Here is a 115,343-nt window from a genome sequence, read left to right as displayed (position 1 = left end):
GCCGGACCGCGGTCGGTGCCGTGCGCACGTGCGGGGTCGGAGGTCAGGGCGCCGAGGAACGAGGGCCGCACCCCGGTGCCCTCGGCGCGGCGTGCTCCGTCCAGCACCACGGCGGGACGGAGCATCCGCTGCCAGGCGTCGGTACGGCGCTCTCGCTGGTTCCGGCGCTGTGTGAGGGCCTCGAGCAGCGCCTCCTCGATGACGCCGAGGTGCCGTCGGTCGTCGTCGCGGTGCGTCATGCGGCGGGCAAGGGTCCGCACCGCACGCTGTTCCGCCTTCCCGGCCTCCTTCACCCGCGTGTCACTGAGCCGCAGGAGGCGTGTGTGTTCCTCCCGTGCCGTGCCGGCGGCATCGCGGGCACCGGTCAGTGCGGTCCGGGCGGTGCGCAACGCGGAGTCCCGGTCCCGGTGCCCGGTTTCGAGGTCCTGCCGGTGCTGCCGGGCCGACCGCGCCCGCTCCCGGAGCACGTCGAGCGCGGGCGGTGTGCTGCCCGACGAGGCCATCCGCTCGGTGTGCCGCAGCTCCGCCCGGGCCTGCCGGTCGGCCAGCCGGGCCCCGGTCACGTCCTGCTCGGTCGGCAGGGCCTCCGCCTCGCGCAGGGCCCGTTCGGCCCGGGACAGGTCCGCCTCGGCGTCACGGACGGCGGTGTCGGCCGCCTCGCGGGTGATCCCCGCCTGGCGCACCGCTTCCAGATACGCCGTGTGTGCGGCCCGGCGTGCGGTGCCGGCCGCCTCCAGGGTCTCCTCGGACCGGCGCAGTGCCGCCGCCGCGGTGGACCGGGCGTCCGTCAGCTCCGTCTCCTCGTCGGCGTGCCGCCGCTCGGCCGCGGCGGCGGCTGTGTACGCCTCGAACACGGCCCACAACTCCCGCGCGGCGTCGCGGGTGCCGTCGGTGGTGTCCGCGACGGTGCCGTCGGCTCCGAAGGGCCAGTGGCGGGGTCCATCGGCGGTGCGCACGACGAGTTCCACCGGCCTGCCCGCCAGGACAGCGGTGCGAGACGCCGTGAACAGGGCACGGGCCAGCCGCGTCCCGTCGGAGTCGTCGTCCCCCAGTGCCAGCCACAGCCGGGCGGAGGAGTCCTGCTCGTCGATGCCGGCGGCCAGCACCTCGGGCAGCTCGGCGACCGGATGCCGGGTCCAGTCGCGGAGGTCCTCCGCCTCCTGGCCGGCGAGCATGGCCGGCAGGTCGTAGACACCGGCGGCCGGGCGTGCCGCAAGGACCCCGAAGCCGAGCAGGTCCTCCTGCCGCAGCCGCACGGTCGCGGTACCGGTGACGTAGCGCGCGCCGCCGCGTCCGCGCACGGTGATGAGCAGGTCGATCAGGGTCTCGTAGGTGCGGGTGCCCGACCGGTCGTCCTCCTGAGCGGTCTTGCCGGTCCTGACCCGGGTCATGGCGAGCCCGGTCGCCGCCGTACGTGTGGTCGGGATGTGCGGTTGCTGCGAGAACACCGGAAGGGAGATGCCGAGCAACCGCGCGTTGTCGTCCCGCAGACTGAACGTCGGCTGGAGGCCCACCGCGACGGAACCGCCGGCCGAGAACTCGGACACACCGCCGCGGATGCGCCTGCGCACCTGGTCCAGGGCGATGTCACCGGCTTCGGTGACGGGCCTGGGATCGTACAGCGCGACCGAGAGCGGCAGGGTGTCATCGGCCTGCTCCTCCGGCCAGCTGCCGGGCATGGCCGGCAGTGGCGTGGGATCCCCCGTGGCACGAGGCGGGCCGACGCTGATCTGCCCGGCCGCGACGAGCTCGCTCAGGTGGACGGCGACCGCCTCCGGGGGGGCATCGGCGGGCAGCTTCCACGACTCGGCCCGGCCGGTCTCGTGGAGCGCCTGCCTCAGCTCGGTGAGGCCGTTGAAGTCGTAGACCACGACGGTCGCGGTCGGCACCAGCACCGGACCGGACGGGAAGGGGGGTGAGGCCGGGTCCGTCTGCTGCGGCGCGGCCGAGGGATCCCGGCTGAGCAGGGCGGGCCGACGCGGACCCCGGTGGTCGCGGGGCTGGGCCGTCTCCGCGCCGGGGAACCGGAGCACGGCTGTGGCCGGCACTCTGACGGCGCCGGGCTCCTCCCCGCTCCGGGTGATCTGCCTGACGGTCGCCTGGATGATGCCGCCGGGGAGGTTCGGGAGCCACGTCGTGATGAGCTCGGAGCCGACCGAAGCGACGAAAACGTAGGGGACACCGGTGTAGTCGACGGAGTTACCGGTGCGCAGCCAGTTGTAATCCTCCGCGGACTCTTGCGAAAGTCCGCTTTGTGCATGGGAGTTGAACGACGCGAGGGGCGGGCCCACGCGGTGCGTACGGCCGGGGTTGTCGGACGGGTAGTAGCGCGCGGTCGGCTGAAGCACGGGGCGGTGAGTGCTGTCGGACGTGTCACGGCTCCTGTCGCCCCGCAGGATGTGTCCCATCTGTTCGAGTCCGTCGCCGGTCTCACCGGGGCGTCCACGCAGCTCCCGCAGTCCGGGTGTCTGCATGTCGAGCTCCGCCGACAACGACACCGTGAGCCTCCGTGCGGCGCCATAGGCGAGGTACACGAAAGAGCGTGATATTCCCTGCTCGGCGCGGCCGGGCAGGGAGCGCAGTGCGGAGGGTTGAGTGATTTCGGCGATCCAGGTGGCCACGCCGGCCACGTACGAGGCGTGCCCGGGCCGCGTGACACCCGGCGCCTCGCTCTCCACCAGATCGGTGAGCTCCTGGCTCAGCCGATTGCGCTGTTCCTCCGTTCTCCCCGCGTCGGCGAACTGGGTGACCGACAGTACGGTGGCCACGCCGGGCTCCCCGGTGCGGACGAAGCGAGGGGGCAACGGAACACTCGGGGCGGGTGAGAGCGACGGCAATGACTTCGCCAGCCAGGGGAACCACTGCCGGTGACGGCCCAGCATGGCCTCGGGGCACAGGAACGTCACCCCTTGCGGAATGTCGACCGCCATCGTGACCGGCGCGTACTCGCCCAGTCCGACCGCGTTGTACGGACCGCTGCGCACACCCCGTCGCACGGTCACCAGAAGCCTCATATCGGCGCTGACGACCTGGTGAACCCCGCTGTGGGTGGAGGTCCGGGTCACCTTCGTGTCCAGGGTCCGCTCCTGCTCCCGCACGCTATGGCCGGCGTTGCCGTACCGCACGCTGGAATGGGACTGATGTGCCTGCCCACCCGGGTCCTGTTGCGTCCGGTACAGTGCGCCGGTCGCGAACAGGTGTGTTCTTCCACCGTCCCGTCGCCCGCCCCTCATCCCCCCCGACACCACGCTCTGTTCGGGCGCCAGCTCGCAGGTGCCCAAGGGCCGCGGGTGGTACAGGTACCCCTCGATCTCCACCACCAGGTGCTGGTTCGCTCCCAGCCCCGGAGACATCGACCCTTCCAGGACGTAAGTGCCGCCGAGGATCTGATGAGCGTGCGCGACGAGCTGGGCCGGCCGTATTCCGGCGTACCGCCCCTCGGCGGCACGGTTTCCCAGATCGTTGAGCGGCGCGCCGGCCACGGACTTCCGCAGCCGCTTGTACAGCGGGAAAGACAGGTGCAGGGACGGTGGCACCAAGGCCAGGAGACCTGTCGGCAGTGTGGACACAAACCGCTCGGCCTGGTTGACGAGCTGAGCGGGAAAGAAGTCTTTGAACGTGTCGGCTGCGTACTGTGCGCCCCTGGCGATCCGCGAGGCCGCGCCGTGCAGAGCGGCGGTGAGCGGTGCGGTCCGGTGCGGCGCTCCCGGCTCCTGGCCGGCCACGATCGTTCCGTCGGCGATCTGATGCAGTACCTGTGCCAGCGCGGCGCTTCCGCGGAAGCTGTCGACCACCGTGCCTTCCGGCAGCCGGGGGAGGATGGGCAGGGGCTGTCCCTCCTCCCCCTCCAGAGCGCGTCGTCTGCGCTCCTCGGCCGCCCTGCCGTCGCCGGTGACCAGGCGGAGGACGTGCTTCTGTTGCTGCTCGGCGCGCAGCGGGGAGAGGGAGGCGGGTGGGCGTGTGCCGTAGTACGGGACGAGCAGCGAGAAGGTTCCGGCCGTGCCGTGCGGCCGGGTGGATGCCTCCGCCGGTGCCAGGTCCGTCGTCCCGCTGCCCGCCGTTGTCGAGGTGCCACTGCCCGGGGCATCGCCGAACAGCGCCAGCGGGGTGTCGCCGTCCCCCTCGTACAGGGCAAGGCCGTACAGCACGGGAACGGTGAACTCGTGGCTGCCGTGCTCGTTCTCCAGGTACTGATCGAAGCCGCCCGCTTCACCGTCCAGGTCACTGCGGCCACGATGGGATGCCCAGAGGTACTCCGCATTGGTGTTCACCATGTCCGGACCCCACGGGATGGGGATCTCGGCACCACCGCCACCGCCGAGTACGCCGCTGTGCCCCGTTCCGTCCCGTCGTACTGTCCTGGCTTCCTTCGAGCTGAAGCCGACGTTTCTGACAAGGGGCAGGACGCGGGTGTGCTTCGGGGGCTCGGTGACATCGCGCCGCGCCGTGAACTTCAGAACGACACTGCGGGTGCCGGTGACGGCGTGGGGTTTCTCGAACCAGAGGAGGCGTCCGCCATCCACCGCGTCGGGCATCGCCCCGGCCAGACCGACCCGGGTACGCAGTTGCATGAACTTGCGGAGGTTGGCCAGTTGCATCTCGCGCAACCGCTGTGCGAGGCCCGCCGGGAGGAGCGACGCCCGGGGTTCCGCTGGCGGTAGAAAGCCTTCCTCCACCAGCCAGTCCCGCGCCCTGTCGAACAGGTCATCGGTGCCCTCGACCTTGAGCGGCATCTCGGAGAAACCGATGCTGTCCAGGTTCTCCAGCCGTTCGGAGAGTTCCCGTACGGTCTCCGCAGTGGGCGGCTGCCCCTCGATGACGGCTCGCGGAGGCACCAGCAGACGCATTCCGTCGTCCGTCCACGGGTCGAACGTGCCGCGGGCCTTGCCTCCCCCGGCCCGGTGCAGCGTGATCTCGTAGGTGTCCGTGGAACGCACGAGGAGCATGCTTGCCTTGGTGAGGACACCGCGCATCACCTTTGCCGATGCGGAAGTGCTCTGCTGCTCGTCGGACTTGTGGTGGTAGCCGCCCCGGGCGCGCACGCTGCCGCCCGGCGATTCCATGGCGTTCGGGTGCCCTGGCGTGTGGTCCGTGGTGAACGTCGAACCGCCCTCGACCTCCACCTCGAATCCACTGGTCCGATTGGAGGAGTACTCGATGACGCTGCCGTCAGCGAAATGGGTCTCCAACTGGAAATTCTTCTCGGGACTCTGCGTGATCGGCTTGCCCGGCCGGACCGTAGCGCTGAGTTCCAACATGCCGACGGCGCGGTTGCCCTTGTCCATCAGGACCGGCGAGAAGACGCCACCGCCGGTCTGCAGATGGGGTGTGCCGCGCAGGAACGGCTCGGACAGGAAGTCCTCCAGCGCCTGCGCGGACTGCTCGCTCAGTTCGTTCAGCGCGTTGAACTCCTGATGGGAGAGCAGCTGCACGAGCAGGTCACGCGTGTCCGGGAGGCTGTCGACGCCCCACAGCGGGATGTCGTGCAGATCCGCGGGCGCGGGCAGGTCGGCCGGGCCGGCGAGGGCGCGGTGGGCCGGCATCAGTTCGGTGAGGGTGCCGTGGGACTGTTCCGGCAGCCAGTTGCCCCGATCCTCACGCGGTGTGTCCACCCGGAGCTGCCAGAGCCCGTCCCGGTCGACCGGATGGACCGGGTCCTTGGACCGGAATTTGCCGAGGACCTGCAACGACTCAGTGACAGTGAGGGACTCGGCGTGCTGGTTGTGCGTGCCCGAAACAGTGAACTTGACATCGCTCCAGCGCGCCGGGCCCCTGCCGCCGTGCCGCCAGATCAGAAACATGGACAAGGCGGCGGACCGGACGTTCCCCGAGCCCTCGGCGTCCATGAACGCCAGGGTCCCGTCCGCACGGCGTTCCAGCTCCACATCCGTGAACGTGACGGCGCCGTGGCCGTCATCGGCCGGGCGGAGCCGGGCGTCACGATGGGCCAGCCGCAGATCGATGTGCCGGTCCCGGCCGCCGTGCCGGACGGTGATGCGGTGTCCCCGGCTGCTGCGAAGGTACGGGCGGTTGCGATCGATGCTGTCGGCGTCGAGGAGATGCCCGAGCTGCTCGCGCAGCGCTCCCGCGTCCTCGCTGTCCGCCGGGACACCGAGGGCCTCGATGATCTGTCCGTACAGCCCCTCGAGGACGGCTCGGGGCGTTTCCTGGAACTGTATGTGGCCGACGTGCCCGTCGTGCAGCGCACCGTAGGTGAGGGCGTACTGCGACAGTTCGGGGACCGCCGTCTTCCGGGGTGGGTCGGCGGACTGAACGGCCGGGGCGGCGTCGCGGGCCTGTTGGTCCTCCATCGGCCGGGGCTGCGGTTCGACTTCGCTCCGGTCGGCGATGGTGAGGTGGATGTTCAGGTCTCGGGCCGCTATGCCGGAGGCGATGCGGGTGACGTCGTCGGCCCGGTCCGCCCACCCGCGCAGCAGCCGGTAGCGCTGGGCCGGGGTGAGGGTGGTCTCGCCGACCGGCAGCGTCCCGCCGGACAGCACGGCCTGGGTGGCCTGTGCGGGGGGCAACGTGACGCCAGCCGCCTCCAGTTCACCGAGGGTCAGCGTCCTCCGGGACCCCGCCCATCCGGCCCCGGCCAGCTCCGGCACCTGCTCGACGGCGTCCGCGGCGGCCAGCCGGAACTCCACCCACCGGTGCAACGCGTCCACCGGATCCGGCCCCGACAGCAGCGCGCCCAGTCCCTCCTGCTCCAGACGGTCCGGGGCGCCGGCACGCAACGCGCTCACCAAGGCGCCGGGAAACCAGTCCCCACCGTCCGGGGAACGGTGAACGGTGAGTCGCGGCGTGTCCGATCGGGCCTCTTCCGCGGGCTGGCCCGGCGCCCGGGTGGCGTACTTGAGCTGGAGCGGGCGCACCTCGACGCCGAGGCGTGCGGTGAACCGGGCGGCCACGTTCTCCAGCCACACCGACCGCTCCGGGCCCAGCTCACGCACCGCCGTACTCATGTACCGGCCGGACTTGTCGTTGACCGTCCACGACTTCGTCCGCCGATCCCACCGGAACTCACCCGACACCCGGCTCTTCCCCGGCGCCAGCCGCCCCCCGGGGCCGAACGCCGCGGCGACCCCGGTATGCCCCAGCCCGTCGATCGACGCAGCCAGATCCGCCGCCGACATGTCCGGATGCCGGGTACGCATCCCCGCCAGCAGCGCGTCGAACTGGTCCTCGCTCATCACCGCCGACGGCTTCTCACTGCCCAGCAGCACCCGTCCCTCGTCCGTGACCGTGTAGAGCCACACCCGATCGGTGTCACCCGTGATCAGCAGATCCGGATCGATCTCCTCCAACGGCGTCCACAACGGATTGACACGGACGTCCCCGTCGCTGTCCCGCTCCTGGTCCTTGACCCGCTTGGGCAGCACCGGCTCACCGAACTCCCGGTCACGGCCCTCGCCCACCGCTGCCCGAAGCCGGGCGAGGGTCTCCGGGGACAGACCGGCGGTCAGCCGCCGCACGTACGCCTCGCCGGCATCGTGGCGCCGGGCCAGGTCGGCCAGCCACGCCCGGTCGCCGCTGTCGGGCGCGGGCGGAGCCGTTTCCGGACCACCGCCCGCCCCGGGGTCCGCGTCCGCCACAGGGTCCGCGTCCGCCACAGGATCCGCGTCAAAGCCGGTGCCGGGCTCGGGACCGGCCGGCTCGACGGGGGCGGGGGAGCCGTCCGGCTCCTGGTCGTCGGGCACCAGCGTCTCGTAGTGGTCACGCCCGTTGTAGTGGACGTGCACGGTGGGGCGGGCGGTGGCCGGAGGAGCCAGGGGCCGGGCCAGGTACCCGCCGGCGCCGTCGGGCTGGACGACGACGAGATCCACCCCCAGGACACGCGCCGCGATCAGCGGAACCTCGTCGTAGAACGGCGTCTGCCACAGCGCCGGTGTCCGCACCGCGCGCTCGATGAGGTCCGGAAGGCTCATGGCCGTGAACGCGGTGCGGTCCGAAGGCAGTCCGGCATCGCTGCCCTGTTCCGGCAGCAGAGCGCGCAGCCGCTGCCACACCGCGTCCGCCCGTGCGTCCCCGGCGGGCGCGTGCAGCAGGTTCAGTACCTCGGTGCGCAGGGTGTCGGTCCGCGCCCGCTCCGTCAGCCGGCGCACACGGTCCGGAGCGGCGGGGACGCCGCCGGACTCCGGGGCGGGCAGCAGGGTGTGCACGGCCCCGGTCGGCAGGTCGGCCAGCAGTGCGCGGTCCTTGGGACGGGAGGCCAGCTCCAGCAACCGGGCCCGTGCACGCTCGGCTTCCAGCTGCGCGTCGATCCGGGCCCGCTGCTGCTCGGTGAGGGCCGGCGGCCGGTCGTACCCCAGCACGCCCATGAGGTCGCCCGGACCGGGGAGGAGATCCCGCACCAGGATCTCGGCCGGGTCCTGGCCGGTGTGCTCCTCCCGCAGCGGGGCCGCTTCCGGCGACGTGGCATACCAGTCGGCGATGCGCTCCCGGGCCCCCCGCACGCTCAGGGTCGCCGCAGACGACCTGGGCGCCACCGCCCGAGCCCCACCCCTGATCGCGTGGAGCAGACAGTCCCCGTCACCACGCACCGGCAGCACGGTGAACGACCGGCCGTCCGCGGTGACACGCCGCTCGGCCGCGGCGGAACGGCGACCGGTGGAAGACGACCGGTGGAGGCCGGCGGCGTTGTCATGCCTGTCAGGGGCCGTGCTGGTGTGGTCCGGTTCCGAGGATTGGGGATCCGAGGAAGGCAGGTCAGCAGGCATGGAGGGCGCGGAGAGCACATGCGCGTCCTCCGCCCGCACCCACAGCGCCCGGAAACCTTCCAGCACCTCGGTTTCCTGGGGGTCATCGACGAAAGCGGCGGACTGCTGCGGACCGGGCGGAGCGGCACGGAAGACGGCGGTGGCGAGGCCCGGCAGGGAGGGCGTGTCCGGGCCGAACGCGGGTGCCGAGGCCAGGAACCCCTTCCACACCTCGTTCTCGACCACGGGGTCGAGCCCCTCCCGCAGCACGCCCTCACCGACCGGATCGAACTCCACCGGAGCCTCGGCCGCCGGCTCGATCACCTCCAGGTCCACCAGATCCACCAGACCACCCGCGAACCGGTTCGAGGACCGCCCTCTGGAAGTCGATGCGGCCTCGGGCGCGGACGTGGTTGCCGGCTGCGTGTCGAGGAGCAGCTGAGGCGGGGACACCTGCAGCTTGCCCCAACGAGGCGCCGTTTGACTACCAGCCTGATGGCCGACGGTTGTCGGGAGCGGCATAAGACCGATCACGGATATGCTCTGAAGTTTCACCGGCACCAGTACGGCCTCCCCCGTGTAGGCCCACCGGGTCCTGCCCACCTCCGCCAACAAGCTCTTCGTCAGGTCGGTCGGTTCCTGCCCGGCCGTGTGCGCTTGATGTGCCAACAGGAGCAGGTGTTTTTCCGCGAGATCTTCTTCCGAAAGCAGCTCTTCACGGGTCAGTAGTTCGGCGACCTCGTCGTGCGGAACGTACAGGTCGTTGGCGCCGGGCAACGATATGACGACACCCTCGGACCGCACTTCGTTCACATAGAGGATGTATGGTTCCGTCGGGTTGTCCTCGCCGTTCCAGGGCGACAGATATTTGCCTGCCAAGGCAGGACGGCCGCTGGGCAGGTTGTTGCGGAGCAGCAGCAATTCGGAGGTGTCCACCGGGTAGGTGACGGCCCTCCCGCTGTAGTTGCGGCCGGTCCCCCTTGTGGAGCGAGCACCTTTCAGCTCGACCGTCGGTGCGAAGGCTCCCAGCTGTACCAAGTGGTACGCCGCGAGCTCGACCGTGCGGTTCACGTCCCGCCCCACGAACACCGCCCTGCTGGCCAGCTCCCTCAGTCTCAGCGCCGTGGGCTCGTCCAGGTCACCGCTGCCCGTCAGATCAGGTCGGTGCAGCACTCGTCGAGCGACCGCTCGAGGGTCCGGCAGATTGCGATACCACATCGAGGCGCGCACAACGGCCCACAGCGCCCTGGACCTCCTTGTCTCATCCACCGAAGCCGCCTCGGGCAGGGCAAACCTGGAGCGAAGCTGCTGACCGATCATCCGGAGCTCACGGCCGGGCTCGCCGTGCCACGGTTCGCGGCTCGTCAGCGGCTCGACAGTGGCGGACGGTCCGGCTTCGGTGGGAACCTGCCCAACAGCCCAGGTCAACAGGTCGCGCATCGCCCGCTGACGCACGTCGAGGTCGGTGCGGCGCTCCGTGAAGGGGCCAAGCTCCTTCTTGGCCCGATCCTCCACGATGACGCGGTGTTCGGGCGCCCGCTGAAGCGAGCCGGAGGCCTCCACATCGGGTTCGGTATCCCACAACTGCGCGTCCCCGCCGGCAAGCGCGCCCTTGTCCCGGTCGAAGCCGAACCTGCCGGCCAGGGGCCGCGCCACCCAGTCGAGCAGATCCAGAGTGAACGGCCCGAAACCCGACAGCAGCGGATCGGCGGCCCGCATCCGCTCAATCGCCCCTATCCCCCGCAGCAGCGTCCTGAAGTCCACCGCCCTGTCCACGTCCGCACCGAACTGCCACCGCAGTGCCCGCACCAGACGCAATGTGCGAACACGGTCCGCGTCCGACACCGGATCACCACCGGCCACCAGACCCGCCACCACCGCCAGATCGTCCAGCTCGTGCGGCAACGGCTCCGGGTGCGCAATGCGTATCCTCGCCATCGTCCGACCCGACGGATCAGTGTTGGCGGAATCGTAGAAGAGGCCTTTAAGCGAAATAGATCCGGTCGGTCGGTCGACACCGCCGACCACATTCCGGGTTTCGTTGGCTATGACCTGGACCCTGGATGGCGTCGACAGTGGGTCTGCGTCAAAGGGGGCACGCCCGCCTTCGCCTGGCGAGATTCCTTTGCTGCTGCCTTGCGCACCGCCCCAGCAGTTTTCAGCCCACATACGCTGGCCGTCGCTCTGCGGTGTCCTCTTGTGCAATTTCTGTACGCTGGGCCGTCGCGCCAGCGACCGCCCGAACTCCGAGTCGCTCGCCTTGTAGGTACTTCCATCTACCTGCGGGACGTCTACGAATCCAAGGAGACCATGGGCGTCGACAAAATAGTCCCACTTCCATGGGATCGGGGACTTGTGCATCGTGGCCAGCCTGATGGCCGGATTGGTTTGAAGGAAAAGGTTGCGTTTGCCCCGCACACCGCGGGCCCCGGTTTCAAAACGATTTGCCCACTCCTGGTCGCTGTGAAACGCACGGCCGGGACGACGGCCGGTCGTGGTGTGGCTGACCGTGTTCCGTATCCACTCCGGTGCGGTGGGGTAGGACTCTGTCACCATCCCGGGTGCGCTGGTCAGCCAGCCGCCGCGCGGCATGTCCGGCTCACGCAAAGAGGTCAGGACATGGCCCACCTTCAATGCGCTGGAGGTGGCGTACACCGTGCGACGGGCCCGGTCGGCCACGAGCCGCGGCAACTCCAGTCCTCCCGCACCTGCCCGCGGCCAGGCCAGCACGATCGCGGCATCCGGGTCCATTGTCCGCAGCAGCGGATCCAGCGGGATCAACTCGCCCACCACCTGCCAGGGCGCCCGGACCCATGCATTGCCGTCCGGCACCTCGACGCCGTCCGGCCCGCCGTCGGCCGCCACCGTGAACGGCCGCGGACTGCGTGCCCGCGTCTTCCAGGGCGCCTTCTTGCGGCGGTTCATCTCGTTGATCTCGTCGAGGTCGAGACCCGGATCGACGCGGCTTGCCGTCCACTGCAGCCCGTAAGCCTGTTGCCGCTGATCACGTAGGCGATATTTCTCGGCGAAAACTCCCTTCTTCGCCAGGCGGCGTGCGGCCAGCGCGTCAAGGTTGTGCACGGGCTGGCTCATCATGTCCACTGCCAGCGTCACGAGCTCCCGGCGCTGGCCCCCGGTCACCTCGTCGCCGTCGTCCAACAGCAGCACCCGGCGCGCCAGCGAGTCCAGATCCAGCTCCTGGTCCTCGCGGACGGACGGTTCCCGATCGTTCGCCCGCATGCCGTCCAACCGGGCCAGCGCCGCAAGACGGTCCTCGTAGCCGCCGACCGTCGCTACGGCGGGACCGTACAGACCCCAGAGCAGCGCATGGTAGTGCGTCTTCGCAGCCAGATCTCCCTGTACGTCCGGGCCCGCCAGTTCCTCCGGCTCGCTGTCGTCCGAGTCCGGGGCGCCGCCTTGAGGCGCGCGCAGCCCCGGCAGCCCTCTGCCCTTCAGCACGTACGCGATGTCCTCGCTCAGCAACCGCAGCACCCTGGACTGCCGCCAGTCCGGCAACTCCTCAAAGGCTTCGGCCACCTCCGCCGCATCCACCGGCCCATCACCCGACGCAGCCCGCAACCGGTTCACCGAGGCCAGCAGCTCACCGTCCCAGCCCCGCCCCTCCCCCGACACCACCTCACCGGACACGGTGCCCGCCGACGCCTCCACCACCTCGATGGCATCCAGATCCGCCGTACCACCCGCGGACCGGCGGGAAGAGTCAGACCTGCCCTCCGGTTTCCGACTCTTTTCCTCACCGGGAGCGCCGAGAACCTCCGGTGCCTTTGCCGGGAAGCCGCTTCCGCCGAGATCGGACGCCGACCCGGTCGCCGGCGGGGGAGCCGCGGGCTCGGAGAGGGGCCCATGCGCCGGACTGTTCCCGGGGCGTCGGGTCGGCTGCTCTCCAACAGGCGGGGCGGTCCCTCCCCGCAGGTCCTCGGTGGGTGCGTACGCCTGCCGCTCCGCCGGCGGAGCGGCAGGGGAGCCGGTGGCCTTGCCGGCCTCCTGCGTTTCCTCGTCGGTCCCGTCTGCGATGGTGAGGTCCATGTGGAGCTCATCGGCCGCGATGCCGGAGGCGATGCGGGTGACGTCGTCGGCCCGGTCCGCCCACCCGCGCAGCAGCCGGTAGCGCTGGGCCGGGGTGAGGGTGACCTCGCCGACCGGCAGCGTCCCGCCGGACAGCACGGCCTGGGTGGCCTGTGCGGGGGGCAACGTGACGCCGACCGCCTCCAGTTCACCGAGGGTCAGCGTCCTCCGGGACCCCGCCCATCCGGCCCCGGCCAGCTCCGGCACCTGCTCGGCGGCGTCCGCGGCGGCCAGCCGGAACTCCACCCACCGGTGCAACGCGTCCACCGGATCCGGCCCCGACAGCAGCGCGCCCAGTCCCTCCTGCTCCAGACGGTCCGGGGCGCCGGCACGCAACGCGCTCACCAAGGCGCCGGGAAACCAGTCCCCACCGTCCGGGGAACGGTGAACGGTGAGTCGCGGCGTGTCCGATCGGGCCTCTTCCGCGGGCTGGCCCGGCGCCCGGGTGGCGTACTTGAGCTGGAGCGGGCGCACCTCGACGCCGAGGCGTGCGGTGAACCGGGCGGCCACGTTCTCCAGCCACACCGACCGCTCCGGGCCCAGCTCGCGCACCGCCGTACTCATGTACCGGCCGGAGTTGTCGTCGACCGTCCACGACTTCGTCCGCCGATCCCACCGGAACTCACCCGAGACCCGGCCCTTTCCCGGCGACGGATGACCGTACGGCCCGAACGCAGCGCCGACAGTGGGGTGCCCGAGCCCGTCGATCTCCTCGAGCAGCTCCGTCTCCGACAGATCCGGACGCCGGGTACGCATCCCGGCCAGCAGCGCGTCGAACTGGTCCTCGCTCATCACCGCCGACGGCTTCTCACTGCCCAGCAGCACCCGTCCCTCTTCGGTGACCGTGTAGAGCCACACCCGATCGGTGTCACCCGTGATCAACAGATCCGGATCGATCTCCTCCAACGGCGTCCACAACGGATTGACACGGACGTCCCCATGAGTGTGCTCCCACTCCTGCGGCTTGATCCCCACGGGCGGCACCGGCTCACCGAACTCCCGGTCACGGTCGTCGCCCGCCTCCCGGAGCCGGGCGGGAATGCCCGGGGACGTGGCGCCGTCGTCCGAGGTGACCGTTCGGCGGGAACCCTCCGGGGTGCTGCCCGGGTGACCGGGATCTGTCCCTTGTGTCTCCTCGCCCGGGGGGATGATCACGGGGTACAGCCATCCGCCTGCGTCGAGACGTCCCAGGGCCTGGGCCCTGTACACGTGCGGAACACCGGCGATCCTTGCCAGTCCGTTCGCCAGCGTATCCGCAGAGGGTCCGTCCGGACCCAGCACCAGGACGACCGATTCCCCGGAGCGCCGATCCGGGTCCTGTTCGATCAGCGCAAAGAAGACGTCCTCGTCGACGTACCGCTCGCTGTGGTACCGGTCGAGGACGACGACACGGCCGTCCGCAGTCCTCCTGGCCGTGGCCACGTACGCCCAGTGCCCCCAGGAAGCAGGCCATACCGTGGTCGTCCCGTTCTCACGGACACCCACCTGGTCGGTACGGACGTAGAGGGCCTGGTGGCGACCTCCTGTCCCCGACCAGTTGCGTCCGGTCGCATGGCCACCCCGGCCCGTCAGGAGGCTTCTGTGCGGTATGAACGAGTGAAGCAGATAGTGGGCGGCGATGGACGCAAGAGTCGTTGCCCGTCCCCGGTCCGCGGCATGGAGCACAACCTCCAGGGCGATCTTGCAGAGCTCTGGGGGCACAACGAGCCCGGGATGAAGACTGAGTACCTTCCGGACGATCCCGTCCAGGTCGAGTGGCCCCGAGCCGAATACCCGGTCGCTCCTGCGAACCCTGGCCAGAACCCCGAGGCCGGCACGCAGCCGAGGAGTCCACCGCAGGCCCCGGTCCAACAGCTCCGACGCGGCAACAATCAACTCGTGCGTGACCTCCGCCCGAGACCACAGTGCCCGGAAGCCTTCCCACACCTCGCCCTCTTCAGGCTCGGCCTCCACCGTCACGGACCGGGCCGCCTGTTTCCACAGTGACCGGAAGCCGGCCCACACCTCACGTTCCGCACGCTCGGCCTCGGCCGCCTCGTGGCCGGCCTCCGCCCGGTCCCACAGGGCCTCGAACCCCTTCAGCACCTCGGCTTCCAAGGGGGCGTCGCCGGAAGCGGCGGCAGACCGCAGTCCGGGCGGTGCGGCATGGAAACCGGCGGATGTCATCGGGTCCGGCGGCGGGGCGGACGCTGATGCGTGGGTCAGCACCTGTTCCAACATGGTCGCGAACTCGGACGTGTCCCAGTCCTCCGCGGCCGCGTACTCGTGCACGACGTCTTGCAGCGTCTGCCAGGTCAGCGGTCCCCTGTCGTGGCTGCCCGGAGCATGGAGCCGCATCATTTCCAGGACGCCGAATCCTCGAATCTGGTCTTCGAACCAGTCAGCCCATTCCGGATTGGTGTCGGCCTGCTCCTCATGCGTCTCCCGCAGGGTGATCACCCAACGCAGGACCCGCTCGGTTCTGTCCTGCAGGTCTTCGGGAAGACCGGCCAGGTCCGCGAGTTCGGACAGCCTGGCCTCATCCGGCAAAGGGCGATACAACACGTACTGGAAGGCCGGGTCATCCCTCTTGTGCAGGCGCGGCGGCAGGCCGAACTGGGCTCTGAGCACCCCGACTTTGGTATTCGCAGCGAGCACAGGGCGTCCGGTCCCGGTGGCCAGCAGGCGGACGCTACGTGGCTGGGCCAGCGGGTCCTGCCCGTCCTGCAATGTAGCCGCATTGCACCACACGTGCCCCAGTGGTGTCCCTGACGGCAGATTCTGCACGCTCTTTCGCCGTGCGAGATAGCTGGTCCACTCTCCATAGGAAACTCTCGAGTAACTGCCTGTGCTGTACCGCGGGAGATGCACGTAGCCGGCTTTCCCGTGCCCCGTCGTGTTGTACGAGCCCGACAGGGGAATCGGCAACTCGTGGAGCGGGGCACGACCGTCGTCACGTATCTGCCCGGCCCGGAAGTCGACGTAGTGTCGCACCGCGGTGATCTGGGAAAGACGCTCCTCGCTCAGCGCCAGCTCTTCTTTGGTTGTGAAAACTCGGATACTTCGCCCCTGACCATCGGGGGTGGGAATGCCGAAGGACATCACATCCGAGTCGGGGATCACGTTGCCTTCGAGGTCGACGATCCTCGCGATGTCGTCCGGGACCTGGCCCGGGTCATTGGGAAGCCACGCCCCCTCCAGTGCCTCCGGCCCCGAAGGCGCCATGATGGGGTATCGCTGGTCGCTGCCCTCTTCGACGGCGATCAGTTTCACACGACCGTGCGTGTGCCGGGTGCGAACGCCGAGCCGGTCGGCCACCTTCCTCGCCAGGTCCTCCCTGCCCTGGTCCGGCCCTGCCAGAACCAACACGACCGGCATCCCAGGACTCCGAGCCGAATCCAGGAAGATCAGTTCGATAAATGCGTTTTCGCTGATACGCCATCTCTTGTGGTCCTTGTCGACGACAACGATGCGGCCATCGGCAGCTCTCCGGGCGAGCACAAGATATGCGTGAGAACCCCACGGCGGGCTCTGCACCGTCAGGTGACCATTCGCCTTGAGGACGCCGGTCTTGTCCATGCCCACAGGCGCCCCGGAATCGCCGATCCAGTTACGCCCGGTTGCATTCCCTTCCTGATCGACCAAGACGCATCGGCCGGACAGGAGGGCGTTCACCATGTCGGGAGACCCCTGGCCGGCCGGGGGCGGAGGGAGGAAGTCGGTGGCGGTGCCGGGGTTGCCGGGCATGCCCGGTACAAGCACGGGGTCGGGTGCGGGAACATGTGCCTGGGCGGTGTGGGTCCCTTCCGCCTGGTCCCACAACCCGCGAAACCCCTCCCAACTCTCGTTCTCGGCGCGTGTGGCATCGACCGGGTTCACCCGCACCCCGTCCAGAGCCCCATCCCCATACAAACGCCGCAACAACGGCAGCAACGACGGATGGTGCTCCGCCACCCACGCCACACCCCCGTTGTTACGCCGCACCTCCGTATACGGATCCACCCCCCCATTCGCCATGAAGTAAACATTCGTCAACTGAGCAAAAAACTCGAACTCATCCCGACTCGAATAATTCGACTCGGTGCGCCGCCCCGCACTATCCTTTCCAAACAACGCCCCGTCAGGCCACCCCTGCGACTTGCCACCCTGTGCCTTGGTGACCCAGAACGCCTCCCCGATCAGACGCTTGTCACTCTCATCCAGGCCATGCGTGTGAACGGTGTGCGCCATCTCATGAAGCGTCAGCGAATACCCGTCCGCCTCACCAGCACTGCCCACAGGAACCAACACGCTCTCACCCAGCAGGTTCTCCTCCGGCACACCCGCCGACTTCCCCCCGGCCCCACGAACCTTCTCCCACTGCCGGCCGTCCCCCGTCGACTTCCCCGCCAAAACCCAGAACGGACTCAACGACGTCAGCGCCTTCCCCCGAGGCACCACCACCACACGCGAACCCGCCCGCAGCAACCGCGCCGCCACATCCGGATCACGCAACGCCCCCGCGACCAGACGCTCCACCGCCCCCCGCGCCGTCACCGGCCGCTCCACATCCGCCGGCACCCGCACCATCAACAACGCAGCCGCCTCAGCGAACTCCTCCGCCCCCAACTCCTCCCGCAACCGCTCGACCAAACCCACATCCGACGCCAGCCACTCACGCTCAGCCGAAGACAACAACCCCAACTCAGCCGCCCGCTCCCCCCGCGACAACCCCACCAACCGACCAGCAAGCCCCCGCACCCGATCCCGCGCCGCACCGTCCAACACCTCAACCGAAGACAGCGACACCCCCGAACCAGCAACAGCCACCTCATCGACCACGGACGACGAACCGACCGAATCCTGCGCCGACTTCAACGACCCGGCCGGCGGCGCAGCATGAAAACCGGCGGATGCCGTGGGTGATGGCGCGGCAGCCGATGTCAACCCGCCCATGACTCTTACAAACAAGTCTGCAAAAGGAACTGACGTGCCCCAGCCGTTCGCAGCCGCACGGGTCTTCACGATGCGCTGCAGTGCGGCCCAGGTCAGCGGTCCCCTGTCCGGGTTCCCCGGAGCGGACAGCCGCTGCGCTTCCAGGATTCCGAAGCCGCGGATCCAGTGTCGGAAGTGGGAGGCCCATTCCGGATCGACGTCTATGAACGCGTCATTACAGATTTCACGCAGAGCTTTCACCCAGCGCAAGGCTCGTGTCTGCCGGTCTGGCACATTCGGATGCAGTCCGGCCAGATCCGCCAGCGAGGCCAACCTCGCCTCATTGGGGTAAGGAGGGTATACCTTCATTCTGGAGGTGGGCCGATCGGGGTCATCATCCTGATAAATTATTCCATCAGCACCGACTCGCCCCAGAGACGTCGTACTCTCCGATGCCATGACGGCTCGATCCAAGGAATTGGCAACTTCCTGGGCAGCCACCTCCGCCTCCAGAAGGTCCAGTCCCTCCATCTCTTTCCCCATCAGGCAGCCAATGAAAGCCACCGCCTCACGCAACTGAGTGGCGTTGATGGCTTGGAGACTTTTACGCCGCCGGAGATACCTACCAACTTCACGGGGATAGACTCTGACCTTTCCACCGTCAACGAGCGGGAGAGTTATTGTTCGACCATTGGAGTGTGCAGAAAAGACATAGCTGACTGAGACAGGGAGAGGCAATAGAGGACCCAGCTTCGGGGTACCATCGGAAGAGTTCCCCCTATTAACATAGCTTTGAAGGAGAGAGATGCCAGTGAACCTGGTCCTACTATGGAGCATTTCCTCAGCGTTGATCGCATATCGACCGAACTGCCCCCCGTCAATTGTCGCAATCGCATAGCTATTCACGTCCGAGTCGAGGACCCTCACCCCGTCGACCGTTCTGACTGTCGCTTCCGGGTCATCCGGAATCTGGCCCGGATAATTCGGAAGCCAGTCCCACAATCTCTCCGTTTCGTCAGCAATCAACAAGAGCGGATGACGCCACTGCTTGTCGCTCAGATCAGTGAGCTTCCACTTCCCGTGGGTGGTCCATGTGGTCGCAGCCTCTCCGTCTGCGAACATCGACTCATCCGCCAGCTTCCTCGCCACGTCTTCTATCGGACCGGAACCCGACATCAACAACACGATATCGACCCCAGGAGGACGGTATCGATCCCAAATGGCCAGTTTGATGAAAACGTCCTCATCGACGCGCACATGACGCTGTCCCACCTTGATGAGAATTCCCTCGGCGTCTTCATCCCACGCCGCTATCACCGCATACGCCGAGCTGTCCCAGGGCCTGTACTGCTCCACTTTACGACCGTCCGGAGAGCGGAAACCAGTCTTACTCATATCCACTCTGCGACCAGAGTACCTATCGGAGTAGTCATGTCCGCTCGGCCGCCCATCAGGACCAATCAAATAGCCGTTGTGGAGCAATAGGCCACTGGTAGACGCGCGGTACACAGCGATACCCGCCAGGTTCTTTGCCTGCCCCGATGCCCAGGCATCGCGTGCCGCTCGCACGGCCAGCCACTTCAGTGCATCGCTCACGGCCTCGTGAGCGTCGAGCAGAAGTACTTTCCGGAAGACTCCGTCCCAGTCGAGGCTGCCATCACCGGCATGGACGAAACGCCGCTCACTCCTCCCCAGAGATTCCAGCACCTTCATGCCGTAGTCCCAGAGTTCCAAGTCGGCCTGCGACTTCCCGTCTTCCCTCAGCGTCAGCCCGCCGAGGGCGGCAGCCAGCCCTTCAGGCGAGTCCGGGGCGCCGCCGCGCAACCCCGGCAGCCCTCTGCCCTTCAGCACGTACGCGATGTCCTCGCTCAGCAACCGCAGCACCCTGGACTGCCGCCACTCCGGCAACTCCTCAAAGGCTTCGGCCACCTCCGCCGCATCCACCGGCCCATCACCCGACGCAGCCCGCAACCGGTTCACCGAGGCCAGCAGCTCACCGTCCCAGCCCCGCCCCTCCCCCGACACCACCTCACCGGACACGGTGCCCGCCGACGCCTCCACCACCTCGATGGCATCCAGATCCGCCGTACCACCCGCGGACCGGCGGGGCAAGCCGCGGTTACCGTCTGTGTGCGCGACAGTGGTATCCGCCGCCGTACCGGGGTGTTTCGGCCGGGGACCCAGTGCCTTGATGGCAGGATCCGGTTCTTCTGAAACGACAGCGGGACGCATGTTCAGGCGCGGCACCGCCGAGTAGGCGGCTGTGTCGGCGTCGGAAGCGATGTCGGAGTAGTCCCTGTCCGAGTCGGGTGTGGACGGTGCCGAGGAATGGGTCCTGGTGTCCGTGAGGTTCTCGAGGACCCGCAAGGCCTCCGGTGCCACGGCCGAGGCGGGTTCGGAACGCCGGCCGGTGTCCAGCCCGGTGTAGCGGAGCAGTTGGCGCAAGGCCGTGGTGTCGTTCACCGTCCGGCGGCGATCACGCTCAACGGGACCGAGTACGGGGTCGTCGGCGAACAGATGGATCTGGAACTGTCCGGAGGGAGCCGGCCTGTTCGTCAGGGACAGCTCTACGGCCTCGGGGCGGGAAGGGTCGTGGAACAGGTTGATGTCGACGTGGAGCTGGTCTCCGGACTCCGGCAGTCGCAGCCCGTGGTTGATCTCCTCGTCCAGCAGAGTGCGCACGCGCTCCTGGAACTCCTGGAGCGCGTCGGCGGAATAGCCGGGGCCGTAGGTGACCGGGAGGTCGAGTGTGAGAACCCGCACCCACTGGCCGTCGTCGGACTGCACGCGCTGCACCGCGGTGCGGACCACGGTGCGATCTTCGGTGTGTGGCTCCGCGGAGGGTCCGGTGGTCGGCGCGGGGTCCTCGACTGTGGTGGCAGGTAGGTCCACGCTGACCAGAACGGGGGACACCGACGCCTGTCGCGCCCGCCACTGTTCGGGGCGTACGGGGTCCCGGGCCGGTTCTGCGAACGCCGAGGGGTGCGGGTTCTCGTGCCGGTCGGGGGTTTCGGACGGCGATGTGCCGAGGTTGCTCTCCGGGGTGTGCGGCGTCGTGGGGGAGGTGGCCGGGTCAGCGACCGGGGTGTGCGAGGGAGGACTCGTCGTCGCACCGCGTGGCGTGGAGTCGGTGGGCCGCGTGACGTTCTGTGCCGGATCCTGGGGGGACGTGCGCGGTGACGCCGGAAACGCCGTCGGGTCGAGGCCAACCCTCGTCCGGGCGTCGGACGGAACCGCGCCGGATTCCATCTGCGGGTGCACGAAATTCTGCGATACGCCGTTGCCCGGGTCACTGCCGGGCATCAACACCGTGTCCGGATCGCTTCCGTACAGCGGGTCCGGAAGGGGGGCCGACGTGGTGTTCGGATTATTGGTGAAGGCTGGTGCGGTGTATGAGGCCGGGTACTCGCCGGTCAGCGGATCCGTACCGGTCAGCGACTGCGTGCCGGTGTGCGACCCCGTACCGGTCAGCGGATCCGTACCGACCGGTAGGGCGCCGATACCACCGGTCGGGTCGCCGGAGGGGGTCTTGATGGTCGGTGGCGGAGGGGAACCCGGGCCGGACGAGAGGGTGGGCGGAGGGGTGCTCATGGAGGGCGGGGCGAGTGTCGGCCCCCCGACCGGACTGCTGTTCCCGCCGATGCGCATGCTGCCGTCGGGGGCGGGCAAAGCGTTGGGCGACATGAAGAGGTCGCGGCCGCCGAGAAACTTGGTGTTGAGGCCTTTGCCGACATGTTCCAGGCCGGCACTCAGAAGCAGATCCACTGCCCCGCTGAGCGCGCCACCCAGGACAGTTGACGGGTTGAACTTCCATATGCCGTCAAAGAGACCATTGACCAGGAATTCGGCACCGCCTTCAGCGGGGCCTTCACTTCCACCACTCTTGAGAATTTCGGCACCGAATTGCTTCCACTTGTCGCCGCCGAAGTCACCGAACTGCTTCTTGAGGATATCGTCGGCCGACTTCCATATACGCGACGCGAACGAGCCGGCGAAAAGGCCGACGAGGAAGGACTTACCGATCTCCCTTGCATCGATGCCGCTGGGACGACGCCTGGGATCAGGGTGCGACATCGTCGCCAGACGGGTGGCGAGGGTGGTCAGCGCCTCTTCGATACCCTCAGTGATACCGGGCAGCAGATGGGTCTGGCTCAGCAGACGATCAGCGATTGTCAGAAGAGCCACTGTTGCACGAGCCCTTGCCAGGGCAGCCTCAAAAGATGCCAGACCACCGGTCAGGAAAGACAGTGCGGCGATGATGGCCAATTCTGCCAGCAGCAGGATGATTTCGGCGATGGTTCCGTACTTGGCCTCCATGACGTGCCGTGACATCGCGACGCGGGACTCTGCTATGTCCTCCAGCGCGTCGAGGAACCGGGGGATGACACCCGCGCCACCCCGGTTGACGACGTCGCTCAGCGCCAGCTTGAGTTGCTCCGCCGCTCGGGGTGGCAGGGCGTCAGCACCCCAGGAGATGAGACGATCGGCGCGTTCGGCCATTTCCAGAATCCGTTTCTGGTTGTCCTGAAACGGAATTCTGCTGCCGAACGCCATGTCCGAGGAGGCCTGAATAGGAAAGTCGCCCGTCAGGGCGAAGACAAGACCTCGCTCCTCCTCGGAGAATTCGATACTGTCACGGGGACTACCCCCGCTGCCTGCCGCCACTGTCAATTCCGTCCACGCCGCCCTGCGCAGCACTCATCTGATTAATGCGATCCATTACGTCACTTTGAACGCCGTTGATAGTCCCCAGCTGGGCCAGAACCCCACTGGCAGCTCCTGAGATGACTTCGGCAAAAGCACCGCAGACATCAGTAACAAGCTCATTTTCCCGCCTGACCCTCTCACGCATCACGGCAGCGAACTCGTCGGTAAGGCCTTGCCACCCCTCCGTCGGACGCGTACTTGTCAAGAAATCGATACTCAGCCCCTGAGCTTCTTTACCGAACTGCATCAATTCATCGATGAAGGCTTCGAGACGGCCAGGATCTGCTTTGAAGACATCACCTTGACTCATCGCCGCGACTGCTCCTTCTCCTCGTCCTCGGTGATCTCGTCACGCAGCTTGTCACTCGCTCCCGGACGTACGGCAGCACCCTTCTCGACCGTGTCCCGCAAGGGGCCGAAGACATCGCCCCAGTCGACGCCGGCTCCCTCGAACCGCGGTATGGGACTCTGCATCTCGCTCAAGGGCCGGAATGCGTCGAGAACCTTCTGCGCCATCTCCGCCTGGGCCTTGCGCGCCGCGTCGGTCACCGCGGCCGACAGCTGGGCTGCGCCCATCGTGCGGTACTTGCCGTCCAGGAATGCCACACCGCTGAGGTGCCCCTGAGCGTCAACCGTGACCTCGACGCTGCGGTCCGCGGAACGCGCCACGGCAGTGGCGACGTCCAGCTCCTGCCGAGCACTGTCGACGGCCTTCCTGGTCTGCTCCAAGTGGGCCTGGGCCTTGGCGAGTCTCTCTTTGAGAGAGTCTTCCATCTCTGGTCTCCCGCAGTGCTGTTCAACGTCCGATCGATGCGGGTGCTCCGCCCGCATCGGTACCCCACACGTCCTCGTCCACTTCCCCCCAGGAGACGCGTTCCCGGTCGCTCTCGGTCTGTTGCTGAGAAGGCGCGCCGGCACCGCCCATGGGCGGTGGGTAGAAGGGCGTACCTCCCGACGTGGTGGCGACGTTGCCGCGGCCGGGCACGGCGGCGATCTGCTCGTCCTGATATCCGCCCCGACCGCCTGCGGCAGAGCGCCGGGACATGGGCTGGTTGTCGTCGAACGCTCCTCTGACCCGTTCGCCCTCGCTCCCGGCGCCACCCCCGCCAGGCCGCGCTCCCAGAGGCATCAACGGCGCGCCGCCCGTGCCCTGACCGTAGCCGGACCCGCGAGCAGGGTTCAGTTCACGGTCGTACAGGTCTTCGTCGTATCCCCTGCTGTGGTACGAGGGCGAGTACAGAGAGCGGCCTCCTGCGCCGGAGGGGCCGGTGGGCAGGGTCTGGCCGGGCTCGATGGGGGTGGTGGTCGACGTACCGTCGGGCCGGGTCGTGGTGACTGTGCCACGGTCGGGGTCGAGAACGCTGGTGCTGCCGTTGGGGAACGTGGTGGTGAGTTTGCCGTCACGACCCAGGGTGGTGGTACTGCCGTCGCCGTTATGGAGGGACTCACCGGGGCGAAGGCTGTCGGTGTCGGTGGAACCGTCGGGGTGTCTCGTGACGACATCGCCGCTGGGAAAGTCGATGGTGCGGGTCGACCCGTCGGGGTAGTCCACGGTCACTGACCCGTCCGGGTTCAGCGTGGTCGTGGGTACTCCGGAATCCGGCCTGGACACACCTGGCAGGTCGGGGCCGCCGGGAAGTTCTGCACCCACTCTGCGCTCTTGCATCTGGCGCTCGTAGCGCTCCTCGGCCTCCTTCTGCAACTCCTTGGCCGTCCGCTCCGCCTCCCGCCGGCGTTCTTCCTGTTTGGCCTCCATCTCCGACTGCCGTCGGTCGACCTCCTGCTGCCGTTCCTTCTGACGCTCCTGATAATCCGCCTCGGTCCTGACCCTGCGCTCTTCCTGGTCCTGCCGGAGTCGCTCCTGCCGCTGCTCCTGCTTCTTCTGCAGCTCCTCCTGCTTCTTCTCCTGCTCCTCCTGCCGTTTTTCGTTCTCCCGGTCCCTGTCCTCCTGCTTCTTGTCCAGCTCCTCCTGCCGCTGCTCCTGCTTCTTCTCCTGCTCCTCCTGGAGTCGCTCCTGCCGCTGCTCCTGCTCCTCTTGCTTCTTCTCCTGCTCCTGCCGAAGCCGCTCCTGTTCCTTCTTCTGCTGCTCGCGATCCAGCCGAGCCTGTTGGGTCAGAAGCATTTGCCGCTGGTCCTGTTCCTGCTGCCGCTGCTCCTGCTTCTTCTCCTGCTCCTCCTGGAGTCGCTCCTGCCGCTCCTCCTGCTTCTTCTCCTGCTGCTCCTGCTTCTTGTCCTGCTCCTGCTGGAGTCGCTCCTGCCGCTCCTCCTGCTTCTTCTGCAACTCCTCCTGCTTCTTCTGCAACTCCTCCTGCTTCTTCTCCTGCTGCTCCTGCTTCTTGTCCTGCTCCTCCTGGAGTCGCTCCTGCCGCTCCTCCTGCTTCTTCTGCAACTCCTCCTGCTTCTTCTCCTGCTGCTCCAGGCGTTTTTCGTTCTTCCGGTCCCTCTCCTCCTGCTTCTTCTCCTGCTCCTCCAGGCGTTTTTCGTTCTTCCGGTCCCTCTCCTCCTGCTTCTTCCCCTGCTCCTCCAGGCGCTTCTCGTTCTTCCGGTCCCTCTCCTTGACGTCCTTCTTGTCCTTCGAAGTGAGAGAGGTGTTGTATTTCTGCTGCAGATTTACTGGTTCAGTCTTCACCTGCTGCGGGAAACGCTGATCATTGAAAGTGTTTTCGAGAGCGATCAACGCCTGTTTACCCGCTGGGTAAAGGAACTCCTCAACGGATTTTCGCCAGCGCTTTACGGCTTCCTCGCCGATGGCCTTCCACGTGTCCAAACTCTCCAGCGATCCGTATGCGCGGTCGCCGCCGTAAAAGCCGGCCGTGGCGTGGAGACCACTCTCGTCGTAACGCTCGGAATCGCTGCTCAGATACTTCCAACGGACGTTGGTGATGTTCTGCTTCCACACTGCACTCGCCACATCCAGCAGCACATCGTGCAGCCAGCGGAGTGGGTTTCCCATATAGAGCTGCCAGAGGTTCCACTCACTGTGCAGATTCTCGACGGCATGGCGTGTCTCAAGGCGGATCCTGCGCAGGTCCTCCCCGTATGAGAACTGTCCGGCGGGTATATTTTTTCCCGCGAAGAGCGCCGCCGTCATCGTCCACGGCGGGAACTGCTCGCTGTAGGACTCGTAGTTGCGATTGAGTGCGTGGACAAGGTCCCAGAAAACTCCAGCAGCCTGCCCTTTCCACGACGCTCCCTCTTTACCCAGGTCGAATTCCCAGTCCTTGAGTTCGAGTGCGCGCTGATGGAAGAAGTGAGCCACTCGGTCGAACGCTTCGGCTGTTCGCAGCAACGACCCGAGGTCCACCGCATTGGCGTCGCTGACCCGGAGTCCGTTCCACGCAAAATCGAGGGTCTTATCATGCGCGAGCAGTTGCTCCAGCGCCTTTCCGCCGCCATAGCTGTACTGTCTCAGTGGCTGAGTGTTCCAGACCTGGTCGCTGGCACCGTTTCCGAATGCCTCGTTCTGGGCGTTGGCGCCGAGGTTGCTCTTGAATTCTCCGCCTTCGACCACACCGCCGGACGGCACATCATCGCCGCTGGTTCCCAGCATCGTGATCCGTGCCTTCTTCATCTTGACCTGGGTACCCGGCGCCAGTTCCGTGACGGGGCCCTTCGTACCGGAGTAGAAGGGCATCACGAAGTCGGTATTGTCCAGGTGCCAGCCGGCGTTCGCGTACAACCACCCGTAATCGCTGGACGCCTCCATGATCGCGTCCGAGGGTGCGCCGTCGTAGTCGGAGAACTCGACCCTCATCAGAGGGATGTCGTGGTTGCCCTTCAGTTTCGCGAAGTGTTCTTTGCTAGGAGGCATCTCATAGCCGGTGAGCACCTTGACGGCCTTCAACCAGTAGTCGTCGGTGTTGTCTTGGGAAGTGCTGTCGGCCACGACGAGTCTCCGGGAATCTGGTCAGAACTGCGGCGGGAGCAGAGGTACGACGAGCGTGGGCTCAGCCCTTTTCACCCCCGACGGAGCGCTCTCCTCCGGTCAGATCGACCTGCACATCCTCAAGTCCTTCAAGGAAGTCCTGACCGTCGATGAGGGTCAGATTCTTGTTCTGCGTGGAGAAGAGCTTGTCGAGGGTGGCCTGGAGGTTCTCCTCGATATGCTGGAAGAGCCTGGTCTGTTCCTCGAAGAGCGTTATCAGGCTCTGGGCCGCCTTGCCGACGGCTTCGTTGAGTTCATGGCCCTTGCCGCCCAGGTAGCTGCCATGCAGCATGAGCCCGAGAGCCAGCGGCCGCTGGGTGCCATAGGCGTCGAACTCCCACTGCTCCTTCTTGTCCGCATCGCCGATCACCGTGCCCATGTCGGGGCCGAGGTCCGGATCGTACTTCTGGATCTTGAGGAGTTCTTCCCTGAACGGCTCCACACGCGTCTCCACGAACGCCCGCAGGCCGGCCTTGTCCAGGGCGAGTTTGCCCGTCTTCGCGTTGGGGTCCTTGTCCACAGGGTCTCCTTGGAGCGAGGCCGACGTCACGGATGGCCCCGGAGGGGGGCCATGCCGTTCAACGGCCGATGTTCACCGACTCCCAGACCTGAGTCAGGGACCGCTCCGTGTACCGGTAGTCGGCCGACACCTCGGTCAGCAGCCCGGCGTTCTGCGCCAGCAGTGTTCCCATGGCCACCACAGCGTTGTGCCATTCCTTCTGCTTCGTCTCGTACATGGCGTAATCGTCACCTTCCCAGGTGGCCCGCAGCGTGCCGAGTTCCATCTCGAGTTCGTCGAGCCACTTGTCAATGGCCTTGGTCTGATGAACCAGGTCGTCGGCGCCATTACTCATCTGCGAGTAGTCGACGTAGATGTAGCCGTCCGTGAAGTTGGCCATGCGTCAGTCCTTGGTTTGTGTCGGATGTGAGGAGAACGGGGCGCGTGGTCAGCCGGTGGTCAGGGTGTCGAAGACCTTGTCCGACGCGTTGTAGGCCGCGTTGATCCGGTCGTCCGCGGCACCCTGCTGCTTGCCGTGCTCCACGAGCGTGCTGTTGAGCTTCTCGATCATGTCCTGCACGTTCCTCAGGATGATGTCGGCCTTCCCCTCCCAGGCCGTGACCAGATCCTTGAACCTGCCGCCGTCTTGGCCCTGGTAGTAGTTCGTAAGATTGATCTTGGTCGATTCCACGTCCTGACGGCACCTCAGGATGCCGGTGAAGGCCTGTTCGAGCGCCTGTATGCCGTTGCGTGTCGCGCCCTCGTCGAATTGCTGCACACCGCCGGTGGCCATGCCCGTCCTCCCACTTGCCGACCCTTGAGCGACCGATGCTAGGAGCGAGGGATTGTTTCGCCGGGGATCTGAGTTGTCGTCAGATTGTTTATTCGCTGCTCTCCTGAGTGCCGCACTTCGGCCCCGTGACCCTCGCCCGGCCCGCCTGGGCCGCCTCGGGGGACAGATCGGGACCGGAGGGCACCATGGCCAGCATCAGCGCGGGGAGCTCCTTGGGCTGCACGCCCCCGTACCCCAGCGCCTCGGCAGCGTCCGCCACGGCCAGGCGGTATTTCACCCCCGTCTCGGTGACGAGGTAGACGGTGCCGCCCACCTCACCGCCCGCGGCACCCACGGCCCGGACCAGGGCACCGCGTCCCGGCGCGACGGAGATCCGGTCCACGGGCAGGCAGGCGGCGGCAGCCACACCGGACGCGTGCTGGGCGAGCGGCCCGAGGTCGCCGGTGCCCAAGAGTGCGACGCCGACGCGGGGGCCGTCCGTGCCGGGTGTGACAAGGGCGCAGGGTGTCCGCTCCTCGGGCACGGCCACCGCCTTCGGCGGGCTTTCCGGCAGGCCCCTGGCGTCCGCCTCCTGTCCGGTGTCGGGAGCCAGGTGCCCCTGCAACTGCTCGGATGTGAGAGCCAGGGGCCTGGGCACGCTTCCGCCGTAGGCCTTCGTGCGGATCTGCGGATCGCCCAGCAGCAGCGCGAGTGCCGTTGCGGTGAGCGGCACGAGTCCGTCCTTGCGCATCACGTAGTGGCGCTGCTCGGCACCGGGTACGGCGAGGGAGAAGACGTGTCCGACGGTGGTCGCGCGGCCGCCCAGAGGCGGGCCGGGCGTGCCGGTACCGGAGATCTTCACCGGTGCGAGGTCGGGGCCGGCGGGCAGGGCGTTGAGGAGCGCGGCCGAGACCGGCGCCGGGCGTACGGCCGCGTAGCCCAGGGCCTCCGCGACGGCCGACTTCTTGTCGAGCCGCAGCCTGCTGCCCTGCCACAGCAGGTACTCGGCGCCGTCAGGCCCCGAGACGAGCAGCCCCTCCCGCACGCCGAGGCGATGCTGCTGCCCTTCGTGGGCGACGGCGAGAGTGGTGGTCACCTCGGTCCCGCCCCCGGGCTGCTTCTCCAGGCGGGCACACACCTGCCAGGGGGCGTCGGACAGGTCGCCGGCCGCGGGAAGTTCGTCGGGTGCGCCCGGGATGCCGACCGGCGTGCCTCTCGGTGTGTCCTTGAGGGAGGGGGAACCCAGAGCGGTGGTGGCCAGGTCGGCGCCGCCGAGCAGCCGGGCGGAGGCGTAGTTGCGCACCGGGCGCAGCCGGTCTCCCAGGAACAGGTAGCGGGAGCCGGTCTGCTTGTCGACGATCAGGTTCCCGGAGGACTGCCAGGAGTTGTGCCGCCCGGGGCTGATCAGGCCGAAGACGAAGGCCCCGGCGGTGACCAGCAGAGCGATGATCACGCCGATGGCGATACCGCGGTTGGTGCGGCTTTGAGGGCTTTCGGGGGCGTCCGGGTCGGAGCGCAGCATGCTGGAGGTCAGTCGGCCCATCATGAACATGTGAGCCTGCACCTGATCACGTTTGGTCTGCATGTGCTCGTCGGTCCTCGTGTCTATGCGTTGAGGGCGCGCAGCCGGCCGTAGACGCCGAGCACCCACAGGGCCAGCGGCAGCAGGCTGATCGCCATGGCGGAGTGGAGCAGTTCGGCGGCCCGGCCCCAGTACGGCACCAGCCGGCGTCCGGGGACGGTCCAGGAAGCGATGGCCACGACCGCGGCGATCGCGACCAGCCCGGCGACGAGCAGCAGGCGAGCGGTCAGGTCGGCCGAAACGGCCGTGCCGTACGTGAGGAGCGCCGCGCCCCAGACCCCCGCGGCCGCCAGTGACAGCCGTTGCAGGGTGTTGCCGAGTCCTCTGCTGTGCAGCAGCAACAGCAGCGACAGAGCGACCATGGTGAGGGTGACGGGCAGGGTGGGCCGATGGGCGAGCCCGAGGAGACAGGCCGCGCACACGACTGCCGTGGCCGCGTACAGGCCGGTCATCCATCCGTCCGCGACCACGGTGCGGGCCGCCACGGCGGAGGGGGTGTGCGGCTCGATCCCCTCCTGCAACTGCTCGGCGTTGGTGGGTAGCGGTGGCATCCGCAGACCGGACAGCCGGAACGACAGCGAGGGGACGAAAGCCCCGAAAATCACCGCGACGAGAGCCATGAGGCCCGCCGTATGGCCGGGGCCGTACTCCGTGGCCATCATCAGCGCGCCCGCGCTCACCGCGGCGACGGCGACCACCACCACGGCCAGGAACAGCGAGGCGAACACCGCGACGGCGGCCAGCGCGATCATGGCGCTGCCGGCCGCCGCGGCCCCGGCCGCCAACAGGCGTGCGCCCGCTGTCTCGTAGGCATCGTGACCGCTGAGCGCTCCGCCGGTCAGCAGCCAGCCGGCCGCGGCGAAGAAGGGTGTCGCGGTGAGCCCGAGGGCCGCTCCGGCCTCGGCGTCACCGACTGCGCGGCTGGCCGACGCGGCCCCGCCGAGCAGCAGCAGGCCCACGACGGCCGCGGCCAGGGCACGCGACGCTGCGGAGGGCCCGGGTATGGCGAGCACGGCCAGCCCGCCGCCGAGGATGAGGATCAGCAGACCCAGCAGGGTTCTGCGGGAGGTCCGGGCGGTCCAGCCGAAGGGGCGTTCCTGCATGGTGTCGGCGATGCCGTCGACGAGGTCGTCGAGGGCGACCTCGGGGAGGGAATCGGTGCGTGGCCGCAAGTACAGGGTCTCGCCGTCGATCACCCCCAGGGATTCCAGGCTGCTGTCTTCGTCCAGCGGCGCGGCGCCGAGCCGCTGCAGGACCCAGCCGCCGTGCTCCAGGCCCTCCTCGTCGAGTTCGTCTCCGGCGTAACCCACCAGTGCGGGCAGCAGATCGACGACCGGTACGGCGGCCGGAACCGCCAGATCGATGGACTTGTCCGGCGCGCGCACGGTGACGCGGCACAGACCCGATGTGGTGCTGTCGGTCATGGGAAGTACTCACGCTTCGTCAGGAGACATCCGTCTCCGAAGGTGGATCGCGGAGGGTGTGCGCTCGGGCGGCCCACTGGTGTGGGAACCGGCTGCGCCGTACGTTCTGTCCGAGCGCCCGTGGGACGGATCGTAGACTGCCCCCGGCCGGTGAGGTTCCTGCCCTCACTCGCCAGGTCCGGGACGGCGCGTCCGACGTCGTGCCGACAGGCCTTTCCCACCCGGTCTCATCGCCGCTGCCCCAAGACGCGCGGCGCCCGCAGCCACCGTACGCCGTCGTGCCCGTGCCGTACTCGGTCAACCCCTCGAGGAGACAGCTCGTTGAGCACCACTCTGTTTCGCAGGCCCGCACGCAGGCACGGCCCGGACATGCCCGAAGGGGAGCTGACTCTCCAGGAGCCTCCCACCCTTCCGGAGATGACGCCCGACAGCTCCTCGGTGTGGAACTACCTGCCGATGGCGCTGATGTCGGCCTCCATGCTGCTGATCTACGTGCGACCCAGTGGTTCCGGGACCCGAGCCTTCACCTACCTGGCACTGGGGATGATGGTCGCCTCCACGGCGGCCATGCTGCTGGGGCAGTACTTCCGGCGCAGCAGTGAGCGCAAGCAGCAATTGAAGGGTGAGCGCCGGGACTATCTGCGCTATCTGCGCCAGATGCGCCGCAAGGTACGCGCCGCCGTGGCGGAGCAGCAGCGCGCCTCGGCCTGGCGGCACCCTGCGCCGGGTGCCCTGTGGTCGCTGGTGGCCACCAGCCGCCAGTGGGAACGCCGGCCCGCCGACGACGACTTCGGCGAGGTGCGGGTCGCGGTGGGCGACCAGAAGCTGGGGCTGCGGCTGGCGCCCCAGAGCACCAAACCCGTGGAGGACCTGGAGCCGCTCAGCGCGCACGCCCTGCGCTGCTTCATCCGGGCCTATGCCACCGTTCCCGAGCAGCCCATCGCGGTGTACCTGCGCACCTGGGCCCGGGTGCTGTTCCGGGGGGACGACGCGCGGATCCGCGCTCTGGCCCGGGCCATGCTGGCGCAGCTCGCTGTCGTGCACTCGCCCGAGGACCTCTGGATCGCCGTGTGCACGTCCGACGCGCGGCGCGCGGACTGGGAGTGGGTGAAGTGGCTCCCCCACAACCTCCACCGCACGGAACTCGACGGTGCGGGCGCGGTACGCATGGTCGTCGGCACCGTGAACGAGCTGGACGACCAGCTGGGAGCCGAGTTCACCGAGCGGCCCGCCTTCACCTCGGAGGCCCGGGCGGGGCGTGAGGAGCCGTACACGGTGATCGTCCTGGACGGTGCCACGGTGCCGTCCGGGCACCGCCTGGACGGGCCCGGTTTCCGCAACTCGGTCGTTCTGGACCTGAGCGGGGAACTGACCTGGCGGCCCAGCCGGGTGACACTGCGTCTGGATCTCGCCGAGGCGGTACTGCGTCTGGTGCGCACCGACCGGGAACGCAAGGAGCAGTGCACGGAACTCGGCATCCCCGACGGCATGGGCCTCGCCACGGCCATGTCGCTCGCCAAGCGGCTGGCGCCGTACCGGATGGGATTCGGGCAGGAGTCCGGCGGCGAACCCATGGATACGGACACCGAGCTGACCGCGCTGCTGGGCATCACCGACCTGCACCGTCACGAGCCGCCGGAGCTGTGGCGGCGCCGCACCGGGGTGGAGCGACTCAGGGTGCCGATCGCCGTGTCTCCCGACGGAAGGCCGGTGGAACTGGACATCAAGGAGTCCGCGCAGGGCGGCACCGGACCGCACGGCATGCTCATCGGCGCCACCGGATCGGGCAAGAGCGAGCTGCTGCGCACCCTGGTACTGGCGCTGGCGCTGACGAACTCCTCGGAGACGCTGAACTTCGTCCTGGTGGACTTCAAGGGCGGAGCGACCTTCCTGGGCCTGGACGCGCTCCCCCACACATCCGCGGTGATCACGAACCTCGCGGACGAGGTCGAACTGGTCGCCCGGATGCAGGACGCCCTGCACGGAGAGCTGATACGCCGCCAGGAGCTGCTGCGTGCGGCCGGCAACTACAGCTCCGCGCTGGAATACGAGAAGGCGCGGGCCGACGGAGCGTCGCTGGCCCCCCTGCCGAGCCTGTTCGTCGTGGTGGACGAGTTCAGCGAACTGCTGTCGGCACACCGGGAGTTCATGGAACTGTTCGTGATGATCGGGCGGCTCGGGAGAAGCCTGGGCGTGCATCTGCTGCTCGCCTCCCAGCGCCTCGACGAAGGCCGCATGCACCAGCTCGAGTCCCACCTGTCCTACCGGATCGGTCTGCGCACCTTCTCGGCCATGGAGAGCCGCGGTGTCCTGGGCGTGCCGGATGCCTACGAGCTGCCGCCGACCCCCGGCAGCGGCTTCATCAAAACCGGCACGGAGGCGCTGACCCGCTTCCGGGCGGCGTACGTGTCCGGCTCCTACCAGCAGCGCAGAGGCACGGTCCACCAGGCGCGGGTGGCCGGCCAGATCGTGCCGTGGACGGCGGACTGGGTGGTGCCCCGGCAGTTGCCGGACACGCCGGAGCCCGAACCGGAACAGCAGGAGGAGGGCGACAGCCCGTCGCTTCTCGCGGTGGCGGTGGAGCGGCTGCGGGACGCGGGGCCGCCCGCCCGCCAGGTGTGGCTGCCACCGCTCGAGGAACCCTCCACTCTCGACACACTGCTGGGCCCCTTGACCCCGCACGCCGAGTACGGGCTGACCTGCGGCATGTCCCGGCGTGGGCGGTTGGTGGCGCCCGTGGGCATCGTCGACCGGCCCTTCGACCAGCGTCGCGACGAGTTGGTGGTGGACCTGTCGGGGGCCGGGGGCCATGTCGCCATCGCCGGTGGTCCGCAGAGCGGTAAGTCCACGCTGCTGCGCACCCTGATCACGGCACTGGCGCTCACCCATACCCCCCGCGAAGTGCAGTTCTACTGCCTGGACTTCGGCGGCGGCACACTGGCCGGCCTGACCGGGCTGCCCCATGTCGGCGGGACGGCGGCCCGGATGGACACGGAGCGGGTCGGCCGGGTCATCGCCGACGTCACCTCTCTGCTCGCCCACCGCGAGCGGTTCTTCCTCGAGCACGGCATCGACTCGATGGCCTCCTTCCGGCGCCGCAGGGCGGCCGGTGAGTTCCCGGACGAACCCCACGGCGACATCTTCCTGGTGATCGACGGCTGGGCCACCGTCCGCCAGGACTACGACCAGCACATCCCCGGCTTCAACGCCCTGGCCGGCCGCGGCCTGAACTACGGCATCCACCTCGTCGTCACCACCTCCCGGTGGGTGGAACTCTCGGCAGTCCTGCGTGATCAGACGGGCACCCGTCTGGAGTTGCGGATGGGCGACCCGATGGACTCGGCAATCGATGTGCGCAAGGCAACCGGCGTGCCGCGCATCGCCGGTCGGGGGCTGACCCACGACTCCAAACTGCACTACCTGGCGGCCTTGCCGCGCATCGACGGACGGACGGACGCCGAGGACCTCTCCGAGGGCGTGGCCGATCTGGTCGCCCGCGTCCGGGAACACTGGACGGGTCCCGCGGCCCCGCCCGTACGGATGCTGCCCACCATGCTGCTGGAGGCCGAACTCCCGCCCGCCGAGAACCCCCTGCGAGTGCCGCTCGGTATCGAGGCAGGGACGATGGGCACGTGGTGGCACGACTTCACCACGCATCCGCACCTCGTCGTGGTCGGAGACACCGAGAGCGGAAAGACCAACCTGCTGCGGTTGATGGCGAAGGCCATCACCGAGCGGTACACCCCGGCCGAGGCCCGCATCCTCGTCGTCGACTACCGGCGTACCCTGGTGGAGTCCGTGCCCGACACGCACCGGCTCGGACACGCCGTGTCCCTCGACGCGCTCAAGGACCTGATCGACGGCGCGGCACGGGCGGTGCGCACCCGTCTGCCGGGCCCGGAGATCACGCCGGCGCGGATGCGGCTGTGCGACTGGTGGACCGGGCCGCGGCTGTTCGTCCTCGTCGACGACTACGACATGGTCGGCGGCAACCCGATGTCCCATCCCTTCGGCCCGCTGACGGACCACCTGACACTGGGCCACGAGGTGGGCATGCATCTGGTGGTGGCCCGTTCGGCGGCGGGCGCGGGGCGTGGCCTGAACGATCCACTGCTGCGGCGGATGCTGGAGGCCAACACACCGGGCGTCCTGCTGTCCTGCCCGCCGAGCGAGGGGTACCTCTTCAACAATGTCAAGGGCCGCAACCTGATACCGGGCCGCGGAGCCCTCATCACCCGCCGCAAGAGCATCGACGTCCAGAGCGCCCTGAGCGGGGCGGACCCCTCGTGACGGGCATACGCGACCGGACGCGAGCACCCCGCCCCGCGGGCGCACGCACCCGCCGCCCCGCGGACGACCGACGCCACGTCCGCGGCAGATACCGGGCGCGGGCCACCTGCCGGCGCGCGCACGTGCCGGGCGTCGCGGTGCTGGTGGAACATGCGCGGCGCACCCCGTCCGGCCCACCCGGCCGCGGGGTCCGGCTGCCGATGCCGACGGCGCACAGCCGCTGCCTACTCGGCCGGCCGCCAGCCCCGGGCCTTGCCCCGCGGCACGACCGCCATCGCCCCGCCCACCAGCAGCACCACCGCCAGCGCCCCGCCGCCGATCAGCAGGGCCCGGTGGCGGGGCCGGTCCGCAGCCGAGGCCGCGAAGCGCGCCGGCTCGGGGGCCGGCTCGGGGGCCGGGCGGTCCGCCGACAGCACGGCGGTCAGCCCGGCGTAGGTGTCCAGGCGGGGAACGTCGTCGGGGTAGGAGGCCTGCTGCAGCCTGCGGGCGACCTCTGCCGCGGAGAGATCCGGATGGTAGGACCGGATCAGGGCGGCGGCACCGGCGACGTGCGCGGCGGCCAGCGAAGAACCCGAGCCGATGAAGTGGCCCTCGCCCCGGGGCCCGATGCCGACCACAGCGCCACCGGGGGCGGACAGATCGGCGTCGAGCGCCCCCGGCGCGCTCTCCGGTCGCCCGCCGTCCGGACCGTGATCGACGACCGACACCACGTCGTCCACGTGGGCGGGCCAGTACGCGCGGGCGCGGGTGTCGGGCCGGCCGTCGGCGCCCTCGGGGGCGAGATCCGGTGCCGCGGGGGCGACGACGAGCACGTCCTCCTTCGTGGCCCGTCCGACGGCGGCGGACAGTTCCCTCTGCCCGCCGGTCAGCGCCTGGCCCACATAGATCACTTCGGCGCCCCGGTCCACGGCCGCCGTGATGCCGTCGGCCACCAGCCCGGCAGCGGCACGTCCGCGGGCGTCGGTGCCCCGTACGGCGAGGATGTCCGAGGCGGGCGCGACGCCGGTGACGGTGCCCCGTCCGGCGGCGGCGATCAGCCCCGCCACGAAACTTCCGTGTCCGACGCAGTCCTCGGCGGCGGCGCCGAGCGCGGTGACCCGCCCGGAGAGCGCCGGGGCCTGCGTGGAGACGCCGGTGTCCACGACGGCCACGGTCACTCCGGCACCCCGCGACAGCTCCCACGAGCGGGACAGCTGGAGCGCCCGATGGGTCCAGGGACGCTGATCGGCCCTCTTGGTGGAGGCGACCGCGCAGGGGTCGTCCACGGACACCTGCAGACGCAGCGGGGGCAGGGCCACCGGTTCGGCGTCGGCGCGGGCGGGTGGGGCCAGTACCAGGGCGGGAATCGCGGCGACCACCGCGATCGCCAGGGCACGACGGCAACGGTCGTACGGCATGCGGCAGATGATAGGGGACGGCATCGGGGGTCCGGTCCGACGGACTCCTCGGTCGGCCGGAGAACCGGGAGGGGCGAGCAGTGTCACGGCAGGTACTGACAGTGGGTCAGGAGCAGGCGGACGGGTTCCGGACCATCGGTGAGGCGCTGGCCGCTGCACGCACCGGGGCGGTCGTCCGGGTCGGCCCCGGCCGCTACCCGGAGAACCTCGTGGTGCGGGTCCGGGTCACGATCGTGGCCGCCGGTGAGCCGGGCACGGTGGAGATCTGCCCGCGGCGCGGCAGCGCACTCACCCAGGTGGCGGATGCGGTGATGCTCACCGACCTGGTATTGCGCGGCGGGAGCGAGGACGTGACGGTCGTGGACGCGGCACGCGGTCAGGTCGCCCTGGAGCGCTGCACGGTCATCGGTTCGGGATGGACGGCGCTGCTGGCCCGGCAGAGCGGTTCACTGGCACTGCGCGGCTGCCGGGTCACCAATCGGGAGGGCGCGGGTATCGTGGACACCTCCACCGAGCCGAGTGCCATCGAGGACTGCGTGCTGGAGAACTTCGGCACCTCGGCCGTGGTCCTCGGCGAGAGCGCCCGCTCCACCGTCCGGAACTGCCGCATCCGGGGCACCCGTGGCAACGGAGTGCTGGCCAATGGTGACGCCCAGGGAGTCGTGGAGTCGTGTGACATCAGCGGGACCGACAAGCCCGCCCTGGCCCTCGAGGGCCACAGCACCACCCGGGTGCTGCGCACCACCGTCCGGGACTGCGCGGTGGGGCTCTATCTCACCAGCGCCTCCCGGCCCACGCTGGAGCAGGTCACCATATCCGGCACCTCCGGGCCCGGCATCGCCCTGGCCACCGGGGCCGACCCCCTGCTGCGCCGGTGTGAGACCAGCCGGACCAAGGGCCAGGGCCTCGTGATCGGCGACCGGTCCCGCGGCACCTTCGAGGACTGCTCGTTCACGTCGTCGGCCGGACCCGCGATCGAGGTGACCGACTCCAGCGCCCCGTCCTTCCTCCGTACGACGGTGCGGGACTGCGCCGACCCGGCGGCGGCGGTGCGACTGGAGGACCGCTCGGCGGCGGAGTTCGACCGGATCGAGGTGACGAACGCCAAGGGCAGTGGCATCTCCATCCGTTCCCACGCCAATCCGCTGATCCGCCGTGCCCGGATCACCGGGGCCGACCGCTACGGCATCGAGGCCTGTGAGGACGGCCGGGGCCGACTGGAGTTCTGCACCGTCGAACAGGCCGGCGACGCCGCCGTACGTGTCACCGACGGGGCGCGGACCCTGCTCGACGACTGCGTGCTGCGCGCGGCCGGCGAGGCGGCCGTCCGTGTGGGCCACGAGGGCGTCGCCACGGTGCGCGACACCGAGATCGACGGCTGCGACTCCTCGGGCGTCCTGGTGGAGAACGGCGGAGAGGTGGCCTTGACCCGCACGCGGATCACCGGTGCCGGGGCTCACGGTGTGCTGCTGACGGCGGGCTCACGCGGCGAACTGCGGTCCTGCGAGATCACCGGTGCCGTAGGCGACGGCATTCGCGTCGACACCGCCGAGCCCGTGAGCCTGACCGGCTGCACCGTGCGGAACAACCGAGGGGCGGGGCTGACCCAGAGCCGGGCCGGAGGACTGCTGGAGGTACTGGACCTGACCAGCTCCGGCAACGCCGGGCCCGATGCCTGGGGCACGGACATGGCCGCCGCGTACGCCGGGAAGGAAACGGGGGGTGACGCTCCGCGGGACCCGCTCGAGGAGTTGGAGGCGCTCATCGGTCTGGACGGCGTCAAGCACCAGGTGCGGACGCTGGTCAACCTCAATCAGCTCGCCCAGCGGCGCCAGCGGCTGGGCATGCCGGTGCCCTCCATGAGCCGCCATCTGGTCTTCGCGGGGCCGCCCGGCACCGGCAAGACCACCGTGGCCCGGCTGTACGGCTCCATCCTGGCCCGGCTCGGTGTGCTGCCGCAGGGCCATCTGGTCGAGGTCTCGCGGGCCGACCTCGTCGCCCAGGTCATCGGCGGCACGGCGATCAAAACGACGGAGGCGTTCAAGGAGGCGATCGGCGGTGTCCTGTTCATCGACGAGGCGTACACCCTCACCTCGGGCGGCTCGTCGAACGACTTCGGACGCGAGGCGGTCGACACGCTTCTCAAGCTCATGGAGGACCATCGCGAGGACGTGGTGGTGATCGCCGCGGGCTACTCCGCCGAAATGGACTCCTTCCTGTCCTCCAACCCGGGGCTGGCTTCCCGCTTCACCCGGACCATCGAGTTCGGGAACTACTCGGTCGAGGATCTGGTGACCATCACCGAGAGCATGTGCCGCTCCCACCAGTACCAGCTCGGGCCGGGCACCCCGCAGGCCCTGACCGCGCACTTCGGGGCCATGGAACGAGGCGCCGCCTTCGGCAACGGGCGCGCAGCCCGCCAGGCGTTCGAGGAAATGGTGGACCGGCAGGCGTCCCGACTGGCGACGATGGCCGAGCCCGCCGAGCGTGACCTGACCCTGCTGCTGCCCGAGGACGTCAGTGACGCGGCGGCGATCTCGGAAACCGCGGCCGAGGACCAGGAGACCATGCTGGCGCGGCTGGAGGCCATGGTCGGTCTCCACGCGGTCAAACGAGAGGTCACCGACCTGGTCAGCCTGCTCACCACCGCGAAACAACGGGAGGCCGCGGGACTGCCGGCTCCCAGGATCAGCCAGCACCTGGTGTTCTCCGGGCCGCCCGGCACGGGCAAGACCACCGTGGCCCGGCTCTACGCCGAACTGCTGGCCTCCCTGGGCGTGCTGTCGCGCGGCCAGCTCGTCGAAGTGGCCCGCGCCGACCTGGTGGGACGCTACGTCGGTCACACCGCGCAGCTCACCAAGGAGGTGTTCCAGAGCGCGATGGGCGGCGTCCTCTTCATCGACGAGGCGTACACCCTCACACCGCCCGGGGCGGGCTCGGACTTCGGGCGGGAGGCGGTGGACACCCTGCTGAAACTGATGGAGGACCACCGGGACGAGGTGGTGGTCATCGTCGCGGGCTACACCGAGGAGATGCAGGGCTTCCTGGATTCCAACCCCGGTCTGGCGTCGCGTTTCTCGCGGTTCGTGGAGTTCGAGAACTACTCGACCGACGAACTCCTCACCATCATGGAACGGCATGCCGAGGACACCGGATACACCTGCCCCACAGCCACGCTGGAGGCGGTGCGCACCCACCTCGCCCCGGTTCCCCGCGGGCGGACCTTCGGCAACGCACGGCTGGCCCGGCAGCTGCTGGAAACGATGATCACCCACCAGGCCCGGCGGCTGACGGCCCTGTCGCGGCCGAGTGTGGACGAACTGCGCACGCTGCTCCCGGAGGATCTTCCGCGTCTGTGACGCCCACCACAGGCCACGACGGGAACTCGCGCCCGCCATGCCCCGACTCCTCAAGTGGTACGGCGAGATCCGTCCACCGCGGTACGACCGCGGTACGACGCGACCTGGAGACCTGAGATGGCCGAGTCCCGACAGAAGTCCCCTCCGGGGGACGTGCCGGCACGAACGGTGGCCCCCCCCACCGGTTCTGTACGGCTTCCTCCTCCTGCTGGTGCTGATGTTCGCGGTGTCCTACGCCGTCGGCTCGGCCGCCGGACCGGTGGCGCCCGGCATGTCCGGCACCGGAGGGACACCCGCGGGCGGCGGCGGAGAGGTGCAGGACATGGACATGGACATGGGCGGAATGGGCTGAGGAGGACAGCGATGGACACCGAACCGGTGACCTCCGGCCCCGGGACCGTGACCACCGACCTGACCGTCGGCGGCATGACCTGTGCCGCCTGCGTGACCCGCGTGGAGAAGAAGCTCGGCAAGCTGGAAGGGGTCACGGCGAGCGTCAATCTGGCGACCGGCCGTGCCCGGGTCGAGCACCCGCCGGGCATCGGCGCCGAGGAGCTCATCGCGGCCGTGGTGAAGGCCGGTTACACCGCCGAGCTGCCGGAACCGCCCCGCGCGGCGAAGGCCGGGGGCGACGACGAGGAACCCGCGGACACGGCCGGGGCCGAGGCCGCACGACAGGACCGTGACCGGCTCCTGGTCACCGCGCTGCTGTCGGTGCCCGTGCTCGTGGTGTCGATGGTGCCCGCGCTGCAGTTCCGCAACTGGCAGTGGCTGTGCTTCGCGCTCACCGCTCCGGTCGTCGTCTGGAGCGCGTGGCCGTTCCACGTACGGGCCCTGCGCGGGCTGCGGCACTCGGCGGCGACCATGGACACCCTGGTGTCACTGGGCGTGCTGGCCTCCTTCTCCTGGTCCACGTACGCCCTGTTCCTGGGCGGTGCCGGGGAGCCGGGCATGGAGATGGCCTTCTCCCTCGTCCCCGGCGCCCCCACGGATGCCCCGGCGATCTACCTCGAGGCGGCCGTCAGCGTCCCGTTGTTCGTGCTGACCGGCCGCTTCCTGGAGGCGCGGGCGCGGCACGGAACCGGCGCGGCGCTCCGGTCACTGGCGCGGCTGACGGCCAAGGAGGTGTGGGTCCGCGAGGACGGCACCGAACGGCTCGTCCGCATCGAGGAGCTGGCGGCCGGCCAGGTCTTCGTCGTGCGGCCCGGTGAGCGGGTGGCCACCGACGGGCAGGTCGTGCAGGGCAGTTCCGCGGTGGACCTGTCCCTGGTCACCGGCGAGAGCGAACCGGTGGAGGTGGGGCCCGGCTCGGCGGTGGTCGGCGGCGCCGTCAACGCCGGCGGGCTGCTGCTCGTACGGGCCACCGCCGTCGGCGCCGACACCCAGCTCGCCCGTATCGCACAGTTGGTGACCGACGCCCAGGCAGGCAAGGCGAAGGCGCAGCGTCTGGCCGACACCGTCGCCGGGTTCTTCGTCCCGGTGGTGCTGGCCCTGGCCGTGACCACGCTGGGCTTCTGGCTCGGGGCCGGGGCCGACGCCCAGCCGGCCGTCACCGCGTGCGTCGCCGTCCTGGTCGTGGCCTGCCCCTGCGCCCTCGGTCTGGCCACACCGACCGCGCTCATGGCGGCCACCGGCCGCGGTGCCCAGATCGGTGTCCTCGTCAGGGGACCGCAGGCCCTGGAAAGCCTCCAGCACCTCGACGCGGTCGTACTGGACAAGACCGGCACCCTCACCTCCGGGCACATGAGCGTGGCCCGGGTGACGACGGTCCCCGAAGGGCTGGACGAAGCGGCGGTACTGCGCCTGGCCGGCGCGGTGGAGCAGGGCTCGGAACATCCGCTGGGCCGGGCGATCGCCGCGTACGCGCGCCGGGAACCGCCGGGACAAGGCCTCCCGGAAGTGCGTGACTTCCGCGCCCTGACCGGGCGGGGCGTGTCCGGCCGGGTGGAGGGCAGCCGGGTGGAGGTCCTCGCACCCGGCGACGACCTGCCGCGCCCGCTGGCCGAGGCGCTGGCGGCGGCCGAGACCACCGCCCGCACCCCGGTGCTGGTGCGCGTGGACGGCGCGGATCAGGCCCTGATCGAGGTGGGGGACGTCGTACGGCCCGGCAGTTACCGGGCCGTGGACCGGCTGCGGCGTCTGGGGGTGCGCCCGGTGCTCGCCACCGGCGACCGTGAGGCGCCCGCACGGGCGGTGGCCGGCGCCCTGGGCATCGACGACGTGCACGCCCGCTGCAGCCCCAAGGACAAGGCCGATCTCGTACGGGAGCTGCGCGAGCAGGGTTATCGGGTCGCCGTCGTCGGTGACGGGGTCAACGACGCCGCGGCACTCGCCGGCGCCGACCTCGGCATCGCCATGGGCAGCGGCACCGACGTGGCCATCGGGGCCGCCGACGTGACGCTCGCCCGCGGCGGCATCGACACTCTGGCGGACTCGGTCGAACTCGCGCGGCGTACCCTGCGCACGATCCGGACCAACCTGGTGTGGGCGTTCGGCTACAACGTGGTGACGGTGCCGCTCGCCATGATCGGCCTGTTGAATCCCATGCTGGCCGCCGCGGCGATGTCCGTGAGTTCCGTGCTGGTGGTCGGCAACAGTCTGCGGTTGCGCGCCTGGCAGCCCCCGGCCCCGCGGAGGCGTGTGCGATGACCGGTTCCTTCTGGCGGCTCGACCGTCGCCGGCTGACCGACACCGCGCTGGCCGCACTCGCGCCCGTCATCGCGTGCGGCATCGCCCTCGGCGGGCTGACCACCTGGGTCGGCGCGGGCGGGGCGGGCAGCCCGGCCGCCCGGATCGATGTGTCGTACGGCCGTGTTCTGCTGCCGTTCGGTGATACGACGGAAACGTCCGCGTACTTCGACGTCTCCAACTCCGGTGACGCGGACGACCGGCTGGTCGCGGTGACCTACACGGGCAGACAAGCGGAGATCAGCCGCCACAGCGAGGCGGGCCGCGGGGCCGCCACCAAGAAGTACCTGGACTCGACGGAAGTCCCCGCCGGTACAAGGCTGTCCATGTCCCCCCACGGGGTCAACGTGACGCTGAACGCGCGACGCGGCTGGCGTGCGGGGGATCTCGTCCGGTTCACCCTGCGCTTCGAACGCAGCGGAACGATCGACGCCTTCGCGGTGGTGACACGGCCGGGAGATTCGGGCTTCTGAGCACCGAGCGGGGTGATGGGATGCCACCCCGCCTGCACGGCAGCCCGGTTGCCGTCGGCGCGGCCGGGCCGGCGAACACCGCGGTCGGCCGGCCACCGACGCCTGACGACCGTGGTCGGCAGTGGCACCGGTGCTCAGCGACCGCCGCGCACACGCCGTACGACGAGCAAGGTGGCGCACAGCGCGGTGACCACACCGGCGACCAGGTGAACGCCGATGCCGGCCCCGGCGTACGAGGCCACCGTGTTGCCGAGCACGCTGATCACAAGGACCGTCCAGAGAAACGAGTGCACCACTCCCCCACGGTCGCCGCCGCCCCGGGAGGGATCGCGTCCGGTGACCGTCGGGAGGTCGGAGGAGTCCGTGTGCGTCATGGCTGCCCTGCCTTTCAAGTTCCTTCGATGCAGTGCGCGACGGCGCGGGACGGCGCGGCGGTGCGCTTGCGTGATGTCCTCGACGCTACGGACCGGTGTCGCGCGGGACGATCCCTTGGGCAGCCGGATCACTGGTAGAGCAGGCTGTACTCTTCCTCGCTCCCTCTCCGCGCGCCGCGTCACGGAGCATAGGGTGACTGGCGTATCGGCAGGCCGGCGAAAGGTGAGAGGTGGCCCGGCACAAACACGGATCCGACGGCCGGTCCGGGCCCGGTGCGCGCGAGTCCTTCAGAGAAACCGTCGTCGGCTCCGTGTCCGCCGCGCAGGCCGCGCTGGGTCAGCTCGTGGGCGGACTCGGCACGGCACTGCTCGCCCTGGTCCTCCTCGGCTGCCTCGTCCTGACGGCGGCCGCCTGCCTGGTGGGCGTGGGACTGCTGCTCGCCCCGGCGGTGCTGCGGGTCCTGCACGCGCTCGCCGGACGAGAACGCGCCCGGCTCGCCCGTCACGGTCTCGACGTCGTCGCCCCGGAACCACCGCCCACGCGGCTGCGGCCCGCCCTGGCCGACTCCACCACCCGCCGTGAGGCCGGCTGGCTGGCGGCGCACGCCACCTTCGGCCTCTTCCTCGGCCTGCTCGGGCTGCTGTTGCCGATCGTCGCCGTCCGCGACACCGCCTTCCCCTTGGTATGGCCGTTCGCTCCCCCTGGCATCACCAGCACGTCTTTCGGGGTCGGGACCGCGGAATCCTGGGCGGAGGCCTCCGTGGTCTCCCTGCTGGGTGTGGGGTGGATCGCCATCATCCTCGGTCTGGGGCCCGCCATGGCCCGCCTTCAGTCCCGGCCGGCCCTGCGCCTCCTGGCTGCCGGTCCGGACACCGACCTGTCCCTGCGCATCGTCGAGCTGACCGCGACACGGGCCGCCGCGCTGGACGCCCACGCCGTCGAACTGCGCCGGATCGAGCGCTCCCTGCACGACGGCACGCAGAACCGTCTCGTCACCGTCACCGTGCTGCTCGGCGCCGCCCGCCGCATGGTGGCCCGCGACCCCGCCGGCGCCGACGAGCTCCTCGAACGCGCCCAGTCCGCGGCCGAGCAGGCACTGGCCGACCTGAGAGCCGTCGCGCGCAGCATCCTGCCGCCCGTACTCGCCGACCGCGGGCTGGCAGGGGCACTGTCCGGCCTTGCGGCGAACAGCGCCGTGCCCTGCCGGACCCAGGTCGACCTGCCCGAGCGGTGCGCGGCGTCGGTCGAGGCCACCGCATACTTCGTGGTGGCCGAGGCCCTCACCAACATCGCCAAGCACAGCGGCGCCACCCGGGCCACCATCACCGTGCGCAGCCGGGGCGGCCGACTCCTGTTGCGCGTGGAGGACGACGGCCGGGGCGGCGCCGACGAGACGGGTGGTTCCGGCCTGACCGGTATCCGCCGCCGTATCGCGGCACACGACGGTGCGCTGCGCCTGACCAGTCCGCTCGGCGGACCGACAATCCTCGAGGTGGATCTTCCATGCGGATCGTGATGGCCGAGGACGACCCGTTGCTGCGTGAAGGGCTGGCCCTGCTGCTGCGCGCCGAGTCGCTGGACGTGGTCGCCAAGGTGGGCAGCGCCGACGACGTCCTCGATGCCGTCGACACCCATCGGCCCGACGTCGCCATCCTCGACGTACGGATGCCGCCCACCCACACCGACGAGGGCATCCGCGCCGCCGTCGAGGCCCGCCGCCGCCACCCCGGGCTTGCCGTCCTGGTGCTGTCCGCCCACGTCGAGCAGAGCTTCGCCACGGACCTGCTCACCGGCGGGGTCGGCGGGCTCGGCTATCTGCTCAAGGAGCGGGTCGGGCGGGTGGAGGAGTTCCTCGACGCCCTGCGGCGGGTGGCGGACGGGGGTACCGCCATCGACCCCGAGGTCGTCGCCCAGTTGTTCTCCCGCTCGCGTAGGGACACCCGGCTGGAACGGCTCAGTCCGCGTGAGCGGGATGTACTGGCGCTGATGGCGGAGGGGTTGGGCAACAGCACCATCGCCAAGCGGCTTGTGGTCACCGACGGCGCCGTGCACAAGCACATCCGCAACATCTTCGCCAAGCTGGACCTGGCCCCCACCCAGCAGGTCGACCGCCGGGTCGCGGCGGTCCTGCACTACCTGGAGAACGCCCACCGCCCCTGACCCGGGCTGTCGCCCACTTCGCGAGGTCCGGCCGGGAGCCCGCTGTCCCGGCTCCCAGGGCGGCCGGCCGCCGTCACACGCGGGTGGAGACGCCGTCCCTCAGCGCGTCGAACGCCGCGTCGAGACGCGTGGGCTGTCCGGCCGCGGCCTGACCGCACCGCATGTCGTCCGGGCAGGCACATGCCGTCTGTCCGCGCGGCCGTGTCCGCGCACTCCTGGAAGCACGCGGACAGGGACGTGCCGGGCCGTCAGGCCGCGGCCGGCTCTCGTACGCGCGGGCGGCGCCGGGCTCGTCGGCCATCATGCCGGCGAGGGTCAGCCGGGCCCGGGAGACCCGGGAGCGGTGGTGCCGACCGGGCACCGGGCCACCTTCGCGGCCTCCGCGTACGGCAGTCCGTACACCTGCGTGAGCAGGAACGCCTCACGCCGGTCCCGGGGCAGGGAGTCGACCAGGTGCATCAGGGCGACCCGCTCGTCGAAGCCCGGCACGCCGGCCGGCTGAGTGCTCTCGGCGGCGTCCTCCCAGTCGGTGACATCGGCCGCCTTCGGCCGGCAGGCCGCCCGGCGCAGGCTGTCGGCGACCGCCCGGCGGGCGATGGACAGCAGCCACACGCGGGCGGAGGAACGGCCCTCGAACCGGTGCAGCGCGGTCAGCGCCCGCAGGAACGTGTCCTGGGCGAGGTCGTCGGCGGCCTCCGCGTCGTCGGCGAGGTACGCCACATAGCGCAGTACCTCACGTTGGAGGGCGCGCACGAAGCGGTCGACCGCTTCGCTGTCGCCGCCGGCGGCGGCGAGCGCCCATGCGGTGACCGTCTCGTCGGTCACCGCGGGCAGGGCAGGACTCATGGTCCCGTGGTCCTTCCTCGGCACGGTCCCGTACGGCGAAGCCGAGCATTCCAACGGGCGCAGCCCGCCGTACAGGTGGGAGATCCGGCGCGCGTCGTGCAGGTCGGTGCTGCCGACGGCGACCGACCCCGCGGTGACGTCGACGTCCACTCCGGTGACTCCGGGCACCTGGGCCTCTGTGCCGTTGTGCGGCCGGGTCAGCGGGTACACAGAGCGGTGTCGAGGGCTTCTTCGATGTGCTCCGCGGCGGGGAGGGTGGTGGGCAGTGCGGTGACGGCGATGGTGGCCGCCCGGCCGTCCTTGGTGACGGCGTTGCGGGTGGTGTAGCCGGGGGCGTTGCCGCCGTGGGTCCAGGCGTAGCCGCCGCAGCTGAGCTTGAAGGTGGCGATGCCGAGGCCGTAGTGGCCGTCGCCGACGGTGTCGAGGTCGGGGGCCTCGACGGTGGTCTTCATCTCCTTGAGCTGTTCGGGCTCGAGGAGCTTGCCGTCCAGGAGTGCGGTGAGGAAGCGGTTGAGGTCGCTGGGGGTGCCGATGAGCTGGCCGGCGGCCCAGCCGGCGGAGGGGTCCTGCTCGGTGACGTCGGTGTACGGGCTGTCGGGGGCGGTGGCGAAGTAGCCGTGCGGGTGGCGGCCCTTGATGGTCTGGTCGCCGACGCCGGGCCAGTACGTGTGGCGCAGGCCGAGGGGCTTGATGATCCGGTTGGTGATCTCCTCGCCGATGGGGCGGCCGGTGACCTTCTGGACGAGGAGGCCGGCCAGGACGTAGTTGGTGTTGCTGTAGCTCCAGCCGGTGCCGGGGGCGGACAGCGCCTTCTTGTTCAGGCCGATTTCGAGGATCTCGCGGGGTTCGAAGTAGCGGTGCCGCTGCTTGGTGAGGTAGTCCTGCACGACCTCCTCGTCGTAGTCGGGCAGTCCGCTGGTGTGCTGGAGGAGCTGTCGCACGGTGATGTTCCGGCCGTCGATGCCGTCGCCGCGGACCAGGCCCGGCAGGTATGTCTCGATCGGCGCGTCGAGGTCGATCCTGTCCTCGCCGACCAGTTGCAGGACGACGGTGGCGGTGAACATCTTGGTGTTGCTGGCGATGCGCACCTGACCGTCGACGGGGACCCGGGACCTGGTATCGAGGTTGCCGACACCGGCGGTGTAGTTACGGGCGCGGCCGCCCGGGTCGCTCAGGGAGGCGAGCGCGGCGGGGAAGCCGTCCTCCTTCACCAGTGACTTCAGGCTCTTGCGGACGGCAGCGTCGGTCCGGCCGTGCAACGCGTCCTGGCCGTGCGCGGAAGGAGCGGCGGAGCCGGTCTCCAGTGCGTTCGCGGCGGGCACGGTCAGGGCGAGGGCGGCGACGACCCCGCTCAGGGCGAGCAGCTTGGTGCGGCGATTGGACATGGGAGTCTCCTTGCGGGAAGCGGAAGGGTGCGGTGAGCGGGGCAGGGTCAGCGCGTGCACAGCGCGGTGTCGAGGGCGGTGTTGACGGCTTCCGCGGCCTCGAGGGTGGAGGGCAGGGCCGTGACGGCGACGGTGGCCGTCCGGCCCTTGTCGGTGACGCCGTTGCGGTTCTCGTAGCCGTCGAAGTCGCCGCCGTGGCCCCAGGCGACACCACCGCAGCTCAGCGGCATCTCGACGATGCCCAGGCCGTAACGCCAGCCGTCGTTCAGGCCCTTGGTCTCGACCGTGGTCCGCATTTCCTTGAGCTGGGCGGGCTTGAGCAGCCGGCCATCCATGAGCGCGGTCAGGAAGCGGTTGACGTCGCTGGGGCGGGCGATGAGCTGCCCGGCCGCCCCGCCCCAGGAGGGATCCGCCTCGGTGGCGTCCATGAGAGGGCCGCCGGGGGTGTCGACCGCGTAGCCGTGCGGGTGGCGTTCGCGGATGGTCTGTTCGCCCTCGCCGGGCCAGTAGGTGTGGCGCAGGCCGAGGGGCTTGATGATCCGGTCGGTGATCTCCTCGCCGATGGGCCGGCCGGTGACCTGCTGCACGATCAGGCCGGCGAGGGTGTAGTTGGTGTTGCTGTACTCCCACCCCTTGCCCGGAGGGAATGACGCCTTCTCCTCGAAGGCCATGTCGAGCAGGTCGTGGTCCCCGACGAAGGTGTGCTGCCACTCGGAGAACTTCGGCATCATGGCCGTGTAGTTGGGCAGTCCGCTGGTGTGCTGGAGCAACTGCCGCACGGTGATGTTCCGGCCGTCGATCCCCTCACCGCGGACCAGACCCGGCAGGTAGGTCTCCACCGGTGTGTCCAGACCGACCTTGCCTTCGCCCACCAGTTGCAGGACGACGGTCGCCGTGTACAGCTTGGTGGTGCTGGCGATCCGCACCTGGCCGTCGACCGGGACCCTGGACTTGGACTTGGTGTCGCCCACTCCTGCGGTGTAGTTGCGGGTGTGCCCCTTCTCGTCGCGCACCGAAGCGAGCGCGGCGGGGAAGCCGTTGTCGCGCACCAGGCCGTCCAGGCTCCGCTGGACCTTCGCGTCCGGCCTGGTGGTGGCGGGCTGGTCGGCGCTCGCCGCGGGAAGACCCACCGCCACCGCCCCGCCCAGAACCGCGAGCGCGGAGACCGCGATGGCCGACCGCCGACGGAAACGAGACCTAGAGGCACGATGCTGCGACACGCGACGACTCCCTGCTGGACACCTGCTGACCTGCATCAGCCTCCCGCGGCAGCCCGCCACGCCTCGATCCCGGCCGCTGCCGAACCGCGGTAGCGCAAGCACCACCGTGCCGGGTGAGGTGTTCCCCAGGTGCGCCGGTGTCCCGGAGCCCCCAGGAGGAAGGAGCCAGGGCCTTGCTCGTGCTGCCTCGATGCCGTCCTCCATAGCGGCACCGAACAATCAATGATTGAACTATCAATAAATTCTCTCAGAGCCCTTCAGAGCTGAGACTCTTCTGCCGATGCGTGGCGTACAACAGCCTCCCCCAGTGGATCGCCGGAGTCCTCCGGCAGACCTGTTCATCTGCCCCTGCGTCCCCTCCCGGCTCCTGGCGGCAGCGGCACCCGGCCTGGCCAAGCACTCGCTCTCCCCGATCTTCCCCTCATGTGTACGTGTCCCCCCACGCACCCGGCCGACCGAGCTCTGCCGTGAACGGCAGGCGGCGTTCACGCACTGATCGGCCCATGGACGTGGGCGGACGACCCGAGAGCCGGTCCGGGAGGGCCTGCCATACACCGAGGGACAGCTATGTCTGCGGGGCCGGTCAACAGGCCGTCGCCGGCCTGCGGAGGGAGCCACTCCCCCACTCCTCCACTCATCCGGTACGGACGCGGACGAACGTTCGTTGGCGTACGGGTCCTCGTCTCGACTCCCGAGAATGGGGTGGCTCACAGCAGGCACACCGCGGCCCGGCACCCTCGCAACCTGCCCCGCACACAAGGCGGCGACGAGCGCGCCCCTCCCCCATCAAAATGGCATCGTACGTCGATGGTGGCTGCCCGTATCCGCTTGTGAGCCAGAGCCGGGAGTTCAAGGTCGACGGACGGTCACGAGAACAGGGGGCAGGGGGTAATGCTGGGCAACCTTCCCTGCGGCGCCGTTCGGAAGGCCCCTGCTCCGATGAACCGCGAACGGAAGCCGAGAGCATCACCCTCCCGGACCTCGCCAGCCCTGCCGCACTGATCGCCCCCTTCCGCCTCCACCTATCGATGGGCTTGCACGGCACGAGGCGCGCGTGACACACGAGCGCACTGGCAGCTGCGGCGAAGTGTCCCTGCCGAGTCGGCAGGGACATCAGTTCCGACGAGGTGGGCGCCGGAGCGCGCGGGATCGGTGACGAGGTGACGGTCCATGGAGGAAAGGAGGAATAGGAAGAGTTGTGACCGTCCGGATTCGCGGTGTCTTCCCCGGCCTTCTCACTTCACTCGGACTTCACTCACGCGCAGAACTCGATCGACCCGGGGGCGCGGTCGGCGAGTCGAGGAGTCTTAGGATGGCGCGCTCGATGACTCCGGGACGCCAGGGGGGCAGGCAAGGCACGGTTGTGGTGTGCGGACCGGTGATGCGTGAGATCTTGTTGCAGCCCGCCACGGTCGATCCACGGGCAGCTGGACATGGGAGGGAAGTTCCCGGCACCTCAGCCTCTGGTGGCTCACCACCGACCTCAGAGAAGGGGTTCACTTCTGGGGCCACTCACCCCAAGTCATGCCGGCGAACGGCGACATCCTCTCGCCACAGCCGATGATCCTGCGAGGCGATTCGTGGGCAGAAGGAAGCGCGGACGTCTATCAAGCCGAGAGGAGGCAGTGAACCACCGCTGAGCGCAGGCCATGGACAAGATGCGGGAAGGAGTGAGTGGCAGCGTTGAGACGGATGACTTGTCAGGACGACAACGAAAGGGAGTCGAAGTGGCACCGAAACCATGCCCTCAAGTGCAGTACGGCGACGACGATGACCCTCGGCAGATTGAGCGACGAAGTGATGCCTCCACTGACTTGGTTGCGCATATGATGGCCAGACACCTCAACTCAAAAAAGAGGATCTGACCAGGCAAAACACACATCACTGCAAACATTGGAGCAAGCTTGCCGACAAACACTGACGCGGACGTCCACACGGGCAGAGATACGGATGTTCGCAGCACCCGCTGCCTCAGCGTGATGGATACTCCTGTCGGCAGCTGTACAACAAGCTCCTGCCATGGCAGGCACTCAGGCCAGCAAACCTGCATCTACTCATGCAGTTCGGTGGGTGGGCTGAGTGATCCGTTTGCGCACCTGCGAGCGGGCGGAGACGGCGGCAAGACCAGCAACTTGCGTGAGGATCTGAACGCAACGTTGTGTGCTTATCGAAACGTAAGTCTGATCCCGGGATTGTGTGTCTACTTGCACACAGGTCAGTGTGGAGGCAGGTATGCAGATGGACCTACCCCCAGGCAGCTCAATGGGCATGTGTACACGAGATCTGGCCTGTCACGCCGTCGGCCTGATGATCCACGTGCGAGTTCGCCTGCGGAATGGCTGGTGTGTGGGACGGGCTGCCAGGATGTAGATGTGTTCCCAAGTCTGGTTCCCCACCCGGTATGCCGTCTGTACGCAGACCAGCGAGTGAGTCGAGATGACAGCCCGCATGGCGGCCGCTCCGGTCGCCGGAGTGGCGATTGGACCGCTGATCCAGTGGCAGGCCGGTGCGCGTGCTGCCTCGCCTGCCGGAAGGAAAGTCGGGGAAAGGACCTGCGGGTAGGTAGGAGAGTCGGTGCACCTGTCTCCCAGGTTGATGGCCCGTTCGCCGGAGGATTAGTCGGTCGAAAGGGCTGTGAGTTGGGCAGGCCGTTCATCGGCTCGTTCGTGGGCCGGAGCGCGGATGGGCCCGGGGAGTGGCAGCCGGGTCAGAACGGATAGGAGACAGCGGACCCGATCGCACGTCCGTTGCCGGGGCGGCGTCCCAGTCCGACAGCAGGCCGGGGAGCCGATGGATACGCTTGCCAGGGCGCCTGACTGCTGCTTCGCCCGGGTCGATGTCCGTGTGTTCGCCTGATCTCCGGCAAGTTCCCCGACAGGCCGACGGGCTGACAGGGGGCCATCGATGAAACCGAGACGGCACGTCCGCGAGCGACTGAGGAATCACGCCTGCGGATTCGTGTGTTGCCGCATGTGTTCAAAGATCGCCCTGGTAGCCTGTCTAGCGCTTTGCGGCACGGTTCTGAGGGAGGTGCCCAGTCCTGTGAAGCACCAGATGGGTACATCGCTTGGCAGGTCATGGGTGGAGCAGTTGGCAGTCCGGTTTGTTCAGCAACGGTGTGTCAGGCAAAGCCGGATGTGAGGAAGCAAGCATGAGCACCGTCTTCAGAACCGCCGTTGGCCAGCAGCGACGACGTCGCGGAGGCGACTGCCGGGGCCCGAAGAGGAGTTTCGGGGGGTACTCGGCATCAGGGTCAGGTGTTCTGGAGCGCAGGATCGTTCTGAGAGAACTCTCGACCCTGCAAAGCACTCTCAAACGGGGCAAACCCCAACCCGTCTTCAGGCCTGAACCAGACTGAGAGGAACCCATGTCCAGTCCCTTCGCGGCACCAGACAGCCCGCACCTGCCTGCGATCCCCTGGGGCTCGCTGTCGCACGTCTTCATGTTCGGCAACGGCAAGGGCGGCGTGGGCAAGTCGTCGGTTTCGGCCAACGCAGCAGGCAAGGCGGCACGCAGCGGGCTGCGTACGCTCCTCATCGACTGCAACGCCCAGGGCAACATCGCGCGTGAGCTGGGATACAAGCGAGCCGAATGGAACGACGGGGGAGCGGCGATGCTCGACTCCCTGCGCACGGGCGCTCCGCTCAGGCCCCAGCGCAACGTCCGGGAGAACCTGGACGTCGTCATGGGGGGCCCCACCCTGGGAGACGAGTTCGGCATCTTCTTCCACACGCTGCTCGCGAAGGAAGGCCCGCAGGCGTATCTGCGGCTCCTGATGTGTCTGCTGCCGATCGCACACGAGTACCAGATCATCATTCTCGACACGCCCCCCGAGAATCCGTCGTTGCAGCGCCTCGCCCTGTCGACCGCCCGCTGGCTGGTCATCCCCGTCAAGAGTGACGGCGGCGCAGAGGACGGACTGGCTCAGATCGGTCTGGAGTTCTCCTACGTCAGGTTCGTCAGCCAGCTCAATCCGCACCTGGAGCTGCTCGGGGTCCTGCTGTTCGACACCGGGCGCACCTACACCGGTATTCACGCCGACGTCCGCCGCCAGGTACAGAAGGTGCTCGGCGCGGAGGCCCACATGTTCAAGCACCTCATCGGGCACACCGAGTCCGTGGCCCGGCTGGTGCGCAAACGAGGACTGCTGGTACAGGAACTGGCCGATCAGCGGGAGGACGGCGACCGCACTGTCCCGGAGGCCGTGGTGGGCCTTGCCGGCGACTACGAAGGATTCACGGAAGAGATGTTCGCTCGGGCACTCGAACTGAGGAAGGAATCAGCAGCATGACCCCGCCCAAGGGCAAGAAGAACGTGGACGACGACGCCGACCGGAGCATGTCCGACGAGGGCGTCGGCAATCTCTTCAGCGGGGGCGGCAGTTCCTCGTCTAGCGCCCTCGCGGGCTGGGCCACCCCGGCTCCCGCACAGACGCAGCCCGTCGCCGCTCCGGTGACGCCGATGCCGGCGCCGATTCCGCAGCCGGCCCGTCATGTCCGGGAAGAGGAGCCGGAGCCCGATCCGCTCAGTGACGCGGACACCGCGAAGCCCGTCGGATTCTATGTGTCCCAGAACGTTGCCTCGCGGTTCCGGAAGTACCGCAAGCAGCATGACATCACGCACACCCACATCGTGCTGCTCGCGGTGGAGGCCGCCGCCGAGAAGGGCCTCGCGCAGGTCGTCGAGGAGGCGCGAAGGGCGCCGAAGTTCCAGTCGAAGCTTTTCGCGGTCACGGTCAAGCCCGACGACTCGGACCTGCGTGGACTGGGGCCCGTGCAGCTGCAGTACAAGCCGACGCGAGCACAGCGCTCGATCATCAGCCGGCTGGTGAGGGAGTCCGGGCTGCCGGACCACACCAAGTTCCTGGCGGTGGCCCTTGACCAGTTCCTTCCCGGCCGCCGCGACGCGTAGGCGGCGACGAGCGCGAGAGAGGACCCCGGCCCCATGAGATCCGCCGTCATGGGGCCGGGGTCCTCTCGGCTTGTTCGGCGCGCGGGGGAGGGCACAGGACAAGAATGCGGTCCGATCGAATGACGTCCACGGGCGCGGCTTGCGAGGTGCGCGTGCGCCGTCACGACAACCGCAGTAATAATTCCGGCACCGGGGACGACGGGAAACCCGGGACAGGCGGTCCTCGCGAGGTTCGCAGCGACGGAGCGACCGACACCCGTGGTCCCTGGCGACTGCGTCCACGGAAGTTGCGTCGCTCTCATTCGAAACTTCGGTCGCTTCAGTCGCTGATCTCTGCACTGCAAGGCGCTGACCTGGCGCCTTCTGGACGTTCCCCGGCGGGTGCGGCTCAGTCGCTCCCACGGAACATGACAGACCGGGAGGGCTCCAACCAGTTCTCTCGCCGGTAAAGGGTGCCGGCTGAGCCGACCGGGGCGTGCCCGAGCATCTACGGGAAGACTGCGGCACCGGCCTCCATGGCTGTGACGACGGGCCGGATGCCAGAACATTCCGACCGGACCGGGAACTCAGCACCCCGCCGCCACGACCATGTGTACGGAGCCCATCAGACAGGGCTTCGCTGATGCACGGACCAGCAGATTGGCCGAGGAGGGAACACGTGTCCAGGCTGTGGCGCCCGATCAGTGGCGTCGTCATCGCGGGGCTGCTCACCACCGCGTGCGGCGGGGGCGGCGGCGGAGGCGCGGAATCATCACCGGCCGCGCGGGGCGACTCCCGGGTGTCGGTGGAGAACTGCGACGGCGAGAAGGTCACGTTCGAGTCGCCTCCCGGCAAGATCGTCACGAGCAACGCGGCAGGGCTGGAGATCCTGCTGCGGCTCGGGGCGGGGCGGAAGGTGATCGGCACCGGCTTCCCCCCGGCCGCGGGCGCATTGCCCGCCGGTCTCGCGGAGGAAGCGTCCAGCGTGCCCGTCCTGGGCAGAACGGTCATCCCCAAGGAAAAGCTGCTCGGTTCGGGGGCGGACGCCTACCTGCAGACGTTCCGGCCGGAGAGCGGCACCTCCACCGGACCCCGCCCCGAGGAATTCGACGCGGCCGGCATCAAGGTGGTCCAACTGCGCTCCACCGCGTGCGCCGCCGAACGCCCCGGCCCACAGGAGGACTTGTCCGCGGTCGTGGACGACGTTGAACGCCTCGGAACCCTCACCGGCACGTCCGGCCGGGCAGGCGAGATCGTCGCCGAGATGCGCGAGAAGGTGGAAGCGGTGGGGGAGCGGCTGGCAGCCGTGCCCGAGGGGGAACGGCCCACCTACTTCGTCTTCGACTTCGACGGCGGCACCAAGGAGCCCACCGCGGTGTGCGGCAAGCAGATCGCCAACGCGGTGATCACCCTTGCCGGGGCCCGCAATGTCTTCCGCGACTGCGACGGCGACCACGAGAAGACCGGATGGGAGGACGTCGTCGCCAGGAACCCCGACTGGATCCAGCTGACCGTACGCGACCGGGGCAGCGCCGAGGCGGACCAGAAGGCGTTCGCCGAGGCCGAGCGGTTTCTCGAGTCCTTCCCGGCCACTCGCGGGCTGACCGCCGTCAAGGAGCACAGGTTCCTGCGGATCCGTTCGGAAAGGATCACGACGCCGGGCGTCGCCAACGCGGAGACGGTCGAACAGATCGCCCGTACCCTGTACCCGGACAAGTTCCAGGACGTGCGGTAGATGGCGACGGCGCCGCCATCCACCGCCGTGGCACACGAGAAGGAGCCGCGGGGGCCGGAGCCCGACGATCCGGGACTCAGGACTCTCCCCGTCGGCCTGCTGCTCGCCGGGCTCACCGTGACCCTGGTGCTGGCACTCACCGCGGCCGTGTCCTGGGGCTCCTCCAGCGTGCCGTTCGCCGACGTGTGGTCCACGGTGCTGCACCGACTGACCGGAGGGCAGCCCCGCCCGGGCACCCAGGACCTCATCGTCTGGCAGCTGCGGATGCCGCGCGCCCTGCTCGCCGCCCTCGTCGGAGGCGGACTGGGGATCGTCGGGACCGCCGTCCAGGCACTCGTACGCAACCCGCTGGCCGACCCCTACCTGCTGGGCATCTCCAACGGTGCCTCGCTGGGAGCGGTCGCCGCCATCGTGCTCGGCACCAGCACGGGCGGGCTGTTCGGATTCGGTGTCTCCGGCGCCGCGTTTCTCGGGGCGCTGCTCTCCTTCGGCCTCGTCTGGGCTGTGGCCCGGCGCGGGGGCGGGTTCTCCCCGCTGAAGCTGGTGCTGGCCGGTGTGGCGATCGGCCAGTTCCTGTCCGGGTTCACCAGCTATCTGGTGCTGCGGGTGGGCGACGAGCAGCAGACCCAGGGCGTGCTGTTCTGGCTGCTGGGCAGCCTCGGCGGGGCCCAGTGGGACACCCTCGCCCTCCCTGCCGCGGCGGTGCTCCTCGGCCTGCTCGCCCTCCAGGCGCGGGCCCGGGCACTCAACGCCCTGCTGCTCGGCGACGAGACGGCGGCTGGCCTCGGCGTGGACGTGTCGGCGCTGCGCAGAGAGCTGTTCGTCGTGACCAGTGTGCTGACGGGCGTTCTGGTGTCCGTCTCCGGGGCGATCGGCTTCGTGGGACTGATGGTGCCCCACCTGTGCCGGCTCGTCGTCGGCGGCGATCACCGCAAACTGCTGCCGGTCGCCGCGCTGACCGGTGCGGTCCTGCTGGTCGTGGTCGACATCATCTGCCGTACGGCACTGCCGACGATGGAACTGCCGGTGGGCGTCGTCACCGCCTTCGTCGGCGCTCCCGTCCTGCTGTTCCTGCTCGACCGTCGACTGGAGCGTGCCTGATGCGGATCGAGGTGGACGGTCTGCAGGTCGCCTACGGTGGCCGCACGGTGGTGTCCGGGGTGCGCCTGTCGGCCGCTCCCGGCGAGATCACCGGACTGATCGGACCGAACGGCAGCGGCAAGTCGACCGTGCTGCGCACCGTCTACCGGCATCTGCGCCCCGCGGCGGGCCGGGTCCTGCTCGACGGCACCGACCTGGCGGCCCTGTCCCCGGCACGGGCCGCACGCCATGTCGCCGCGCTGCCCCAGGAGCGGGGCGGCGACTTCGAACTGACCGTGCGGGAAGTGGTGGCGATGGGCCGTACCCCGTACAAGCGGGCCTTCGCCGGGGAGGACGACAAGGACCGGTCGGTCGTCGCCGACGCCCTGGAACGGGTCGGCATGGCGCCGTACGGCGGACGCAGGTTCTCGGCGCTGTCGGGAGGGGAACGGCAACGAGTGCTGCTGGCCCGCACGCTGGCCCAGGACCCGGACGTGCTCGTCCTGGACGAGCCCACCAACCACCTGGACGTACGTCACCAGGTGGAACTGCTGGCGCTGCTGCGGGCCCAGCACCGTACGACCCTGATGTCGCTGCACGATCTGAACGCCGCCGCCTCGGTCTGCGACCGGCTCCATGTGCTGCGCGGCGGCGAGGTCGTCGCCTCCGGCACACCGCTGGAGGTCCTCACCCCGCGTCTCATCGCGGACGTCTTCGGGGTGCGGGCCGCCGTCATCGAGCACCCCCTGACGGGCGATCCGCTGATCGCCTTCGACCACACCACCACCGCGGCCCGCCCACCGCGGTAGAAGCGGGCCGGCCACGCTCGCCGAAGCTGCGTTACGTGTCCGGCCAGTTGCCGACAGGCTGGGTGCACAGTGGTCTTCGAGCGGGCTCGGCCGACACCGTGCTCCGCGATCGTCCTGGCGGAGATCGTGGACGCGGCCGGTGTGCCAACGGGTGTGTTCTCCCTGGTCAACAGCAGCGGCTCGGTCATCGTCGGCACCTCGAGCGCATGCCGGAGCGTCGCAATCACCTTCTTCACCGGCTTCGCTGCCGCAGCCGAGCAGGTCGCGGCCGCCGCGCCGGCCGTCACGAGCGCGTCTCCTCTTCTACGCGGCGGGACGTCCCCCACATCCCGCTGCCCGACGCCGATCCCGCGTGGCCCTGGAGTCGGCCGGACGGGCCGGCTGTGCAGCGCCCCCGGCCGCATGGCGCACTCCGGACCGGCCGGCGCAGTCCCGGCCGGCGCGGAGTCAGCGTGCGAGGGCATGCGGTGCGCCCGGCCCCGCGTCACGCCTCGCCGGCGGACGCGTCATCGCACCGCCGGAACCACCCGAGTCGACGACGGCCCGCCCGGCAGCGGCTGTACGCCGGTCAGGACCGGCAGCCCTCGCCGGTCGCCCTGGAGCTGGCTGCCGAAGAAGGCGGCCGCGTAGGCGGTGAGTGCGTCCTGCTGCCGGTCGGGGCTCACCTGCCGGTCCGGGCAGGTGCTGTCGTCCTCGCCGAAGAGGAAGGGCGGAGTCCATGTCGTGTTGAAGAAGTTGTGGTTCGCGTTCCGCAGTGACACGGAGTAGTCCGTCGCCCTGTTCCTCCCCGCTACGTCGTCCAGGTACTCCTGGCCGGCTTCGCGGACCGCTCCGTCACAGCCGCTGGTGACCACGGCGAACGGTAACCGGGTGACGAGTGTGTCGCTGTTGTCCCCCTCGGTTTCGTCGAACTTGACCGGGGCGAGCGCCAGGACAGCACGCACCCGTACCCCGGCCGGCCACTCGGCGCGGTGCTTGTCGGACGCCTGCCACATCACTCCCTTGCCGCCACGTGAATGGCCCAGGGTGCCGACACGGGTCATATCGACGCGGCCGGCGAAGCGCGGTGCGACCGGGTGCCCGGACCGGTCGAGGAGCCGGCCGGCCAGGGGACCGCCCCGGCCCGCGGTCACCTTCTGCCAAAGACGCAGGTGCTCGTTGACGAGCCGGGCACGGTCGCCGTAGTCGAAGGACGTCTGATTGATGCCGTCGACGCTGATGGACGCGACCACGAAGCCGCGGGCGGCCAGTGCGGCGCCGAGGTAGTCGTAGCCGCGATGGCTCGGGAACGGGCGGGACCCGGACGGACAGGGCCAGGTGGAGGCGTCCATACGGTCGCAGGCCCACCAAGAGCCGTGCGCCATGACGATCAGGGGTGCTCGGCCGGTGAGGTGCCGCGGGTAGTGCACCACCGCGCGCACTTCGCTCACCGTGCCGGTCTGCGGATCCCGGAAGGCCGTGTCCCCCAGGTCGTACTCGGCGACGGCGACCGGGTGCCGGTCGTCCTGCGCGGTGGCAGACGTCTGAGCCGCCGCCGTGAGGCCGCTGGTGAGGAGTAACAGGCCGCCCACCAAACGGAGCATGGACCGGAGAGAAGTTCTCATGCCGGGTAAGAGAGGACGGACGTCACGGGCGTTGCGTGTTCGCCGGATTGCGCGGTTTCCCACCGTCCTGGTCGGCCAGACGGCGGCGTATCCACGGCAACGGCCGACGCGTCGGCCCGGCCCGGGGGCACGCGCCTATGCGCGGTCCTCAAGCATTGGTCCGAGCGCCGCCGCCCGTGCTCCCACGCGCGAGGTCACGGCTGCGGCAGCCGTACGGTGAACACGGAGCCGGCACCGGGGGTGCTCGTGGCCGAGACCGAGCCGCCGTGCGCCTCGGTCAGCTTGCGGACGATGGCCAGGCCGAGGCCGCTCCCGCCGGTGTGCCTGCTGCGGGACTTGTCCGCCCGCCAGAAGCGGTCGAAGACGTGCTCGAGGTCCGCCGGGTCGATGCCGGTGCCGGAGTCGGCGACCTCCACGACGAGTTCACCTCCCTCCCCGCGGGCCCGCACGACGACCCGGCCACCGCTCGGGGTGTGACGGACCGCGTTGGACACCAGATTGCCGACGACCTGCCGAAGCCGCACCCGGTCGGCGTCGGCCGTCAGGTCACCGGCCGCCTCGATCCGCAGCGTCACACCGGCCGGTCCGGCCGTGCCCCGGTGGGCCGCCGCCACCTGGTCGAGCAGGTCCCGCACGTACAAGGGCTCCCGGTGCAGCACCAGACTCCGGGCGTCCGCTGCGGCGAGGTCGCGCAGATCGTCGATGATGTGCTGCAACAGCACCGCCTCCTCCAGCAGGAGCGCGACCAGGTCCTGGTCCACCGGGGTGAGACCGTCCTGCCCGGCCTCCAGCCAGCCGCGCATATTGGTCAGCGGGGTGCGCAGCTCGTGTGCCACGTCGCTGACCAGCGACTTGCGTTGCCGTTCGAGCGACTCCCTGCGGTCGGCGAGGTCGTTGAACGCTGCGGACAGCCGCCCGATCTCGTCCCGCGTCGTGACCGGGACGCGCACGGCCACGTCGGCGGGGTGCTCGGCCGCGCTGATCAGGGCGCGCAGCGGACGCACCAGCCGCCTGCCCGCCAGGGCGGTCATGACGGCGGCGACGGCCAGGACGAGGGCGGCCGCCCCGGCGATCCGCATCGTGTTCGCCGTGGACAGGTGGAAGCCCGAGGCGTCCTGGCTGTTGCGGTCACCGACGAACAGCAGCACGGGAGGGGAGACATGGGCGGCGAGTTGCTTGCGCCGGGCCTCGGTGACACACTCCTCGGCCGCACGGTCGGAGTTCTCCGCTCCCGTGCCGAGAAGGGCCCAGGAGAAGTCCGCCCAAACCATGAGACCATCACGGCCCTGCTGCTTCATGCACTCCGTGGCCAGCTCGTTGACCTGGCGCAGTGGCAGCCTTTCCGACCGCAGGGGCCTCCTCAGTCCGAGTTCTTCGCAGACGAGGCTTCCGCTCAGTGCGGAGGCGGGCGGTATCGTGGGCCGTCCGCTGGGCAGTGTGGTGACCTCGGCGGTGACGCCCTTGCCACGCAGGCACCGGACGATCCGGTCAGCGGTGCGCCGCAGTGTCTCCCGGTCCTTCGCCCCGAGCAGGAACGGGCCCACGGCGCGCGGATCGATCGGGCCGGCGTCGGACAGGACCGGGTCGAGCCGCAGCGGGTCCACCAGCGCGGTCGGCCGGTAGGGCAGCCGGACACCCGGCTCGGACCCGGCGATCCGAGTGCGCGCCGGTGTGGTCACCGTGACCGGCCGGCCGGTCCGCGCCGCTAGGTCGCCGACCAGGTCCTGCACGCCGCCCCAGTCGGTGTGCGTGGCCGCGTAGCCGATCAGGGCGTCGTAGACATGGGTGTCGTCCTCCAGTGACTGCCCCTGCTGGGTGCGGATCGCCCGGGTCGTGCCGGTGACGGCGAGCCAGGCCGTGGCGGCCACCGCGCAGACGGCGACCAGCAGCGAGGTGGTCAGCAGACGGGTGAACAGCCCGCCGCGCGGCCGGACCCTAGCGCCGCCCAAGCCCGCCCTCCCCGCGACCGCGGCCCGGCGTCAGTTTGTAGCCGATCCCGTAGACGGTGATCAGGAACTCCGGGCAGCGCGGGTCGGGTTCCAGCTTCTTCCGCAGATGCATGACGTACATGTCGATGGTCCGTTCCGACACCGAGGTGTCCCAGCCGCCGGTCCGGTCGAGGAGTTGTCTTCGGGTGAACACCCGGCCGGGCTCGGCGGCCATGGCCGCCAGCACCGTCAGCTCCCCTCGGGTGCACACGACCGGAAGGCCCGTGGGTCCCACCACCTCGTGGTGGAGCGGATCCACTGTGATGGGGCCCACCCGCAGCACGCCGTCGTCCGGCGGCGCCGAGCGTTTCGCCCGGCGCAGCAGCGTCCGGATCCGGGCCATCAACTCGCGCGGGCTGTAGGGCTTGGTGATGTAGTCGTCGGCGCCGAGGTCGAGGCCGAGCAGCAGGTCGTCCTCGCCGGAGCGCGCCGTCAGCATCAGGACCGGTACGTCCGATTCCTGGCGCAGGATCCGGCACACGTCGTGGCCGTCGGCCTTCGGCATCATCACGTCCAGCACCAGCAGGTCGGGCCGCAGCCGGCGCGCGGCCTCGATCGCGGCGCGCCCGTCGTGCACGACCGTCGCGTCGTGCCCCTCCGAGCGCAGGTACATGCGCAGGACCTGTGCCTGCCGTTCGTCGTCCTCGGCGACCAGGATGTGTGCGCTCATGGCGGCGACTATAGGACGGCGCCCGGCGGGGGGCCGAGACGCTGACAATTTCGCTACAACATGCTGAAACCAGCCTGATGTCGGTATGGAACCTTCTGCTTCCATGATCCGAGTCACAGTGCGCGCCGCCGGGGACGCCGGCGCATCCCACCGGGCCGTGGAGCCCCGCCGGTGACCGGCGGGGAGACGGAGCCGGTACCGGTTGTGGAGCCCTTGCCGGATGCCGGGCCCCTGCCGGACGTGGACGTGTCGGCCGCGGAGCCCGCGCGGGGCGGGGCACACGCCGCCCCGCGCAAGCGCCGCCGGCGCATCCGCACCGCCGTGGCTCTGACCGTGCTGACGCTGACGGGCGCGGGTGTCGCCGTGGCGGCACCCTGGAAGTCCGGGTCCGGCGCGGCGCAGGCCGAGCCGGCCCCAGAGACCGAAACGGTCGAGGTCGTCCGTACCGACCTGACCGACACCCGGATCCTCGACGGCGTCCTCGGATACGGCACACCGCGCACCCTCAACGGCGTCGGCGATGGCACCGTGACCTGGCTCGCGCCGTCCGGCACCACGGTCTCCCGGGGCGAGACGCTCTACCGCGTCGACGACCGGCCCGTGCCCGCCCTCTACGGCGACGTCCCGATGTACCGGCGGCTCGACACCCCGAACACCGTGGGACGCGATGTCCGCGTGATCGCCGACAACCTGCGGGACCTGGGCTACGGCATCGGCCGTCAGCCCAGGCCGGGGGAGACCGTCACCGGTCCGGTTCCCACGACCGCCGTCGAGCGGTCGCGCGGCACCGGACCGTCGGGCGCAGCAGGGGACACCGGGCCGGGGGGGGACATGCCCGGAAAGGGAGCGCAGCCCTCGTCCGGACCGTCCGCATCCGGTGCTCCACAGCCCGGTACGGGGTCCGGCGAGGCCCCGGGCGCCGGCACGCCCTCAGCACGGCACCCCCTCACCGGCCCTGTCAGGATCCGCTCCGGGGACGGCGTACTCACCCGGTCACTGATCAACGCCATCAAACGCTGGCAGACCTCCCTCGGTGTCCCGGCCACCGGTGTGGTCGGGCCTGGTGATGTGGCAGTGCTCGCCGGCGCCGTCCGGGTGGAGGGCGCCGAGGTCCAGCCCGGCGACCCGGCACAGGGACCCCTGTTGCGGGTCACCCCCACCACCAAGGCGGTCACGGTCGACGTCAGCGCCTCCGAGGTCGGCTCCGTGAAACGAGGAGACGCCGTGACGGTACAGCTGCCCAGTGGTGAGAGCGCCGCCGCGAAGGTGTCCTCCATCGGCAGCTCGGCCAGGGCGCCGTCGTCCGGGCAGGGACTGCCCGGGGAGCTGCAGGTGACCGTCACGGTCGCCTTCAAGAACCCCGGCGAGGTGAGCCGGTTCAACTCGGCCCCCGTCCAGGTCGAGTTCGGCTCCGCGACCCGCAGCAACGTGCTCGCCGTTCCCCTCACCGCGCTGCTCGCACTGCGCGAGGGCGGCTACGGGCTGCAGCTCGCCGGCGGCCGGCTGGTCGCCGTGAAGACCGGACTGATCGCCAAGGGGATGGTGGAGGTCAGCGGCGACGGGATCACCGAGGGCACCCGGGTGGTGACCGCGTCATGACGGCGGTGCTGTCGGTCCGGGACGCGGTGGTCGAGTACCCCGGCGGAGTGAAGGCGCTCGCCGGTGTGTCCCTGGAGATCCAGGGCGGCGAGTTCCTGGCCATCGCCGGACCGTCCGGATCGGGCAAGTCCACCCTGTTGAACGTCATGGGCACCCTAGACCGGCCGAGCAGCGGCGCCGTCGTCATCGCTGGACACGACGTCACCACCCTGCCCGACCGGCAGTTGTCCGCGCTGCGCGGCCGCTGGCTCGGCTTCGTCTTCCAGCAGTTCCATCTGACCGACGGTCTGTCCGCCACCGAGAACGTGGCCACCGGCCTGCTCTACGCCGGAGTACCGCGCAAGCGCAGGGCACCCCTGGCGCGCGCCGCACTCGAACGGGTCGGCCTGGGCCACCGCGTCGACCACCGGCCGCACCAGCTCTCCGGCGGCGAACGCCAGCGTGTCGCCATCGCCCGCGCACTGGTCCACGAACCCGCGCTGGTCCTCGCGGACGAACCGACGGGCGCGCTGGACACCGCGAACGGCGTCGCGGTGCTCGAACTGCTCACCCGGCTCAACCAAGAGGGAACCACCATCGCGCTCATCACCCACGACCGGGACATCGCCGCGAGTCTGCCCCGGCAGGTGGAGATCCAGGACGGCCGTATCGTCGCCGACAGAAGCGAGGCCCACCCGGGCAGCCGGTCCGGCGTCCTCACCCCCGGCTCACGCGGCGCCCTCGGGAGCGCCTGGTGACGGCCGGCCGACGGCGCCGGTCCGCGGCCGGGCGGCAGGAGTCCGCGGCCGGGGGACGCACCGACGCACCCCACACGGCCACCGCCCCGACGAACCGGCCCGAGACCTCCTGGACCCGCCCGGTCAGGCTCTCCCCGGCCGACCTGCTCCGCCTCGGTCTGGTCGGCGTCCTGTCCCGGCGGATGCGGGCGGTGCTGTCCGCCATCGGCATCTCCATCGGCATCGCCACGATGATCGTGGTCACTGGCATTCCGGCCTCCAGCCAGAAGGCCCTCGACGCGGAACTGACCGCACTGGGCACCGACCGGCTCCAGGCGGTCGCGGACCGGGACGCGGCGCAGGACGGCTCCCCGGTCTCCTTCCCCGAGGAGTCGGCCGCGATGGTGGAGCGCATCGGTGCCGTCAAGGCCGTCACCGCCGTGGCCAACACCCACACGTCCGTGCGGCGTTCGGACAAGCTGGGTCCACTCGACGAGTCCGGCCTGACGGTACTGGCCGCCCGGCCCGATCTCCTCGACGTCGTCAACGCCGAGGTCGGTTCGGGCCAGTACCTCACCAAGGTCACCGAACGGTTCCCCGCCGTCGTCCTCGGCTCGCGCTCCGCGACCCGCCTGGGCTTCTCCGAGATACGCCCCGGCGAGCCGCCGCCGCTCGTCCTCCTCGGCGACCAGTGGTTCAGCGTGACCGGGATCCTGCGCTCCGTACCGCTGGCCCCGGACATCGACCGGGCCGTCCTGGTCGGCTGGGACGCCGCCCGCCGGCACCTCGGCTTCGACGGCCGTCCCACGCAGTTGTTCATCCAGGCGGACGAAGAGCACATCGCGGACGTACGCGCTGTGCTCCCCGCCACCGTCAACCCCGAGTCACCGAGTGTCGTCCTGGTCAGCCGCCCGTCCGACGTCCTGGCGGCCAAGCGCTCCGCCGAGGCCACCTTCTCCGGGCTGTTCGTCGGCCTGGCCGGCCTGGCCCTGCTGGTCGGCGGCATCGGCGTCGCCAACACGATGGTGATCTCCGTACTCGAGCGCCGCCGCGAGATCGGACTGCGCCGGGCTCTGGGCGCCAACCGGGGACAGATCCGGGGCCAGTTCCTGACCGAGTCGGTCGTTCTCTCCGGCCTCGGCGGACTGACCGGGGTCGCCGTCGGCGTCCTCGCGACCATCGGTTACGCGGCCTTCCGGGACTGGCCCGCCGTGGTCCCGCCGGCGGCGGTGACCGGCGGATTCGCCGGCGCCGCGCTCATCGGCGTCGTGGCCGGCGTGTACCCGGCCGTCCGCGCCTCCCGGCTGTCACCCACCGTGGCACTGGCCACCACCTGAACAAGGAGTCGACCACCATGCACGATGCCAGGAACACACGTGCCGCATCCCGCCGTGCGGGCCCCCTCCGCCGTCTCACCGTGGCCGCCACACTGGCCTCGCTGGCCTGGCTCACCGCCTGTGGAGGAGACGGCGGCGACGCGCAGTCGTCCGGCGAGGCCGCGAACGACAAGGGCGTCGCGAGCGTGACCGGAGGAGGCAAGAAGCCGGCGGAGCCGGCGACGCGGGCCGAACGCCCCCTCATCCGCCCCGACACGTCGGCGGAGGAAAAAGACAGGCTCTACAAGGTCTACACCGGCTGCCTGGAACAGCACGGCTACAAGAAACTCGAGGGCTACAGCGGCAAAGTGGGTGACCCCAAGCCGGACTCGGCGGCGGTCGCGCGGAACGAGGCGCAGTTCGCACAGGCGCAGAAGGCATGTGCCGCCAAGGAGCCGGAGGAACTCTGGGAGCGGGCCTACCGGGAGGATCCCGAGTACCAGGACAAGTTCGACAAGTGGCTGAAGTGCATGCGGTCCCACGGACTGAAGGTCGCGCCCTCACCTGACGATCCCGCGCTCTTCTCCTTCGAGGACGGCCTGCCGCCGGCCGACAAGGCGAAGTGGGTCGACAAGTGCGAGGCCGAGGCGTTCGTCGCAAAGTAGCAGCCCGTGGGCGGCGCGGGACTCCGCGCCGCCGGCCGGGGATCACGTCGGCCGAACCTTCAACACCGCGGCGTCCTGCCGCGTACCCCCCAACAACATCATTGTCCGGCGCCCCGCGGCGGACCGGAAGTTGGAGGAGGGCCTCTTGGAGAATGAGGCTTTACAGCACCCCGCGACGCCTGCTCGTGCGTTACGTCGCCGGACCGCGCTGCTCGGGATCGGTACTGTGGCCGGTATCGGGGCCGTCGACCTGGGCGCGTTCGCCTACGCGGGCGGCTGGCTGACGCCGGACAGGCTGACGCCCGGAGAGCTGACGGATGGCTTCGAGACGCGCTTCGGCAAGCACGCGGGGTTCAGACGGAACCACGCGAAGGGGGTCGGTGTCGCCGGGTCCTTCGTGTCCAACGGGGCCGGCGTCGCGGTGTCGGAGGCGACGGTCTTCGAGGACGGCAGGCGCACTCCGGTGACAGGCAGGTTCTCGCTGTCCGGGGGAGCACCGGACGTCGCCGACGCCGCGACGACCGTACGGGGACTGGCGCTGCGGTTCGAGCTCCCCGACGGTGAGCAGTGGCGCACCGCGATGATCAACCTCCCCGTGTTCCAGGACAGCACCCCGCAGGGGTTCTACGACCGGATGGCCGCCTTCACGCCGGTGCCCGGCACGGGCGCACCGGACCCCCAGAAGAAGGCCGCGTTCCTGGCCGCCCACCCCGAGACCGTGCGCGCGATGAAGCTGGCCAAGGAGCACCCGCCCACCTCGGGCTTCGCGGACAGTACGTTCAACGCACTCAATGCCTTCCACTTCACCAACGGTTCGGGCGGCACCGTCCCGGTCCGCTGGTCGCTGGTCCCCCTTCAGCCGGTGCGGCCGGCAGCCAAGGGGCCGATCGGCAGAAACGAGTTGTTCGAGACGCTGATCGGCGCGTTCGGCGACGGGCCCCTGCGATGGCGGCTGGTGCTCACCATCGGCCAGCCCGAGGACCCCGTCGACGATGCCACCAGACCCTGGCCCGCATCCCGCCGCAAGCTGGACACGGGGGTTCTGACCCTCACGTCGGTCCACACCGGGGCAGCGGGCAACGCACGGGACATCAATTTCGACCCCACGGTGGTGCCACGCGGCATCGCCCCGTCCAGCGACCCGCTGCTGAGCGCCCGTTCGTCCGTGTACGCGCAGTCCTTCGCCCGGCGCACCGGAGAGCCGCAGCGTACGGGCGCGGTGAAGGTACCGACCGGGGAGACCCATGGCTGACGCCGCGGTGGTGGCCACCGCGGCCCCCCAAACTCCCGCCGAGGAGACGGCGCGATTCTCGCTCTTCTCCCGCTGGCTGCACTGGGTGATGGCGGTCCTCGTCGTGGCCATGCTCTTCATCGGCGCGGCCATGGTCGCCTCCCTGGCCGACTACCGCTTCCTGGTCTCGGTGCACAAGCCGCTGGGGATGGCCGTTCTCCTCCTGGCGGTGATCCGGCTGGTGAACAGGTTCACCCATCGAGCACCCCCGCACCCGAGGTCGATGGGCCGGAACGAACACCGGGCGGCCTTGGCATCCGAGAGCCTGATGTACGGCCTGATGGTGTCCCAGCCGCTGGTCGGGTGGGCCATGGTGGCGGCGTCCGACACCCCGTTCGTCATCGGCGGCGTGCGGGTGCCGTCCATCGCGCCGGCGGATGCGTCACTCTACTCGGCCCTGCACACGACCCACCTGGTGCTCGGCTACGCGCTCTTCCTGCTCTTCACCCTGCACATGCTGGCCGTGCTGCTCCACACCCTGGTGTTGCGGGACGGGCTTTTCGGCAGGATGGCTCTGTGGAGGCTTCGCGGCAGGAGCGAGTGACCCCACGGCGGGCAGTGCCCGGGCGCGGGGCAGGGGGCACACCGCTCGTGCGCGGGGCGGTCCCGGTGGGTGAAGCGGACCGGTGCTCGGGGGAGTGCACGGCACTCATGGCCGTCACCGTGCGCGTCTCACGCGACATCGCCGCGTGCCACTGCCATTCCGATGTGCGGCCCGTACTCGTCCCGGGTCCGCAGCCGGCCGCCGGCGTCACCGTGGACGTGTTCCCGGCGAGGCCGGCCCGGACCGGCGGATTCCCACCGCCCGGGCCGTGGCAGCGAGACGGCCCGGCTGTACGGGGTCGAGAGCGCCGTACGAACACCACAGTGATCCCGGACGGACGGAACGGGCGGGCTCGCGGCAGTGACCTGCCGTCGGGCCCGCCCGTGTGCCGGGGGGGCGGGGTCAGACCTCCGTCGGCGTCTTCGCGTACGACGGGCCGGCCGCGGGTGCCGGCGCGAGCTCGGGACCGCCCTCGCTCAGGCCGTACCGTCCGTGGAGCCTTTTCAGGAAGGGCGGTGCGTACCAGGCCGAGCGGCCGAGCAGGCGCATGGCGGCGGGGACCAGGACGCCGCGTACGGCGATGGCGTCGATGAGGATGGCCAGCCCGCTGCCGAGACCGAACATCTGCATGAAGGTGATCTTGGCCGTGCCGAAGGCGAAGAAGCTCACGGCAAGCAGGAGGGCCGCCGCGGAGACGATGCGTCCCGTGTGGCCGAGGCCGTTGGACACGGCGGACTCGTTGTCCTCGCCCTGGTCGTGGAGTTCCTTGATGCGGCTGGTGACGAACACCTCGTAGTCCATCGACAGACCGAAGGCGATGCAGAACATCAGCACGGTCATCGATACTTCCATGGGCTGGGCCGTGAAGCCGAGCAGGGAGGAGAGATTGCCGTCCTGGAAGATCCAGGTCATGACGCCGAGGGTCGCGCCCAGGCTGATGACGTTGAGGGCCAGTGCCCGCAGCGGCTGCACGATGCTTCCGGTGAACAGGAAGAGCAGGACGAAGGTGGTGAGGACGACCAGGGCCACCGCGATCGGGAGCTGGCCGCTGATGGAGTCCTTCGCGTCGACCAGTTCGGCGTCGGTTCCGCCCACCAGGGGCTCCGTCCCCTCGGGCGCCGCCACGGTCCGCACATCCTCGACCAGGGCCTCGGCCTCGGAGGACTTCGGTGTCAGGGAATTCACCACATTGATCCGCTGAGCATCGGGGCGGCCGAGCGCGGGGTTGCCCTGACTGGCCGGCGCGGCCCCTTCAGCCGTCAGGGTTCCCGCGCTCGTCTCGACCCGGATGACGCCGTCGAGAGAGGCCAGTTCCCTCGCGTACGAGTCCAACCCGTCCTTGGTCACAGCCTTGTCGATGACGACATGGAGGGCAGCCGCGTCGTTGCCGTTGAAGTTCTCGCCCAGCATCGCGGTGACCTGGCGGCTTTCGGCGTTCTCCGGCAGGACCCGCTCGTCGGGCGTACCGAAGGTGATACCGATCAGCGGGGCGGCCGCCACCAGCAGGACCGCGAGCACGGGCAGCGCGGTGAGCACGGGCCGCCGCATCACGGTACGGGCCATACGTCCCCACACGGACGCCTGGGCGCTGGACTGCTCCCGCTTGGCCCACGGCATCCGGCCCTTGTTGACACGGTGTCCCAGGGCGACGAACAGGGCGGGCATCACGAACAGCGTGCTGATGGCCGCGACGGCGACGACTCCGACGCCGGCGTAGCCGAAGGAGCGCAGGAAGTACTGGGGGAAGACCATGAGCGAGGCGAGCGCGGCCGCCACCGTCGCGGCGGAGAACGCGACCGTACGGCCCGCGGTGCTCACCGTCCGGCGGACGGCGTCGTCCACGGAGGCCCCGGACGCGAGCTGCTCGCGGAACCTGCTGGTCATCAGCAGGGCGTAGTCGATGCCCAGTCCGAGGCCCAAGGCGGTGACCAGGTTGGTCGCGGTGTTGGAGACATCGGTGATGCCGCCGAGGAGGGACAGCTGTGCGAAGGCGCCGGCGATGGCGATGATCGCGATGGCCAGCGGCAGGAGGGCGGAGACCACACTGCCGAAGACGAACAGCAGCAGCACCAGCGTCAGGGGTATGGCGATGATTTCCGCCAGCACCAGGTCCGAGACGACCTGGGTCGATATGTCGGCGCTGATGGCGGTGCCGCCGCCGGCCCGGACCTCGAGCGTGTCCTTGTACGTTCCGGAGTAGGCGTCGATGAGGCTCTTGGCGTTCTCCTGCAACTCCGCCTCGCCGCCCTTCACATGGGCGAGGATCAGGGCCTGGTTCCCGTCCTCGGAGCGGAGGTCGGCGAGGTTTGTGTCCCAGTAGGAGTACACGTTCCCGAGGTTCTTCTCGCCCTTGAGGTCGGCCACCAGAGCCTGTCCGCTCTGCTTGGCGGCCGGGGTGTCCACCCGGCCGTCGGGGGAGCTGACCAGCAGGACCAGGTTCGTCTCACCGCCGAACTTGTCATCGATGACCTGGGCGGCCCGGCTGGACTGCGAGCTGGGGTCGTCGAAGCCGCCCGGCAGCAGCTTGGTGAACGCGCCGCCGCCCAGGACACCCATGAGGGCCACGGCCGCGACGGCGACGGCGAGTATGAGCCGGGACCGGCGGATCGCCAGCTCGGCCACGCGTTCAAACACGAGATCTCCCTTTGCTTGCACCTGGTCGGAACGAAATGAGGGAGCTGTCGCACTCCTCATCGCCGTGAGCGACGGTAGTCACGAGGAGGGAGATTTAGCAGTATTCACTTTGCTTAACAGTGTCAGGTTAACTGAGCATCAGCGATGGAGTTCGTGTCTCCACTTTCACGTAAGGTGCTCGCGCCACCGTTCCGCAAAGGGGACACCCATGAAACTCGCCCAAGTGCGGCTCCTCGTCGCGGACTTCCCAGCTGCTACCGCTTCTACAGGGACGTCCTGGGGCTGAAGCCGCAGTTCGAGGCGGAGGACGGCCCGTTCGCGAAATTCACCGCCGACGACGGCGCGGCAGGCATCGTCCTGCAGGAACGGGCCCAGATGAGCCGGTTGCTGGGCGAACTCGCCGCAGAGCCGACCGGTTACCGGTCCCTCGTCGTCCTGCGGGTCGACGACCTGGACCGCTACTGCGGGGAGATCACCGCGCCGTGGAGCCGAACTCGTCCATGGCCCGGCCCTCATGACGGACCACATGCGCGCCGCCCACCTCATGGACCCGGCGGGAAACCTCGTCGAACTCCAGGAGTGGATCGAGCGGCACGGGTGACCTCGCTGCCCTCCGTCCCCCCGTCGAACCGCCGTCTTCGGGCACCGGTCGAACCAAGTGGCGCGGCTGGTCGTTCTTGGCCCTCGAGACCCCTTCAGCGGAGGTGCCGGCCTTGGACGCGAAGGGCCCCGTCCCGGCGCCGAGTGCTCACCGTGGAGGACCGGCGCGGCACTGGCCACCGCCCTGCCCGTGAGCTGAAGCACCCATGCCTCGACCTCTCATGACGGCAGAGGGATCGTGCGGCGGCTGAGGGATCCCGAGCGGCGGCACACCGCTCGGCCGGCTGTCCACGCCCGTGACACGGCCACCGGCCGCCCTCGAACCCCAAGGCCGGGAGTGGCTCACCGGCCGGCTGCCGGCCAACACCACGGGCGGCGCGAAAACTACGAGCCGGCCTGCCCTCCGGCTGGACCCTCACGGGCAGGACCGGCGTCAGAAGTACGGAACCGATCATGACGTGGGGATCGCCTGACACCCGGTGGCAGTCCCTCGTCCCAACGGTCCTCTGCCTCCCTCCTGTCGGCCCGAACCGCGTTCAGCCGACTACTACGGAGTCGCCGGTGCCGTGTGGCGCTGGTGAGGGCTCCATCTGGCGTCACAGCCGGAGCCCGCGATGCCGACCGTCGCGCTCACCCGCAGCCCCCACACCTCTCGGACCGTCTCGGTCCGGTCGGCGAGATGGCCGACGATGTCCAGACCGCGGCCGCATTCGTCGGGCTCGGGCGGCCTGGGCCGCGGGTCCGGTCCGCCGTGGTCCGTGACGTCGATCCGCAGCGTGCCGTCGACAAGAGCCAGCGCGACCGTCAGGTCGCAGCCTCCGTGCTGCACCGCGTTGGTGGTCAGCTCGCTCACGATGAGTACGGCCGCGTCGGACTCCTCGCCCTGAATCCCCCAGCGGGCCAGGACGGCCGCGGTGAAGCGGCGTGCCACGCGGACACCGCGCTCGTGCGCCGCCATGACCGCTCCGGCCACCAGGGGGACGGTGCCGGAGAGCCGGCCGGTTTCAGCGTTGCGGGAAAGAAGTGCCGGGTGGGACATCGGGTTGCCTTTTCGGGGAGTCGGGGCAAAACCGTGGCCGAGTGTTCTTCGGGGGCCGGACCTGTACGGGGCTGCTACGAGTGCGGCACACCCCGGGACCTGCGCCGTCGCAGCAGGACGGCGGCTGCGGCTGCGGCCGCCGCGGCCGCGGCGCCGATCCCCGCGACGAGGCCGAGGGAGGACCCGGAGTCCTCGGCGGCGACGGCCGGCGGTGTCGGCGTGGCCGCGACGGTCGGCGCGGGGGAGGCCTTCCCGGCGGCGGCCTCCGGCGAGTCACCGCCGGTGGTGGCGGGCGGCGGGTCGGCCTCCGGGTTGACGGTGAGGACCGGTACGGGGAAGTCCGGGTCCTCGCCGCCGGCCACCGGCTCGTCCCAGGTGGCGATCGTGCCGTTGGAGTAGGTCTGTTCGGCGGGGAAGTCGAGGGAGTACCGGTCGGGTACGGCGCCCACCTTCACCGTGAAGGTCCCGCTCTCCTTGGGCGGGATGTCGTAGCCGGGTTTCGCCGTCCAGAGCAGCCGGGTGCCCTCGTCGGCGGGGCCGGCGGTCTTCTTCCCGGTCCAGCCCTCCACCGCCGGCACGCCGGTGACCTCGAGCTCCGGCGGGACGACGACGGCGACGCGGACCGTGGTGGCGTCGGCCAGTTCGCTGGGGACGCGGAACTCGAGCGTGGCCGGTTTTCCGGGGATGACGTCGCCGGTCACCGACACATGGGCGGCGGCGGCTCCGGAGGCGAGCATGACTGCGCCCGCCGCACCGGCGGCGACGGTGACCAGGGAGGCGATGTGCCGTCGAGTGCGGCGGGGCATGGTGTACGTCCTTTCGGTTGCGGACCGGCTCAGCAGCAGTCGCAGTACAGGAGGTCGGTGGTCTTGACCGCGTGACCGTGCCCGCTGGCCTGTGCGGCGAAGTTCGCCTTCTGGACGGGGGTCACCTCTCCCTTGACCTCGATGGCGATGCTCTCGCCGTTGAACGCGCCGAAGGAGAGCGCCATGGGCGTCTTGCCGCCCTTGTCGGTGGGGAACGAACGCAGCGGGGTCCGCTTGCCGTCGGCGTCCACGGAGTAGGCCTGGTAGACGGTGTCCGGCTTCAGGCCCCGTGCCTGGAGCTGGATCATGTCCAGCCCGTTCACCGGGCGGATTGTGGCCTCCAGGGTGCGGCCCTTGACCGGGTCGAGGGTGTCACCGCGCTTGCCGTTCGGCAGCATGGTCGGCACGTCGTGGGCCTGCTGGCCGAGGCCCTGGTCGCCGAGGTTCGGCGCACTGCCGGGCCGGTCGGTGGCGCGGGGGGCGTAGACGATGGCCTGCGGCTCCTGGCCCGAGGCGATGGTGTCGACCACCTTGTTGGTGACCGTGTCGATGACGTCCACCGCGTCGGACTTCTCCAGGCCGACGTACAGACGGGAGCCGTCACCGCTGCCCCAGGCACCGTGGGGCGCGTGCCCGTTGTTCTTGATCTTGGTGATGAGCTCGGGAGCGCCGCCGGTCCTCTTGTAGACCCAGGTCTCGTCCAGCCCGCCCATGGTCAGGTAGACGAACTTGCCCTTGCGGTTGTCGATGAACTGCGGGTGGTTGGTGTCGGGGCCGGTGTTGAGGACCGTGACCACCTTCCCGCGCCGGAGGTCCACCACCGTGATCATGCCGTCACGCTTGTGCGACACCCACAGGCGCTTGCCGTCGGCGGAGATGGCCTGGTCGGAGGAGAAGGTGGCGCCGAGACCGGTGATGCGGTCCACAACCCGGCGGGTGCGCACGTCGATGACGCTGATCTCGGACTTGCTGGTGAAGTTGACGTACGCATGCCGGCCGTCGGGGCTCATCAGCACCTTCGACGGTCCGTCGCCTACGCGCACGGTGGCGGTGACTCCGCCGCGCCTGGTGTCGACGACCGAGACCGTGTCACGGCCCCGGTTGGCGACCCAGAACTCCTTGCCGTTGGCCGTGAAGCTGCCCTCGTGGGCCGCGCGGCCCACATCGGTGGTGTTGAGGACCTTGTTGGTCCTGGTGTCGACCATGTGGACGGTGTTGCTCGTGACGCTCACCACGGCCAGCAGCCGGCGATCGGGCGAGTACGCCAGACCGTGCACTCCCGAGTCGCCGCTGTACTGCGGGCTGAACGTGCTGCCCACCCGCTGGTCGCCCAGCGCGATCGTGCCCAGCGTCTTGTTGGTGGAGGGGTCGATCACCGAGACCGTGTTGGACGACTGGTCGGCCGCGTAAAGACGGTCCCGGCCCGTGATCGGGATCGGGCGCTGCTTGGAGGCGGCAGTGGCCTCGGTGGACGCGGTCTCCGGGCTGGCCTGTGCGATGGACGTGGCGGCCAGCCCGCCGCCTCCGACTCCCAGCGCGGCGATCAGCATCCAGGTGGCACGGCGCACAGTAGGCATTCGTTTTCTCCATTGTCTGTTTTTGGGCAGGGCGGAGCCCCGTTTTCGTGGCATGGCGGACCGCCGAGGTTTCCAGGCACGGCGGACCGTCCGACCACCCGGAGCGGTCCAGGCGTCAGGGAGTCGGGGGGGCAGGGCCGTCAGGCCGGCCGGGACGCAGAGGGGGACGGAGGGGGCACGACGGATACGTGGGTCACCACGCGTCCGTCCTCGTCCTCGACGATCAGGGCGGTGATGGTGTCCTTGGGCATGGCCGTCACCATGCGGGTGGACACCTGCTCACCGGAATCGTCCCGGACACTGCCGCCCGGGACGCGCGTGCCGTCGGCGTTGACGGTCACCATCCGGTAGGTCTCACCCTTCTCAAGACCCGACAGGGACACCGGTACCTCGGTGCCCCAGGGGTGGTCGATCATCTTTCCCTCACGGACCAGCACCACCGCTGTGGTAGGGGCAGGCTGGTCCTCCTCCAGCCCGAGGGGGACGGCCACCGCGGCCGCGGTGACGAAGGCGGCGGCCACACCCAGGGCGACGCGGCGGCGGAACCTGGGCCGGACGGGCTTCGGGTCGGCCACGACCTGGCGGATGCGGTCGCCGAGGTCCTTGGAGGGCCGCGCCTTGGCGGCGGCTCCTCGTGCGCCCGCCCAGTCGGCGAACGGGTCGGACCGCTGCAGGGTACGGACCACGTCGTCGAGCTCGGCGGCCTCGCGGGTGCAGTCCGGGCACCGGTCGAGATGCCGTGCCAGATCCTCCGGAAGCGGAGTTCCCAGAAGCAGGTGCTCGGTCAGCAGGGGGCGGAAGGGGAAGCATTCCTTGTTCATGGTGCCAGCCACCCGTTCTCCTCCAGGACAAGCCGCAGCGCGCGCACACCGTAGTAGAGGCGGCTGCGCATGGTGGAGGCCGAGACCCCCAGCTCCGCGCCGAGCTCGGCGCAGGTACGGCCGCCGAAGTACACCTCCACCACTGCCTCCCTGTGCTGCGGGGTCAACCGCTCCAGCGCCTCCCCGAGCTGAATGCGCTCGAGAAGCTGATCGACGGGGTCGAACGCCGAGGACGACTCGGACACGGCGTCCCACGAGGAGTAGCCGGTTCCCTCGCGGACCTTGCGCCGCCGTATGGCGTCCACCACTCCGTTCCGGGCGATGGCGAACAGCCAGGTCCGCATGCTGCCCTGGTCCGGATCGAAACCGCGGGGCGACTTCCAGGCGCGGACGAAGGTCTCCTGGACCACGTCCTCGGCGAGCTGGCGATCATCCAGTGCCTTGTACGCGAACCCGAAGAGTTCACCGCCGTAGAGATCGTAGGCGGCCTCCACCTCACGTTCGGTGCGCAGTGCGGTCGGTTCGGCCTCCTTCGACGCGAACCGGCCGCGCAGCCATTTCACAGGGCTACCACTCACCGACACTGCCGCCCACATTCGATGCGCGCCAGAACGTCATGGTGCTTCCCATTTCCGGAGACGATGTGGTCATCAGGGGATACGCAGGTCCCGCCACCGGTGTTGAAGGAGCGGGAAAGTTTGCCATTGCGGTCGGGACCTCCCAGGTCATGCCGCTGTCGGCGCGGTGGTCGGTGCGCGGTCACGCCGACGGCCCGAGCACCGCGGTGGCGGTGACACGGGCACGTTCAGGATCACAGAATGGGGGTCGGCGGTGCCGATGCGACTGGATCACAGGCATCGGCCACGCACACGCCGGCGACCCCGATCACGGTCGTGGTACCGGCCCGGGCCGTCATCCGTGAGAAGTACGGGGAGACCCGTCGGCAGTACGGTCCGCGGTCAGGCGTCACTCCGTCCACCGACGGGACCGGTCGCGACGGTCTGCGCGTCGGTGTCGGTGTCGGTGGGGTCCGGGACGGGGCCGGCGGTGGCCTTCGCCCGGGGGTGGAACTGTCCCTCCGACTTCGCGATCACGAGAGCGGCGAGCGAGTTGCCGGTGACGTTCAGGCCGGTGCGCGCCATGTCGACCACGAAGTCGATCGCCAGCAGGACGGCGATGCCCTCCGCGGGCAGGCCGATCACCGACCCCGCGGAGAAGAGCACGACGATCGAGGCGGAGGGCACGCCCGCGATGCCCTTGGTCAGCAGCATCAGCACCAGGAGCGTGGTCAGCAGGCGTGGGATCGTCAGCTCCACGCCGTAGGCGTGCGCGAGGAAGACGACCGCCAGTCCCTCGTACATGGTGGCACCGTCGGCGTTGAAGGAGTAGCCGAGGGGCAGCGTGAACGAGGAGACCTTACGGTCCACACCGAACTTGTCGAGCCGCTCGATCAGAGGCGCCAGCACCACTTCGGAACTGCGCGTCACGAACGACAGGAACAGCAGGTCCCCGACCGCGCGCAGCATCGCGACGTACGGAACCCGGAACACCATGGCGATGACCGGGAACAGCACGACGAGCACCACGAGCACGGCGGCGTAGAAGACGACGACGAACACCGCCAGCTTGACCACCAGGTCCCAGCCGTAGTGTGCGGTGTTGTAGGCGACGAACGCGACGACGGCCAGCGGAGTCAGCTTGATGATCCAGCCGATCATCTGGAACACGGCATCGGCGACGGCGTCGAAGACGGCGACCACCGGTTTGGCCTTGTCCCCGATCTTCGTCAGCGCCATTCCGAGAAAGACCGCGAAGAAGAGGATCGACAGCAGCTCCCCCTCGCCGGCCGACGCGAAGACGTTCTCGGGAATAATGTGGAGGAACAGCTCCGCCAGGTCGATGTCCCTCCCGATGCCCTCCGTGTCGGCGGGATCCACAGAGCCAAGACTCACGCCCTTCCCGATGCCCGAGAAGAAGGCCAGGAACAGGGTGACCACGAGGATCGCCGTCGTGACGATCTCGAAGTAGAGGATCGCCTTGGTGGCCATGCGGCCCACCGTCTTCGCCGACTCCAGCCGCGCTATGGACACGACGATGAGCGGGAAGATCAGCGGAACGATGGTCATCTTGATCAGCCTGATGAACGCGTCCCCGATGATCTTCAGCTGGTCGCTGAAGGCCGGCGCGACCAGGCCGAGCAGAGCTCCGACCACAAGCGCGATCAGCACCTGCACGCCGAGGGGCGGCATCGAGATCTTCCGTCTGCGGTTCTCGATGCGGCCGGCATTCACCGCGACCACAGGTTTCGAATGCGACATGAGCAACAGGTCCTTTCCCTTGCCGGTGACGTGTCATTTGGCGCGCCGACGCGGCTCAGGTCAAGCACGGGGAAACATCCATGCATGGTGTGCATGACCCCTGCCGGAACCGACATTGGACAGCGGTTCCGGCAAGGCCTTAACTGTTGGCACATTCATCCACTCATCGCGAAGGGGAGCATTCCATGGTCCAGACGGCACGTTTCGCGCGCTTTCCACTGGGGCATTTCCCGACGGCTCTCGAACCGATGGAACGCCTGACCGCGCACTTGCGCCAGAGCTACACCTCGGTGCCGGAACTGTGGATCAAGCGTGACGACTGCACGGGGCTGGCGACCGGCGGCAACAAGACACGCAAGCTGGAGTTCCTGGTGGGGGAGGCGGTCCAGCAGGGCGCCGACGTACTCATCACGCAGGGTGCCACCCAGTCGAACCACGCCCGGCAGACCGCCGCGGCGGCGGCCCGGGCCGGCATGGAGTGCAAGCTGTTCCTGGAGAAGCGCCAGACGCGGGACGACGAGTACGAACTCTCCGGCAACGTGCTCCTCGACGAGCTGCTCGGCGCGGAGGTCGTCGACCGGGTACCGGCCGGGACCGACATGCAGGAGGCCATGGAACTGCTGGCCGACGAGCTGCGCGCGGAGGGGAGACGGCCGTATGTGATCCCCGGCGGCGGATCGAACCCGCTGGGCGCGGTCGGCTACGTCCAGTGCGCCCAGGAGATCGAGGCGGCTCCCGTCGCCGTCGACTGGGTCGTGCACGGCACCGGCAGTACAGGGACGCAGGCGGGCCTCGTCGCGGGACTGCGGGCGATGAACAGTTCGGCGAAGGTGCTCGGCGTCAGTGTGCGCCAGCCCGAAGAGGCCCAGATCAACGCCGTGTTCGGCCTCGCCGAACGCACGGCGGCTCTCATCGGCGCCGAGGGCGCGGTCACGCGGGAGGACGTTCTGGTCGACGACCGCTGGGTCGGTGGCGGCTACGGAGTGCCGACGGACTCCATGGTCGACGCGGTCCGGCTCGTCGCCTCCTGCGAGGGCATCCTGCTCGATCCGGTGTACTCGGGGAAGGGATTCGCCGGACTCATCGGCAACATAGCCGACGGCCTCTTCTCCCCCGACGAGAACGTCGTCTTCCTGCACACCGGCGGAAGCGCGGCCCTGTTCGGCTACCGGTCCACGTTCCAGACGCCGTGAATGCGCACGACCATCTGGTGGGCATCCTGGGCGGGATGGGTCCGGCGGCCACCGCCGAGTTCTACGCCAAGCTGATCATCCGGACCCCCGTGACCCGTGACCAGGACCACCTCCGGGTCGCGATCTGGGCCGACCCGACCGTTCCCGACCGCGTCGGGGCCGTGCTCGGGAACGGCAGCGGCACCGACCCCTACCCCGCGATGCTGGCCGGAGCGAACCGTCTGCGCGACCTCGGCGCGACCCTGGCCGTGATTCCCTGCCACACCGCGCACGCCTTCTTGCCGGCTCTCGTCAAGGACTCGGGCCTGCGGTTCCTCGACATGGTGGCCGAGACGGTGGCCGAACTCGCGCGGCGGGCCGGGACGGTGGGCAGCGTCGGGCTGCTCGGCACCCGCGCGACGATCGCCTCCGGCCTCTACCAGAACCGGCTCCTGGAAGCGCGGTTCGGCGTGGCCCTGCCGGGAGAGTCCACACAGGTACAGGTGGATCTCGCGATCAAGAAGGTCAAGCAAGGCGACCCCGAGGCGGCCGGCGTGCACCTGGACAAGGCGGTGCATGCCATGTCGGGGAACGACGCACCGCTGATCGTCCTCGCGTGCACCGAACTACCGCTGGCGGCACGGTACTTGGTTGAGGCGAGCGGGGCGGCCCTCCTCGATCCCACCGATCTGCTGGCCGACGCGGTGGTCCGCGAGTGTCTGCTCCCTGGGGCGGGCGACGGCCGGGGAACCGGCGGATAGTCAGGCGCCGCCCTCAGCGAGCTCGGCGGCGCGGTGCCAGATGGCGGCCGCACGGGCGGGCACCTTGTCGGACGGGACACGGTACAGCCGGATTTCGAGTCTCGCCGTCAGCGACGGGTCACCCACCTGCCGCAGAGTGCCGGCGGCGAGCTCGGCGGTCACCAGCCGGCCGGGCAGCCAGCCGATGCCCAGCCTCGCCCCGATGAGCGCAGCCAGCCCGGAAGTGAAGTCGCTCTGGGCGACCGGCAGAAGATGCAGGTCCCGCTCCGCGAGGATCCGCTCGGTCACGCGGCCGAGGAACGCGCCCTGGCTGTGCGTGACCGACGGGACGGGACGGGCGGCGCTACCGGGCACCGAGAAGTCGGGCTGTCCGCCGGTCACCGAGGTGTACGGCGCCAGGACGTCCTCCGCCAGCACCATCCACTCCACGTCGGCGACCGGAATGCTCAGCGGCAGCGCGGGGTCGGCGTAGGCGAGCAGCAGGTCGCAGCCACCGTGGAACAACGCGTCGTAGGCGTCGAGCGTGTTGGACGGCAGCAGGACGCACGGCACCGGGCTCCCCTCGCCGCAGCGCGCCCACCATTGGGCGAAGAATGTGGTCGCCAGCGAGTGGGTGACGGCGACCCGCACGGCGCCTCTCGGCGCCCGCTGCCGGCCGCGGATCTCGTCCCGGACGGCACTGATGGCGGCCACGGTCTCGATCGCGCCGGCACGGACCTTCACACCCGCCGGTGTCAGGCTCACGGGATAGGTCGAGCGGTCCACCAACGGCTCACCGAACCAGATCTCCAGCGCGCGGATCCGGCGGCTGAAGGCGGGCTGGCTCACGTGCTGAGCCTCCGCGGCACGCGTGAAACCGCCGTGCTCGACGAGCGCCAGGAAGCTTTCCAGCCAGCCGATGTCCACCACGGTCGGAGTGTAACGAGATCATGCCGGGCCGGCAGACCGGCGTTCACCACCTCTTTGCCTCACCGGTGCCCGTCGTGGATCCCCCGGTACGTCCTCCGGCCCCATTCGACCGTGCTGCGCACGGCCTTCCCGTGCTCCGCGAGGCGCTCGTCCAGACGGTTCGTGCGTGCCTGCAGCGCTCGTCGCGGCAAGGGGGCGTCCGCGCCGCCGAGAAGCAGGCACAGGTCCTGGCAGCACAGCGGACGCGCCGCCGAGGACAGCAGATGGAACAGCACGCGTTGGGATCTCTGCCGCGTCCCCGGTGCCCGACGCACGTCCCGGGGGAAGCTCCGGCCACTGCCGGGACCGGAGAGCTCCAGCCGGCGACGCTCGGCGGAGAGCCGGCTGGCCAGTTCCCTGAACGGCAGGTCGCGGGGCAGCACGTTGACCGCCCCGGCCAGCAGCCGACGCACCGGGTCGGTGCGACCGGCGGTCAGCACGGTGACGGCGGAGAAGCTGCTCAACACCCGCACGGCCCGCTCCGGACCGGCGTCCTTCGCCTCCTCCGCCAGGTTCAGCACGACCAGGGGATACACGGCGCCCAGCATGTCCTGGTACGCCTGCTCCGAGCCCCAGGAGCGGGAGCGGACCGGCATGACCTGGTAGGGCCGCATTCTGCTCAGCAAGCGGTCGGTCTCCGGACCGCGGGAGGAGAAGACCACGCTGACGGGCCGGCGCCGCACCGGCGACGTGAGCACGCGCTTGAAGGAGATGGGGACTTCAAGTGGTGACATGGCAGACCGCCGGAAACAGCCGAAGGGAACGTGCCGACAGAGTGTCAGGTCATCTGCGGTGCACGCTCGTCGTCCGCCTCCGTCGCCGGGCCCCGCCGTTGGACATCCCCGGTAGGGAAGAGCAGACGCGGACACCGCGACAAACAAGCGACAACCTTTGACCAACGGTGTCCGGAGAGTATTGATCGCGCTCTCTTGCTCCGCAGGGGAGGCACGCCACCTGACCACCGGCGGAAGACGATGGGGCACCACCCATGACGGGAACTGTAAAGGCGGGACGCGTCCGCCTCGCTCCCAGCCCGACACCCACCCTGCACTGCACACCGGACGACGACCACCACGCCCTCGTGCGGACGGTCTACGACCGGCACGGCCCCCTGCTGCTGCGCTACGCGGCACGGCTGCTGGGGGGCGACTGGCACAAGGCCGAGGACATCCTCCAGGAGACGGTGGCGCGCGCCTGGAAACACGCCACGTTCCTGAAGAGCCACGACGAGCACATGCGGCCGTGGCTGTTCACCGTGGTCAAGAACCTGGTCACGGACCATCACCGGGCCCGCGCGCTCCGTCCCCTGGAACTGATGCCGATCGAGGAGCTCGACACCACCTGGGAGCACCCCGATCACGCACTCACCCTCCACGTGGTGCTGAACGCCTTGCAGGACCTCAACGAGCAGCAGCAGACCGTGATCAGGCTCATGTACTACCGGGAGTGCAGCGTGGCGCAGACCGCCGAGCATCTTGGCATCCCGCCCGGCACCGTCAAGAGCCGCGCCTTCTACGCCATACGCGCTCTGCGCAAAGCACTGGAGGAACGGGGGATGCAAGGGGCCTGAGGGTCACGGCCGGGCGGGACGCGGAACTCATCGGCACAACCGGTGAACCGAACCGCTGCGCCGGCCGTTGTGCCGAGTGTGGACGGCCGGGGCGGCATCGCCCCACAGGGACGAAAGCACATCCTCCCGGCCCTTGTGACTCCGCGCGCGGGACCCCCGTCCGTGCGTGGAACGGCCCCGGCAGTGCGTACTGCTTCTGCCGGGGCCGCAAAGACCGGCACAGTGTGCCGGCTCGACACCGACCGCGGCGGACGAGCCCAGGTGGGGACCGAGGTGGGGACTCTGCGGTCGGGAGCCCGGCCGGCACAGAACCTGGTCAGGTCGTGTGCCGGCCGGGCTCAGCCCGCGTTGCTCAGCGGAAGGCCCACGCACAGGCACAGCATGATCGCGGCTGTCACCATGGGTGCCCACAGGCGCAGCCCGCTCTCCTCGTAGCTGTCGTGATAGGTGAAGGCGGCGGCGGCGAGCAGGAACATGCCCCCGGCAGCGGCGACCGCGAAGGCGGTGACGAAGTACCCGGACAACAGCCCGGCGCCGCCCAGCAGCTCCAGGACCCCGATGCCCCGGCACGCGGCCGGGGAGAAGCCGCACGCGTCAGCGGGGGTACGGGGTACTCCTCGGCCCACGATCTGCCCCCCACCGCTGACCAGGAAGACTGCTCCACAGACCGCGGCCACGGCCGTCAGCATGATGTTCACTGGGATGTGTCCCTCTCCTCCGGTACTGCCCGGTACCGCCACCGGGACCTCTCATCGCCGGAACGGTGAGTGGAGGACCACGGTTCACGACAGGGAGGTCGCACACCCCACGGGTGAACGCGCTGAGAACAGAAGGAAGTTGACGACCGAACAAACGCAGGGGGCAGAAGCGCGGGCGACATGAGCAGCCGTACGGATTCCCGATTGTGAGTAACCTTGGCGCATAGGTTGGCCCGACCCGGCTAGAAGACCCAGCCGTGGACGTCACATGGCCTGAAGGCCGGCGTCGTCCCCGCCGGGGTCGTCGGCGAGCACGACGGACACGGAGATCCGCTTACCCACCGGCTCCTGGTAGATGGAGAAGGTCTGGGACACCGCCATGACGATCTCCAGACCGTGCTGACCGACCCGTTCCGCGTCGGCTGCTAGCACCGACGGCAGCGTGGTGTCGCTGTCCCACACGGTGATCCGGACGGCACCCTCGATGATTTCCAGGTCCAGCAGGCACGGGCCGGGCGCGTATTTGCGGGAGTTGGTGACAAGCTCGCTCACCACCAGCTGCACCATGCCCATCGCCCGCGCCGACACCGGCAGCCCATGCTCTGCCTGCACAGCCGTGAGGAAGCCGCGGGCCATGTCACGGGCCTCGGCGATCTCCGCGCTGCCCTCGAACGTGGCGGAGGCCGCGATCGGAGGGTCGGTGAGCGGCTGCCGGCCCTCGTTTGGGACAGCAGTATCCATGGACCCGCCTCACTTCCGAAGCGCCGTGCAATGCCGCACCACGCTTACCCCGCCAACTTCGCAGCACTCGCGCACCGGCATAACCTGCTGCCGGGAACTCTCTGCGGGTATGCCCCGAACTAGGCGGAGTCGAAGGGACGGGGCGGATCGTGGAGGAGCAGGCGGGAAGTCCTTCTTCCTCACTCACCACGCCCGCGTGCTACTCGTATCGCTCGCGACTCTGCCGGCCTCCTTCGCGGCATCGCCGCAGCCCGCCGGCGGACTCACACGACTACAGAGCATCGTCGTCACGTTGTGAACGGCCCAGGAACAAAATCTAACGCCCGGCACATCACCAGGAGCCGGACAGGTACTGCAGCAGAAGGCTGGTGACCGAAACCACGACCCACAGACATGCTCCCAGCAGCAGGGGCCGGACGCCCGCACGGCGCAGACCGCGCAGGTCGGTCATCAGCCCGATGGCGGAGAGGGACACCGTGATGAGGAACACGGAGAGTGTGCCGAGTGCGGGATGAGCCCGGTCCGGAATGAGCCCGAGCGTGTTGACCAGGGCGGTCAACAGGAACCCGACGAGGAACCAGGGCACCAGCCTGACGACGTTCACGAGCGCGGCGCGACGAGGCCGAGGAGCACCCCCCTCCACGACGGCGACCGCCGCAACGGCGCGGCGCTTGGTCAGTGCGGCCAACCACAGACAGATCGGTATGATCAAAAGCGTACGTGTGAGCTTCACGACGACCGCGTACTGCCCGGCCTCGTCACCGAAGGTGGCGGCTGCCGCGACAACCGAGGATGTGTCGTTGACGGCGGTTCCGGCAAAAAGCCCAAAGGCCTGCTGGCTCATGTCCAGCAAGTGGCCCAAGAACGGGAAGACCAGTACCGCAGCAATGTTGAACAAGAAGATCGTCGACACCGCGTAGGCGACGTCGGCGCTCGCGGCCCCGATGACCGGTGTGACCGCCGCTATCGCGGAGGCACCACAGATGCTGGTGCCCACACCGATCAGGGTCCGCAGGTCACGTCCTATGCCCAGCATGCGGCCGACGAAGTACGCGGCCACCAGACAGGCCGCCAACGACCCCAGCATGACCGGCAGCGAACTTCCCCCCACGCTCACGACCTGGGTCAGGGAGAGCTGGCATCCAAGCAGCACGACCGCCACCTGCAGGACGAACCGGCCGGCGGTGGCGATCCCTGGCTGAAGCCGCTTGCCCGGCCGTCGCACCGCAGCCAGTGCCACACCCATGACGATGCCCGAGACCGGCCCTCCGACCAGGGGGAACCAGGTCCCCACCAGCGTCGCCACGGCCGCGACACCCGCAGCGAGCACCAGCCCCGGTACACGCTCGCCGAGCCGCTCCCGCCAGGACTTCCGGGACACGGCGGCACTAGCGCCGGTGGTGCGCGCAGCCGGTCCCTCGGCACAACCAGAAGCCGTACTACTGCCGTCGTGACTCATGGTGACCACTGTGGGCAGCGCTTTGACCAGGCCGGTAGCCCTCTCCTGGTGAGGAGGTCATAGCCAAGGCGAATGACCCGGTGGGCTGACGCGCCGCACGGTTGTTCCTACGCTTGCGCCATGAGTGGTCTGCCGGATCTGGAAGCGCTGAGGCTGCTGGTGCTCGTCGGAGAGCGGGGCAGCCTCGGCAAGGCCGCCGCCGAACTCGACATCGCCCAGCCTTCGGCGAGCAAGCGGGTGGCGACACTGGAGCGTCGGCTGGGTCTTGCCCTCATTGAGCGCACCCGGCGCGGATCCACTCTGACCGCGGACGGACAGGTGGTCGCCGGCCGCGCACAGCGCGTCCTGGACGAACTCACGGCGCTCATGACCAGCGTGGAGGCTCAACGCAGCAAGCTCGACGCCACGTTGCGGGTGGCAGCCAGCATGACGGTGGCGGAGTACCTGGTCCCGCCCTGGATCAGCGAACTGTGTCGCGCCCACCCCGACCTGCACGTCGGTCTGCGGGTCACCAACAGTGAGCACGTACCCGAACTGCTACGCAGCGGCGCGGTGGAGATCGGGTTCATCGAATCGCCGTACGTTCCCCGCGGACTGACCAGCAGAACGGTGGCCACTGACCGGCTGATCGTTGTGGTGGCGCCCACTCATCCCTGGGCACGGCGCCGCAGACCACTGCTGGCCCGTGAGCTGGCCGCCACCCCGCTGGTCGTCCGGGAGCGGGGATCGGGGACCCGGGTGGCCCTGGAGCGGGCCCTGCGCCGCTCCGGGGCCGAGGAGACCCGCCCGTTGCTGGAACTGGGCTCCGCAGCCGCCGTACGCGGGGCGGTGATCGCCGGAACCGCACCCGCGGTGATCAGCGAACTGGCGGTGCGCACGGACATCGCCGACGGCCGGCTCGTCAAGGTGAACATCGAGGGGGTGGAACTGCGCCGTGCACTGCGGGCGGTATGGCCCGCCGGACGGTCGCTCGTCGGCCCGGCCGCGGACCTGCTCGCCGTGGCCGCACGCCGGCCGTCGTGAACGGGTGCGATCGTCATGGACGGGCACGGTCCGCGGTGCAGGACGGACCGTGCCCGGACGGCACCGCCCCACCGGGGAATGAGGGACGTGCCAGGACGACGGTCGAGCGTGACCTCGTCATGAGGGATACGCGCCTTCCGACCCATCCGTTGAAGGCCGGAAGAAAGTACCGGGAAGAACCGGATCACAGGGGGAGGGTTATGCCGAGTTCCCGCATGGCGGTCGAGGGGGGCCCTCCCTCGGAGCGTTCGGTCTTGTAACCCCTGACCCGTGCGGCGAGCGTGCGCGGGTCAACCGCCTCGGCCGGTGCGCCTGTGGCGTACAGACCTTCCGGTTCTGCATCGCGGTCGTGGGGCAGCAGCCAGAAGACGCGACGACGGAACGTGCCCGAGGAACGGGAAGCCTTCGCGTCGCGGCTCAACCGGGCGTAGCCCACCATGCGCCCATCACGGTGGTAGGCCGGTTTGCCACCACGGGTGGGCAGCCGGTCCAGGCTCTGGCGGACGTAGTCGAGCGGTCCGATCTCCTCCAGCCAGACGAGGTCCGTTTCGTGGCTGATCTCGTCCTCAGTGATCAGGGAGCTCATGAGGCCGCTTCCCCCTCTTCCTCGGTGAGCAGTCCGATACCCGGGTAGTGCTTGCGCTGGTTGGACAAGATCATCTCCTTCGGCGACGCCAGCCCGACCAGTTCCCGGGTGCGAGCCGCGAACGCACGTGAAGACATCGCGGGCGCGCCTTCACTCTGACACCACGCCCGGTAGGCAGCATAGAGCGCCGTCTGTTCCGCGCGCAGTTCGCTGCCCAGGCGGCAGCACTCGTCGTAGAAGCGGCCGGTGTGGTCCTCGGTTTCCGCGTAAGCGGTGGTGGCGATACGGACCCGTTCCGGTCCGGTCAGGTCGCGGTCGCCCGAGAGGTAGCGGCGGGCGCCGTCGATGAGCCAGCCGAGGATGCCGGGGCCCTCCTCGGTGACGAGGATGTCGGCCAGATTGTCGATCTTGCGGTCGTCGGACACGGTGCGTTCGAAGGGGATCAGACGCATCCGGCGCCAGAACGCGAAGCCGCCGGTGCCGACCTCGGGGCGGTGGTTGCCCAGCAGCCACAGCTTGTGGGTGGGCTGGAAGCTGAAGAAGTCCTGCCGCATGCGGCGGGCCTTGATCCGGTCGCCACCGGTGAGGAGCTTGACTCTCGCCTCGTCGAACTTGTCGCCGTGCTTGACCTCGGAGCAGACGATGACCCGGCGGCCGTGAAGTTCCGCGAGATCCGTGGGATGGCCCTCGTAAGGGCGGGCCATGAGGAAGCCGGGCGGAGCGGCGTCGGCATAGTCACCGAGGAGCTTCATCAGGACGTCCAGCAGGACACTCTTGCCGTTCTTGCCGTAGCCGAACAGAAAGGGCAGGACCTGTCCTCCCACGTCACCGGTGATGGAGTACCCAAGCAGCAGCTGCAGATACGCGATCATCTCCTGGCCCTCGGCGTCATCACCGAAGGTGTCGGTCAGAAAGCGGATCCAGCGCGGAGTAGGTCCATGATCCGGTCCCACTGATGTCGAACGGGAGTGGAAGTCCTTGTTCGGATCGGGGCACTTGACCAGGCTGGTGCGCAGATCGACGATGCCATCCGGGGTGCACAGGGCATACGGATCGGCGTCCAGGAGACTGGCGTTCAGGACCATCCCTGGCGCCGACTTTGCCTGCGCCAGCATCGCGTTCATACCCGTGGTGGACAGCGCCCGGCGGCGGTGCGTCTGCAGCGCCTGAACGTTGTGGACACCGCGCGGGTCCTGGACGGCGATAGCTTCGGCCAGGTCACCGGCCGCCCACAGCACGGTGTCGTCCTCGTCGATCTGCCAGCGCGTGGTGTCCCAGCGGTACCAGCCGATGCCGGGTACATGCCGGTAATCACGCCCGTAAAGCCGCACGAACAGTTTGGCGTTGCCCCGGTCGGTAAGGGTGTCGGGCAGCAGCCCCGAGGCTGTCGCCTCGCCGGCCGCTGGTTGGGTACCTGACTGGGCCGGGAGGGGCACGGCTCCCTGGGCCCGGATCTGGGCCGCGACCGCATCGGGGTCGAAATCGAAGAGCGTCTCGTTCCTGGGAGCTGTCACGGGCGCTCTCCCCGCGGGGGCAGAGGGTGCTTGAGGCCTGCGGCCAGGCCGCTGCGGATGATCTGTTCGGAGCGCCTCTCCTGACCCGGACGGGCGGCTGCCGCGGTCTCCTCCAGCGCGCGCTCGGCATCCTCCTGGGTGAGCCTCCCAGCGGCCACCAGACCGCCCAGCGTGTAGGCGGCACGGTTGAGGACGTCGGAGAACCCCGCTCCTTCGGACACCTGACCGCAGGCCTCGACCGGCGCCAGAACGGCAGCGAGCAGGCGCTGATGAGTGAGGCCGTGGCCACCTCCTGCGGCAAGGACGGCCTGTCGGGCGCGCGGTGGGACGGACCGAGGCGCCGGAATCGTGGAGGCGGACAGATGGCCGGTGCGTTCGAGTTCCTGCGCGAGCCATGCCGGGAGGACCGCTGGCTCGCGTACATCGCCGACGGCGGTGTAAGTGCCGTGCTTGGTGGTGGTTCCGGGAGCGACGATGTACCCGCCGTGTGCGCGGACGTCGACCTGCCAGGCGAGCGCGCGGCCCGGACTCGATCCCGAGGAGCAGTGCCAGCGGCGGTTGTCGGTGGCTCGGTACCAGATGTGCAGGCCGCCGGAGGGCGTACGGACGCGCAGCGTGGTGTCGTCATCCGCGGGGCTGGGCCGCCCGCGCAGAGCGGCCAGGACGGCGATGGTGTGGAACCCGTTCGCCAGGCCGGTGAGGTCCACGTGGTCGGCGATCGGGATGCCGGGCAGGATCCGGCCCCGGCCGGGGGGTTGGGAGGCATGCGCGTCGATGTCGATCACGACGAGCCGGGCCGGTCCGCAGGCGACACCGACGCCCAGCTCCGGACGGGTCCCCCACCAGTCGGCGATGCGCCGCTGATCGAGAGTCGCCGCGTGGAAGCCATGACACCACCTCCCCACGGGCAGACAAGGGCACTCCGCGGCAGAGTGCGGCGTTGTACGGCAGTGACCGCAGTTGGCCACCGGAGTCTTGCGTCCCGCCGCCAGGGGATGTACGGGCCAGCCGCGGCGCGCGCACCAGCTGGCGGTGGCTAGTCCGCCAGAGACCGAGGGCCCTGGCCCAGACGGCAGCTGGCAAGGGTCGCCGGAGGAAAAGCGCAGCTCAGCAGACACGCGCACACCCCCATCAGCGACCGAAGCGACTCAATGACAGACACAGACTATCCAACCCGACACGCGAGGTCGTGGAACGTGACCGAAGGAAGAACACCGGTCCGGTCCGTTGCCTCCGTCGGCAAGCACGGTACAGCGACTGAACAAGAAACCCAGCGACTGAAAGGCCTTCGGTCGCTGTCCTGAGTCATCAGAAAAACCGCAGGTCAGAGCTCTGCCAAAGATCAAAAAGCGACTGAAGCGACTCAAGGCTTCTATATATGACGCACACACGCACACATGAGGAACTCATATACCCGGGCCTTGAGTCGCTTCAGTCGCTGCAAGCTTCTGGCAATGCCCTTGACCTGCACTTTTTCATGAGACCGAAGCAGCGACCGAACATCTCCCAGTCGCTGCTCTTCGGTCGCTGTCCCAAGAACGCCACAGCGACCGAGCGACTGAAGCGACCGAAGCCGCCGCCCGCCTGCCGTCTCTGTGTGTCTTTGGCAGGTCATTCCAGGTGGATGAGCCCCGGAGCGGCTGGCAGCCCTGTGGCGGGCCAGAACCAGCTCAAGGCCCAGGGCACGGGTGTGAGGGCGAGTCAGGGCGGGGGTGGACATTGGACCGCATCCGAGCCGCCCGGACAGGCGGCCTGCGGAACTGTTCTCTGTACCACGCGGCCCAGAACCCGGTTTCCGTGAGTGCGCCACGCTGGCCCGCAGCAGCGAGTGCGGCATGGACGACGCCGAGACGGCCGAGCGGATCGCCGCCTGGACAACTGGCGGCGAGGGCGAGGTCGCGCAGTTCGCCGTCTTGGGGGTCCGCGAAGGCGGCGTCTTCGCCAGGGAGGCGGCCCACGTCCCCGCCCTGTTCGACAAGCTCAACACCGCCGCATGGCTGTACGCCCGCTTTACCGCCGGACACGCCGAACTGGCCGTCGGCGAATCACCGCCCTGGCCTTGGTGCTCGTCGAGCCGGGTGCCCACCGCCTCGGTGGGCACCGCCGCCGCACCCTGACCGCGCATCACAACACCGTGGTGGTTGCCCTGTACGGCATCGCAGCCGAGACCCGAACCGCCCTGGCCACGGTCGAGGCCCGGGTCACCGGACCCGCCGCCGGCGGTGCCGACCGTGCTGGCGCCGACCGGGGCCACCGCCGCAGCGGCGGCCCCGGTCGGCGGGCGTTCGCCTCCGGCTGGTGGCCCACGGCTGTACGGCGCTTTCCGCAGCAGGTCCCGCTGGTGGGCTGCTGCCTGACCGAGGCCGCTTGTATCCGCGCCGGTCACCGCCTTGCGGGGCCCATGATCACGGTGGTGCTCAGCGCCCGGCGATGTCCTGCACGGAGCCGGGCTACTCGGCGAGCAGCATGCCCGTCCACGAGCTCGTGACCACCGAGAACGCCGCGCTGCGGCTGATCAGCCGCTTTGACCCGCCAGGCGCACGGCGTGTCCGAGTACTCGCGCCCACCGACGCCGTACGCGATGAGCTGGCCCCCGCTCTCCCCGTCTGCCGCTACAGGTGCGGCCGTTCGCCGTCGCCGATGAAGGCGACCGGAACACCGACGTCGAACGCGTCCGGGCCGGGGATGCCTTCGGTATCGCCGGCTGCGGAGGCGGCCGTGTGCCTGTTCGGCGGCTGGTGGCCCCACAAGGACATGGACGCCGTCGACGTCGTCCTCCGCCCGGCCCGACGTCCCCCTGCACCTGCTGGTCGCCGGGCCCTCGCTCGACCACGAGGTGGTCAGTGGTGGGGGCAACAGGCACGGCTGGATCGAGGGTCCGGACAGCTGCGAGCGATCGAACTCCGCAGGCATCCCTGACGGGATCAGGGATTCGAGTGATCGTCGATCCTTACGCGGTCGAGCCTCCCCACCGCGAGGTCGTCATGCGGGACAGCCCAGTAGATCGTCGACGACTCAAAGTTGTCCAACTTCGGCTTCCAGGTTGCCAGCAACACCCACCCGTCGATGCCGGTCCCTTGCGAGACGTACGCGACGGGGTCGCCGTCGCCCTCGTTCTCGTGCGGGTACCCGCCGAGCTCGAGAACGGGCAACCGACGGAACCGATCGGGCTCGTCACCCAGAACCATGTCCCACGTCGTGCGCAGCCGGTCGTGGGCGCTGGGGTGCACTGGGAGGTCGACCACCGTGCGCGGGGCGTCGACGTCGACCCCGTAGTCCGGTAGGGACGCCACGTACTCCACGTGCAGGTCGCCGGACACATCGTGCGCGAACTCGTCGGCGTCGATGTCGGCGTCCGGGTCGTACTCGAGGTGCCGCTCCTCGACCGGCGTGCCCGCCGGGACGTACACCGCCGACGCCGTGGTCTCCTCCCACGCGGGAGTCGCGAACAGCATCAGCGTGCCGGCTCCCGGAAGCGGCAGGTTCGTGGCGCCGTCGGGCAGCGCGCCCAGGTCGATCGTCGCGACGAGGGGGTCTGGCCATTCGTCGTCCGTTTCCTCGCCGGGCAGCCGCACGTCGGGCGGCAACAGCACCGGTCCGCCCAACCGGCCGACGACCGGTCCGGACCCCTGGGTGTTCAGCACGGCCGACTGGCGCGCGATCCCCAGCCACGCGTCGACGTCCTCGCGGGGAAGGCCACGCTCCTCGGCCTTCTCCCGGAACCGGCCCAGCTCGTCGAGAGCCCTCGGGGACCACCTCCGCAGCACCTGCGGCGGGACGGGGGCCCCGTTTTTCCAGGCCGCGGCGGGCACGAGTTCCAGCGGGAACCACCCGGGCTCGACGGCGGTCCCTGTGCCGGCCACCTCGACGGCTCGGGCGAGGACCGACCGCACCAGGTCGCTGGTCTCCGTGGCCAGCGCGGCCCGAAGCGCCACGACAGCGTCCGCCTCGCCCAGTTCCGCGAGCCACTCGGCCGCTGACGCGCGGGTCTCTGCTGCGTCGTCGCGCAGCCCTCGCTCCGCTGACGCGCGGGCCACCCGGTGCCGGGCGAGCACGTGCCGTGCACCGCGCCGGTACCGGGTGTCGCTCAGCGCGAGCCCGGTCAGCCGGGGCACCAGCACGTCGGGGACCACTGGAAAGTGGGCGAGGATCTTCAGCATCGCGGCGGTCGTCGGGGGACCGACGGCCCGGTCCGGGCCGGGGAGAAGCTCCAGGTACTCGTCCGCCAGGTCCAGCCGCTCGGCGAACAGGGGCCACCACCGCTCGGCGTCGGCCGCGGACAGGCAGTCACCGATCGTCGCGCCGTACCCCCCGTCGGTGCGCACGGTGAGGGACGACGCGAGCCGCCGCGCGGGGTCGGGCAGCCCGTGGTCGGCCAGCACCCCGAGCACGTCCCGTACGTCGGTCAGATCCTGTAGCCCCTCGGTCAGGGCAGTGGTGCGGAACCAGGCACCGGTCGCCAGCCCGGTCAGCGCCTCGTGAAGGTCAGGGGGCAGCGCGTCCGGCGGCACCGGCCGGCGAGCGGGAACCACCAGCTCCGCCACCGGCTCGCGTTGCGCGCGCCCACGCTCGGCCACGGTGCGCAGGGCCGCCGCCCGGTCGGCATCGTCCGGCATCGCGGAGAGCGCGGCGTCGATCGCTGCAGGGCCGTCGTTGACCCCGGTCAGCTGCGCCAGCACCTCACGCAGTGCCTGCACGGGCGCGGTCAGGAGGTGCGGCGTGAGCAGCCCGATCTGCGTGCGCGCGTCGAGGCGTGCGAGCTCGGCGAGCGCCGCGACCTTGACCCGCCGTTGGTCGTCGACTGCGAGCTGCGCCAGGAGCCCGCCGTGCACGGACAGGTCCCGGCTCGCGAGCGCGACAGTCTTGATCTTCCCCAAGCTGGTGAGCAGGGGTGCCACCTCCGCGACGACGTCGGCGTGGCGGTTGACGAAGTCCCGTCCGGCAGGGGTCTTGACCAGCTTGTCCAAGTCGTGGAGGTGTGGTGCGTGTCGTTCGAGCAGCACGGTGAGGGTTACGCTCGTCGCGGCGTCCTCGGGGACGCCGCCGGCGACCGCCACGTCCCGGACGAAGTCGGGGGTCCATCGCGTCGCCATGACCTCCACCACAGGTGTCGCCATGGGTGTAGCCCCGTAGCCCTTGGCCGCCCGGTCGTTGACTACCAGAGCGAGCCAGGCCGGCACGCCCTGCGGGACGACGTCTATCTCGACGCGTTTCTTGGACTCCTCGTCCCAGGTGGGGAGCCTCACCTCGCGCGTCACGGCGAGCAGGACCTTGCCGAGCCGCGCGATCACCGCGGGGTCCGCTGCCGCGTACACGACGCAGCGGGTGCGCTCGGCGGCGCGCGCCGTCCAGCCGGGGTGCAGCGCTGCGAGCGGCGCGACGACGTCCGGAGAGACGAAGCCCGGCTCCCCAGGCCCGGGCTCGTCGAGGAGGCCGGTCAGCCGCCTCGCCTCCTCGGCAGGCAGTGCCTCCAGCGCCGAGAGGATCTCGGCCTCACCGCTGGACGGCCCGGCGCCTTCGCGCACATAGCCCACCGCCCGGTCGTAGGTTCCTCGGTCCACGGTCTTCAGGGGGGCGAGTGTGTCCCTGACCGCATGGTCTGCATCGAGCTTGTCGTCGTCATGCATCACGACAACGTACCCACGCGCCCGGGCCGCACCTGAAGGCGGATCAGCTGGCCGGTTCCGTGTCGCGTATGACCAAGTCGCACCCGGCACGAATCCGCAGTCACCCGCTCCCGCGCAGCCTCCGCGCCATCAGCCACGCATACACACGGGGTGCCGGACGGCTCGCCCGCCAGGCCGGTTTCGCGGTGCTGTCGACCAGTACGCGGTCGCGGCTGGCGGCCGCCGCCCTGAGCGCCTCGCCTGCCACGTTGTCCGAGGTGATCCCGGGGCCGGTGGTGACCCGCCGCACATCCTCCGTACGGGACTTCTCGGCCGCAGCGCGGAGAACACCGGTCAGCGCATGCTTGGCACCCACGTATGCGGGCCGACGCGGCGCCACTGCCGTACCTGCTCACCGCCGACGAACTCGCCGCCGCCCGCCTGATCAAGCTCGACGTCGAGGGCAGCGAGGCCGCGGCCGTGCGGGCTCGCCCCGCACCTGCCCCGGCCGCGCGACGACGCCGAGTTGGTGATCGAGGTCACCAGCTCGGCTGCTGGCCAAGCAGGCCCAACGGGTTGCACACGGGGTTTTTCCCACAGGCCGTCGATGTCGTCGTCCGATGCCTTGTCAGGCATGGCGGTGAACTCCTTCGGTAGTAGCGCCACGACGTCCTGCAAAAAGTCGACGCCCGTCTGCGTGTAGTGACGACCTCAAAGGCCAAGCACTGCGTGCTGATCCGCCGCCGTTTGCCCATCTTTTCACCGGAGGTTGTCCGCCTCGATTGCACCCGGCCGAGCGTTGCGGAACAGCTTTTGGACACCTCACTCGGAAGGAAGGCCCCGTCGCAGCTCCCACAGTTGGAGTTCCGAGGAACTGTTGACGGCCCCTTCCACTCCCGTGACATAATCCTGTGCCGCCACGAATTGCACTCCCTGCCAAAGAGGAACGAACCAGACGTCATCGGCAACTGAATCCTGGATGGCCTCTAGATCCTTGACGGCGTGAGAGCGGTTACTTTCCCGCTGTTCTCTGGGTAGCAACACATTGCGTACTTGCGGGCTGGGTTCATTATCGAAGTCGTTACGCCTGCCAAGGAATGGCGAGAGGAATCCGTCGGCATCTGAGTAGTCTGGGAACCAGCCCATACCGTAAACTTCATAGTTTTTCCCCAATCGCTCATTCCCGAATCGGGACCATTCAGTACCCTTAATGTCAACGTCAAACAGGCCCGATGTATTGAGCTGACGCTTTATTTCATTGAACTCCTGTTTCGTGGTCGACCCGTAGTGGTCGTTCGTGTAACTCAGAGTGAGACGCACCGGAGTCTTCACCCCATCGGCGGCTAGCAACTTCCTCGCCTTCTCGACATCCGGCTCACCATATCTATTGAAGAATGAGTTCACATGCCCGAACATGTAAGCCGGAATTATGGAGTACAGCTCCTTCCCAGTGTCAGGATAGACTTTCTGCACGATACTTGAACGATCGATCAACTGTGCCATCGCTTGCCGGATGGACTTCTTAGAAACCGCTGGATTCTTGGAATTGAACACGAGATACCGAGTTTCAAGGCTGGGTGACTTGTAGAGATCGATGGTGTCGTCATGTCGCCACTGAAGATCGCGTACCTGATCAGAGGTGAAACTTCGGGTGGCCATATCGATCTTGGAATTCTTGAGGGCCCTGCTCATGTCTTCAGTACTGCTGAAGAATTGCAGGTCAATTCCCGTATTCTGGACGGAAAGTGTGCCCTTATATTTTGGGTTCTTGTCGAACGTCGCCGACTTGCCACGGTTGCCCTCTGAATGTACCTTCATGGTGTACGGGCCCGTTCCGTCGACTGCAAAGCCCTTCCGCACCGTAGATGACGGATAATGCTCATCATTTACGATACTGGCAACGGGCGTGGACAGCTTGTAGGGGAAGGTGGCATCGGGCCTTTTGAGGTGGAACACAACGTGCAGGTCATCACGCGCTTCCACCGTCGACACATTTTCCAGAAGGCCAAAGGGGCCTCCGGCGTACTCGATCCGTAGCACACGCTCTATGGAGTACTTGACGTCCTCAGACGTGACTGGTGCACCGTCAGAAAAACGAAGACCATCGCGGAGTGTGCAGGCGAATTCAGTCTCTTCTCTGCCAGTGAAATGACACTCTTCCGCCGCCTCAGGCACAGGCCTTCCACCGGCCATCGGTGGCGGCCGCAGCAAAGTCTGAAAAACATTGCGCATAATGTTCCATGCGCCGATGTCATAGGCAGCCGCCGGGTCTAGCGGAGAAGGGACATCCGCACTATATGAAAGCTGGTCCGTGGTGCCCAACGTGAGGCGATTCTCGTCACTGCCAATGATTCCGCAACTCGTAACCATGGAAACTGTAAGGATACTTATAGAGAGTGCTACCGTATATCTGCTGTTCACTGTTGCATAATCCTTTTAGGGCGGAATCCGGTCACGTCGTGACGCCGTCGAGCGCTGCACCCAAGTCGATCCGTCATCTACTGCATATGGCCGAGGGGAAGGCAACAGGCGTGCAGTAACTGGAACGTTCCTCCGGGTCGTTCGGTTCAGGTTGCTTCCGCACATAGGCGTGTGAAGAGGTTGGCAGCGCGGGAGGCTGGTGGAACCGCACGGCTGCGCTCACCATCGCCTCGACCGCGTCCTCGGCAGGACGGGCCCAGCACCTCCCTGTCGTCGCTACGACGCTGACCTTCCCGCGCCGGGCCAGCGTGTCAACCGCCCACTGATTTACGAGCCCGGCAGCAACCTGGACGCCGCCCCGCTGTGTACAACCTTGTCTGATTCGCGCTGACCTCGAAGTTTCGTGACGTGGACCGAGGTGGGGCAGGTTGAGGGCCCGAGTGTCATCTCGGGTGGACGCCGGGTTCCACTGCTCCGGCTGGAGCGTTCTCTCGTCGGGACGAGCGAATCACTGGTCAGACGGGGTTCAGCAGGAGTGCGAGCCGGTCAAGGGCGGCGGTGATGTGGCCAGTGCCCGGCAGGCAGAGAATCCGGCGACGGCCGGTGGTCACGAACTGCCCGGCTGTGGTGAACAGGCGGAGCCGCAGACGTCGGGGCTCCCAGCGACGGGCCTTGCCGGTCAGGGCGAGCATCGGCATCCAGGCCAGCAGGTCGAGAGCGATTCGCACGATCTCCAGCCAGATCCGGCTTTTCGGGCGTGATACGGGGACTGGTTGATCGGGTACACCCGCAACTACACCCCTTCCTCGATGGGCTCGATGGTGGGGAGAGCGAACTCGGTGGGGATGAAAGTCGGCGTCGGTGAGCAGGAACGGCCCGGCGTCCACGACCTGGCGGCCAGCCAGTAGGCCCGGCGCATCCCCTGCCCCCGTGAAGCCGCTTGACCTTCATTCCGAGCACCTGCTGGAGGCGGGCGTGGAGCTTGTCGGCGAGCGGCTCGTCGTACGACAGCATTACCGCGCCGAACAGCGCTGTCATCGCAGTGCCTCCAGGTAGCGGGCGGCGGTGGCGGCGTGCCCACGCTTGGCGTACACCCAGTAGAACTCGCTGTCAGTGGCGAGCCGGGCGGCGAGGGCCCGGTCGGCGGTGTCGAAGAGGAGTCCAGGGTCTATGTGCTCGGCCAGCCAACCGGTGCGTGGGGTGATGACCGGCAGGCCAAGCCCCGCTCACCCCGGCGAGTCGCTGTGGATCGAGTACGCCTACACCGCCAGCGACACCAAGGGTCGGCGCTGGTTCCAGCGGGCCGTCCGGCTGCCCACCGAGCACCTGGGGGCCGAGCTGGCCTTCCCGGCCGCGCTCGACCCGGTGGTGTGGGGCACGGAGACCTACTAGTTGACCGCCGAAACGCCCCCGCTCCGCTCCGCCCCCAGCCGGCGTGAGGGCAACGGGGTGCGCGTCTTCACCTGGACGACCGCCCAGCCGGTGATGCACGCCCGAAGGGTGCCCCCGTCCTGGCCGAACCGGCCCGCACCTTTCGCCTGCCCGCCGAGCGGGAGGTGGCCGAGCAGGCCGTGGAGATGCTGTTCGCCTCCATCGAGCGCATCGCCCGCGTCTAACCTTCGCAAGGGGGATGGGTATCGCCGCCCCTCGGAGGTCACTCACTCATCAGCGCCGCCAGCGGGTCAATCCGGCAGCTACCTGCCCTCCAGGTCGTCCGCCGCCCGTTGAGCGGCCTTCTCCCACGCGCGCGGCGAGCCTCCCGCCGCCGCTCAAGGAAACGGGCCACCTCCGCTCCCAAGGGCCGAGACCAATGCTTGACTCGTAAGAGGTAACCGTGCGGTCACTGTCTGCGGGTACCGTTGGTGGCGACTGGTGGAACAGGGGCAAGCGCGCCCGCGGCATCAGCCTGGACGAAGCCCGGCGGGCTCTCACGGAGGGAGCCAAGGCGTGTGGCGTCTGCCGGCCCGACAGCGCGCTCGGCTTCCTGGAGTACTAGCAGCGCCCGGGGTACAACCGTTACGCCCAGCCGATGCCCAGCCAGGCTGATACGTGCTCAGGCTGAGAGATGAAGCAGGTCGAGTACGTGCTCGGTCCGTGACCGATAGTGGCCGGTGGCAGCGGTGAGGCTCGCCCAGTCGGTTTGGCGAAACCGCCCAGCAGTCGCCGCTCAGGGGAGCGCGGTGGCGGTACGGCGGCCACCTGTGACGCGAAGAAGGTCCAGTTTCCCCGCGTTGCTGCTTCCGGTCGCCTCCGTGTAGGTGACCATGCGCAGGTCCGCGCCGGGGACGATGAGGACGTCGCAGTCGAGCAGGATGTCGCCGACCTCCGGATGGCGGATCGTCTTGCGGTCAGTCGTGTGTGGGGCGGCGCTCGTCTGCGTGGCCCAGTGATGAGCGAAGGCGTCGGAAATTCCTCGCAGCTCCTGCACGAGACGATCGAGCTGGGCGTCCGCTGGATAGCGGGACACGGCGTCCTTGAGGTCGGCGACGACGGACGCTTCGAAGGCGTCTGGTCCGCGCTCGGACCGGACGGGAAGCATCGAGGCGCGTGCGGCGCCGTTGCCGAAGAGTGCGCGAGCAAGGTTTCGTTCGACGATCGGAATGACGGCGGGGTCGCCGTGCAGGGCGCTCCACGTGGTGTTCCACCACACCAGAGTCCAGTCGGCGGTGAACACGCCGATCGGGACGTCGCTCAGACGCGCGGCGAGCCGTTGGATCCCCGCGGGAACGTGGGTGCTGACCGTCCCATCCTGGGGTGGCAGGAGCCTGGCGCTTCGGTACAGCTGGTCGCGCTCGGCGCGGGAGAGCTGAAGGGCCCGGGCGAGGGCGCCGACGACCTGGGCTGAGGGGCTGGTCGCGCGTCCCTGTTCCAGGCGCAGGACGTAGTCGACGGAGAGTCCGGCCAGTTGCGCCAGCTCCTCGCGGCGCAGTCCCGGGGCCCGACGGCCGTTGGTCACGGTGAAGCCGGCGTCGGTTGGGGAGAGGCGGTCGCGCCAGGCGTGCAGGAGTGCGGCGAAATCGGAGCGGAAGGCAGCCATGGGTTCATTGTCGCTGTGCGGCGCCGCATCAGCCTGGGTACTGCCAGTCCTAGTGACGGGGACGGCGCTGGTTGGCGGTGGCGCAAGCGGCGAACGTGGGGCTGTGCCCAAGCCGGGCGACATCGGCTGACCAGCGAAGGAGCCTTCCATGAAGCACACCATCGTGATGACAGGTGCGAGCCGCGGGATCGGCCGCGTCGCCGCGGAGGACATCCTGCGCCGGTCACCGAACACACACCTCTTCGTCGTCGCCCGCGAATCCTCCGGCGCACGGCTCGCTGCGGAACTCGCTACGGGCGGGCACACGGTCTCGCACGTCCCGGCAGACCTAGGCTCTCTGGACAGCGTCCGCCAGGCCGCCACCGAGATCCGTGACCGGCTCGACCGCGGTGACCTGCCGCCACTACGCGGCTTCGTGGGCAACGCGGGTATCCAGTACACCAACGCGCTCACCGAGGGACCCGACGGACTGGAAGCCACGTTCACAGTCAACGTGCTCGCCAACCACCTGTTCGTACGCCTGCTCCAGGACCGCTTTGCGGCCCCCGCCCGGATTGTGATCACTGTCAGCGACACCCACTTCGGCGACTTCAAGCACAACATGGGCATGGTGCCGGGCCCGGCCTGGAAGTCCCCTGACGCCCTCGCTCGCACGGGCGCCTTCCCCAAGCCGGACACCACGGCCGCCGGACGCACCGCGTACTCCACGAGCAAGCTGGCAGCCATCTACCTGGTCCACGAGTACGCGCGCCGCCTGCCGGCCGGAATTGATGCGGTCGCCTACAACCCGGGTTTCGTCCCCGGCACCGGTCTTGCCCGCAACGCAGACCCCGTCTCCCGGTTCGCGATGCGTCGCATCCTGCCGGTGACGACCCTCACCCCCCTTGCCACTAGCCGCAACGCGGCGGGCCGCTACCTCGCCGACGTCGTCCTCGGCACGACTCAGACACTGACCGGTTCCTACGTCGACCGCGGCCGTGTGGCCCGCTCGTCGGAGGAGTCCTACGACGAGCGGCGTGAAGGCGAACTCTGGGATGCCGCTGAACGGTTCACCGCGGCGTGAGCAGCCAGGGCGCATGGGCTTTCAGGCGTGATGAGCGGTTCAGCCCGATAGATCGAACAGTGACCCAATGGCCCGGCTGGCAGCAGTGAACGCGGCCTCCAGCAGCTCCGGCACCAGGCGTCCACCGATGTACCCGGACGCGCCGGTCACCGACAGTGCAGCCGCCGCACGTCCCGTCGTCCGCTCATCGTCACGGTCCGTCCCTTCAGGCTCGCCCATGGCACCGTGCCCTCTCGACCGATCATGAGCTCCACAGCGTGCTCGTGCCTGCCGGGTGAGGCGGCCCGCGGCACGGCTGCACCTGCTACATCCAGCGGATCCAGTCGCCGTGCGGGTGAGTGAAGGCGGCGGGTGCGCCGTCGATGGTGAGGACGAACGGCGAGGTCTCGAACCGGGGTGGCTCGACGTCGGCGACCACGCCCGGCGCCTCGTTCGCAATCCATACGACGTCGAGCTCGCGGGCCAGCGCGGCGAAGTCGGCACGGAGCCGCGGCCCGACGTATGCCAGCACCGCCGAGTGGAACACCACGACACGCGCGTCCCGGGGTGCCTGCCCGACGAGGGCCGGCAGCGCTTCGATCAGGTCGCCCTCGTACACGGGCAGCGGATGGCGCCGCGCGGTTGCCCATGCGGAGACGAGGCGTGCGCGGCGGGCCGTCTACCCTGGCCCCACCAGGCACTCGAGCCAGGACCGGTCCCCGGGATCCGACGGATCGAGCGGGTTGAGGTCGATGCCGGCCGCCCATGTCACCTCGGGCATCCGCAGTTCCGGGTGTGGTCCCTCCGCCCGGCACCGGAGTGTCGGTGCCTGTGGGTCACGGCCGGTCAGGTGCGTGTGGCCGTAGTCGTAGGAGTACCGGTCGACGTGCAGACACAGTCCGGCGCTTGCGCCGACCTCGATCAGAGCGAGCGGCCCATCGAGCGCGGCCCCAGCCCGGGCAGGAGCGTTGCGCAGCGGCCCGGTTCGTTGGTCTGGGTGCGCCGGGACAGCATCATCGTCCGCAGCCCCCCGGCCTGCGTGGTGGCCAGCTCCCGCAGCGCGTCCGCGTCGGGCGCCGTGCGCAGCATGTGGCGGGCCGCGGCGAACAGCAGGTTCGGCTGGCGCCTGTCGGCGGGCAGAGTGCTCAGGAAACCGAGCACGTCCGGATCCGACGCCACCGCGAGGGCCAGCGTCTCGTAGGCGGGAAATCGTCCCGCCGCCTCGTGCTCGGCGAAGCGGCGAGAGTTCTCCGCCTAGGGCCAGGACATCGGTGAGGAGTTCGAGCAGCTCGGGTTCGTCGTTGGCGACGCGTCGCGACAGCAGCCGACGGCCGCTCTCGTCGATCGCGACGCAGTGGTGGTGGGTCTTGCCTGCATCGATGCCAGCCCAGATCGTGGCCATGTGGTGCCTCCGTGCGGTGCGCTGCTGGTGCCTCCCGACGGACGACCTCGCTGTCGATTCCCTACGGAGCGATCATTCGCAATTCCTAATTGGCAGCCGAGTCATCGTGGGGCGTCGGGCGGCCAATCCGGGCAAGCCACAAACGATAGAAGCGTGAAAACCACACCCGACACCCATGGGCGGGTCAACCATACGAAGGGCTCACCGCGTCCCGCAGAACAACGTAGGGAAGTGTGACGCTTCCGCGAACGCTTCCCTACGGACAGCAACTGGCAACAGACTCACCCTCACGGCCTTCGTCTTGGTCATGTGCACCTTGATCGGAGCACAGGATCAGACGAAGGCCGCCCCCACATCCGGTGAATCGCCAGGTGAGCGACTCAGTACGAGGCGCCGTTCGAGGCCGGAAGAAAAAGAACAAGGTGAGGCAAGGAGGGCCAGGATCTCCTCCGCACCAATGTGGCCGCTGGCCGGCCAGGATGCCGTCCTGCCATACGTTCAAGTGGCGACAAATCGCCGGTGCACTCACATACTTCTCTCTCGGTCACTGACGAGTTCGGTGAACCTGCGGACATCTATGTTGCCGCCAGAGGCGATGACGCCGATCCTCCGTGGCGGGCTGTCGACGCGTCCAGCCATGAGAGCGGCAAGAGCAGAGGCACCGCTGGGCTCAAGGACGATCTTCAGGCGCTCGAAAGCGAACCGCATGGCGTGAACGATTTCCTCGTCGCTGACGAGGGCGATGGCGTCGACCAGGCGCCGGTTGATGGCGAACGTGATCTCGCCGGGGGCGGGCGGGGCCTGACCATCGGCGATCGTGCGGGGGACAGGGACGGTGACGCGTTCGCCGCTTTCCAGAGAGCGCTTGGTGTCGTCGCCGGCCTCCGGTTCCACGCCGATGACCTGGATCCCGAGATGCAGGGCCTTGGCGGTGGTGGCGCTGCCAGCGATGAGGCCGCCGCCTCCGACAGGCACGACGAGGGCGTCAAGTGCGCCGGTCTCCTCGAAGAGTTCGAGCGCGGCGGTGCCCTGGCCAGCGATGACATGGGGATGGTCGTAGGGCGGGATGAGGGCGAGGCCGCGGTCTGCGGCCAGGGCCTCGCCGAGTGCGGTGCGGTCCTGGGTGTAGCGGTCATAGGTGACGATGTCCGCTCCGTATCCGGCGGTCGCCTCCAGCTTCGAACGGGGGGCGTCCTCGGGCATCAGGATGACGGCGGTGGTGCCCAGTTCGCGCGCGGCCAGGGCGGTGGCCTGGGCGTGGTTGCCGGAGGAGTAGGCCGCGATGCCCTTGGCCAGTTGCTCGGGAGGCAGTTGAGCTGCGGCGTTGTAGGCACCGCGGAATTTGAATGCCCCGATCCGCTGGAAGTTCTCACACTTGATGAACACCTCGGCTCCGACCAGGGCGTTCAAGGTCCGAGAAGTGAGGACGGGGGTGCGATGCGCGACGCCTCTGAGACGTGCGGCGGCCTCGCGGACGTCGTCGAACGAAACGGGCGGTGTGGAGGTCATTGTGTCTCCTGGCGGTGGTGAGGAGGGCGAATGCACATGGGGTGGGGTGGCTCGTCACCAGCCGGTGACGCGGTTCCAGAAGGCTTGGATGGCGGGTGTGTCGTTCATCGGTCGGGTGCTGTCGATGATGTGGTAGCCGTGGTGCTGGGCGGCGGTGGCGCAGGCGTGGTTGGGCAGGATGCGCAGGCGGGTGCCGATGGGCAGGTCGGGCAGATCGGCGCCGTCGCGGGCGGTGAGGGTGCCGTGTTCCTGGCTGGCGTCGCCCATGACCAGGTCAGGGATGAGATTGCCCTGTAGGTCGGTGACGAGTCCGTAGCCCTGGTCCTGGGGCTGGGCGGCAGTGCCACGGTCGCGGGACATGGCCATCCAGCCGCCGTCGGTGAGAATCCATCCGTACTCGGGGCGGTGGCCGATGACTGTGACGACCACCGACAGCGCGAGGTCGTCCACCTGGCACACCCCGAGACCGCACATGACCAGGTCGAAGAAGAGGTAGTTGCCGGCGCGTAGTTCGGTGACGCCGGTGAGGTCGTCGGCCGCGTGGGCGGTGGGGGTGGAACCGACGCTGACGGTGTACACGGGCAGGCCGGCCGCGCGCAGCGTGTCGGCGGCGGCGACCGCGATGTCGCGTTCGTTCTTCGCCGCCAGTCGCTGCTCTACGGGCGTGTGGGCGAAGTAGGACTCGCCCGCGTGGACCAGCACCCCATCCAGACAGCCCGCGTCGTGCAGGGTGCGGCCGATCTCGGTGAGCGCGGGGTCGTCGCGCTTGACGCCGCCGCGGTGGCCGTCGCAGTCGACCTCGATCTGTGTGGGTATGGCGATGCCGGCTGCGCGGGCGGCGTCGGTGACGAAGGCGGCCTGTTCGCAGCTGTCGAGCAGGATGCGCAGAGTGGTCCCGCGGCGTGCGAGGGCGATCACGCGGGGCAGCTTGTGGGGGTCGATGCCGACGGCGTATGTGATGTCGGTGTAGCCGCCGTCGGCGAAGGCTTCGGCCTCGGCGAGGGTGGAGACGGTGATCGGGCAGGGGGTGCCGTCGTGCAGAAGGGAGGCGGCGTCGAGACTCTTGGCCGTCTTCACGTGCGGGCGCAGGGTGACGCCGAGTCGGTCGGCCTTGGCCGCGAGGCGGTCGATGTTCCGCCGGACCTTGTGGACGTCGACGACCGCGAACGGGGTGTCGGGATCGGTCAGCGTGCCGACGGCGGAGGGGGCGGTGTTCACAGGGATACGTCCATTTTCTCGAGGAGGGCCAGACCGAGGTAGAGGTCCTGCAGGCCGATCCCGGAGCTGTCGAAGATCGTGACGTCGCTTGCGTCGCGGCGTCCTGCGGCGTGGCCGAGGAGGACTTCTCCGAGCGGAGTGAGGACTGTGTCCGCGGGCGCGTGCTGGCTCTCGCCCATGCGGCGGGCCTGCTCGGGCAGGTCGCAGAAGACAATTGCACGGTCGAACAGCTCCGGCGCGAGTTCCCGCTTACCGGGAGCGTCGGCGCCCATGCAGGAGATGTGGGTGCCGGGGCGGATCCAGTCGGCCTGGAAGAGGGGTGGGGTGTCGGTGCCGGCGGTGGTGACGGTGACGATCACATCGGCCCGGGCGCAGGCTTCTTCGGCGCCGACGGCACGAGCGTCATGGCCCTCGGCCGCCAGCACGGCCACCATCTGCCGGGCGCGTTCCGCGGTGCGACCCACGACCAGGATATCGCCGATGGCCCGGATGCGGCTGACGGCCCGCACCTCATAGGCGGCCTGGTGGCCGGTGCCGAAGACGGCCAGAGTGGCGGCTTCGGGGCGGGCCAGCAGGTCGACAGCAAGGGCGTCCGCGGCGGCGGTCCGGTAGGCGTTGGCGGTGTCGACCTCCGGGACAGCCGCGATCCGGCCGATCGTCTGGTCGAACAGCAGCAGAGTGGAGTGGTGACGCGGCAGCCCGTGTTGTGGGTTGCCCGGCCAGTAGGTGCCGATCTTCACCCCGGCGTGCGTCGCGGACGCGGACGGTTTGAGGGTGAAGCGGTTGCGCGGATCGGAGCCGTGCACTGCCAGACTGGGGAAAACCGTGCCATCCACCGTCGCGGCGAAAAGCGGCACGGGCTGCTTCGAGGGCCAGTTCCTCGTCCACGAGCGCGGCGGTCTGCTCCTCGGTGATATGCAGCAGACTGCTCGCGCCCCGCTCCTGGCCGGAGCCGGCCGAGGAAGCGAGCACGAGGTCGGGGGACGATCCGGAGGTGGTCATGAGAGGTCCTTCACTTCGCGTAGTTGTAGACGGTTGCCCGGGACATACCGAGCAGGTCCGCGATGGTCTGCGCGGCGTCCCGCAAATCGAAGTAGCCGTCCCGGTGCAGCTGCCGCACGAGTGCCTTCTTGTCCTCCCGGCTCAGCGAGCGTGGGGCGGCGGCGCGCTCCGCCGCCAGTGCCTCGACGGTCCGGCGCAGCTCTCGCGCCGTGCGGTCCCGAAGCGTCTCCAGGGGCTGCTCGCGATGTTCGGTATCCGTGGCCACGAGGTTCGACAACGCGAGCGTCACGGGTGATAGCACGGACACGTCGAGGTTCAGGCAGAGCGCCGCGATGTACCGGCCGGCGGCGTTCCTGATGCCGATGGACGTGCTCTTCGCGGGGCGGCCGTCGGGGAACTGGTTCGGATAGTTCTGGATGACGCTCGGGTACTCGGGATCGGCGATACGGGCCAGGCCGAGTTCGGTCGCGGAGTCTCCGATCTCACGGCCGGAGAGGTTGTTCTCGATCACCCGGATCGCCTGCCGTGGGTCACGCAGATCGTGCAGCACCACCTCACACAGACCCGGGAACATCCGCCCCAGCGCAACAGCAATCTTCTCTGCCTCACGGACGAGATGCTCGTCCGCCTCGGCCGAGCCTCCGGCGGAGGCGCCCTTGTGCTCGGCCTTTTCCGCACTGTCTGCGAGGTGTTCCATGAGGTCCCTTTCAGCTCCGGCTTGGATTCACTTTCCATCTCTGGACACGTAGCCCGACATTGTTCGACTCCCGCCCAGCGGATCATCAGCCGACACGTCGGCGCACAGGTACGGGTGCGGTGATCTCGCCGGCCAGGTCGGTCAAGAGCCACCGGCCCAGCTCGTCCGGCGCAACCCCCTGGCTGAGCAGGAACGTGAGCTTGGCGTGCACGGCTTCGAAGGTCATGTCCTCCGCGCCGACGGCACCGGCCAGATGCAGGAACTCCCCTGCGGCACACTTGGTCATCTCGATCCTGGGCCTGCGGGGACTGGCTCACGACCACGACAGGCGTTCCGGATGCCACCAGTTCCCTGACGGCCTCGAGCAGCCCTTGCTCCTCGCTTGATCCTTCTCCGGCTGCTCGATCCTTCTCCGGCTCCGTACGTACGGAAGATCACCGCATCGGGCGCGGGAGTGGTCATGGAGCGGAACCGGCTCGCGCTCAGACCTGGCACGGCAGTGACGGCGACGATGTCATGGGTTCTGTACGGCAGTGGGTCGTCCCAGCCGCACCAGCCGGGGGAGGACGCGGGCGTATGCACCGCGGCCTCCCGCCGCGACAGCTTCGCGGCATTGGGGCTGGTGAAGGCGCGCAGCCCGGTGGCCGAGCTCTTGGTCACCCGCGCACCCTCGAACAAATCCCCGCCGAAGGAGACAGTGACCCCCCGCGAAACACCCGAGGTCACCTCCTCAACGGCGCCGAGTATGTTCGTCGGCGCGTCCGAGCCCGGCAGCCCCAGTGGAATCTGCGAGCCGGTGAACACCACGGGTTTGCCGAAACCGGTCAGCGCGAAGGACACGGCAGCGGTGGAGTGCGCGAGCGTGTTCGTGCCGTGCAGTACGACAAAACCGTCGAACTCCTCACGGTGACGGAGGTGGTCCGCCATGACCTGCCAGTCGGCCGGTGTGATGTCCGAGGAATCGACGATCCGGTCCACCTCTCTGAACACGAAGTCCACGTCCAGGCCACTGGCAGCGAGCACCCTCGTGACCGCCCCCTGCACATCCGCACCGGGTTCGAAGCCCCGCGGCGACTCGAGCAGCCCGATCGTGCCTCCGGTGTACAGAAACTCGATTCGGAAGCGGTCGGCCATCGTGGTTTCCCTCCTTGCGTCAAGCCCTGCCACAGCCACCACGACAGCCTCGGAGGGCACCGTGGCGAGCCTGGATCAGCCGGACGCCTTGGCAGGCGACGACAATCTAGCAGAAGAGTCTAAATATGAATCTCTTGTCTAAGCAATCCTGCCGCCCGAGGGCTACACCCGTCGCGAGAACGGCTGCAGGGTGTTGCAGAAGGCCGTAATCACGCAGGCTGGAGCGGTGTTTGGGCGCGTTCGTTCATGCGGCGAGGGCGAGGTTGTGCATACGGGCCACTGCCTGGACGGCGTGGTGAAGGCCGTTGCCACGCTGCCGGCAGTTGCGGAGGATCTTGTAGTTCTTCATCCGGGAGAAGGTGTGCTCGATGCGGGCGCGGACCTTGCGATGCTGCGCGTTGTCTTCTTCCTCGCCCTTGAGCAGGGGTCGTCCGGGGCGTTTGCGGTGCGGGACGATCAGTCCGGTGTTGATGTAGGCGCCGTCTCCGAGGGCCGTCACTCCTTCGCAGTGCTGGGCCAGGCCGGAGCCCCGCCAGGCTTTCGCGTCCGCGGTGTTGCCGGGCACCGGACGGGCCGTGGCCACCACCAGGCGGGACTCGGCATCGACGATGACCTGCACGTTTGCCGGGAACCGGTAGTTTCGTGAGGACGCGCCGACCGTGCGGTCGCGGACCGGGACGAGGGTGCCGTCCACGATCCACAGCCGCTCGGCGGCGTCGGCAGAGGTCCGAGCCGGCTCGAGTGCGAGCAGCGGGCCGAGCCTTTGGATCACCCGGCACACCGTCGCGGGTGAGACGCCGAACAGCGGGGCGAGCTGCCGCATGGTGAGGTTCGGGCTGTAGTACACGGCCACCAGCAGAACCCGCTCGGCCAACGGCAACGCCACGGGCGACCCCATCCGCAACCCTCGCCACCGCGCTCCCGGACCGCTTTCAGCAATCGGCCGAACTGATCCATCCGCAGACCGGTGAACGTCTCCACCCACACCCGCTCGGCCCTCAACACCCCAGCCATACAAGGGAGATGACCAGTTTACGGCCTTCTGCAACACCCTTTAGAGGTCGTTTTCACCTGGACTGCCCGATTATCCGGCGATTTCCAAATCGTCGGAGTGTGGTGTCCGTGCTACTGGAGATGCGGGTTGGTTCTTGCTGTTCAGATGGGGCGACAGGTGAGGTGCGAAGTGACTTGTGTCTGTCTCATTCCAGGACGTCCGGTCTTCGCGGACGCGTGCTTCCGTTGGTGTCGCTGTGCGCCTGGGCGCACGACCTCGGCAGCCTCCGCAGTTGTGGTGCCGGCTGGGCTCGGTGCCCGCTGCTGTGGACCCATGTGAACCCCCACGGCCAGTTCGAGCCGGACACGAAACCCACCACGACCTGGCCTCCGCCTTCCAGAATGCCCGGCCCCTGCACGTGGTCTGCCTACCCGTACAGGCAAGGGCGGTCACCGCTGCCGCGGTGCGGCCAAGAGAAACCGGTCTGCGTAATCCTGCGCGGCTTGGCAGCGCGAGCTGTTCCGGCACCCGCGGGACCAGAGACGTCAGACCTGCGTGACCGCTTCGAAGGCCGTGACGCAGTTGTCGTCGGCGAGCGTGTGGGTGGGGTCGGCGTGCACGGTGCGGAACGCCTCCGGCGAAGTGCAGGCGGTGAACGCGGCGTCGTCCTCGAGGCCGAGGACGGCCAGGTAGCCGTGTGCGCCCTTACGGCGACGCAGCAACCGTGCGTTGCGCTGCCCCGGCACTTCGGTAAGGGGGGCGCGCACGCCGGCGGTGACGTGGTCCTCGAACGCGCCCTGGGCGGGCGCGGCGACGGTCTTCTCGGCGACGGCGGTGCTCATTCCTGTCTTCTTTCGGTTGCCGGCGTGATGTCGGTGGCTGTCCCGCCCGGCCGGGGCCCGCATGGCGATGACGATGATGTGCACCGCGTGTCCGTTGGAGCCCCTCTGCGGGGTGCGGTCACAGGGTTGAAGTTGAGCTCGAGGCCGGCTGAGGGAGCCTGCCTGTGCGGCGGGCCCAGATTTCGAACGCGACAGTCATGAACGGGGGTACGGCGGCCAGCAGGGCGAAGATCGTGGTCCGGCCCAGCCGCCACTTCAGCCAGATCGCAACCAGGACGGTCAGGGACACGTAGACGATGAAGGCGGCACCGTGGAGGGTGCCGAAGATCCGTACGCGAGTTCGGTGGTTTCGGGAATGTACTTGAGGTACATCCCGGCCAGCAGACCTGCCCACGTGCACGCTTCGATGACCGCGATCCAGGTGAACGCGCACAGCAGACGCCCGGAGCCGGTTTCGGCAGATCGTGCGGCCGGCACGTCGGTGGAAGGCGGTTCGGAGGTGGGAGTGGAGGGCGTCTGCGAGGTGCCTGGGCGTGCGGGCCACAGGGCGTAGTCGCCGAGCAGGCGGACGATGGCGGGGACCAGGAGGGGGCGGATGAGGAAGGTGCCCAGCAGGATGCCGAAGGCCATGGCGAAGCCGAATTGGAACAGTTCGCGGATCGGCTGGGTCATCAGGACAGCGAAGGTCGCCGTGAGGATGAGGCCCGCGGAGGAGATGACGCCACCGGTGCGTGTCAGGGCGGCGGTGATCGCTTTCGCTGGGGGCTGGGTGCGCAGTTCCTGCGTGAACCGGCTCATGAGGAAGATGTTGTAGTCGACGCCGGGCGCGACGAGGAAGACGAAGATGTACGCGGTGACGCGGTTGCCGATGCCGTCGTCACCGAGGACGGTCACGGTGAAGAAGGTGGTGGCGCCCAGGGTGGCCAGGAACGACAGGATCAGAGTCGCGACCAGGTAGAGCGGGGCAAGGAGCGAGCGGAGCAGTAGGACGAGGACCGCGGTGACGATGGCCAGGACCAGCAGCACGACAAGGGTCGTGTCGCGGTCGAGGGCGGAGCGGATGTCGGCGTTCTGCGCGGTCTCGCCGCCGATGAGCACCGTGGCGTCCTGCACTCCGGCAGCCTGGGCCGCGGATTGTGTGGCCTGCTTGAGGGGACCGATCGCGTCGAGGGCCTTCGAGCTGTAGGGGTCGAGGTCGAGACGACGTCGTAGAAGACGGTCTTGCCGTCCTTGCCCATGCGGGGGTCTGCGACACGGCCGACGTGACCGGCGTAGGTGAGCGCGGTGGCAATGTCGGCGCGTGCGGGGCTGGAGCGCAGGTTGTCCTGGGAATGCCCCCGCAGGTGCCCGCCCCCGCCGCCGGCGCCCCGTCTATGCTGGGCGGCAGCCGTCCGCCCCAGCCCGAGGAGCAGCCCATGCCCAGCGCCGCCGCACCGTCCGCCGCCTCGCGGATTGCCGTCGTCACCGGGGCGAGCAGCGGCATCGGGGCCGCCACGGCGCGCGGGCTGGCCGAGGCCGGGTACCGCGTCGTGCTCACCGCGCGCCGCAAGGACCGCGTCGAGGCGCTCGCCGAGGAACTGACGGCGGCCGGGCACTCGGCGACGGCCCACCCGCTGGACGTCACCGACCGCGCGGCGGTCGACGAGTTCGCCACGGCCTTCCGGACGGTCGGCGTGCTGGTCAACAACGCCGGCGGCGCGCTGGGCGCCGACCCGGTGGCGACCGGCGACCCGGACGACTGGCGCCGGATGTACGAGACGAACGTCATCGGCACCCTGCATCTCACCCAGGCGCTGCTGCCCAAGCTGGAGGCGAGCGGCGACGGCACCGTGGTGATCATGTCGTCCACGGCGGGCTTCGCCACCTACGAGGGCGGTGCGGGCTACGCGGCCGCCAAGCACGCCGAGCACGTCCTCGCCGAGACGCTGCGGCTGGAGATCGTCGGCCGTCCGGTGCGCGTGGTCGAGATCGCGCCCGGCATGGTGAAGACCGACGAGTTCGCGCTGACCCGCTTCGGCGGCGACACGGAGAAGGCCGCCAAGGTCTACGAGGGTGTCGCCGAGCCGCTGACCGCCGCCGACGTCGCCGACACCATCACCTGGGCGGTGACCCGGCCCAGCCACGTCAACATCGACCTGCTGGTGGTCCGGCCGCGCGCCCAGGCGTCCAACACGAAGGTCCACCGCGAGCGGACCTGACCCGGCGGACCGGCCGCCCCGGCCAACCCCGGCCCGTGCGTACATGGCGAGCACGATGGTTGAGGCGCTGGCGAGGACGGACTCGGCGGTGCGGCGCACGGCGGTCTGTATCGCGCGGGCGCGGTCCGGCTCATCGAACGAGGGTCTCACGGTAGCGGGCGGTGATGATCAGCGCGTAGTCCGTGCCCACCCCCGAACAGCGGAGCCGGCATCTTTACGGGCTGCACGCCCAGCTTGGTCAGCCGCTCCTGCTGCTCCTCGGACAGCTGGGCCCAGGTGCCCGGCTGCTTCTGCCGCTGGAGCCACCGTCCGATGTCGTCGCCGTCTATGAGTACGCCGGGTGCGATGTCGGGCAGGTGGCCGTCGGCGTCGACGAGGTCTGCGAGGACGCGGTAGTGGCGTTGCCAGTCGAGCGGCCAGGGGCAGTCCCAGTCCGGGTCGATTGCGGTGAGCTGCGCCGCACGCTGCTCCGCCCGCTTCGGGTCCTTGCCCAGGCCGTTCTTAACGCCCTTGCGCCGGAGGTTGGCCATGTGTTGCCCGACCGGCACCATCGCCTCGCCCTCGCCCCACACGGCGTCCTGACGCGGGGCGAGGTGTCCCGTGGCCCGCCGGTAGGAACGCAGTGCGGCGAGTTTGTTCTCCCAGGCTTCTTCGCCGGGCTCCCAGACCATCCCGGCCTCGGGGGCGTCCAGCAGTTCCTTGCGGTGGGGATCGAGTTCGTCGGCGCGCAGCGCCTTGCGCTGCTGGTGCACCCACCGCCCGAGGGGGAAGTCCTTGGTGACGCCGACCTCGACCTCAACGTCGTAGGGCACGGCGTAGAGGCCGGTGATCTTGTTCTCTGCCCGCCAGCGCAGCAGTGCTTGGTATCCCTCGAGCCAGACCAGGGATTCCGGCCGGTACACCCTCGTGCGCAGGAACGCCGCGATGGTGGCTGCGTCCCGGGGAGAGGAGAAGTGCAGCAGCGCCGACTCGGCCGCACCATCGGCGTCGTCGTGCTCCTGGTCCTCGCCCACCTCGCCGCCGGCCCCGACGATCCGCCCGTCTTCGTCACGCCGGAGGTGCACCTTGCGCTGCCCGTGGGTGAGGGCGCGGGAGGCGAGCTGCTCGACGAGTCGTTCATCGTGGGAGCGCAGGCCCTGGAGCACGGCTACGAGGGGGCGGAAGCTGGCGGAGGCGACCATGTCGGTCGGGTCCTCGCCGGGCTGGAGGAAGACGGGCACGATGATGCGGGCGACCTTGGTGGTGCCGTCGCGGTTGGGCCGGAGCGCGCGGCCGATGTTCTGGACGATCTCGACCTGGGAGCCGCGGGTGTCGGCGAAGCAGATCGCCTCCACGCCCCGCTCGCCGGTGATGTCCACGCCTTCCCCGAGCACGCGGACGGACGCCAGGAACGCGCGGTGGACCCGCCGGCCCGAGGCGTCGATGCCGCCTGCGAACTGGCGCAGCACTTCGCGCCGTTCGGATACGAGGTGGTCGCCGCACAGCCACGCCGACCACATGCGGTCCGGGGGTACGTGGCGGCCGGCCTCCAGCTCGTAGAACTCGGCGTCGATCGACGACTTCGGAAGCCGGCCCGCGGCCGCCAGGTCGTTGTCCGAGGTGTCGGTGACGTACAGCTCCGCGGCGGTCTTGGGCAGTGCCTCCGCGAACGCCGCGGCCTCTTCCACCTTCTGGTGGAAGGTCATGACCGTACGCAGGTTGTACGCGGCCGCGTGCTCCAGGAGCGCGGTCTGCAGCAGGGCCAGGCGTCGGCCTCGCAGCGCCTCCTCCGACAGCCCGAGCACGGGGGAGGGGTCGCGGATCTCCAGCACGTCGATCTCAAATCCCGCAAGGATTTCGCGCTCGATCGCCTCCGAGAGTCCAAGCTCGGCGAGCCACCCGCCGTAGGTGCCGTCCGGGTCGTCGGCCATGGTCGCGATCTCCGCTTCCTGGCCGTCCGCGCCCCTGCGCGGCTGGGGTGCAGCAAGGATGCGCGGGGTCGCGGTCAGGTAGAGCCGGAAGTCGGCAGGGATGCGGTTGTTGTCGTGGATCGCGGCCCACGGACGACCAAGATCACCGGCGGTTCCGTGGGCCTCATCCACGATGGCAAGGTCGAACGGGGCCATCTGCTGGCCGTAGAGCCGCTCTCCGCCCGCCAGAGCGGCCTCCAGCGGCCCGCGAACCTTCCGCTGGCCCTCGGGAGCGTCGATGTCCTCACGGTCCACCAGGGAGGCGTACGTGGCGAACACGATGACCGGCCCGCTCCCTGCCCACAGGGCGAGCTGGATCGGGTTGGTGGTGGTGCGCACGCCCAGCTCCTTCAGGACCGGGTCGTTCTCCAGCGAGCACACCGCGACCATGGGGGAGCGGTGCCCCACCGCCCGCCACGCCTGGGCGGTCTGCACGAGCAGGTCCAGGGTCGGCACGGTCACGAGGATCCGGCCCTCCGGGAAGCACTCCAACGCGCTCGCGGCAGCCATGATCGTTTTCCCGGAGCCGGTCGCTGACACGATCGTGCCACGGGCACCCTGAGGGGGCACAGATGACCTTGCAGAGAATCCGACCCACCTACGAAAGGCCGACTTCTGGTCGGCCTGGTGTTTCTTGAGCGGAATCCTGCTCATCGCCCGTCCTCCTCTCCCGTGCCATACAGCCAGCTGTCGTGAAGCCTTTCCAGTGCAGTTTCCTCCTGGCCGTGCTTCGCCCAGATCCCTTCGAGCCAGAGCGGGGTCGTCTCGATCCTCTCGCACAGCGCAAAGCAGCCGGGCAGGTCGATCAGCACGAGCTCACCCGCGAACATGCCGCCCGGCCCGTAGCGGCGCCACAGCCGCTCCAGCCGCGCCCCGTGCTCGTGCAGGTACGCGTCCAGCGTCTGCGGGTAGGTCTCCGGCTCCGCCAGGTCCACGGACCGCAGGGCGACCTCCACGAGCTCCTGGGACGACTCCTGGTCCCACTGCTCGGAGGTGGTGCCGGTCACTGCGGCATAGTGCTGCTCGCACACGGCGAGGACGCGCTCGATGAGCTCCGCCGGCGTGTCGCTCTCCTCGGCACGAAGGGAAGGCCGACCGACACCCGTGTGCCGATCGGGCAGGGCGTGCAGTTCGCCGGTGCCGGCGCTCGCCTCCACCAGGCCCAGGCCGTGGTCGGCGAGGTGTGCCAGGAGCAAGCGAGACAGGACCTCTCCGTCCCGGGCGTGCAGCTGAGCGTTGTCCTCTCCGCTGTCGGGGGAGACGATCGCGCGAGTGAGGACGGTGTCGAAGAAGAACTCAGACAGGGCCTCGATCAACTCCGGGCGGGCAGATGCTGGCTGATCGTCCAGGGCGGCAACAGCGGCGTCCATGACCGCAGTGAGGAACAGCCCGCGAGCGCCCCGCAGTTGACGCGCCTCGCTCTGCGGGTTCTCCTCGACGGCCTCCACCACCCGGTACAGGCCCTGATCCCCGTACAAGCCATCCGGCTTCTCCTTCGCCCGGCGCACCTTCGCCACAGCCTCCTCAACCGACCGCGCATAGGTGTAGTTCGTCACCACCGAGGCCCCGGGATGCGCCGGGTCAGTCCGCTGCGCCACGATCCGATAGCGGATCAGCCCGGAGTCAGACTCCACTGCCCCACTGCTCGCACCTTCCTGACGGTCCCGCAGCGCCTGGTGCCAGCGGTCCGCCTGCGCATCCCTCTCGGGAGAGTAGGCGTCCCACGCCGTGCCACCCATCAAGGTCCAGATGCGCCGCAACTCGTTCCGCCGAACCGCCGCCAGCCGCTCCTCCGTACTGAGCGGCCTCGGGTGACTCTTGCAGCTTTCCAAACCACCTGCAGCCACCAACCGTTCGTGGATCTGTTCCGCCGTAAATCCAGTAACCTCACGCTGAATTTCCTCCCGCACCTTGAGGCGCATTTCGACGCTCAACAAATTCGTACCCTCCTTCAAGCCCCCCCAAGCGGTTGGAGGAGTCCCGTGTTTCCGCCAACGGTACATGCTGCATCAACCTGATGCAGCCGCTACACTGGAACCCACACGAACGAGCGCCCCCCACTCCTCGTAGCCAGCCCGGCCCGCGCTAGCGGGCCCAACGGTTCTGGAAGCGCAGCCGGAAGGACCGTTAGACGGGGGAGCGCAGCGGACCCGCCGATCAGGCTGGAGCAAAGCGGAAGCCTGGTAGCGGGACAGAGTCCCGCCGGTCCGGGAGCGCAGCGGACGGTCCGTCACCCCGCTTGCGCAGCAAGCGGGGTGTGCGGGTGGCGCAGCCACCCCCCCCCCCCCCAGCGGAGACCGGGGACCACACCCACGCGCAGAACCGGTTGTTTCTTGTC

General features: G+C 69.3%; 78 protein-coding genes and 8 pseudogenes (1 of these 86 running past the window's edge). 31 read left to right on the top strand and 55 right to left on the bottom strand.

What is annotated here, in order from left to right; translation table 11 throughout:
- The 9 genes from ACZ5C2_RS27750 to eccD all read right to left on the bottom strand — a co-directional run.
- Positions 1-22,343: the 5' portion of a lonely Cys domain-containing protein gene (locus ACZ5C2_RS27750; protein WP_468796837.1), read on the bottom strand. 3,211 nt of this gene lie to the left of the window's left edge; the window shows 22,343 of its 25,554 coding nt (coding positions 1-22,343); it begins with the start codon at positions 22,341-22,343; its stop codon lies off the left edge, out of view.
- Positions 22,321-22,695, bottom strand: coding sequence for a hypothetical protein (locus ACZ5C2_RS27745; RefSeq protein ID WP_468796834.1), 375 nt, complete (start codon positions 22,693-22,695; stop codon positions 22,321-22,323). Before ACZ5C2_RS27745 ends, ACZ5C2_RS27750 begins: the two co-directional genes overlap by 23 nt.
- Complete coding sequence (locus ACZ5C2_RS27740) at positions 22,692-23,159, bottom strand: YbaB/EbfC family nucleoid-associated protein (RefSeq protein WP_468796831.1); 468 nt, start codon at positions 23,157-23,159, stop codon at positions 22,692-22,694. Before ACZ5C2_RS27740 ends, ACZ5C2_RS27745 begins: the two co-directional genes overlap by 4 nt.
- A 22-nt stretch (positions 23,160-23,181) precedes the next feature.
- The gene (locus ACZ5C2_RS27735) at positions 23,182-26,271 is read right to left on the bottom strand and encodes an AAWKG family protein (protein WP_468796828.1); all 3,090 of its coding nucleotides are present in this window, start codon (positions 26,269-26,271) and stop codon (positions 23,182-23,184) included.
- 61 nt (positions 26,272-26,332) lie between these two features.
- The gene (locus tag ACZ5C2_RS27730) at positions 26,333-26,830 is read right to left on the bottom strand and encodes a type VII secretion system-associated protein (protein WP_468796825.1); all 498 of its coding nucleotides are present in this window, start codon (positions 26,828-26,830) and stop codon (positions 26,333-26,335) included.
- A gap of 58 nt (positions 26,831-26,888) precedes the next feature.
- Positions 26,889-27,209 (bottom strand): WXG100 family type VII secretion target, encoded by a 321-nt coding sequence (locus tag ACZ5C2_RS27725; RefSeq protein ID WP_468796822.1) that lies wholly within the window; start codon positions 27,207-27,209, stop codon positions 26,889-26,891.
- A gap of 48 nt (positions 27,210-27,257) precedes the next feature.
- The gene (locus ACZ5C2_RS27720; protein ID WP_468796819.1) at positions 27,258-27,602 is read right to left on the bottom strand and encodes a hypothetical protein; all 345 of its coding nucleotides are present in this window, start codon (positions 27,600-27,602) and stop codon (positions 27,258-27,260) included.
- Positions 27,603-27,690: 88 nt separating this feature from the next.
- The gene (gene eccB, locus ACZ5C2_RS27715; protein ID WP_468796816.1) at positions 27,691-29,166 is read right to left on the bottom strand and encodes a type VII secretion protein EccB; all 1,476 of its coding nucleotides are present in this window, start codon (positions 29,164-29,166) and stop codon (positions 27,691-27,693) included.
- Positions 29,167-29,186: 20 nt separating this feature from the next.
- Complete coding sequence (eccD, locus tag ACZ5C2_RS27710) at positions 29,187-30,587, bottom strand: type VII secretion integral membrane protein EccD (RefSeq protein ID WP_468796813.1); 1,401 nt, start codon at positions 30,585-30,587, stop codon at positions 29,187-29,189.
- Between the two features lie 321 nt (positions 30,588-30,908).
- On the opposite strand from eccD, the gene eccCa reads away from it, so the two are divergent.
- Entirely contained in the window at positions 30,909-34,877 is a 3,969-nt protein-coding gene (gene eccCa / locus ACZ5C2_RS27705) for a type VII secretion protein EccCa (RefSeq protein ID WP_468796810.1), read from the top strand.
- Positions 34,878-35,101: 224 nt separating this feature from the next.
- Here eccCa and ACZ5C2_RS27700 read toward each other — a convergent pair whose 3' ends face one another.
- Positions 35,102-36,274 (bottom strand): S8 family serine peptidase, encoded by a 1,173-nt coding sequence (locus ACZ5C2_RS27700; protein WP_468796807.1) that lies wholly within the window; start codon positions 36,272-36,274, stop codon positions 35,102-35,104.
- Between the two features lie 80 nt (positions 36,275-36,354).
- On the opposite strand from ACZ5C2_RS27700, the gene ACZ5C2_RS27695 reads away from it, so the two are divergent.
- The 4 genes from ACZ5C2_RS27695 to ACZ5C2_RS27680 all read left to right on the top strand — a co-directional run bounded on the left by ACZ5C2_RS27695 (position 36,355) and on the right by ACZ5C2_RS27680 (position 42,794).
- Positions 36,355-39,633 carry a right-handed parallel beta-helix repeat-containing protein gene (locus ACZ5C2_RS27695; protein ID WP_468796804.1) on the top strand — a complete coding sequence of 1,093 codons (3,279 nt, stop codon included), beginning with the start codon at positions 36,355-36,357 and terminating at the stop codon, positions 39,631-39,633.
- Between the two features lie 211 nt (positions 39,634-39,844).
- Positions 39,845-39,985: a hypothetical protein gene (locus ACZ5C2_RS27690; RefSeq protein ID WP_468796801.1), complete on the top strand. Its 141-nt coding sequence runs from the start codon at positions 39,845-39,847 to the stop codon at positions 39,983-39,985.
- Between the two features lie 11 nt (positions 39,986-39,996).
- Positions 39,997-42,282 carry a heavy metal translocating P-type ATPase gene (locus ACZ5C2_RS27685; protein ID WP_468796798.1) on the top strand — a complete coding sequence of 762 codons (2,286 nt, stop codon included), beginning with the start codon at positions 39,997-39,999 and terminating at the stop codon, positions 42,280-42,282.
- Positions 42,279-42,794, top strand: a complete 516-nt coding sequence (locus ACZ5C2_RS27680; RefSeq protein ID WP_468796795.1) for a copper chaperone PCu(A)C — start codon at positions 42,279-42,281, stop codon at positions 42,792-42,794. The genes ACZ5C2_RS27685 and ACZ5C2_RS27680 overlap by 4 nt, the downstream gene beginning before the upstream one ends.
- Before the next feature lie 134 nt (positions 42,795-42,928).
- Here ACZ5C2_RS27680 and ACZ5C2_RS27675 read toward each other — a convergent pair whose 3' ends face one another.
- Positions 42,929-43,168: a hypothetical protein gene (locus tag ACZ5C2_RS27675; RefSeq protein WP_468796792.1), complete on the bottom strand. Its 240-nt coding sequence runs from the start codon at positions 43,166-43,168 to the stop codon at positions 42,929-42,931.
- Between the two features lie 230 nt (positions 43,169-43,398).
- Here ACZ5C2_RS27675 and ACZ5C2_RS27670 point away from each other — a divergent pair, with 230 nt between their 5' ends.
- Together ACZ5C2_RS27670 and ACZ5C2_RS27665 are read left to right on the top strand one after the other, a co-directional pair.
- Entirely contained in the window at positions 43,399-44,685 is a 1,287-nt protein-coding gene (locus ACZ5C2_RS27670) for a sensor histidine kinase (RefSeq protein ID WP_468796789.1), read from the top strand.
- The gene (locus ACZ5C2_RS27665) at positions 44,673-45,329 is read left to right on the top strand and encodes a response regulator (RefSeq protein WP_468796786.1); all 657 of its coding nucleotides are present in this window, start codon (positions 44,673-44,675) and stop codon (positions 45,327-45,329) included. Before ACZ5C2_RS27670 ends, ACZ5C2_RS27665 begins: the two co-directional genes overlap by 13 nt.
- A gap of 289 nt (positions 45,330-45,618) precedes the next feature.
- Here the strand turns inward: ACZ5C2_RS27665 and ACZ5C2_RS27660 are convergent.
- The 3 genes and pseudogenes from ACZ5C2_RS27660 to ACZ5C2_RS27650 all read right to left on the bottom strand — a co-directional run.
- Positions 45,619-46,175, bottom strand: a pseudogene (locus tag ACZ5C2_RS27660) (sigma-70 family RNA polymerase sigma factor); the annotation flags it as partial.
- Between the two features lie 197 nt (positions 46,176-46,372).
- Positions 46,373-47,560 carry a serine hydrolase domain-containing protein gene (locus tag ACZ5C2_RS27655; RefSeq protein ID WP_468796783.1) on the bottom strand — a complete coding sequence of 396 codons (1,188 nt, stop codon included), beginning with the start codon at positions 47,558-47,560 and terminating at the stop codon, positions 46,373-46,375.
- 47 nt (positions 47,561-47,607) lie between these two features.
- Positions 47,608-48,690, bottom strand: coding sequence for a serine hydrolase domain-containing protein (locus ACZ5C2_RS27650; RefSeq protein WP_468796780.1), 1,083 nt, complete (start codon positions 48,688-48,690; stop codon positions 47,608-47,610).
- A gap of 3,457 nt (positions 48,691-52,147) precedes the next feature.
- Between ACZ5C2_RS27650 and ACZ5C2_RS27645 the strand changes: the two genes are divergently transcribed.
- The 6 genes and pseudogenes from ACZ5C2_RS27645 to ACZ5C2_RS27620 all read left to right on the top strand — a co-directional run.
- Complete coding sequence (locus tag ACZ5C2_RS27645; protein WP_451771112.1) at positions 52,148-53,071, top strand: ParA family protein; 924 nt, start codon at positions 52,148-52,150, stop codon at positions 53,069-53,071.
- Positions 53,068-53,691 carry a hypothetical protein gene (locus tag ACZ5C2_RS27640; protein WP_468796776.1) on the top strand — a complete coding sequence of 208 codons (624 nt, stop codon included), beginning with the start codon at positions 53,068-53,070 and terminating at the stop codon, positions 53,689-53,691. The genes ACZ5C2_RS27645 and ACZ5C2_RS27640 overlap by 4 nt, the downstream gene beginning before the upstream one ends.
- Positions 53,692-54,349: 658 nt before the next feature.
- Positions 54,350-55,405, top strand: a complete 1,056-nt coding sequence (locus tag ACZ5C2_RS27635) for an ABC transporter substrate-binding protein (protein ID WP_468796773.1) — start codon at positions 54,350-54,352, stop codon at positions 55,403-55,405.
- A complete protein-coding gene (locus ACZ5C2_RS27630) occupies positions 55,406-56,506 on the top strand; it encodes a FecCD family ABC transporter permease (protein WP_468796770.1) in 1,101 nt (366 codons plus the stop codon).
- A complete protein-coding gene (locus ACZ5C2_RS27625) occupies positions 56,506-57,294 on the top strand; it encodes an ABC transporter ATP-binding protein (RefSeq protein WP_468796767.1) in 789 nt (262 codons plus the stop codon). The genes ACZ5C2_RS27630 and ACZ5C2_RS27625 overlap by 1 nt, the downstream gene beginning before the upstream one ends.
- A gap of 69 nt (positions 57,295-57,363) precedes the next feature.
- Positions 57,364-57,606, top strand: a pseudogene (locus ACZ5C2_RS27620) (aldehyde dehydrogenase family protein); the annotation flags it as partial.
- Between the two features lie 194 nt (positions 57,607-57,800).
- Here ACZ5C2_RS27620 and ACZ5C2_RS27615 read toward each other — a convergent pair.
- From ACZ5C2_RS27615 to ACZ5C2_RS27605, 3 genes are all read right to left on the bottom strand, one after another.
- Positions 57,801-58,877, bottom strand: a complete 1,077-nt coding sequence (locus ACZ5C2_RS27615; RefSeq protein WP_468796764.1) for an alpha/beta hydrolase family protein — start codon at positions 58,875-58,877, stop codon at positions 57,801-57,803.
- A 215-nt stretch (positions 58,878-59,092) separates the two neighbouring features.
- A complete protein-coding gene (locus tag ACZ5C2_RS27610; protein ID WP_468796761.1) occupies positions 59,093-60,847 on the bottom strand; it encodes a sensor histidine kinase in 1,755 nt (584 codons plus the stop codon).
- The gene (locus tag ACZ5C2_RS27605; RefSeq protein WP_468796758.1) at positions 60,834-61,556 is read right to left on the bottom strand and encodes a response regulator transcription factor; all 723 of its coding nucleotides are present in this window, start codon (positions 61,554-61,556) and stop codon (positions 60,834-60,836) included. Before ACZ5C2_RS27605 ends, ACZ5C2_RS27610 begins: the two co-directional genes overlap by 14 nt.
- A 171-nt stretch (positions 61,557-61,727) precedes the next feature.
- On the opposite strand from ACZ5C2_RS27605, the gene ACZ5C2_RS27600 reads away from it, so the two are divergent.
- The 6 genes from ACZ5C2_RS27600 to ACZ5C2_RS27575 all read left to right on the top strand — a co-directional run bounded on the left by ACZ5C2_RS27600 (position 61,728) and on the right by ACZ5C2_RS27575 (position 67,687).
- On the top strand, positions 61,728-63,155 hold the full coding sequence (locus tag ACZ5C2_RS27600) for an efflux RND transporter periplasmic adaptor subunit (RefSeq protein WP_468796755.1): 1,428 nt from the start codon (positions 61,728-61,730) through the stop codon (positions 63,153-63,155).
- Complete coding sequence (locus tag ACZ5C2_RS27595) at positions 63,152-63,892, top strand: ABC transporter ATP-binding protein (RefSeq protein ID WP_468796752.1); 741 nt, start codon at positions 63,152-63,154, stop codon at positions 63,890-63,892. The genes ACZ5C2_RS27600 and ACZ5C2_RS27595 overlap by 4 nt, the downstream gene beginning before the upstream one ends.
- Complete coding sequence (locus tag ACZ5C2_RS27590; RefSeq protein ID WP_468796749.1) at positions 63,889-65,208, top strand: ABC transporter permease; 1,320 nt, start codon at positions 63,889-63,891, stop codon at positions 65,206-65,208. The genes ACZ5C2_RS27595 and ACZ5C2_RS27590 overlap by 4 nt, the downstream gene beginning before the upstream one ends.
- A 17-nt stretch (positions 65,209-65,225) precedes the next feature.
- Entirely contained in the window at positions 65,226-65,852 is a 627-nt protein-coding gene (locus ACZ5C2_RS27585) for a hypothetical protein (protein ID WP_468796746.1), read from the top strand.
- Positions 65,853-66,078: 226 nt separating this feature from the next.
- Positions 66,079-67,104 carry a catalase family peroxidase gene (locus ACZ5C2_RS27580; RefSeq protein WP_468796743.1) on the top strand — a complete coding sequence of 342 codons (1,026 nt, stop codon included), beginning with the start codon at positions 66,079-66,081 and terminating at the stop codon, positions 67,102-67,104.
- Complete coding sequence (locus tag ACZ5C2_RS27575; protein WP_468796740.1) at positions 67,097-67,687, top strand: cytochrome b; 591 nt, start codon at positions 67,097-67,099, stop codon at positions 67,685-67,687. The genes ACZ5C2_RS27580 and ACZ5C2_RS27575 overlap by 8 nt, the downstream gene beginning before the upstream one ends.
- A 402-nt stretch (positions 67,688-68,089) precedes the next feature.
- Here ACZ5C2_RS27575 and ACZ5C2_RS27570 read toward each other — a convergent pair whose 3' ends face one another.
- Complete coding sequence (locus ACZ5C2_RS27570) at positions 68,090-70,321, bottom strand: MMPL family transporter (protein ID WP_468796737.1); 2,232 nt, start codon at positions 70,319-70,321, stop codon at positions 68,090-68,092.
- A 208-nt stretch (positions 70,322-70,529) separates the two neighbouring features.
- On the opposite strand from ACZ5C2_RS27570, the pseudogene ACZ5C2_RS27565 reads away from it, so the two are divergent.
- Positions 70,530-70,922, top strand: a pseudogene (locus ACZ5C2_RS27565) (VOC family protein).
- A 546-nt stretch (positions 70,923-71,468) separates the two neighbouring features.
- Here the strand turns inward: ACZ5C2_RS27565 and ACZ5C2_RS27560 are convergent.
- From ACZ5C2_RS27560 to ACZ5C2_RS27535, 6 genes are all read right to left on the bottom strand, one after another.
- Positions 71,469-71,960, bottom strand: a complete 492-nt coding sequence (locus tag ACZ5C2_RS27560) for an ATP-binding protein (protein ID WP_468796734.1) — start codon at positions 71,958-71,960, stop codon at positions 71,469-71,471.
- A gap of 74 nt (positions 71,961-72,034) precedes the next feature.
- Positions 72,035-72,766 carry a DUF1775 domain-containing protein gene (locus ACZ5C2_RS27555; RefSeq protein ID WP_468796731.1) on the bottom strand — a complete coding sequence of 244 codons (732 nt, stop codon included), beginning with the start codon at positions 72,764-72,766 and terminating at the stop codon, positions 72,035-72,037.
- A gap of 29 nt (positions 72,767-72,795) precedes the next feature.
- Positions 72,796-74,343 carry a YncE family protein gene (locus tag ACZ5C2_RS27550; RefSeq protein ID WP_468796728.1) on the bottom strand — a complete coding sequence of 516 codons (1,548 nt, stop codon included), beginning with the start codon at positions 74,341-74,343 and terminating at the stop codon, positions 72,796-72,798.
- Between the two features lie 140 nt (positions 74,344-74,483).
- Positions 74,484-75,176 carry a hypothetical protein gene (locus tag ACZ5C2_RS27545; RefSeq protein ID WP_468796725.1) on the bottom strand — a complete coding sequence of 231 codons (693 nt, stop codon included), beginning with the start codon at positions 75,174-75,176 and terminating at the stop codon, positions 74,484-74,486.
- Complete coding sequence (locus tag ACZ5C2_RS27540) at positions 75,161-75,742, bottom strand: sigma-70 family RNA polymerase sigma factor (RefSeq protein WP_451771328.1); 582 nt, start codon at positions 75,740-75,742, stop codon at positions 75,161-75,163. The genes ACZ5C2_RS27545 and ACZ5C2_RS27540 overlap by 16 nt, the downstream gene beginning before the upstream one ends.
- A 381-nt stretch (positions 75,743-76,123) precedes the next feature.
- Positions 76,124-77,482 (bottom strand): dicarboxylate/amino acid:cation symporter, encoded by a 1,359-nt coding sequence (locus ACZ5C2_RS27535; RefSeq protein ID WP_468796722.1) that lies wholly within the window; start codon positions 77,480-77,482, stop codon positions 76,124-76,126.
- Between the two features lie 185 nt (positions 77,483-77,667).
- Here ACZ5C2_RS27535 and cuyA point away from each other — a divergent pair, with 185 nt between their 5' ends.
- Complete coding sequence (gene cuyA, locus ACZ5C2_RS27530) at positions 77,668-78,675, top strand: D-cysteate sulfo-lyase (protein WP_468796719.1); 1,008 nt, start codon at positions 77,668-77,670, stop codon at positions 78,673-78,675.
- Positions 78,672-79,415, top strand: a complete 744-nt coding sequence (gene cuyB, locus ACZ5C2_RS27525; RefSeq protein ID WP_468796716.1) for a cysteate racemase — start codon at positions 78,672-78,674, stop codon at positions 79,413-79,415. Before cuyA ends, cuyB begins: the two co-directional genes overlap by 4 nt.
- Here the strand turns inward: cuyB and ACZ5C2_RS27520 are convergent, their stop codons facing one another.
- Positions 79,416-80,324 (bottom strand): LysR family transcriptional regulator, encoded by a 909-nt coding sequence (locus tag ACZ5C2_RS27520; protein ID WP_468796713.1) that lies wholly within the window; start codon positions 80,322-80,324, stop codon positions 79,416-79,418.
- Positions 80,325-80,383: 59 nt separating this feature from the next.
- Entirely contained in the window at positions 80,384-81,097 is a 714-nt protein-coding gene (locus tag ACZ5C2_RS27515; protein ID WP_468796711.1) for a hypothetical protein, read from the bottom strand.
- Between the two features lie 254 nt (positions 81,098-81,351).
- On the opposite strand from ACZ5C2_RS27515, the gene ACZ5C2_RS27510 reads away from it, so the two are divergent.
- On the top strand, positions 81,352-81,933 hold the full coding sequence (locus ACZ5C2_RS27510) for a sigma-70 family RNA polymerase sigma factor (protein ID WP_468796709.1): 582 nt from the start codon (positions 81,352-81,354) through the stop codon (positions 81,931-81,933).
- Positions 81,934-82,271: 338 nt separating this feature from the next.
- Here ACZ5C2_RS27510 and ACZ5C2_RS27505 read toward each other — a convergent pair whose 3' ends face one another.
- The 3 genes from ACZ5C2_RS27505 to ACZ5C2_RS27495 form a co-directional block, all read right to left on the bottom strand.
- Complete coding sequence (locus ACZ5C2_RS27505; protein WP_468796909.1) at positions 82,272-82,622, bottom strand: DoxX family protein; 351 nt, start codon at positions 82,620-82,622, stop codon at positions 82,272-82,274.
- Positions 82,623-82,895: 273 nt separating this feature from the next.
- Positions 82,896-83,372 (bottom strand): ATP-binding protein, encoded by a 477-nt coding sequence (locus ACZ5C2_RS27500; RefSeq protein WP_468796706.1) that lies wholly within the window; start codon positions 83,370-83,372, stop codon positions 82,896-82,898.
- A gap of 331 nt (positions 83,373-83,703) precedes the next feature.
- Complete coding sequence (locus ACZ5C2_RS27495; RefSeq protein ID WP_468796703.1) at positions 83,704-84,831, bottom strand: YeiH family protein; 1,128 nt, start codon at positions 84,829-84,831, stop codon at positions 83,704-83,706.
- Between the two features lie 120 nt (positions 84,832-84,951).
- Between ACZ5C2_RS27495 and ACZ5C2_RS27490 the strand changes: the two genes are divergently transcribed.
- Positions 84,952-85,854 carry a LysR substrate-binding domain-containing protein gene (locus ACZ5C2_RS27490; protein ID WP_468796699.1) on the top strand — a complete coding sequence of 301 codons (903 nt, stop codon included), beginning with the start codon at positions 84,952-84,954 and terminating at the stop codon, positions 85,852-85,854.
- A gap of 184 nt (positions 85,855-86,038) precedes the next feature.
- On the opposite strand, the gene ACZ5C2_RS27485 is transcribed toward ACZ5C2_RS27490, so the two are convergent.
- The 3 genes from ACZ5C2_RS27485 to ACZ5C2_RS27475 are packed head-to-tail and all read right to left on the bottom strand — an operon-like array spanning position 86,039 to position 89,030.
- Positions 86,039-86,440, bottom strand: coding sequence for a DUF6009 family protein (locus ACZ5C2_RS27485; protein ID WP_451776863.1), 402 nt, complete (start codon positions 86,438-86,440; stop codon positions 86,039-86,041).
- Positions 86,437-87,954, bottom strand: coding sequence for a DNA primase family protein (locus ACZ5C2_RS27480; RefSeq protein WP_468796696.1), 1,518 nt, complete (start codon positions 87,952-87,954; stop codon positions 86,437-86,439). The genes ACZ5C2_RS27485 and ACZ5C2_RS27480 overlap by 4 nt, the downstream gene beginning before the upstream one ends.
- On the bottom strand, positions 87,951-89,030 hold the full coding sequence (locus tag ACZ5C2_RS27475) for a bifunctional DNA primase/polymerase (RefSeq protein ID WP_468796906.1): 1,080 nt from the start codon (positions 89,028-89,030) through the stop codon (positions 87,951-87,953). The genes ACZ5C2_RS27480 and ACZ5C2_RS27475 overlap by 4 nt, the downstream gene beginning before the upstream one ends.
- A gap of 759 nt (positions 89,031-89,789) precedes the next feature.
- Between ACZ5C2_RS27475 and ACZ5C2_RS27470 the strand changes: the two genes are divergently transcribed.
- Complete coding sequence (locus ACZ5C2_RS27470; RefSeq protein WP_468796693.1) at positions 89,790-90,071, top strand: hypothetical protein; 282 nt, start codon at positions 89,790-89,792, stop codon at positions 90,069-90,071.
- 807 nt (positions 90,072-90,878) lie between these two features.
- Here the strand turns inward: ACZ5C2_RS27470 and ACZ5C2_RS27465 are convergent.
- The 5 genes and pseudogenes from ACZ5C2_RS27465 to ACZ5C2_RS27445 all read right to left on the bottom strand — a co-directional run.
- Positions 90,879-93,581 carry a hypothetical protein gene (locus tag ACZ5C2_RS27465; protein ID WP_468796690.1) on the bottom strand — a complete coding sequence of 901 codons (2,703 nt, stop codon included), beginning with the start codon at positions 93,579-93,581 and terminating at the stop codon, positions 90,879-90,881.
- Between the two features lie 100 nt (positions 93,582-93,681).
- A complete protein-coding gene (locus ACZ5C2_RS27460) occupies positions 93,682-93,936 on the bottom strand; it encodes a hypothetical protein (protein ID WP_468796687.1) in 255 nt (84 codons plus the stop codon).
- A complete protein-coding gene (locus ACZ5C2_RS27455) occupies positions 93,915-94,196 on the bottom strand; it encodes a hypothetical protein (protein WP_468796684.1) in 282 nt (93 codons plus the stop codon). The genes ACZ5C2_RS27460 and ACZ5C2_RS27455 overlap by 22 nt, the downstream gene beginning before the upstream one ends.
- 186 nt (positions 94,197-94,382) lie before the next feature.
- Positions 94,383-95,882: an ABC transporter substrate-binding protein gene (locus ACZ5C2_RS27450; protein WP_468796681.1), complete on the bottom strand. Its 1,500-nt coding sequence runs from the start codon at positions 95,880-95,882 to the stop codon at positions 94,383-94,385.
- Between the two features lie 614 nt (positions 95,883-96,496).
- A pseudogene (locus ACZ5C2_RS27445) lies at positions 96,497-96,721 on the bottom strand (transposase); the annotation flags it as partial.
- A gap of 33 nt (positions 96,722-96,754) precedes the next feature.
- Here ACZ5C2_RS27445 and ACZ5C2_RS27440 point away from each other — a divergent pair.
- From ACZ5C2_RS27440 to ACZ5C2_RS27430, 3 genes are all read left to right on the top strand, one after another.
- On the top strand, positions 96,755-96,889 hold the full coding sequence (locus tag ACZ5C2_RS27440; RefSeq protein WP_468796912.1) for a hypothetical protein: 135 nt from the start codon (positions 96,755-96,757) through the stop codon (positions 96,887-96,889).
- Positions 96,890-96,911: 22 nt separating this feature from the next.
- A complete protein-coding gene (locus ACZ5C2_RS27435) occupies positions 96,912-97,037 on the top strand; it encodes a hypothetical protein (protein ID WP_468796678.1) in 126 nt (41 codons plus the stop codon).
- Between the two features lie 147 nt (positions 97,038-97,184).
- A complete protein-coding gene (locus tag ACZ5C2_RS27430; RefSeq protein ID WP_468796675.1) occupies positions 97,185-97,373 on the top strand; it encodes a hypothetical protein in 189 nt (62 codons plus the stop codon).
- Here the strand turns inward: ACZ5C2_RS27430 and ACZ5C2_RS27425 are convergent.
- Positions 97,370-97,606, bottom strand: coding sequence for a hypothetical protein (locus ACZ5C2_RS27425; RefSeq protein ID WP_468796672.1), 237 nt, complete (start codon positions 97,604-97,606; stop codon positions 97,370-97,372). The genes ACZ5C2_RS27430 and ACZ5C2_RS27425 overlap by 4 nt on opposite strands.
- 209 nt (positions 97,607-97,815) lie before the next feature.
- On the opposite strand from ACZ5C2_RS27425, the gene ACZ5C2_RS27420 reads away from it, so the two are divergent.
- A complete protein-coding gene (locus tag ACZ5C2_RS27420; protein ID WP_468796669.1) occupies positions 97,816-97,977 on the top strand; it encodes a DUF6233 domain-containing protein in 162 nt (53 codons plus the stop codon).
- A gap of 171 nt (positions 97,978-98,148) precedes the next feature.
- Here the strand turns inward: ACZ5C2_RS27420 and ACZ5C2_RS27415 are convergent, their stop codons facing one another.
- Entirely contained in the window at positions 98,149-99,018 is an 870-nt protein-coding gene (locus ACZ5C2_RS27415) for a helix-turn-helix transcriptional regulator (protein WP_468796666.1), read from the bottom strand.
- 148 nt (positions 99,019-99,166) lie between these two features.
- Here ACZ5C2_RS27415 and ACZ5C2_RS27410 point away from each other — a divergent pair, with 148 nt between their 5' ends.
- A complete protein-coding gene (locus ACZ5C2_RS27410; protein WP_468796663.1) occupies positions 99,167-100,081 on the top strand; it encodes an SDR family NAD(P)-dependent oxidoreductase in 915 nt (304 codons plus the stop codon).
- Between the two features lie 39 nt (positions 100,082-100,120).
- Here ACZ5C2_RS27410 and ACZ5C2_RS27405 read toward each other — a convergent pair whose 3' ends face one another.
- The 13 genes and pseudogenes from ACZ5C2_RS27405 to ACZ5C2_RS27345 form a co-directional block, all read right to left on the bottom strand.
- Positions 100,121-100,300 (bottom strand): hypothetical protein, encoded by a 180-nt coding sequence (locus ACZ5C2_RS27405; protein WP_468796660.1) that lies wholly within the window; start codon positions 100,298-100,300, stop codon positions 100,121-100,123.
- 85 nt (positions 100,301-100,385) lie between these two features.
- A pseudogene (locus ACZ5C2_RS27400) lies at positions 100,386-101,251 on the bottom strand (DUF2332 family protein).
- Between the two features lie 64 nt (positions 101,252-101,315).
- Positions 101,316-101,462, bottom strand: a pseudogene (locus ACZ5C2_RS27395) (IS110 family transposase); the annotation flags it as partial.
- 525 nt (positions 101,463-101,987) lie between these two features.
- Positions 101,988-102,971, bottom strand: a complete 984-nt coding sequence (locus ACZ5C2_RS27390) for a threo-3-hydroxy-L-aspartate ammonia-lyase (protein ID WP_468796657.1) — start codon at positions 102,969-102,971, stop codon at positions 101,988-101,990.
- Positions 102,972-103,025: 54 nt separating this feature from the next.
- A complete protein-coding gene (locus ACZ5C2_RS27385; protein ID WP_468796654.1) occupies positions 103,026-104,189 on the bottom strand; it encodes a DSD1 family PLP-dependent enzyme in 1,164 nt (387 codons plus the stop codon).
- Positions 104,186-104,995: an ornithine cyclodeaminase family protein gene (locus ACZ5C2_RS27380; protein ID WP_468796652.1), complete on the bottom strand. Its 810-nt coding sequence runs from the start codon at positions 104,993-104,995 to the stop codon at positions 104,186-104,188. The genes ACZ5C2_RS27385 and ACZ5C2_RS27380 overlap by 4 nt, the downstream gene beginning before the upstream one ends.
- A 206-nt stretch (positions 104,996-105,201) precedes the next feature.
- On the bottom strand, positions 105,202-105,888 hold the full coding sequence (locus tag ACZ5C2_RS27375; RefSeq protein WP_468796650.1) for a helix-turn-helix transcriptional regulator: 687 nt from the start codon (positions 105,886-105,888) through the stop codon (positions 105,202-105,204).
- A gap of 85 nt (positions 105,889-105,973) precedes the next feature.
- Positions 105,974-106,174 (bottom strand): hypothetical protein, encoded by a 201-nt coding sequence (locus ACZ5C2_RS27370; RefSeq protein ID WP_468796648.1) that lies wholly within the window; start codon positions 106,172-106,174, stop codon positions 105,974-105,976.
- Positions 106,171-107,022 (bottom strand): asparaginase domain-containing protein, encoded by an 852-nt coding sequence (locus ACZ5C2_RS27365; RefSeq protein ID WP_468796645.1) that lies wholly within the window; start codon positions 107,020-107,022, stop codon positions 106,171-106,173. The genes ACZ5C2_RS27370 and ACZ5C2_RS27365 overlap by 4 nt, the downstream gene beginning before the upstream one ends.
- 244 nt (positions 107,023-107,266) lie before the next feature.
- Positions 107,267-108,036, bottom strand: a pseudogene (locus tag ACZ5C2_RS27360) (transposase).
- Between the two features lie 525 nt (positions 108,037-108,561).
- A complete protein-coding gene (locus ACZ5C2_RS27355) occupies positions 108,562-108,858 on the bottom strand; it encodes an antibiotic biosynthesis monooxygenase (protein WP_468796642.1) in 297 nt (98 codons plus the stop codon).
- Between the two features lie 118 nt (positions 108,859-108,976).
- Positions 108,977-109,147, bottom strand: a complete 171-nt coding sequence (locus ACZ5C2_RS27350) for a DUF3817 domain-containing protein (RefSeq protein ID WP_468796639.1) — start codon at positions 109,145-109,147, stop codon at positions 108,977-108,979.
- On the bottom strand, positions 109,138-110,019 hold the full coding sequence (locus tag ACZ5C2_RS27345) for an MMPL family transporter (protein ID WP_468796903.1): 882 nt from the start codon (positions 110,017-110,019) through the stop codon (positions 109,138-109,140). Before ACZ5C2_RS27345 ends, ACZ5C2_RS27350 begins: the two co-directional genes overlap by 10 nt.
- 254 nt (positions 110,020-110,273) lie before the next feature.
- Here ACZ5C2_RS27345 and ACZ5C2_RS27340 point away from each other — a divergent pair, with 254 nt between their 5' ends.
- The gene (locus ACZ5C2_RS27340; protein ID WP_468796636.1) at positions 110,274-111,056 is read left to right on the top strand and encodes an SDR family NAD(P)-dependent oxidoreductase; all 783 of its coding nucleotides are present in this window, start codon (positions 110,274-110,276) and stop codon (positions 111,054-111,056) included.
- Between the two features lie 130 nt (positions 111,057-111,186).
- Here ACZ5C2_RS27340 and ACZ5C2_RS27335 read toward each other — a convergent pair whose 3' ends face one another.
- The 3 genes and pseudogenes from ACZ5C2_RS27335 to ACZ5C2_RS27325 form a co-directional block, all read right to left on the bottom strand.
- On the bottom strand, positions 111,187-111,246 hold the full coding sequence (locus ACZ5C2_RS27335) for a hypothetical protein (RefSeq protein WP_468796900.1): 60 nt from the start codon (positions 111,244-111,246) through the stop codon (positions 111,187-111,189).
- Positions 111,247-111,256: 10 nt separating this feature from the next.
- Positions 111,257-113,659, bottom strand: a pseudogene (locus ACZ5C2_RS27330) (helicase associated domain-containing protein); the annotation flags it as partial.
- Positions 113,656-114,939: a hypothetical protein gene (locus tag ACZ5C2_RS27325; RefSeq protein ID WP_468796634.1), complete on the bottom strand. Its 1,284-nt coding sequence runs from the start codon at positions 114,937-114,939 to the stop codon at positions 113,656-113,658. The gene ACZ5C2_RS27325 and the pseudogene ACZ5C2_RS27330, both read right to left, overlap by 4 nt.
- Between the last annotated feature and the right edge of the window lie 404 nt (positions 114,940-115,343).

Source organism: Streptomyces sp. NPDC031365 (assembly GCF_055569765.1).
Note: the sequence above shows the minus strand (reverse complement) of the source record. Positions and strands in the feature narration are given on the sequence as shown.

Bases quoted from the DNA above. Each gene is read 5' to 3' on its own strand.
- ACZ5C2_RS27745 (WP_468796834.1), bottom strand. From the start codon at position 22,695: ATGAGTCAAGGTGATGTCTTCAAAGCAGATCCTGGCCGTCTCGAAGCC.
- ACZ5C2_RS27740 (WP_468796831.1), bottom strand. From the start codon at position 23,159: ATGGAAGACTCTCTCAAAGAGAGACTCGCCAAGGCCCAGGCCCACTTG.
- ACZ5C2_RS27725 (WP_468796822.1), bottom strand. From the start codon at position 27,209: ATGGCCAACTTCACGGACGGCTACATCTACGTCGACTACTCGCAGATG.
- ACZ5C2_RS27720 (WP_468796819.1), bottom strand. From the start codon at position 27,602: ATGGCCACCGGCGGTGTGCAGCAATTCGACGAGGGCGCGACACGCAAC.
- eccB (WP_468796816.1), bottom strand. From the start codon at position 29,166: ATGCAGACCAAACGTGATCAGGTGCAGGCTCACATGTTCATGATGGGC.
- eccD (WP_468796813.1), bottom strand. From the start codon at position 30,587: ATGACCGACAGCACCACATCGGGTCTGTGCCGCGTCACCGTGCGCGCG.
- ACZ5C2_RS27700 (WP_468796807.1), bottom strand. From the start codon at position 36,274: ATGCCGTACGACCGTTGCCGTCGTGCCCTGGCGATCGCGGTGGTCGCC.
- ACZ5C2_RS27685 (WP_468796798.1), top strand. From the start codon at position 39,997: ATGGACACCGAACCGGTGACCTCCGGCCCCGGGACCGTGACCACCGAC.
- ACZ5C2_RS27680 (WP_468796795.1), top strand. From the start codon at position 42,279: ATGACCGGTTCCTTCTGGCGGCTCGACCGTCGCCGGCTGACCGACACC.
- ACZ5C2_RS27675 (WP_468796792.1), bottom strand. From the start codon at position 43,168: ATGACGCACACGGACTCCTCCGACCTCCCGACGGTCACCGGACGCGAT.
- ACZ5C2_RS27665 (WP_468796786.1), top strand. From the start codon at position 44,673: ATGCGGATCGTGATGGCCGAGGACGACCCGTTGCTGCGTGAAGGGCTG.
- ACZ5C2_RS27655 (WP_468796783.1), bottom strand. From the start codon at position 47,560: ATGTCCAATCGCCGCACCAAGCTGCTCGCCCTGAGCGGGGTCGTCGCC.
- ACZ5C2_RS27645 (WP_451771112.1), top strand. From the start codon at position 52,148: ATGTCCAGTCCCTTCGCGGCACCAGACAGCCCGCACCTGCCTGCGATC.
- ACZ5C2_RS27640 (WP_468796776.1), top strand. From the start codon at position 53,068: ATGACCCCGCCCAAGGGCAAGAAGAACGTGGACGACGACGCCGACCGG.
- ACZ5C2_RS27630 (WP_468796770.1), top strand. From the start codon at position 55,406: ATGGCGACGGCGCCGCCATCCACCGCCGTGGCACACGAGAAGGAGCCG.
- ACZ5C2_RS27625 (WP_468796767.1), top strand. From the start codon at position 56,506: ATGCGGATCGAGGTGGACGGTCTGCAGGTCGCCTACGGTGGCCGCACG.
- ACZ5C2_RS27615 (WP_468796764.1), bottom strand. From the start codon at position 58,877: ATGCTCCGTTTGGTGGGCGGCCTGTTACTCCTCACCAGCGGCCTCACG.
- ACZ5C2_RS27605 (WP_468796758.1), bottom strand. From the start codon at position 61,556: ATGAGCGCACACATCCTGGTCGCCGAGGACGACGAACGGCAGGCACAG.
- ACZ5C2_RS27595 (WP_468796752.1), top strand. From the start codon at position 63,152: ATGACGGCGGTGCTGTCGGTCCGGGACGCGGTGGTCGAGTACCCCGGC.
- ACZ5C2_RS27585 (WP_468796746.1), top strand. From the start codon at position 65,226: ATGCACGATGCCAGGAACACACGTGCCGCATCCCGCCGTGCGGGCCCC.
- ACZ5C2_RS27575 (WP_468796740.1), top strand. From the start codon at position 67,097: ATGGCTGACGCCGCGGTGGTGGCCACCGCGGCCCCCCAAACTCCCGCC.
- ACZ5C2_RS27560 (WP_468796734.1), bottom strand. From the start codon at position 71,960: ATGTCCCACCCGGCACTTCTTTCCCGCAACGCTGAAACCGGCCGGCTC.
- ACZ5C2_RS27555 (WP_468796731.1), bottom strand. From the start codon at position 72,766: ATGCCCCGCCGCACTCGACGGCACATCGCCTCCCTGGTCACCGTCGCC.
- ACZ5C2_RS27550 (WP_468796728.1), bottom strand. From the start codon at position 74,343: ATGCCTACTGTGCGCCGTGCCACCTGGATGCTGATCGCCGCGCTGGGA.
- ACZ5C2_RS27535 (WP_468796722.1), bottom strand. From the start codon at position 77,482: ATGTCGCATTCGAAACCTGTGGTCGCGGTGAATGCCGGCCGCATCGAG.
- cuyA (WP_468796719.1), top strand. From the start codon at position 77,668: ATGGTCCAGACGGCACGTTTCGCGCGCTTTCCACTGGGGCATTTCCCG.
- ACZ5C2_RS27515 (WP_468796711.1), bottom strand. From the start codon at position 81,097: ATGTCACCACTTGAAGTCCCCATCTCCTTCAAGCGCGTGCTCACGTCG.
- ACZ5C2_RS27510 (WP_468796709.1), top strand. From the start codon at position 81,352: ATGACGGGAACTGTAAAGGCGGGACGCGTCCGCCTCGCTCCCAGCCCG.
- ACZ5C2_RS27505 (WP_468796909.1), bottom strand. From the start codon at position 82,622: ATGCTGACGGCCGTGGCCGCGGTCTGTGGAGCAGTCTTCCTGGTCAGC.
- ACZ5C2_RS27500 (WP_468796706.1), bottom strand. From the start codon at position 83,372: ATGGATACTGCTGTCCCAAACGAGGGCCGGCAGCCGCTCACCGACCCT.
- ACZ5C2_RS27495 (WP_468796703.1), bottom strand. From the start codon at position 84,831: ATGAGTCACGACGGCAGTAGTACGGCTTCTGGTTGTGCCGAGGGACCG.
- ACZ5C2_RS27490 (WP_468796699.1), top strand. From the start codon at position 84,952: ATGAGTGGTCTGCCGGATCTGGAAGCGCTGAGGCTGCTGGTGCTCGTC.
- ACZ5C2_RS27485 (WP_451776863.1), bottom strand. From the start codon at position 86,440: ATGAGCTCCCTGATCACTGAGGACGAGATCAGCCACGAAACGGACCTC.
- ACZ5C2_RS27470 (WP_468796693.1), top strand. From the start codon at position 89,790: ATGGACGACGCCGAGACGGCCGAGCGGATCGCCGCCTGGACAACTGGC.
- ACZ5C2_RS27465 (WP_468796690.1), bottom strand. From the start codon at position 93,581: ATGCATGACGACGACAAGCTCGATGCAGACCATGCGGTCAGGGACACA.
- ACZ5C2_RS27455 (WP_468796684.1), bottom strand. From the start codon at position 94,196: ATGCCTGACAAGGCATCGGACGACGACATCGACGGCCTGTGGGAAAAA.
- ACZ5C2_RS27430 (WP_468796675.1), top strand. From the start codon at position 97,185: ATGACCGGCAGGCCAAGCCCCGCTCACCCCGGCGAGTCGCTGTGGATC.
- ACZ5C2_RS27415 (WP_468796666.1), bottom strand. From the start codon at position 99,018: ATGGCTGCCTTCCGCTCCGATTTCGCCGCACTCCTGCACGCCTGGCGC.
- ACZ5C2_RS27410 (WP_468796663.1), top strand. From the start codon at position 99,167: ATGAAGCACACCATCGTGATGACAGGTGCGAGCCGCGGGATCGGCCGC.
- ACZ5C2_RS27405 (WP_468796660.1), bottom strand. From the start codon at position 100,300: ATGGGCGAGCCTGAAGGGACGGACCGTGACGATGAGCGGACGACGGGA.
- ACZ5C2_RS27390 (WP_468796657.1), bottom strand. From the start codon at position 102,971: ATGACCTCCACACCGCCCGTTTCGTTCGACGACGTCCGCGAGGCCGCC.
- ACZ5C2_RS27375 (WP_468796650.1), bottom strand. From the start codon at position 105,888: ATGGAACACCTCGCAGACAGTGCGGAAAAGGCCGAGCACAAGGGCGCC.
- ACZ5C2_RS27370 (WP_468796648.1), bottom strand. From the start codon at position 106,174: ATGACCAAGTGTGCCGCAGGGGAGTTCCTGCATCTGGCCGGTGCCGTC.
- ACZ5C2_RS27365 (WP_468796645.1), bottom strand. From the start codon at position 107,022: ATGGCCGACCGCTTCCGAATCGAGTTTCTGTACACCGGAGGCACGATC.
- ACZ5C2_RS27355 (WP_468796642.1), bottom strand. From the start codon at position 108,858: ATGAGCACCGCCGTCGCCGAGAAGACCGTCGCCGCGCCCGCCCAGGGC.
- ACZ5C2_RS27340 (WP_468796636.1), top strand. From the start codon at position 110,274: ATGCCCAGCGCCGCCGCACCGTCCGCCGCCTCGCGGATTGCCGTCGTC.